The following is a 114,520-nucleotide window of genomic DNA, read 5'->3' on the forward strand; positions in this document are numbered from 1 at the left end:
ATATCCTATTGATAGAGACGGCCCCCTCCCATCCTCCCCCATGAAGGGGGAGGTGCCCCGCCAGCGTGTTTGGCACGATCGAGCCGCAGCCTCGACTCTTCACCTCCCCCTTCATGGCGGACTTCGAGCCGTCCCGTAGGGCAAATCGCTCCAGTGGAGCGATTTGAGGCGAGAAGGCCATGAGAGCCATGCTCGAATGGCGAGGGAGGGGGCCGTCTGCTTCAGTTGGGCTCAAATTCCGTACTTCTTCTTCCAGATCCCGATCAATCGCAGCGACTCCGCCGCGATCCCCGCGATCAGCTCTTCACCCTTCTGCGCCGTAGCCGGTCGCGGGTCGCCGAAGACGCCCGATCTGTTGAAGGCCGAGAGTTTCATCGGCTCGGCGCCGAACAGCTCCGGGAACTCTGGATATTCCGGTGCGGCGCGCTCCATGCGCACGGTCTCGGGCGCCAGCGCCAGCATCATCGAGGTCTCCACCTCGTCGGCGTGGTAAAAGCCCGGCCCGGCCGGCTCGCTCTCCATCAGCTCGGCGGCCAGCGCTTCGAGCCTGGGATAGTCGAGATGCAGCACCGGAAAACCCGCTTCGCTCAACGCCCGCGCCGCGAGATTGATCGGTTCGCGGTTGCCGAAATGCCCGTTGACGGTGATCAGCCCTTTCACCCCCATGCGCTGCAGTCCGCGGCCGATATCGGTGATCGTGGCGCGCAGCGTTTCGGGCGACAGCGACAGCGTTCCGGCCCAGTCTTCCGCCGTCCAGGCATCGCCATAGGCGATGGCCGGTAGCAGCAGCCCGCCAAAACCCTCGGCGATGCGCTGGGCGACGCCGCTCGCCAGCACCGTGTCGGTGAGGAGCGGCAGGTGCGCGCCATGCTGCTCCACTGCGCCCACCGGCAGCACGGCGATCAGCCCCCGGGCAATGGCGGCGGAGACGTCTTCCCAACTGGCGCTTTGAGTATCGAGCATCAAGCCCACCCTACGATTGACAACGGCGCACGAGGAGCAAGCTTGCCGAAGAGCTCCGTCACACCAAGCGCATAGTCGACATTGCCACCGAGGCGTGTCCCCAGCGCCGCCTCGGCGATGTCGGATGCCTCGTAGCCGTGGGCGATAAGGTTGATGATCGCCGCCTGCAAGGGGCCCATGGTCGGATTGAACGCAACGCTCTCCACCGAGAAGCCCGAGATAATTTGCCCGTCATTGAGCGCCAGCACCACGGCGCCCGGGCATTTGCTGTAGGGCGCATGGGCGCGGCGGCCGGCATCGAGCAGCCGGTCGGCGATGGTCGTGGGCCAGTCATTGGCGGCGAGGTTGAGCGTCGCGTCGTAGGCGCCGGCGATCGCTCCGCGCTCGCCCAGATAGTCCGGGTCGAACGGCCACGGATAGAGCTGCGCCATGCTCAGCCGATGCCCGAGCGGGTCGATCAGTGTCAGCTCGCGGCTGCCGGCAAACTCCGAAATGTACTGCCGGCAGTGGGCGCAGGGATGCGCTTCCCCGATGGCGATGGTTTCGACCGTGGTGCCGCGCGAGGCTGCGCGGGTGAACACGAACCCCTCGCCGTGGATGGTGAAGCCCAGATGCGTGCCGGGGAATTCGACATTACCGCCCAGGATCAGGTTGCCGGTCTCGCGTTCCAGCCCCACTGCACCGACGAAGAAGTTTGAAATCGGCGGCCTTGCGATCCCCCGTGCCGGGGCCAGCGCCAGAAGCATCAACTCCTCGACGCTGCCGAGCCCGAAGCTTTGGCGCAGTATCGTCACTTCGGCGGCGAGCACGATGCTGCCCAGATTATCTTCCGGTCGGCGGGCTTTTGCTGCCACCAGCCTCGTGATTTCTGCGCTGAGCCTGTCGCCGATTTCAGCACTCTGGCGGTCAAAGCGGGCGGCCATATCGGGGTCCGCCTGGAACGGATTGAGGCTCACTTCAGGTGCCTGTGTCCTGCCGCGATTGCATTTGACAAGCGGCTTTTGAGTGTCGTTAGATCGTCATGTAAACCGGTTTACCGGACGGGGGTCAAATGGGTTCAACGCTTATCCACGGGGCGACGGTTCTTTCCGTGGACGCTGAAAATCGGGTGTTCGAGGGTGGCTTCGTCGCCATCCGCGACGGTCGGATCAGCGGTGTAGGACCTCGCGACGGCACTCCCAACCCGTCCGGCTTCGACGAGGTGTTCGACCTGACCGGACACCTCGTCATGCCGGGCCTGGTGAATGCCCATACCCACTCGGTAATGGTGCTGTTCCGCGGCCGCTCGGAAGGCCAGAGCCTGCTCACCATGGCGGGCTGGTACAACTCGATCCGCGAGCCTGAACTATCGCTCGTCGCCTCCGATGTCGGGCCTGCGGTGACGCTGAGCTGCGCCGAGATGGCGCTTTCGGGCACCACCACTTTCTGCGACCAGTATTTCTTCGCCGAGGAGATCGCCGACGCGGTGAAAGACGCAGGGCTGCGCGCCGTCATCGCCTACGGCATCGTGCAGCTGGGCGACGAGCGGCGCGGCGCGGAGGAGCTGGCGAAAGCCACCGCCTTCCTCGAGCAGCAGCGCTCGGCCGATGGCCGCATCATCCCATGGTTCGGCCCGCACGCCCCTTATGTCGATAACACCGAGGCCCTCTTGGTCGAGGAAGTGGCGGTCGCCAACAAATACGGCGTCGGCCTCCACCTCCATATGGCCTGCGGTCCGGAGGACAACGAGGAGACTGAGCGTCGCTACGGCACCACGGCGGCGGTCGCGCTCGAGCAGCTCGGCTTCTTCAAAGGCCGCATCCATGCGGCGCACTGCATCGACCTCAGCGATGAGGATATCGCGGTGTTCGCCCGCGCCCCGCACGCCTCGGTGTCCTACAACGCCTCGGCCGGGCTGCGGTCGGGCCGCGCAGGCATCTGCCCGGCGGTGGATCTGAGGGCCGCCGGGGTCACCGTGGCGCTCGGCACTGACAATGTCGCGGCCAACAATTCCTACGACATGGTCTCCGAGATGCGCGTCGCGGGCCTGGTTGCCAGCCATCGCGAAGGCGTGGCGCAGCCGCTGTCGAGCCGCGACCTCGTGCGCATGGCGACCATCGAAGGGGCGAAGGCGCTCGGTCTCGAGCACGAGATCGGCAGCCTCGAAGTCGGCAAGGCCGCCGACATTGCAGCGTTCGACCTCAGCGGCGCTGGTTATTCCGAGACGCCGGATCCCGAAACCCTGCTGGTCTATTCGGGCAGCGGGCGCGATCTGCGCCACCTTTGGGTGGGTGGAGAGCAATTGGTGCAGAACCGCAGCTTGACGCGCCGGCCCTTTGCCGACATCCGACAGGCTTACTCGGCGACTTACGCCGAGTTCTGGAACCGCGTCCAGCAAGCCAAGACGGACGCCAAGAACAAGAAAGCAGTAGCTTGACCAAACGTACTTTCATTTTTGACAGCGACGGCGGCGTTGACGACGCCCAGGCGCTCATTCTGCTGGTTGCCAACGGCAAGGTGCCAGACCTGATCACCACGGTGTTCGGCAATGTCGGCCGTGACCAGGCAACCACCAATCTCCTCGCCACCTGCGCCCAGCTCGGTGTTTCGATTCCGGTACATCGTGGCGCCGATCGCCCGCTGACCCAGCCGGTCATCGATGCCAAATACGTGCATGGCGACGATGGCCTCGGCGGCGCGCCGCGTCCCCTGAGCCAGGAAACCCATGCCTCCGACGATGGGATCGGCGTCCTGATCCGCACCTTCAACGCGGCCAAAGCCAAGGGCGAGAAGGCCGACATCCTGATGATCGGCCCCCTGACCAATCTGGCGCTGGCGCTTCGCCTCGACCCCTCGATCGTCGACGGTATCGGCACGCTCACCATCATGGGTGGCAATGTCTATGGCCGCGGCAACACCACGCCGGCCGCCGAGTTCAACATCTATGCCGACCCCGAGGGCGCCCATGTGGTGCTGACAGCCGGCATCGAGACGGTGGTGATCCCCTGGGAGCCGTGCCTCACCCACTTCATGGTGGGCGAGAAGATCGACGCGTTGTTTGCCGGGATCCCGGCCTCGCCGCTCAAGACTTTCAACGAGGCGCTGCAGAAGCATGCCCGCGAGAACGGTATCCGCCGTGGCCTGCCCGATCGCTTCCTCTATGTCGACCCGCTGGCGGCCGCCGTGGTGCTCGATCCCTCGATGGTCACCAAGTCGATCGAGGCATCGTCGAGCGTGGCGCTCGCCCCGGGGATCACCCGCGGCATGACGCTGGTCGATCCGTCCGGGCGCCTCGGCACCCCCAAGATTACGTTCGTCGAGGAGGTCGACGTCGCAAAGGTCGACGCGCTCTACGCCGTATCCGCCGCCTATTCCCCCAAGCATTAGAACAAACGCAAACAGGAGTGCGCATGTCTCTGATCTCGACTTTGGCCAAGGCCGCAGCAGGTACTCTGCTCGCCGCCTCGATGATGATGTCGACGGCGATCCCCGCCGCCGCCCAGGAATACACCAAGGACAACCCGCTCAAAGTCGCGCTGGTGCTGCACGGCACGCTCGGTGACAAGAGCTTCTTCGATGACGCCGCCGAGGGCATGAAGACGGCCGAGGCCGAGCTGCCGGTGACCGTTAAGATCATCGAGCTGGGCTATGACCGTTCCAAGTGGCAGGCCGGCCTCGCCGATGCCGCTGACTCGGGCTACGACGTGATCATCGCCGGCACCTTCGACATGACCGGCTACATCGCCGAGCTGTCGCCGGAATATCCGGACGTGAAGTTCATCGATTTCGACGATTCGCCCGATTACAGCGCCTGCGAGTGCAAGAACGTGCTCGGCGTGCAGTACACCACGGCCGCCGCGGGTTATCTCGCCGGCTACGCCGCCGCCAAGATCTCGAAGTCGGCAACGCTGGGCACCATAATCGGCATGGAATTCCCGACCGTCACCGACTTCAAGACTGGTTTCGACCAGGGCGCCAAGGCGGCCAATCCCTCGATCAACATCCTCAACGCCGTGGCCGGTTCGTTCAACGACCCTGCCAAGGGCAAGGAAATCGCGCTCGCCCAGATCAACCAGGGCGCTGACGTGGTGTTCCCGATCGCCGGCGGCACCGGTATCGGCTCGCTCCAGGCGGTCAAGGATTCGGGCAAGCTCGCCGTCGGCGTCGACAGCGACCAGGCCACCATCTTTGCCACCTCCGACCCGGCCCAGGCCGATGTGATCTTCACCTCGGTGCTGAAGAAAGTCGGCCACTCGCTGTACCTGGCGCTCGGCCAGACCATCGATGGCTCCGCCCCCTATGGCTCGCGCCAGCTGCTCGGCATCAAGGACGGCGCCGTCGGCATCGCCAAGAACGCCTGGTACGAGAAGCTCGTGCCGGCTGACGTGCGCGCCGAAGTCGACGCCATCGAAGCCAAGATCATCGCTGGCGAGATCGAAGTCGCCACCGATATGAAGTAATCTGACGGGCCCCGCGGCAAAACGCGGGGCCCACTTTGTTTTGACGGTGCGCAGAGCGGGGCAGCATGGCGCTTCTGGAAGCAATCGGGATCGGCAAGACCTATCCCGGCGGGGTTGTGGCCAATGACGGGGTGAACCTGGTCATCGAGCCGGGCGAGGTTCACGCCGTGGTCGGCGAGAACGGCGCGGGCAAATCCACCCTGATGAAGATCCTGTTCGGCATCGAACAGCCCAATGCCGGTACGCTCCTGCTCGACAGCAAGCAGGTGCATTTTTCGAAGCCGCGCGAAGCCATCGATGCCGGCATCGGCATGGTGTTCCAGCACTTTTCGCTGGTTCCGAGTTTTTCCGTCTACGAGAACGTGGTGCTCGGTTCCGAGCCCCGGACCGGCATCCGGCTCGATCGCAACAAGGCGATCGCCGAGGTGCAGGCGCTCAGCGACAAGTTCCGCCTGAAGGTCGATCCGCTGCCGCCGGTGGGCTCGCTCCCCGTCGGCCAGCAGCAGCGTGTCGAGATCCTCAAGGCGCTCTACCGCAATGCCCGCATCCTGATCCTCGACGAGCCCACGGCCGTGCTGGCGCCGCAGGAAGTGCAGGAGCTGTTCGTCGCCATCCGCTCGCTGGTGGCGCAGGGCAAGACGGTGATCTTCATCGCCCACAAACTGCCCGAAGTGCTGGAGATCTCGAACTCCATCACCGTGATGCGGCAGGGCAAGACGGTCGGACAGGTTAAGACCAAAGAGGTCACCGAGAAAAGCCTCGCCGCCATGATGGTGGGGCGCGAAGTGAGCCTCCGGGTCGAGCGCAAGCCGACCGAGCAGACCGAGCGGGTCGCGTCGGTCAGTGGCCTCCGCATCGTCAATGCGCGCGGCACTGAAGTGGTCGCTGGGCTCGACCTCAACGTCTATGCCGGCGAGATCGTCGGGCTGGTGGGCGTCGAAGGGAACGGGCAGGCCGAGACGCTCGAGGCCATCGCCGGGCTGCGGCATGTGGCGGCCGGCGACATCGTCGTCGCCAACCAGAACGCCGGCCCGCTGACCGTACTGCAACGGCGCGGCCTCGGCCTCGCTTCGATTCCCGAGGATCGCATCGCCGAGGGGCTCTCCACCGGCTCGACCGTGGCCGAGAACCTCGTCGCCACCCGGCTCAACGATTCCCGTTATGTCCGTGGTGGCCTGCTCGACCTCAAGGCGATCAAGGCCAACGCGCTGCGGCTGATCGAGCAGTTCTCGATCCGCGTCGGCGGGCCCGGCTCGGCCGTGGGCACGCTCTCGGGCGGCAACATGCAGAAGGTGGTGGTGGCGCGCGAACTGAGCGAGCAGCCGAAACTGCTCCTCGTCAACCAGCCCACCCGCGGCGTTGACCTCGGCGCCACGCAGTTCATCTGGCGCACCATCACCGATGCCCGCGACAAGGGCGCCGCGGTGCTGTTGAGCTCGGCCGACCTCAGCGAATTGCTGGCGCTCAGCGACCGGCTGCTGGTGCTCTATCGCGGCAAGATCGTTGCCGCCTTCCTCAATACTCCGGACCTCACCCCCGAAACGCTCGGCACTTACATGCTCGGGCTTTCGACCCAGACGGCAGACGAAATGCAGGCGGCCCTCAAATGAGCAACATTCCCGCCATCGACCGCAACTCCCGTTTCAAGACCATCCGCCGCGAAGTCGGCCGCGCCGTCGGCGCCCTGGCGATTGCGCTGCTCGTCACCTTCATCGTCGTGCTGCTTACCTCCAAGGCGCCGCTTGACGCTATCACCCAGCTGCTCACCGCCCCGGCCTCGAAGCCGCGCACTATCGGGCTGTGGCTCGACGATGTCGCCAAGCTCACTATCACCGGGCTGGCTTTCTCGCTGGTGTTCCAGGCCCGGCAGTTCGCCATGGGGGTGCAGGGGCAGGTCTATATCGGCGCCCTGGCCGCCAGCTACGTGGCGCTGTCGCCGCTCGGCGCCAGCTGGGCCGGCATTCCCCTGGGCATCACCGCCGCCATGCTGGCCGGCGCCATCTACGGGTTCCTGCCCGGCATCGCCAAGGCCAAGCTCGGCGCCAACGAGATCGTCTCCTCGCTGATGCTGAACTACATCGCCATCGAGGTGTGCAATTTCCTCGTCCGCACCAGCCTGCCCAAGCCGCAGGCGGGGGTGCTGACCACCAACGATTTCCCTGACAGCGCCGTGTTCCCGCAACTGATCAAGCTCGAGGGGCTCAACGTCACCCGGCTTGATCTCGGCCTCGTCTTCGCGCTGGTCGCGGTGCTGGTGGTGTGGTTCGCGCTCTATCGCACCAGCTGGGGCCTGAAGCTCCGGCTGGTCGGCCATAACGCACGCTTCGCAGAATACTCGGGCATCAAGGCGACCTTCATCATGGTCTCGGCGATGACCGCGTCCGGCGCGCTGGGCGGCCTGCTCGGCTCGATGTTCGTGCAGGGTCAGGGCTATGGCAAGCTGACGGTGCTGTTCGAAGGCGGCCTCGCCTTCGAGGGCATCCTCGTCGCCATCGTCGCCCGCAGCCGGCCGTTGGCGGTGCCGGTTGTCGCGCTGTTCTACGGTTATCTCAGGCAAGGCGCGCAATTGATGAACATCCGCACCGACGTGCCGGCGGAGGTGATTGGCGTCGTCACCGCGATCATCATCCTCTTGGTCTCGTCGTCCTTCTCGCTCAACTTCATCACCAGGCTGTTCAAGCGCAGCCCGTCGCCATCAGTTGCGCCTGCTGCCGTCGGGGGTGCCGCCAAATGATGGAACTGCTCATCACTGTCTTTTCGGCCACCTTCTTCGTCACCATCATCCGCACCACGACGCCTTTGCTGCTGGCGACGCTGGGCGGCCTCATCGCCGATCTCGGCGGGGCGCTGAACGTGGCGCTCGAGGGCATGATGCTGATCGGCTGCCTCACCGCGGTGATCGTCTCGGTCTATGCCCCGTGGTACGTCGCGGTCGCCGCCGGGCTCGGCGCCGGGGCGCTGCTCGGGCTGATCATGGCGTTCTTCGCCTTCCGCCTGAAGGCCGACATCATCCTTGTCGGCTTCGCCATCAACATCCTCGCGGCCGGCGGCACGGTGTTCGCACTGGCCATCGCTACCGGTGGCGACAAGGGCACCTCGATCAATCTCCAGAGCAAGGCCGTTCCGGCGGTCGACCTCAGCTTCCTCAGCGCCATCCCCGGCATCGGCCCGGTGCTCAAGTCGTTCCTCTCCGGCCACTCGGTGCTGAGCTGGCTCGCGGCCTTCCTGGTCTTTGCGGTCTGGTACTTCCTCTACCGCACGCCCTGGGGCCTGTGGCTGCGCGGCGTCGGTGAGTATCCGGCGGCGCCGGAAGCGGCCGGCATCCCGGTCAACAAGATCCGCACCTGGAGCCTCATCGTCTCGGGCGCGCTGGCCGGCCTCGGCGGTGCGCAACTCGCCATGTTCAACTATGTCGGCTTCACCCGCGACATGACCGCCGGCCGCGGCTTCATCGCGCTCGGCGCGGTGCTGCTCGGCGCCCGCCACCCGGTCGGAGCGCTGCTCGCCGCGCTGCTGTTCGGCGCCTTCGAGGCGCTGGCGGTGGTGATGCCGGGCCTCTTCAACGACATCCCGGCCGAGCTCATCCGCATGATCCCGTTCGTCGTGACCATCGCCGCACTGGTGCTGTTCTCGATCCGGGCCCAGCGCGCGCTGGCTTTGCGTGGGGTGAAGTAGGCGGCGCGCCGAAGCGCGATGCCCTCAAGCGAAAACTTGGGCTTAGCGCAGCTAAGTCCTTAGTTTTCGCCAGAGAGGGGGGCGTGCGGAGCCACCGTGCCCTCTCACACCCCCTCGATCCGCACCGCAAACTCCCCGCGCACCAGCAGTGGCCCCACGCTCCCCTCCAACCGGCCAAGCCGGACCAGGTCGCGGGTACTTTCGTATCTACCGTGGAAGAACGCCAGGTTGCCCCACGGCACGTAGTAGCAAAGGTCTCCTGGGGCGGCGTCCGGGACCGGGCCGCGCACCAGCGCGGTGAGTTTCTCCGGCAGGTAGGAGATCTTCTCGTTGCCGCCGAAATCCGACATCGTCAGGTCGAGCGGCAGCATGGCGGCGAATTCGCGGGCCGAGGCGTTGTCCTCGAGGCTCGCGGTGAAACGCTGGTCGTCGAATGCAATATGAATTCTCATCGCCCCACCTTCCTGCCCCTGGCTGACGCCCGGCAACGCCGCACCGAGCATCAGTCCGCGAAGCACTTCGCGCCGCCGCATCATGCCACCTCGCCGGCGAGTTGTGGATTGGACGCGGCCCGCGCCGCCAGCGCCGTCGCGGCGGCCAACAGCAGCGCCGCGAGGACGAAGGGCGCCCACCATCCCTCGGTGTCGAACAGCAGGCCGCCACCGAAGGCTCCGAGCGTAATGGCCACCTGGACCAGCGCCACCTGCAAGCCGCCGCCGGCCTCGAGCTCGTGCGGCATGACCCGGGTCATCCAGGTCCCCCAGGCGACGGGGATCGGGGTGGTCAGGACGCCCCAGAGAACGAGCAACGCCGCGGTGAGCCCCGCGATATGCCCCAGCGGGATCAACAGCACGGCTAACACGGCAAGGAGACCCGGCACTGCGACGAGCACCAGCTTCAGGTGCGTGCGCATCAGGTAGCCGGCAAGCGCCGTGCCGAGGAGGCCGCCGAGGCCGAGGCCGAGCATCACCAGCGACAGCGCGTTGACGTCGAGGCCGGTCACCAGTTCGAGGAAAGGCCGCAAGTACGTGGAGAGCGCGAACTGGCCCATGAAGGCCAGCGCCGTGGCGGCCATGCCGACCGCGACGACTGGGGTGCGGAGCAGGCCGAGCATGCGCCGTGGCGAAACTTGCCGGTCGGGGGCGAGGCGCGGCAGCACCAGCCACTGCCAGATAAGGCCCAAAAGCCCGATCGGCACGACAATGGCGAAGGCGCCGCGCCAGCCCACCAGCCCACCGAGAAAGCTGCCGAGTGGGGCGGCGATGACCGCGGCGAAGGCGGTGCCGCCCTGCAGCATGGCGAGCGCCTTGGGCAGGTCAGCGGGCATCGACAGCCGGGCGAGGATGGCCGTCGAGAGCGACCAGAAGCCGCCGATGGCCACCCCGACCAAAGCGCGCCCGAGCATGAACACCAGGTAATCGGGCGCGAAGGTCACTGCCAGCCCGGAGGCGATCAGCACCACGGTGTAGCCGAGCACTACCGTGCGGCGATCGAGCCGCGACAACAGGCTGTTACCGAACAGGCTGGTCAGCACCGCAAAGAAGCCGGAGACGGCGATGGCCTGGCCAGCCTGCCCTTCGGTGATCAGGAGGTCCGCAGCGATCGGGGTGAGCAGGCTCACCGGCATGAATTCCGAGGCGATGAGCACGAAGGTGAGCAGCGACATGCAAACCACTGCCCCCCAGGACGTGCGGGAGCGGGGCAGGGTAAGGTCGTCCGTTGGCGCTGGCATGGATGAGCTCTTGATCGGGGCGAGCACCGTGGCCGCGGCCAGCCAGTCGAACTGGGCGCCGACCCCGCCGGTCAAGGCGCGTTCCCAGAACGCTTCGTGGGTCATCGGTTGGTGATCGGGTTTCGGCATGCAGGGAACATAGTCCCCGCTGACTTCGCCGATTATCCGCTGTAATTGTCTTGGACTTATCGGCTCTTGATATCAATCGAGCGGAGATGATCCGATGCAACGGCGCGACCTGACCGACATGCTGTGGTTCCTGGCGGTGGCCGAGGAGCGGAGTTTCACCCGGGCGGCAGCCCGGCTCGGCACCTCGCAGCCGACGCTGAGTCAGGCGATCAAGCAGCTCGAGGCGCGGCTGGGCCTTCGCCTCCTGACTCGCACCACCCGCTCCGTCGCCCCCACCGAAGCCGGCGAGCGGCTGCTTGAAGCGCTGGCGCCACGCATCGAGGGGCTGGAAACCGATATCGACGCCTTGATGGCGATCCGCGACAAGCCGTCCGGGACGATACGGATCACCCTCTCCGACCACGCGCTGGAAAGTGTGGTGTGGCCTAAGCTCAGGCAGCTGATGCGTGACTATCCGGATATCCGGCTCGAGCTCAACAGCGATAACGGCTTTCGCAATATCGTCGAGGAACGGTTCGATGCGGGTGTGCGGCTGGGCGAAAGTCTCGACAAGGATATGATCGCGGTGCGCATTGGGCCGGATTGGCGGCTCGTCGCCGTCGGCTCGCCGGATTATTTCGCGCGGCGGCCGCCGCCGCAGCATCCGCAGGAGCTGGTCAACCACATCTGCATCAACCAGCGGCAGATCCGCTCGGGCGGGCTCTATGCCTGGGAATTCGCGCGAGACGGCCGCGAGCTGCGGGTCCGGGTGGACGGACAGCTCATCTTCAACACGTCTTACGCGCAGATCGATGCGGCGATCGGCGGCTACGGTATCGCTTACCTGCCGGAAAACCTGGTCGAGGCGCACATCGCCTCGGGCCGGCTGGTCCAGGTGCTCGACGACTGGTCGCCAATGTTCGCCGGCTACTACCTTTATTACCCCAGCCGCCGCCAGAACTCGCCGGCATTTTCGGTGGTGGTGGAGGCGCTGCGCGTGCGGGGTGAAGGAAGTGCCGCCCCCATCTCCGCTGCAGGGGGATGAGCATCGAGCGTGGGGCCTTAATAGTTCAATTCAGTGAACCTTGCGGCCCGCCCATCATAGAGCAGCAGCCGGCCGACCAGCGGCTCGCCCACGCCGGTGATCAGCTTGATCGCTTCCATCGCCATCAGCGTGCCGATGACGCCGGTGACGGCGCCGATGACGCCGACCACTTCGCAGGACGGCAGGTCGGCTTCATCAGGCGTATCGGGGTAGAGGTCGCGGAACTGCTTGCCATCCGGCATGAACACCGTGACCTGGCCGTCGAACATCGAGACGGCCCCCGAGACCAGCGGGAGCTTCGCCGCCTCGGCGGCTTCGGCGACGGTCTGGCGGGTGCCGAAATTGTCGGTGCCGTCGATCACCATGTCGTAGCCGGCGAGCAGCCGCGCCGCGTTCTCCGAGTTGATGCGCTCGATATGCGGGATGTATTCGACATGCGCATTGAGCCCGGCAACGAATGTCCCGGCGCTCTCGGCCTTGGGCGTGCCGATGCCGATGCTCTGATGGATCATCTGGCGCTGCAGGTTGGAGAGCGACACCGTGTCATGGTCGACCACCCCGAGCGTCCCCACCCCCGCCGCCGCCAGGTAGGCGATCAGCGGGCTCCCCAGCCCACCGGCGCCGATCACCAGCACGCGGGCCGCTTTCAGCTTCTGCTGGCCATCGCCGCCGACCCCGCGCAGCACGATGTGGCGCGCATAGCGCTTGATTTCCTCGGGGCTGAGCGCAGCCGCGGCAGCGTCCGTCATGGACGGTTCACGATCGGCACGGCAATGAAGCGCCGGTCGGGACCCTCGAAGCCACGCGAGAACACCGAGACGATGGCGACCGGCGTCAGGTTTCGCCACGCCCAGTTGACCGGCGCGACCACGGCGCTCAGCTGGTAGTCGACAGTGCAGTTGCGCGACGCGGGGACGGATTCGTCACGATACATCTGCGTCGCCATGCGGTCGGAGGGCTCGAACGTCAGGGCAAAGCCCACCGGCGGCTCGAAGCCGAAATCCTCGACGCAGCGAACCGTGGAGGTCGAGGGGAAGGTCGTGAGGCTGAGCGTCGCGGTATCGTCCGGTTCCGAGAGCCCGAAGCCGGGCGTCCCGAACCTGATGACCTTGCGATCCTCGACCGGCTCCGCGTCGGCATGCATCGCGGCGAACACCGCCGGCTCGGTGATCTCGAGCTTGGCGAGTGCTGCCGCGGCGGCAGCTGCCGATTTGGCGCGCACCCCGGCAAGACCGGGCTGCTCTTCCTCGAGCCGCACTCGGAACGGCGAGCCGCCGGCCCATTTGTCCTCGGCGACGTCGAGGATGAAGATGTTGGAATAGGGAAAGCCCGAGCCGTCCTGGACGCCGAATTCCTCGTAGGCGAGGTAGCGGCCATCGGCGGAAAACCCGAGTGCGGCAAAATCGGCGGCGTCGCCGGCAAACGCCGGGGCGGCCATCAGAACCAGAAAGCTAGCGACCAGTCGAACCGAAACCGCCTGCACCACGCTCAGTCGCATCGAGGCTCTCCCTGAGTTCGAAATCTATGCGCGAAACCGGCGCCACCACCATCTGGGCGATGCGGTCGCCACGCTGGATGGTGAATGGGGCGTCGCCGTGATTGATCAGGATGACTTTGATCTCGCCGCGATAGTCGGCATCGATCGTGCCGGGCGTATTGAGCACGGTAACGCCGTGCTTGGCGGCGAGGCCGGAACGCGGCCGCACCTGCGCCTCGTAGCCGGTGGGAAGCGCGATTGCCATGCCCGTTGGCACCAGCGCCCGTTTGCCTGCCTCGATGATGACGGTCTCGGAAGCGCCGAGCGCGGCGAGGAGATCCACTCCTGCCGCGCCCGCGCTCTGTTGCCGCGGGGGCTCGAGGCCCCGGCCGTGATCGAGCCAGATGAAATCGACTGTGACCCGATCCGTCATGGTCAGCGGGTATCGACGATCGCGAACAGCTCTTCGGGCAGGTTGGCGTTGCCGTCGAGCAGTTCGGTGAAGTTCAGCACCATCTCGGCGGTGTTGTCGCCGACCTTGGTCATGTTGGTCTCGGTGATGCGCTTGCCCTTGATGCGGATGGTGGCGGTGTGACCCTCGAAATAGGTCTTCATCATCGCCTTGGTCTGGGCATCCTGTTCACCACCGGCGCCTTCACTGATCTGGCTGGTCATCTCGTTGGTCTTGAAGGCCACGCGCACCACGCCCGGGCTCACCACGGTGATGCTGGTGTCGGAGTTCGGGCCGTCACTATCGGCGGTCAGCGTGGTGAGGTCGCCTTCCTTGATCGAGGTACAGGTGCCGCTGCCATCCGCATTCTCGGTCAGCACGTCGCCTTCTTCCTTGCAGAACGCATCGGACGAATCGGCCTTCTCGCCGCCGGCCTCGGCCATCTGCTTGATCATTGGATAGAACTCGGAGCCCACCGTCATGACGGTGGTGGTCTTACCGGTAGTCTCGCTCAGCACGTCGATTTCGGCCGTAACGTCCATGCAACCGGCAAGCCCGGCGCTCAGCAGCACGATGCCGGCCAGCCGGGAAATGGTCTTCAGGGTCATGAAATTCTCCTCAACATCGCCCGCCGCATCGCCCCCGTTGTAGGAGCCGGTCCCAAGCGCCGCAAGCTCATGCCGCCTCGGTATTGCCCCAGTGATGAACGCTTGATGAACCGTCGTTCACCGGCCGTCTACCCCCACCGGGCTCTGCCTCTTCCCGGAAGGGGCGTGGTAAATCACAGCCCGAGAAGCCGCCACAAGGCGACCAGGAGGACCGCCGCCGCGAGCCAGAATCCGCTGACCAGCATGAAGCGGTTGAACTTGCGATCGGGCGAATTCTTGTCACGTTCATAGTCGTCGAGCGCGGTCTCGGCCTTGCTGGCGATGGCCGGCAGCCGGCCCAGCGTCGTCACCACGGTGTCGAAGTGATCCTTCAGTTCCTCGAGCCGGCCGAGCGGCCCGGCCGAACGGCGCACCCAGTCGCCGACGATCGGCTCCGAGATGGTCCAGATATCGAGCTCCGGGTCGAGCGCCCGCGCCACGCCTTCGACCAGCACCATGGATTTTTGGAGGAGGATCAGCTCCGGGCGGGTCTGCATCTCGAACAGCTCGGTGGTGGCAAACAGCTGCCCCAGCACCTTCGCCATCGAGATGTCGGAAACGCGCCGGCCATGCTGCGGCTCGCCGATGGCGCGCAGCGCCAGCGCGAACTCGTCGATCGACTGGCTGCGCGGCACATAGCCGATCTCGAAATGCCGCTCGGCGATCAGCCGGTAATTGCGGGTGATGAAACCGTAGAGGATGTCGGCGAGAAAGCGCCGCTCGCGCCGGGTGATGCGGCCCATGATGCCGAAATCGACAGCAACGATGTTCTGCGTTTTGGGGTCGGCGAACAGGTTCCCCGGGTGCAGGTCGGCGTGAAAGAAGCCGTCGCGCACGGTGTGGCGGAGGAAGGATTGCAGGAGGTTCTTCGCCAGCGCCTTGCGATCGACACCCGCCGCATCGAGCGCCGCGTTGTCGCGGATCGGGATGCCGTCGACCCAGGTGGTGGTGAGCACGGTATCGGAGGTAAAATCCCACATCACCTTGGGGATGACGAAGCCGGTATCGTCCTTGATGTTCTCGTAGAACTCCGAGATCGCCGCCGCCTCGAGCCGAAGGTCGAGTTCGATGCGGGCCGAGCGGTCGAGCGTCGCCACCACGTCGACCGGCCGCAGCCGCTTCAGCTTGGGCACCAGCGTCTCGGCGAGTTTTGCGCCGGCATACTGGCTCTCGATATCGGCGCGGAAGCGCTCGCGGATGCCGGGTCTGAGGATCTTCACGGCCACGGTGCGCCGGCCGTCCTCATCGGTGAGGGTGGCCTTGTGCACCTGGGCAATGGAAGCGGCCGCGACCGGCGCCGAGAAATCGGTGAACTCTTCGGCCCGTGCGCCCAGGGCTTCCGCGAGCAGCCCCGGGACGAGCTTGTCGTCGAACGGGTCCATCTTGTCCTGCAGCACCGCGAGATCGGCGGCGACCTCCGCGCCGACGATATCGGGGCGGGTGGCGAGCGTCTGGCCGAGCTTTACATAGGTGGGGCCGAGCCGGTTGAGCGCGCGGGTCAGCCGCTCGACCCGGCCGGAGCGCTTCACCTCGCCGCGTTCGAACAGCCGGCCAAAGCGCACCCCGGCCTGCATCACCGGCGGCAGCGCATCGTTATCGAAGATCGACAGCGCGCCTTCGCGCGCCAACACGAGGCCGGCCCGGGCCAGGCGGAGATAGGCAGCGAGCCCCATGGTGTCAGAGCTTCCAGGCCGCGTGCAGCGCCGCGATATTGCCGGTGAACGGCGTGTGGGTGACGCGCCTGAACCCGGCATCGGCAATCATCTTCGAAAAATGCTCGGGGGTGGGGAACTTGCGGATCGATTCCACCAGGTACTGGTAAGGCTGCGCGTCGCCGGTCACCGCCCGGCCGATCGGCGGGATCACCCGGTCGGAAAACGCCTTGTAGACTTCCGACAGCACCGGGGTGTCGACCTGGCTGAACTCGAGGCAAAGGAACCGCCCGCCGCGCTTCAAGACGCGCTGCGCTTCCTTCAGCGCCAAGGGGATGCGCGGCACGTTCCGGATGCCGAAGGCGATGGTATAGGCGTCGAAGCTCTCGTCTTCGAACGGCAGGTCTTCGGCATTGGCCTCGACGAACTTCACCTGGGCTGGGAAGCGCCATTTGTGCGAACGCTCCTCACCGACCCTGAGCATGTCGGCATTGATGTCGGAAACCGTGACCTCGGCATAGCCGACCGAGGCGTTGACGATGCGCTCGGCGATGTCGCCGGTGCCGCCGGCCATATCGAGCACGCGGTAGGGCACGCTGCCCTGCTTGGGCGGCGCCAGTCGCGCCACCATGGCGTCTTTCCAGACGCGGTGCACGCCGCCGCTCATCAGGTCGTTCATCAGGTCGTAGCGATCGGCGACGCGGTGGAACACCTCGTTGACGAGGCCCTGCTTGTCGTCGAGGGCGACCGTCTGTTCGCCGAAATGCGTGGTCTCGCCCATGCTCTGTCTCCGGATTGCCGGCGTTATAGCGGATGGGGCGGAGGCTTGCCATGCGGGAAACGGGCGCATGGTTGCGCGAGCCCCTGTGAAGATTGCCGGGTCAAAGCGAACACTGACATCAGGTGACGCTTGTTTCGGTTATTCAGGGCGGCCACATACTGCGCTCGAAAGGAATCCCCTGATGCCCGAATTGCCAGAGGTCGAAACCGTCCGCCGTGGGCTCGAGCCCTATGTGACCGGCGCGCATATCGACAAGGTGACGCTCAACCGCAAGGACCTGCGCTTTCCGTTCCCCGAGGGCTTCAAGGGAGCGCTCGAAGGCGCGACCATCGAGAGCACCGGACGGCGCGCCAAATACCTGCTGTTCCGGCTGTCGAACGGCAAAACTTGGCTCAGCCACCTGGGCATGACCGGCGCTTATCGCTTCGAGGATTTCAAGTTCAAGGAACCGTCGCGCTATTACGAGCCCGACGAGGATCGGAAGCACGACCACCTGGTGCTGGAGCTCACTCATCCCGAGCACGGCACGATGAAGCTCATCTACAACGACGCCCGCCGCTTCGGCTTCGTCGACCTCTATGAGCACGAGGCCGATAGCCCCTATCTCGAAGGGCTGGGGCCCGAGCCATTGTCCAATGCCTTCAACGCCGCCGAGATGGCGGAGCGCTTTGCCGGCAAGAAGGCCCCGATGAAGGCGGCGCTGCTCGACCAGCGCGTCGTGGCGGGTCTGGGCAACATCTATGTCAGCGAGGCGCTGCACCGCGCTCACATCCGGCCCGACATCGAGGCGCGGACCTTGGTGCTGAAATCGGGCAAACCGAGCAAGCGCCTCGAAGACCTGGCGGATGGCGTGCGCACCGTGCTGATCGAGGCGATCGATGCCGGCGGCTCGACGCTCAGGGACTTTCGCAATGCCGATGGCAATTCGGGCTATTTCCAGCACCGCTTCGCCGTCTATGATCGCGAGAACGAGCCATGCCCGACGCCGGGTTGTCGCGGGGTGATCAAGCGCATCGTGCAGTCGGGTCGCTCGACCTTCTTCTGCCCGGTATGCCAGCACTAGCCCGGCTGCCGGGGATTCCAGTTGACGTCCCCGGTCGTCGCGACTATACAGCGCCCAACTTGGCGGCCCGAGATGCCGCCGATTTCATTTCATCGCCCCTGGAAAACCGGCCTCGGCTGGGCCAGCGGGTTGAGCGCCAAAGAGGAATTGATGGCCAATACTGCTTCCGCCAAGAAGGCCACGCGCAAGATCGCGGCCCGCACCGAAGTGAACAAGTCGCGCCGCTCGCGCATGCGCACCTTCGTCCGTAAGGTCGAGGAAGCCATCACTGCCGGTGACCACGCGGTTGCCGTCGCCGCTCTCAAGGCCGCCGAGCCCGAGATCGTCCGCGCCTCGCAGAAGGGCATCGTCCACGCCAACGTGGCCGCCCGCAAGGTGAGCCGCCTCAACTCCCGCGTGAAGGCTCTGCAGGCCTGATCGGCCGCCGAGTTCGAACCATCGTCAAGATGGTTTGACGACAGCTTTGTGAATGTGAAGGGCTCCCTCCGGGGAGCTTTTCTGTTTTGATGGCTTCCTCGGGACGTCCCGGGAATGGGCGCGCCCAGTGTGACAGCTTTGCGACACCTGGGTGAAGAGTTTTCCCCTTTGGAAAGCCCTGCGTTTCCGGGACTTTGCCGAGGTCCGTCATCAGAATTTCATCTGCCTGTCAGGAATGAATTGCCGCAATTGAGGTGGTGCAACCACTTAGTGCGGAAGCGCCGAAAATCTCACGAAACCCCGATTCCCCCTTGAGTCACAGCGCCTTGGATTTCGACCCGGACAAAGTGCCGCGGAAAGGTTTTTGCAAAGGGTGAGAGTCAACCCCCTCTTGGTGAAAAACCCCCGTTGATTGGAAAATTCCGCCCCTCTAAGATGCCTCTCGTCGCTCAGGAACACCCGGCGCCAGAACCGAGTAATGAGACGACATGACTGGCAGGAATGCTGAACTTTGAGATCGTGGCTGAGGCGGTATGGACGCAGCCGGCAGTCTTGGGGAAACTCCATTCGTAGTCTGGTTTGATTAGTATTAGTTCTGGTCTTGCGGGATCGTAAGACGTTGCGGTAGCCCGGGCGCGATCAGCGGCTCGGCTCAATTGAAAGTTTGGTTAGACTGAACCGCGGCGAAGTTCGCGGGCAGGACAGGTCTGTCCGAAAAACGGGCAGCTAGGTTGGCGGCGCTGTGCCCATACGGGGCAGCATAGAACAGGATTTGGGGTCACACACGATGGCGATGAACGCGGCGGCGGGTCGTGCCGATTGGGTATCGGATAGAGGTAACGGAAAGGGGCAGGGCGGCGACAAGGGGGGAATGGTAATGATGGGCAAGGACGGCCAGCCACTCGGTTCGAACGAACTGTTCCAGCGGGTCCGCGCCCGGCTCAAGGCCGCCGTCGGCGAGGATGTGTTCAATTCCTGGTTCGCCCGGCTGGAGCTCGAAGAGATCGTCGACGATCTTGCCCATCTGAGCGTCCCCACCCGGTTCCTCTCGTCCTGGGTCCAATCCAACTACGCCGAGAAGATTCTCGAGGCGTTCCGCTCCGAGGCCGCCGGCCTCGCCCGTCTGCATTTCACCGTGCGCGTCAACGGTCAGGCCCGGCCGCGCCTGCATCAGGCCGAGGCGGCGACTGAGGCTGTCGAGACCGAGGTGCCCGCCATTCCGGCGACCCCGCGCACCGTGCGTGAGCCGGTGGCGGCTGTGCCGGCGCCGCGTGGCGATGCGCTCTCGGGCTCGGCGCTCGATCCCAAGATGACCTTCGACAGCTTCGTTGTCGGCTCCGCCAACGAGATGGCGCTGCAGGTGGCCAAACAGGTGGCGCATGCAGCTGCCAACAACACCGTCAGCTTCAACCCGATCTACATTCATTCGAGCGTGGGCCTGGGCAAATCCCACCTGCTCAACGCCATCGCCTGGGCTGCCGGGGCGGCCGAGCCGGGGCGGAACATCGTCTACCTGACGGCCGACCATTTCATGTACCACTTCATCACTGCTGTGCAGCGCCAGTCGGCGCTCGGCTTCAAGGAGTGGCTCCGCCGCGTCGACCTGCTGCTGATCGACGACATGCAGTTCCTGCAGGGCAAATCCGCCACCGAGTTCGGCCATACGCTGGGGACGCTCCTGACTGGCGCCAAGCAGGTGGTGGTGGCCGGCGATGCGCCACCACGCGACCTCGAAATGCTCGACGAGCGCGTCCGCTCGCGCCTCTCGGGCGGGCTGGTGGTGCCGATCAATTCGTTCGACCTCGACCTCCGCCGCGCCATCGTCACCCGGCGCGCCGAGCAGGCGGTCTCCCGCTTCTCCGATGCGCATTTCGCCCCGGCGGTACTGGACTATGTGGCGCGCGTCGTGGTGAGCCACGGCCGCGACCTCGACGGGGCGGTAAACCGCCTCCTGGCCGCCAACCAGCTGACCAAGGAGCCGATCACCGTGGCGCTGGCCGAGCGCACGCTGGCCGACCTGGTGCGCCAGCGCGATGCTCGCCGCGTCCGCATCGAGGATATCCTTCGCATCGTGTCGCGCCACTACAAGGTGCCGCGCAACGACCTGCTCTCCTCGCGCCGTTCGCGCGACGTGGTCCGCCCGCGCCAGATCGCCATGTATCTGGCCAAGGCCCTGACCTCGCGCTCGCTGCCGGAAATCGGCCGGCGCTTCGGCGGTCGCGACCACACCACCGTGCTGCACTCGGTCCGCAAGGTCGAGCAGATGATCAAGGACGACGGCGAGCTGGCGCAGGAGATCGAACTGTTGAAGCGCATGCTCGAAGAATGAGATTTGAGGCCCTCTCCTGCGGGAGAGGGCGCCGCCGGCTGAACCATCCGGCGGTTATTTGAGTTTCGACCCAGTAGGGTCTCTTAGTAGGTTAGTAGCGTTGCCGACATCGCGTAGAACTCCGCGGCTGTTGCTGCGGATCAGAAAAGGTCTGAAGCGCCTCGATCTCGGGGCGCGTCCTGAACCCCAGCCGCTGCCGCCTGACCGGGCCTGGCACGAGATGCTGGTGCGCCTCGATGCCGAAGACGCCGAACGGCGCCTTGAGGCCATGGAACGGGCCCTCAACGGCGATCGGTGAGCACCACCCCACCCTACGGCGTGACAGCGGATTCGCTGATCGTGAGCGTTGCGGCCGCGCAGTCGATCTGGGCCATGGCGCCGTAGGGCAAGGTCAGCATCGGCTGGGTGTGGCCGAAATCGAGGCCCGACAGCACCGGCAACTCAGCGAGCCCTTCCTCAGCCAGCGTCTCGATGACCGCGGCTTCGAGCCGGGCGCCATAGGTCGCGTCATTGCCGGGGTCGGGGCGCGCCAGCAGCATGCCGCTGAGCCGCCCCAGGATGCCCTGCGCCGCGAAGTTACGCAGCCAGTAGCGGATGAAGCCGGGGTCAGGTGCATCCTCGGACGTTTCATAAAACAGGATCGCCCCATCCCAGGCGCCGAGCGGCGGCCACCAGGCGGTGCCCTTCGCCATCTCCAGCACTTCCGCGCAGCCGCCGAGCAGCCGGCCCGATGCGATGCCGCTGCCCTGCAGCAGGCGTGGCGGGTCGGCCGGGTGCAGTCGGCGAGGTTGCGCCTGCACGGCCGGGTCGTTCCAGTCGGTCCGTTCGGCGCTCCAGCCCTCTTCATTCGGGGTGACGAGGCCGATCGGCTCGACTTCGAACAGCGCCTTCCGCACCCCCTCGGCAGTGAAGCGGTGCATGCCGCCATTCTCGGCAAAGCCTGCCATCAGGCTGGGGCCGTAGAACGAGGTGACGCCGGCGGCATAGCAGGCGAGGTGGAGGCTCGTGGTATCGGACCAGCCGGATGGCGTCGTCGCCGCCGATGCTGGCGACGATCCCCGCAATATCAGGATCGGCGAAGGCCGCCATCAGGTCCTCGGCCCGGGCCTTCGGGTTGGCCCGCACCCAGTCGGCCGGCGCCAGCGTGTGCGCCATCTCAACCAGCTCGATGCCGAAGCTTTGTTCGAACTGGCGTTTGCCGGCCGCATAGCGCGCGGGAACGGCTCCGGGACCACCCCAGGACGGACTGACCGCCGCGATCCGGTCTCCGGCCCCGAGCCGGCGGGGCTTGATCAGCGCTCCCTTGTGGTCACCAGTCATTTGGGTTCCTGCCGTTTCTTGAGGGTTCTGATAGCTTCTCGTGGCGCCGTGGGCCATCACTTCGACCGGCCGGACGGGATTTCCGTGGAACGCGACACCACGCTTCGGCCTGTCCCTTGCCTTTTGTCCCTTGAATTGTAATGTCGCAGCCCGGTTTCCGCATGGTTTTGACCGGATTTTGGCCGGGCACGGACTGTCTGGGGTAGGGGTTTTGGGTTTATGAAAGTCACTCTCGAGCGCAACCATCTGCTCAAGTCGCTGGGGCACGTCCACCGGGTGGTGGAGCGCCGCAATACTTACCCCATCCTCGCCAACGTGCTGCTCAAGGCCTCCGACGGCAAGCTCGACCTGCGCGCCACCGACCTCGACATCGAGGTCACCGAGAGCGTGCCGGCGATGGTCGGCCAGGCCGGCACCACCACGGTGCCCGCACACACCCTCTATGAAATTGTCAGGAAGCTCTCGGACGGCGCCGAAGTGCGGCTCGAGAACGAGGGCACCGAGCAGCTGCTGGTGACCTCCGGCCGCTCGCGCTTCCACCTGGCGTGCCTGTCGCCCGACAGCTTCCCGGACCTGAAGTCCGGCACCTTCACCCATACCTTCCCGGTTGCCGCGCCGATCCTGCGCGAACTGATCGAACGCACCCAGTTCGCCATCTCCAACGAGGAGACGCGCTACTACCTCAACGGCATCTACATGCACATGCTGGATGTCGGCGGCACCCCGACGCTGCGCGCCGTCGCCACCGACGGCCACCGCATGGCGCGCGCCGAGTCCGATGCGCCGGATGGCGCCAAGGGCATGCCGGGCATCATCGTGCCGAAAAAGACCGTGTCGGAAGTGCAAAAGCTCCTCGAGGGCGCCGAAGGCGAGGTCGAGGTCGAACTCTCCGACACCAAGATCCGCTTTACCCTCGGCGGCGTGGTGCTGCTTTCGAAGCTGATCGAGGGCACCTTCCCCGACTATGACCGGGTGACGCCCAAGAACAACGACAAGCAGATGAACGTCGACAAACAGACCTTCGCCACGGCGGTGGATCGCGTCTCCACCATCGCGTCCGATCGCGGCGGCAAGGCGGTGAAGCTGTCGATGAAGGAAGGCCAGCTCGAGCTATCCGTCACCAACCCAGACCATGGCACGGCCAGCGAAGAGCTGGCCGTCGAGTTCGAGCCCGAGAGCTTCGAAATCGGCTTCAACGCCCGCTACCTGCTCGACATCATCAGCCAGATCCGCTCGGAAAACGCCGTGTTCCTGTTCAACGACGCCGGCTCGCCCACCCTGGTGCGCGAGGACGGCGACGCCAAGGCGCTCTATGTGCTGATGCCGATGCGGGTGTAGGCGACGCGCCGAGCGAACAGCCAATAACGAGTAGCGAATAGGGGGTTCTTTCCCTGTTCGCTATTCGCTACTCACTATTCGCTGATGCATCCCTCCCGCCACATCTCCCGACTTCGTCTCTCCCACTTCCGCAACTATGCGTCGGCGGCGCTCGATCTCGACGGGCGGCACCTGGTGCTGGTCGGCTCGAACGGCGCGGGCAAGACCAACCTCATGGAAGCCGTTTCGCTGCTTTCGCCCGGTCGCGGTCTGCGTGGCGCGCCATTCGAAGAGGTGGCGGCGCAGGGCTCAGATGGGCTCTGGGCGGTGGCGGCGACGGTCGAAACGCCGCAAGGGCCGGTCGATATCGGCACCGGCGCCGGTGGCCCGGAAGGCGGCCGACGGGTGCGCATCAATGGCGCCAACGCCCGCACCATCGAGGAGATGAGCGCTTACCTGCGCGTGCTCTGGCTGACCCCGGCAATGGATGGGCTGTTCACCGGCCCGGCCAGCGAACGCCGGCGTTTCCTCGACCGGCTGGTGACGACGCTCATCCCCGGCCACTCGGCTCAGGTGTCGGACTTCGAAAAGACCATGCGGCAGCGCAACCGGCTGCTCGACGAGGATGCCGACCCGATCTGGATCGATGCCGTCGAAGCGCAGATGGCGGCTGCGGCGGCCGCCGTGCATTTCGCGCGCACCGACAGCCTCGGCGAGTTGCAGGCGCTGATCGCGGCGGGGGTCGACGAGGCCAACTTTCCCGCGGCCCAGCTGGCGCTGACGCCGCTGTTCGAGGACCGGCACGAGGCCCAGTCATCGGCCTCGCTCGAAGCGGACCTGAGGGCACTGTGGCGTTCGAACCGCAACCTCGATCGCGCCGCGGGACGCACCCTGGTTGGCCCACATCGCATCGACCTCGAAGTGCGTCACGCGCAAAAGGCTATGCCCGCGGCGCTCGGCTCCACGGGCGAGCAGAAGGCGCTGCTGATCGGGCTGATCCTCGCCCATGCCCGGCTGGTCAAGCGCTCGGCCGGCATTGCGCCGTTCCTGCTGCTCGACGAGGTGGCGGCGCATCTTGACCCCGGCCGCCGCGCCGCCCTGTTCGCCGCGCTCGACGGCCTCGGCACCCAGTGCTTCATGACCGGCACCGACCCCATGCTGTTCGAGGCGCTGGCCGATGGCGCACAGCGGGTGATCGTCAAGGACGGACGCCTCAGTCGGGAGCCGTGACTGTCGACGGGCCGGTGGGGGTCCACAGCCGCCGGCCTAACCAGGCGGCCTGCCCACCGAACCCATCCACAACCCAGCCCTAAGCCTTGTAAAACGGGCTAAAAATAGCCATTTCCCTTGGGTATGAGCACCCGATCCGCTAGACCGATTCCAGCGGACCTGCTGACCTGATTCGGGACCCCCTTGAGCACCTCCGAGACCCCCTCCGATCCGAACGAATATGGCGCCGATTCCATCAAGGTCCTGAAGGGCCTCGATGCGGTGCGCAAACGCCCTGGCATGTATATCGGTGACACCGATGACGGCTCGGGCCTGCATCACATGGTCTATGAGGTGGTCGATAACGCCATCGACGAGGCGCTGGCAGGCCATGCCGACCTCGTGACCGTGACGCTCAATGCCGAAGGCTCGGTCTCGGTTAACGATAATGGCCGCGGCATCCCCACCGGTATCCACGCCGAAGAGGGCGTCTCGGCCGCCGAGGTCATCATGACCCAGCTGCATGCCGGCGGGAAGTTCGACCAGAATTCCTACAAGGTGTCGGGTGGCCTGCACGGCGTCGGCGTTTCGGTGGTCAACGCGCTGTCGGTGTCGCTGAAGCTCAATATCCGTCGCGACGGCGAGATCCACGAGATGGAGTTCTCGCACGGCAACGCGGTGGCGCCGCTGCAGCAGGTCGGCACCTATGTGCCCAACCACCAGCCGGGCACCTATGAAGGCCGTTCGGGCACGCTGGTCACCTTCCTGCCCTCGACCGAAACCTTCACCATGGTGGAGTTCGACTTCAAGACGCTGGAGCACCGGCTGCGCGAGCTCGCCTTCCTTAATTCCGGCGTCCGCATCATCCTCAAGGACCTGCGCCATCCCGAGCCGGTGGAGATCGAGCTCCACTATGAAGGCGGTCTCGAGGCCTTCGTGCGCTATCTCGATAACGCCAAGACCCCGCTGATCAGTGCGCCGATCATGCTGGCGTCGGAGCGGGACGGCATCACCGTTGAAGTGGCGATGTGGTGGAACGACAGCTACCACGAGAACGTGCTGTGCTTCACCAACAACATCCCGCAGCGCGATGGCGGCACGCACCTGGCGGGCCTGCGTGCGGCGCTGACCCGGCAGGTCACCAAATATGCCGAGGAGAGCGGCATCCTGAAGCGCGAGAAGGTCGAGGTCTCGGGTGACGACATCCGCGAAGGGCTGACCTGCGTGCTCTCGGTAAAGGTGCCGGATCCGAAATTCTCGAGCCAGACCAAGGACAAGCTGGTCTCGTCCGAAGTCCGTCCGGTGGTCGAGAACGGCGTCAACGACAAGCTGCAGCAGTGGCTGGAAGAACACCCGGGCGAGGCCAAGTCGGTGGTCGGCAAGGTGGCGGAAGCCGCCGCGGCGCGCGAGGCCGCCCGCAAGGCGCGCGAACTCACCCGTCGCAAGTCGGCGCTCGACGTCAACTTCCTCGCCGGCAAGCTCAAGGATTGCTCGGAGAAGGATCCCGCCAAGTCGGAAATCTTCCTCGTCGAGGGTGATTCCGCCGGTGGCTCCGCCTCGCAGGGTCGCGACCGCTACACCCAGGCCGTGCTGCCGCTGCGCGGCAAGATCCTCAACGTCGAGCGGGCTCGCTTCGACCGCATGCTGGGCTCCGAGCAGATCGGCAACCTGGTGATGGCGCTCGGCACCTCGATCGGGCGCGAAGAGTTCAACCCGGACAAGCTGCGCTACCACAAGATCATCATCATGACGGACGCCGACGTCGACGGCGCCCATATCCGCACCCTGCTGCTGACCTTCTTCTACCGGCAGATGCGCGAGCTGATCGACCGCGGCCACATCTACATCGCCCAGCCGCCGCTCTATAAGATCAAGCGCGGCTCATCCGAGCAGTACCTCAAGGACGAACGGGCGCTCGAGGATTACCTGATCGGCACCGGCACCGACGACGCCGTGCTGAAGACCCGGGACGGGGTCGAGCATGCCGGCGAGGACCTGCTCTCGATCGTCCGCCAGGCGCGCGAAATCGTGCACGCCATCGAGGGGGTGAACACCCGCTACAACCGCTCGCTGATTGAACAGGCGGCGATCGTCGGTGGCCTCGATGCCGAGGCGCTGCTCGATCCGGCCCGTACCGCGACGGTGATCGAACGCGTGGTGCGCCGGCTCGACCGGCTCGCCGACGAGGTCGAGCGCGGCTGGAGCGGTGTGTCCGATGGCCAGGGCGGGCTGATCTTCACCCGCACCATCCGTGGCGTCACCGAAAGCCACGCCATCGATGCCCAACTGCTCGCCAGTGCCGATGCCCGCAAGGTCCGCGCCACGGTCGACAAGCTGTCCGACCTCTATGGCGGTGTCGCCAAGCTCACCCGCAAGGATCAGAGCTTTGACATCTACGGCCCGTCCTCGCTGTTCGGCGCCATCAACACCGTCGGCCGCAAGGGCATCTCGCTGCAGCGCTATAAGGGCCTGGGCGAAATGAACCCCGGCCAGCTGTGGGAGACGACGCTCGATCCGAACGTCCGCACCCTGCTGCAGGTGCAGATCAAGGAAAGCGACGATCACGACCGGCTGTTCTCCAACCTGATGGGCGACCTGGTCGAACCGCGTCGCGACTTCATCCAGGACAACGCGCTGAGCGTCGCCAATCTCGACGTGTAAGGGAGGACGCTGCGTTGCATCGCCCTCCTGTCCTGATCACGCTCCCGTAGGAAACTTGCGATGGAATGGGTCGTCGCGGGCATCCTGATCGTCGTGGCCGTTGCCGTGCTGGGTTTCGCCGCCTTCGCGCTGGCCAAACGCAGCCGCTACAGCCGGCTGCTCGAGAAATACGGCGGCGACGAGAAGCTGGCCGATGCGCTGATGAGCAAAACCATCTGGCAGGGGATGACCGCCGAGCAGCTGCGCGACAGCTGGGGCGAACCGGCCTCGATCGAGGAAAAGGTGATGAAGACCAAGATCAAGCAGGTCTTCAAATACCGGCCGGTGGCCGCCAACCGTTACCGCGACAAGGTCACGCTGGAAGACGGCGTGATCGTCGGCTGGGACCAGAAATAGGGTTCACTGGTCTCGCGTGCCGCTCGGGATGCGCGCGTCCAGCGGCGCCTGCTGTTTGTAACCATCGAAGCAATGACCACCGTGCCGGCCGAGTTCCGCCTCGGCCAGCGCCATCAGCGCAGCGCCATCCCCAAGAGCCGCAGTCCGGAACGCCGCATCGAAACGGTCCGCGAGCTGGCCGTCGAGCCGCCGCAGCAGCCGTGGGCCCCATTTGCCCGCGCCCGTCCATGCGCCTCGCCCAAGCAGCATCAGATCGATCAGCCGCGGATGAAGCTGCGCGGCAATGGCCGCGATTTCCGCTGGCGGCCGCCGCCCCCTCAGGTCATCGATCAGGTCGCTGGCCATGTAGCGCATCGTGTCGTAGGCGGGCCCATCCAGCGGGCGAGGCCCCGCGGCGAGAGCTCGTGCCGCAGTGGCCCGGATCGGCTCGGCCAGCGTGCGCTGCGGTCCGATGACCACGCCTGAGGTCACCATGTCGAGCATGATCGGACGGCCGCTCTCGATATCCTTGTCGAGGTAATAGGCAAGTGTCTCCGGATCGTGGACGAACGCCTCGATCGGAAAATCGTCGGCGACAAACGATTCCCGCCAGGCCCGCTCGAGGCGCGGGAACAGCACGACAAGGTCGATGTCGGAGCCGATGGTGCCTTCGCCCCGCATGATCGATCCGGCGACGAAGGCGCAGGCGGCTCCGGCGAATCGGCTGGCCAGAGCCACCTCGGCTGCGGCGAGTGCGTGGCTGGCGATGTTGTTCTGCTCGTTCACGGCGGTGTCTCCTTGGGTCGGGATACGCCGGGACAAAGAAAAACCCCGCTCGTATCCGGGCGGGGTTGGTCTGCGCAGTCAGATGAACGGGCTAGTTCATGCGCCAACCGACCACCGCGATGCGGTGGTGGTAGAGGTGGTCGAAGCTGGCCGGTTCATGTGCATGCGCCATAGCCTAGTCGAGGCCGGCGAAGCCGTCAAAGGCCCCGCCGCCAAGTTCAGTCGCGGGCGTACATCACCATGCCGGCGTGGTGCAGCACCCCGGCAATGAAGTCGCCGTCGGCCGCAAAGCCGGTGTCGTCCTGGTATTCGATGTGGTTGCCGACGATCTGGTAGTTGCCCTGGTAGGCCACGTCGAGGTGGCCGCGCGCCTCGATGTAGCGGCCGTTGGGCAGGAGGGCCTGGCGGATCTCGCCGTCTTCGGTGACCCAGAGGCCGGTGTAATCGTGTCTGGTACCCATTGGTGTATCTCCGTGCTGGAGGAGGTGGTCGGCTCGCTTTAGATTTCGGACAGAAAAAGTCCCGAAAGCGCTAGCGCAGGCCGAGCGTGGTGCCGGCGACGAAGGCGAGCGCGGCGACCAGCGCCACGCCGGCCAGCATCGCAACCAGTTGCCCCTTAGCCATTCATGCTCCGCCGCTCGCGGCGTGGCCGGCGCGGCTGGGTGTTCACCGGCTTCAAGAGCTTGCTGGTGATGGCGAGGATGGCCGCGGGCTGCAGGCGCCGGGCGATGTTGGAAAGATCGATGTTCATTTGGGTCCTCGCTTTCTGCCGCCGACTTTGTGGCGTCTGGCGGTGACAGCTATATCGCGCACAGCACCGTGGAGGCGGTAGACCGATCCTCCAGAGTGATTGCACAATCCTCCAAAACTCCGTGATCGGACGTGACTCGCCCGCGCGAACTGCTATGTAGGCTGCACAAGAGAACGAAGGAATTGGCCATGGATCGCATGGATGAGCTCAGGGACCTGATTGCACAGTTCGCAAGCGCCGATGGTATTCAGGCAACGCCGATCGAGGGCCTGTCGCTGGTGCGGATCTCGCATCCGTCCGAGCCGATGCATGCCGTACACCACCCGGCGCTCTGCATCGTGGCGCAGGGCAGGAAGCGGGTGATCGCCGGCGACCGCGTGCTCAACTATGACGCAGCGAACGTCCTCGTCGTCTCGGTGGATACCCCGGTCATCGGCCAGGTGGTCGAGGCGACGCCGGAGGCGCCCTATCTCTGCATGAAGCTCGAGCTCGATGCGGCCGAGATCGGCGCGCTGCTGATCGAGGTCGGCGGCGTCACCGCCGCGGCGGCCGCCGAGGCCGAGCCGAGCGTCACGGTGAGCCCGATCATGCCCGAGCTGCTCGATGCGGCGATCCGGCTGGTGAAGCTGCTCGAGCGGCCCGAGGATCTCGCGGTGCTCGGCCCGATGGTGAAGCGCGAGATCCTCTATCGGCTGCTGCGCTCCGACCAGGCGACCAAGCTGCAGCAGATTGCGCTGGCCGAGAGCCGGTTGCAGCAGGTCAACCGCGCCATCGGCTGGATCAAGCTCAACTATCGCGACGGCTTCGCCATCGAGACGGTGGCGGCCGAAGCGCGGATGAGTCCTTCGGCGCTGCACCTGCATTTCAAGGCGGTGACGGCGATGAGCCCGCTGCAATATCAGAAGCAGCTGCGGCTGCAGGAGGCCCGCCGGCTGATGCTGTCCGAGGCGCTCGATGCGGCGACCGCCGGGCACCGCGTCGGCTATGACAGCCCGAGCCAGTTCAGCCGCGAATATGCCCGCACCTTCGGCGCCCCGCCACTGCGCGACGTCGCCCGGCTGAAAGCCGGCGACCTGCTGTCGGCCGGCTGATCTCGCAAGCGGAGCGGTCGCGCTTAGGGCCAGGGTCGCAGGTACAGGCCACCCAGTTTCCCATCGTCGGCCAGGGCAAACCCCCATTCCATCTCGGCGTTCTCAAAGCGCACGTGATAGACGTCGAAACCTGCCTGTCCGACGCCCTTGAAGGTAAGCGCCTGCAGCGGTCCGGCGGCGTCGAGCATGGCCCGGACCGTGTCCTTCTGTTCCCGGGCCAGCGCCGCCAGCGGCGGCGCCATGTTGTCGAAATCCGGCTCGCCGCGCATGTGCTCGGCGATGGTCCGGCGCAGGATGGCCTCACTGTCGGGCGCCGCGACCTTGTCGCGGATCCGTTTTTGCAGCTGTTCCTCGGCTTGCCTGACCGGCTCGGCGTCGACCCGCCGGGCCGGTATTTCAGCACCGTTCTGGTGATGAACGAGGCTGCGAACCACTCCGTCAGGATCGCGAACAAAGCTCACCTGCACCGGCAGGACCTTCATGAAGAACAGGGTCGGGCTTTCCGGAAAGATCTCGATATCCGACTGGCCGACGACCCGGGTAAAGATCCGGCCATCTCGATGGGATACGACGTAGAACTGTCCCTCCTCGAGCCGGTAGTAACCGGCATAGTCGTCATAGAGCGAGGTATCGATCGCGACCTCGGTACGCGGACGATTCTGCTCGTATCGGCGCCAGGCCACTGTGTCGTTCGTGCTGTCCGTCATCTTGGTCTCCTTTGCCAATCGCGTGAGGTCATCGATCGATACGGGGATGCCTGCGGTGATCTTCGAGCGCAGCGCCTCAATCAGTGCGAGGCCGCGTTCAGCCCGTCCGCGCGCTGCGCGCAACGCGTCGTCCTGCAGGGTGAGCGTTCTGCCCAGGTCTGTTGTGTGCCCACGCAACAGGGCCGCGATGCTCGACAGACTGAGGCCCAGGCCCTTGAGGGCGAGCACCTCATTGAGTCGGGTGATGTCCTCCGGACCGTAGAGCCGCCATTGCTTGTCGGTTCGCCGCGGTGTGACCAGGCCATGGCGCTCGTAGTGGCGGAGTGCCCGAACGCTCAAGCCGATCCGCTGCGCGCATTCGGCGGCGCTCAGCCAGGCTTCGCTCTGCTGCTGGTTATCCATCGGCGGCTCCCTCCGGTATCGTCTTACGGTATGACGTAAGGGGCGGCTCAAGCGATTTGTTGGTGCGGCGGATCCCTAGCGTTCCGATCTCGGGGAGCCGGGACCGCGTAGCTGTCTCTCACCCGCAACACCACTTCGTCAGCCCGCTTAAGCCCACATAAACCGGCCACATTTAACTTGGATAGCCAAGGGGACCGCGCTGGTCGAAGGCCCGGGTTCTTCCGGGTTGGCTTGGGCTTGGCGAGACGGTCGGATGCCCGATGGCGTCCGCATGCCGCCCCTCCTAGGGAACCGGCCGCCGGACATACGCCATGCGCAAGAAGAATGCCGGGGCCCTGTTTATGGATTTTCACGTCTCGCCTGATGATCGCGTCGGCGCCACGCCCAAAAAGGGCACGCGTTCGGAGCGATCGGCGCCGGCCAAGAAGCTGGCGCGCGGCGCCCGGATCGAGCCGGGCTTTTCGGACGGCGACATCCATGTCGACGACGAGCGCAGCGAACGCGGTGGACGCGCGCCCAAGGGCAAGGCGCCACGCGGCCGTGCTCCCAAACAGAAAAAGACCCGCGGCCGGCGTGAACGCCGCCCGCTGACGCTGTTCGGGATCATCTGGAAGCTGATCTCGTGGCTGTTCATCCTCGGCATCTGGGGCGCCCTCGCCGCCGGTGCGGTGGTGGTCTACTACGCCGTGCAGCTGCCTTCGGCCGACACCTGGAAGGTGCCCGACCGGGCCGCCAATATCCGCATCGTCGCCGCCAATGGGCAGCTGATTTCCAACCGCGGCAAGACCGGCGGCGAGGCCGTGTCGCTGCGCGAACTGCCCTATTATGTACCGGCTGCCTTCGTCGCCATCGAAGACCGGCGCTTCTACGACCATTTCGGCATCGACGTGGTTGGCCTCGTCTCGGTGGCGCTCGAAAGCGTGCAGGCGGGTGAAGTGACCCGCGGCGCCTCGACCATCACCCAGCAGGTGGCCAAGAACCTCTTCCTCACCCCCGACCAGACGCTCGGCCGTAAGGTGCAGGAAGCTTTGCTCGCCGTGTGGCTGGAGCAGAACTATTCCAAGGACGATATCCTCGACCTCTACCTCAACCGCATGTTCTTCGGCCACGAGTCCTACGGCATCGAGGCTGCGTCGCAGCGCTATTTCGGCAAATCGGCGCGCAACCTGTCGCTCGGTGAAGCGGCGATGCTCGCCGGCTCGCTGCAGGCACCCTCGCGGCTCAACCCCAAGGGCAATGCCGATGCGGTGAAGACCCGCCAGGGCCTGGTGCTCGCCGCCATGGCCAAGGAAGGCTACATCACCCCGGCTGAGAGCAAGGCTGCGGCGATCGACCCCAACCAGACGGTGCGCACCAAGGTGGTGGGCGGCGAATCCTATGTCGCCGACTGGGTCGAAAGCCTGATGACCGCCTATCTGGGCGAAGTGAAGCAGGACGTGATCGTCCACACCACCATCAACTGGGATCTCCAGAAGGAGGCCGAGTTCGTGGTCAAGGAAGCCGTCGCCAAGTACGGCAAGGACAAGGCCTTCACCCAGGGCGCCCTCGTCGCCATGGATGTCGATGGCTCGGTGCGGGCGCTGGTCGGCGGCGTCGATTACCAGGCGAGCCAGTACAACCGCGCCGTGACGGCGCGCCGCCAGCCCGGCTCGACCTTCAAGCCGTTCGTCTATCTCGCCGGCATGGAGAAGGGCTACACCCCCGACACCATCGCCACCGACGGCCCGATCGATATCAATGGCTGGCAGCCCTCCAACGCCGACGGCAAGTATGGCGGCGACATGACGCTGCGCCAGGCGCTGGCGCTGTCGCGCAACACCGTCTCGGCGCTGCTCGCCAACGATGTCGGCCCCGACAAGGTGGTGGAAGCGGCGATGCGCATGGGCATTTCCTCGCCGTTGCAGGCGGTGCCCTCGATCGCCCTCGGCACCCAGGAAGTCTCGCTGCTCGAATTGACCGCGGCCTATGCGCCGTTCGCCAATGGCGGCATCGGCGTCATCGCCAATGTCATCACCCGCATCGAAACCGCCGACGGCAAGGTGCTCTACGACGCGGTGGCCGCCGGTCCGGGCCGAGTGATCGAGCCCAATATCGTCGCCGAGATGAACGACATGCTGCATGCCGCAGTCGAGATCGGCACCGGCAAGCGGGCCCAGCTCAATGGCTGGCCGATGGCCGGCAAGACCGGCACCAGCCAGAAGGCCCGCGACGCGCTGTTCGTCGGCTATACCTCGCGCATGGTGGCGGGCGTCTGGCTCGGCAACGACGATGACGTCGGCACCAAGCTCTCGGGCGGCAACGTGCCGGTTGAGATCTGGAGCCAGTTCATGACCAAGGCCCACGAAGGCATTCCGGTGGCCGAACTGCCGGGCGCCATGACCCAGCCTGGGCTCGAGCAGCAACCGCTGCAGCCGATGGAACAGCCGCAGGCCGAGCGCCCGCGGCGGACCCTGGTCGACCTGCTCGGCGACATCTTCGGCGGCAACTGACCCGGACGACATCTACCCAAAGTTGCAAGGCGGGACATGAGGTTCCGCCTTTTGCATTCGCGGCCCGCGCCGTACAGTCGCCTCCCAAGGGAGGGACCTCATGTCCGATAAAGTACTTGTCGTCACCGGCGGCAGCCGCGGCATCGGGGCGGCCGTATGCCTGCTGGCCGCAGCGCGCGGCTATGGCGTGGTGGTGAACTATGCCGGCAATGTCGCGGCCGCCGAGGCGGTGTGCGCCCAGATCCATTCGCGCGGCGGCGAAGCAGTGGCGGTGCGCGGCGATGTCAGCATCGCCGAGGATGTCGAGCACATCTTCCGCGCCGCCGACCGCCTGGGGCCCGTAGCTGGTCTGGTGAACAATGCCGGCACCATCGCCACCTCCTCACGCGTCGATGCGATGGATGCCGAACGGATCGCCCGCATCTTCGCGGTCAACGTCACCGGCTCGATCCTCTGCGCCGGCGCCGCGGTCAGGCGGATGTCCACCAGGCACGGCGGCACAGGCGGCGGCATCGTCAATGTCAGCTCGGCCGCCGCCAAGCTCGGGGCGCCCGGTGTCTATGTCGACTATGCGGCGAGTAAAGGCGCCATCGATACTTTCACCGTCGGCCTCGCCCTCGAAGTGGCGGCGGAGGGCATCCGCGTCAACGGTGTCCGGCCCGGAGTGATCGACACCGAATTCCACGCCACTGGCGGCGTGCCCGACCGGGCGCAGCAGCTGGCGCCCAGCGTGCCGCTCGGCCGCGTCGGTACCGCCGAGGAGGTGGCGAGCGCCATCCTGTGGCTGCTCTCCGACGATGCGGCCTATGTCACCGGCACGACTCTCGCGGTAACCGGCGGACGGGCAGCAGCGCCCTGACCCAAGGATCGGCATGTCGCGGGCGTCTCAGGTCGAGCAATGGGGGCAGCGAATGCTGAAACGACTTTCCGCGGTACTCGTCGTGGCCTTCTCAGCCGCACCGGCGCTCGCCATCGAGTGTCCGATCACCCACGCCATTTACGAGCAGCCCGGAGGCGACGTCAGCCTGCGCTTCACGGCGCTGCCGGAGGACGCGGCGGTCAACCAGATCGCCGCCTTCAGCATCGCCATCGACGGCGTCACGGCGAAGTTCGACGGCGCCATCTACCTGCCCAACGGCTTCGGCCAGCCGAATGGCGTGGTAGGGCTCGACTGCACCGGTGCCGACGGCGAGCAATGCGGCTTCTGGGAAGGTGTGGTCTACGCGCTCGGCGGCGACGGCATCGAGGAATATCCGCATGACGCCGAGATCGGGCTCGCGGCGCAAATGGCGCCGCGCCAGGTACTCTTGCCGCAGTTCGCCGTCAACGTCTGGTACTCACTGCTCAGGCAGGACGCCTTCGCAGATGAGCGCAACGTGCTCGATACCTTCACCCTCACAGCCTGCGCCAAGTAGCGTCGGAATCATGCGCATTTCGCATGGCTCTCTCGCGACAGGGGTTCCCTCCTAACGGCGGGTAGTTTAACCCGTTTGGCAGTCCTATATCGGCAGCGCGGGCGCCACTCCTCAGGCGCCGTTTGAGCCTCTCGGAGACATCATGGCGGACACTTTCGACCTCACCGTAATCGGCTCCGGCCCGGGTGGATACGTCGCGGCAATCCGGGCGGCCCAGCTCGGCATGAAGGTCGCGGTGGTCGAGAAGTGGCCGACCTTCGGCGGTACCTGCCTCAACATCGGCTGCATTCCAAGTAAAGCGCTGCTGCATGCTTCGGAGCTGTTCGAGGAAGCCGGCCACCAGTTCCGCCAGTTCGGCATCGACGTGACGCCGCAACTGAACCTCAAGCAGATGCTGGCGCATAAGGACGACACCGTCACCGCCAACGTCTCGGGCATCGAGTTCCTGTTCAAGAAGAACAAGATCACCACCTTCCGCGGCACCGGCTCGATCCCGGCCGAGGGCAAGGTGCTGGTGACGCCGGAAAGCGGCGCGCCCACCACCATCGAAACCAAGAACATCCTGATCGCCACCGGCTCGGTGCCGATCAGCCTGCCGGGCATCGAGATCGACGAGAACAAGGTGGTGTCCTCGACCGGCGCGCTGGCGTTCCAGGAAGTGCCCAAGCGCCTGCTGGTGATCGGCGGCGGCATCATCGGCCTGGAGCTCGGCTCGGTCTGGGGCCGGCTCGGTTCCAAGGTGCAGGTGGTCGAGTTCCTCGACCGGATCCTCCCCGGCCTCGACAGCGAGGCGGCGCGCCAGACCCAGCGGAACCTGCAGAAGCAGGGCATGGAGTTCAAGCTCTCGACCAAGGTGACGGCGATCGAGAAGCAGGGCGACGGCTCGGTCCGCGCCCGGCTCGAGCCGGCCGGCGGTGGCGAGGCGAGCTTCGCCGAAGCCGATGCGGTGCTGGTGGCGGTGGGCCGCAAGCCCTTTACCGAGGGGCTGGGTCTCGAGGGCGCCGGCGTGGCGCTCGATGAGCGCGGCCGGGTCCGCACCGATGCGCAGTTCAAGACCAATGTGCCGGGCATCTATGCCATCGGTGATGTGGTGGCGGGCGCCATGCTGGCGCACAAGGCGATGGATGAGGGTCACGCGGTGGCCGAGATCATCGCCGGCCAGCAGCCGCACGTGAACTACGGCACCATTCCCTCGGTGATGTACACCAGCCCCGAAGTCGCCTGGGTCGGCAAGTCCGAGGACGAGCTGAAGGCCGCCGGCATCGAGTACAAGGCCGGCAAGTTCCCCTTCACCGCCAATGGCCGCGCCAAGGCGATGCTGGCGACGCAGGGCTATGTGAAGATCCTCGCCGATGTCGCCACCGACCGGGTGCTCGGGGCGCAGATCATCGCCAAGAACGCCGGCGAGATGATCCACGAGATCGTCGTCCTGATGGAATTCTCCGGCTCCGCCGAAGACCTCGGCCGCACCACCCACGCGCACCCGACCCTGTCGGAAGCAGTGAAGGAAGCCGCCCTGATGTGCGGCGACGGCGCGATTCATATTTGATCGAGGCTAGTTCGTCAGGCCGGTGCGGGCTGCCCCCCACCCCTGTCCCCTCCCCGCAAGGGGGAGGGAGACGAAGAACTGCGATGTCGGTGTGAGGGTCTCCCTCCCCCCTGCGGGGAGGGGACAGGGGTGGGGGTCCACAGCCGCGATGGTTCGGTGGTGGAAAGCCCACCCCTACTCCAACCCATACCCCATCAGCACCTTGCCATGCGCCTTGAGCCAGGCCTTGCCTTTGGTCATGTCGGGCAGGGCTCTCTCCACCGCCTTCCAGAAGTTCGGCGAGTGGTTCATGTGGACAAGGTGCGCCACTTCGTGCGCCGCCACGTAGTCGAGGACGAACGGTGGGGCGAGGATCAGCCGCCAGTTGTAGTTGAGCCGCCCTGACGACGAGCACGAGCCCCAGCGGGTCGCCTGGCTGCGCATCGACACCGATTTGACTTCCACCCCAAGCGTCGCCGCATGGATGTCCGAGCGTTCGGCGAGGTCGCGCTGCGCCTCGGCCTTCAGCCATTCGGTCAGCCGGCGCGGGATATGCGCGGCTTCGCCGGGCACCAGCAGCGACAGTTCGCCATCGATCTCCGACACCTCGACCCGGCCGCGCAGCCGGCCCGTTGCGTGGATGCGATGCGGCACGCCGCGCAGCGGCAGCACTTCGCCGTCGGCGAAGGCGGTGCGCGGGGCGCTGCGCTTCAGCCGCGCCGCCAGCCAGCCGCGATGCCGGTTGAGGAAGCCTTCGGCCTCGGGCCAGCGGCCGGTCCTCGGCAATGTCAGCACCGGGTTGCCGTGATGCGGCACGGTCAGCCGGTAGCTCTTGGCCCGCGGGCTCACCTTCACCGTGATCTCGACCGGCTCGCCGTCGATGACAAGGCTGGTCGCGGCCGGCACTTTCGGCGCCTTGGCGGGGAACAGGAAGTTCATACGGCTGATCATCACCGATTCGAGGTGAAACGCTGACGACAAAAAAACGCCCCTCGAAAGGGGCGTAGTCGTCAGGAGGAGGGGCATGGGACCTGCAGCGTGACCGGCAAGGCTTGCGACAGCCTTGCGGGGTCGGTCACGTCCACATGAAACGTCAGACGTTGGTCCCGTTATTCTGGTCGCCGCCATAGTTCGGGCGGCTGCCATTCTTGTCGCGCATGAAGCGGTCGAACTCTTCGCGATCCTTGGCCATGCGGAGGTTGCGCATGTACTCATGGAAGGCGTTGATCTCTTCATCGAGCCGGCGGCGTTCCTCTTCGAGGCGCTTGAGCTGCTCGGCGCGGTAGTCGTCGAAGGCGGCATTGCCGCTCGAGTTGCGGAAGCCGTGGTGACGGAACCCGTTGGCGCGGGGACCGCAGTTTTCGGCCCAGCTGCGGGATCGGTTGACGAACCCCTGAGCCTTTTCCGCCGAGCCGCCGAACATTTCGCCCCACAGGATGTAGGCGAGAATGGCGAGGCCGATCGGCCACCAGAGGACGAAGCCCAGGACCATCAAAGCGATGGTCAGCGGGCCCCATTGCGGTTTGATAATCGCAGTGTGCATTGGACTTTCTCCCAGTCACGAACAGCTCCGATGTGGTCCCACCAGACTGGGGGTCAAGCGTTTCGCTCACGCTTTTTTGCCCTTGAAATGCCATGCTAGACTTCCCATGCGGGCCGAAATCACGTGCCCGGAAAGGATGATTCCATGGCATTGGCGGACACCTCGGCAATCCTGCCGGGCAATTGGCGGCCCCTCAGGCTGGCGACGCTGGTCGGGCTGCGCTGGCTGGCGATTGTCGGGCAGACCGTCGGTGTGCTGTTCGTGCAGTTCGGGCTCAACTTTCCGCTGCCCTTGACCGAGTGCCTGATGCTGATCGGGCTGTCGGTGCTGCTCAACCTGTGGGTGATCTTCCGGCTCGGCGAGGGCTATCGCACCACCGCGAGGGTCGCAACGGTGCATCTGAGTTTCGATCTCTGCCAGTTGGCGGCGCTGCTGGCGCTGACCGGCGGGTTGCAGAACCCGTTCTCGCTGCTGCTCCTGGCGCCCGTCTCGGTGTCGGCGACGACCCTGCCGCAGCGCTCGACGGTGATCCTCGCAACGCTCGCCATCGCGCTCGCCTCGCTGCTCTCGGTCTATCACATGGACCTGCCCTGGGACCCCGATGCCCGCATCGTCTTCGACCGCGTCTATGTCATCGGCATCTGGGTCTCGATCCTTTGCGGCACCATTTTCATCGCTGCCTATACCAATCGGGTGGCGCACGAGGCGCGCCAGCTCGCCGATGCGCTGGCCGCCACCGAACTGGCGCTGTCGCGGCACGAGCAGCTGAGCGCCCTCGATGGCCTCGCGGCAGCAGCGGCGCATGAGCTCGGCACCCCGCTTTCGACCATTGCGCTGGCGGCACGCGAGATTCGCGATGAGGTGCCGGAAGGGCCGGTGCGCGAGGATATCGAGCTGATCATGTCGCAGGCGGCGCGCTGCCGCGAAATCCTCGGTAAACTGAGGAGCCTGCGCGATACGCCTGGCGACCCGTTCGCCGCCGTGCCGGTTTCAGCGCTGCTCGCCGAGGTGGTGAAGCCCCTCGAAGGCGGCGGCAAGGTGATCTCGGTGCGCACCGGCGCGGGCAACGGCAGCGAGCCGGTGATCCGTCGCAATGCCGGGCTGCTCTACGGCCTCGGCAATTTGATCGACAACGCCGCGCAGTTTGCCCAGCGCGCCGTGCTGGTCGAGGCCAGCTGGGATAAGCAGGCGCTGACCGTGACCATCACCGACGACGGTCCGGGTTTTCCCACCGATCTCATCACCCGGCTGGGCGAGCCCTATCTCACCACCAGGCCGCGCAACGCCGACGATGGCGAGCCGGGCGGGCTGGGGCTCGGCATCTTCATCTCCAAAACCCTGCTGGAGCGCACCGGCGCCAAGCTCAGCTTCGAGAACGAGGCGGCCGATGGCCATGCCCGGGTGCGTTTGATCTGGCCGCGGGCCGCCATCGAGCAGGTGTGAGGTACAACTTGGTCTGCACCCCACACCGTCTGCTTCCCTCCCCCCGCGGCGCTACCGCGTCCGCTAGGAGGGGAGCGATTGAGGGAGGGGGTGGTGCGGTCAGCACCGTGCCCGCCTCACCACCCCCACCCCCGGCCCCTCCCCTCAAGGGGCCTCAAGGGGGAGGGGAGCAGAGCGAGCGTCGTTCCACCCTGCCCATATTTTGACCTTTTGCCCAAAAGACCCTACATGAGGCGGCGATGAGCACAGTCGATGAACTCCTTGCGGCCGACCGTACCCTGCTTCTGGTCGATGACGACAAGACCTTCCTGACCCGCCTCGAGCGGGCCATGCAGAAACGCGGCTTCGATGTCCGCATTGCCGACACCGTGGCCGGCGGCCTCGCCGCCGTCTCCGAAGCGCCCCCCGCCTATGCCGTGGTCGACCTGCGGCTCGAGGATGGCAACGGCCTCGACGTGGTCGCGGCCTTGCACCAGAAGCGCGGCGATGCCCGTGCGGTGGTCCTTACCGGCTACGGCAATATCGCCACCGCGGTGACCGCGGTGAAGCTCGGCGCGGTGGATTACCTGAGTAAGCCGGCCGACGCCGAGGATGTGATCAACGCGCTGCTCGCCACCGGCAACAAGCCACCCGAGCCGCCGGAAAACCCGATGTCGGCCGACCGGGTGCGCTGGGAGCACATCCAGCGGGTTTATGAGCTCTGCGACCGCAATGTCTCGGAGACGGCGCGCCGGCTCAACATGCATCGCCGCACGCTGCAGCGCATTCTTGCCAAGCGCGCCCCGAAATAAGCCTGTCACACTGAGATCAGATAGTCCGCCCGGGAGGCCATGATGACCGTCACGCTACACTTTCACGGGGCGTCGGGCACCGTGACCGGCTCATGCTATCGCGTGGTGCACCCCAAGGGGGAGTTCCTCGTCGATTGCGGCATGTTCCAGGGCAACAAGACCGTCCGCGATCTCAACTACAAGCCGTTCCCGTTCGATCCCAAGGCGATCGATTTCCTGCTCCTGACGCATGCGCACATCGACCATGCAGGCCTGCTGCCGCGGTTGACCCATCTGGGCTATCGCAAGCCCATCTGGGCCACCGAGCCGACCAACGGACTGCTCGAATACCTGCTCCCCGATGCCGCCGGCATCCAGGAGAGCGAGGCCGACCGCGAGACCAAGAAGCGCAGCCGCCGCGCCGAAGAGCCGTTCCAGCCGCTCTACATCATGGAAGATGCCAACGAGGCGCTGAAGCTCACCAAGGGCCTCAAATACGAGGAATGGATTACCCCCGGCCCCGGCGTGCGCGCGCGCTACTGGAATGCCGGCCACATCCTCGGCTCGGCCTCGATCGAAGTGGAGGTCGAGGACAGCAACGGTAAGCCCATCCGCATCCTGTTCTCCGGCGATCTCGGGCCGGACGTAAAAGTGTTCTGGGAGGCGCCCGATGCGCCGGCCGGCTACGACTACATCCTCTCGGAATCAACTTATGGCGGCCGCGAGCGCGAGGACTATACCCTCAAGCAGCGCCAGGAAGCGCTGAAGACCGAGATCAACACCGCGCTCGCCCGCGGCGGCAACCTGGTGATCCCGACCTTTGCCGTCGAGCGCAGCCAGGAGCTGCTGCATGACATCGGCTACCTGATCAAGACAGGTGAGATCAGCCCCAGCCTCGTCTTCCTCGATAGCCCGCTCGCCTCCAAAGTCACCGGCGTCTATCGCAAATACGCTTCGATGTTCGATGACGTCGAGCTGAGCGCCGACGAGCTGTTCAACGATTCCCGCTTCCGCATCGTCGAGAGCGTCGATGAGAGCAAGGCGATCAACTCGATTCGCGGCGGCGCCATCATCATGTCGGCCTCCGGCATGGCCGATGCCGGTCGCATCAAGCACCATCTGAGGAACAATCTGCCGCGCGCCAATGCCACCGTGCTGTTCGTCGGCTACCAGGCGCCGGGCACGCTCGGCCAGATCATCCAGTCGGGCGCCAAGGAAGTGCGCATCCATTCCGAACTGGTGCCGGTGCGAGCGCACGTGCGCTCACTTGGCAACTACTCGGCGCATGCCGACCACTCCGAGCTCGTCGCCTGGGTCACCAGGCGCCTGCCGGCGCATGGCGCGGTGTTCCTGACCCATGGCGAGGACGAGGAGCGCAAGGCCCTGCGCGCCGCGCTGATGCACGATGATGGCCTCGCCGGCGACCAGGTGCTGATGCCGCTGCTCGATGATGCCTTCGAGCTGAGGGCCGAGGGCATTGGCGGGGTGGAGAAGCCGGCCGAGCGACGCATCGACATGACGCAGGTTACGGCCGACTGGCACAATGCCTATGCCAGCTTCATCATCGATCTGAGCCACCAGCTTCAGGATGCGCCCAACGATGCCTGGCGCGTCGCGGTGATGGACTCGCTGAAAGCGACGCTGGCCGGCACCGGCCCGGTGACCCCGCCGCTGCCGATGAAGACGCAGGCCGGCAGCGCCCCGGTGCTGCACGGCGAGCCGAGCGGCGAGTAGGCGGCCTGGCAGTACGGCCTGAGTGGGCTGCCCCACCCCACCCTTGATCCCTCCCCATCAAGGGGAGGGAGAGACGACTGATGGTTTCGACGGACTCGATCGGCTTCCCTCCCCGCGGGGCGCCACCGCGTCCCCTTGTGGGGAGGGAATGAGGGTGGGGGTGGCCCCACGCTCAGGAGCTGCCGTCAAGCATCCGCCTTCCGCGGCGCCAGATACCGCGCCAGGTAGAACGCCAGCAGCAGCGGCGGTAGCAGCACGGCGAAGGTGATGCGGATCGACGCCACGTCGGCGATCCAGCCCAGCAGCGCCGGGGCGCCGAGCAGCAGCAATTGCTGGCTCATGGTCAGCGCCGCGACATTCTCCGAGGCCGGCCGATCGCCGAGCCGCGCCGCCGCCGAGGCCGAGAGCGGGAACGACACGCAGACCCCGAAGCCGATCAGCGTGAAGCCGCAGAGCGCCACGATCAGGTGGGGCGAAAACACCACCAGCAGCAGCCCGACCAGGGCCACCACCGTCAGCCCGCGCGCCAGCGCCACCGGGCCCCAGCGGTGCACGGCGCGGTCGGCCAGCAGCCGGCCGACCGACTGCGCTGTCATGAAGGCCGGCAGCGTCAGCGTATCGACCCAGTCGGGGGCGACGAAACTGTCGCGCATGAAGATCACCGACCAGTTGCGGAGGCCCCCTTCGAGCAGCGAGGCGCCAATGGCATAACCGAGCAGCAGCAGCGTCATCGACGTCGGCAGGGTGATGCGGAAGCCCTTGGCCGTGGCGTTGTGCGGACGCGCCGTTGCCGCCTGCATCGGCCAGGCGAACAGCGCCATCCCAACCAGCACCGGTACGAGCACCAAGGCGAAGTGCAGCGGCGGCGCGATATTGGCGCCGCGCATTGCCGTGCCGATCAGCGAGGCCGTAAGTAGCCCGATGCTCCAGATGCCGTGGCAGGTGTTCATCAGCCGCCGGCCCGACGCGGCTTCCACCCGGTCCGCCTCGACATTGATCGAGACGTTGCTGAGCGCAAAGACCACGCCGAACACCGCGAAACCGAACCACATGACGACGAGGCTCGGCGCCAAAGCGATGCCGACCAGCACCAGCCCGAGGAGCGGAATCGTCGTAAGGATGATCACTCGGGTGCCGAACCGCTCGACCATCTGGCTGGCAAACAGGAACGAGACGATGGCGCCGGCCGGCTGGCCAAGCAGCGCGATGCCGAGCTGCGCCTCGTTCAGCCCGAGCGCCAGCTGCATGTCGGGGATCCGGCTGAACATGCCGCCCTGCGCCAGCGCATGGAGGAAGAACACGATGACGATCGGCGGCGGGAGCTTCACTTGAGGCGGGTACTCGCGATGGCAGGATGGCTGCGTTCGGCCCGCCTAGAGGTCATTGGGATCCATCAGCACATGGATGCGATCGGCGCCGAGGCGGGTGAGTTTCAGCAGCATGGCCTTGCGTCGCGCCGGCGGCAGCAGCGTCTCCTCCGCCATCCGGAGGATCGCCGCATCGTGTCCGTCGCCGACCATCAGCCCCTCGCTTTGGGGGAAGATGTCGGGGTCGAGCTCGGGCGGCTTGGCGAAAAAGAAACGGTCGCAGAATTCCTTGTAGTTCGGCCACTTGCGGTCGACCTGGAAGTCGACCAGCGAGGACTTGATCTCGACGATCCAGATCTCGCCCTTCGGCCCCACCGCCAGCACGTCGGCGCGCCGGCCATTGCTGAGCGGCACTTCGGCGTAGCAGCAGAAATCATGGGCGTTGCGCAGGAACCGCATCACCCCGCGTTGCACCCGTAGCGCCGTCGGCGATTGCCGGAGATCGACGATCGGCGGCAGCTCAGCCATGGGGCGTGGCGGGCTCCGGCTCGGTGATGAGCGGAGTCGGCTTGGCCGACAGCGCCCGGATCACCAGCAGCGCCGCGATGATCAGCGGCACGCAGACGAAATACGACATGCGAATGCCATAGCTCTGGGCGACGAAGCCGAGCAGCGGCGGCCCGAGGAAGAACACGACGAACGTCATCTGCCCGAGCGAGGCGACATTGACCGAAGCCGGCCGATCGGTGCGCTGTGCCGCTGCCGAGACGGCCAGCGGATAGACCGACGAACAGCCGAGCCCCATCAGCATGAAGCCGAACAAAGCCACATAGGGGTGCGGTGCAAAGCCGACGATGATCAACCCCAGCGCGGCGATGCCGAGCAGCGCGCCGGCGACGACGCGCGGGCTGTAGCGCTCCACCACCGGGTCCATGAACAGCCGGGCCAGCGCCATGAACAGCGAGAAGATGGTGATCGACAGCCCGCCGATGAACGGCGCCACGTCGAACACGTCGCGCATATAGATCGCCGACCAGTCGATGCCGGCGCCTTCGACGAGGAGCGGCGCGGCGCCGATCAGGCAGAGCGGCAACAGCCCGATGGTGGGGAAAGCGACGAGCGGCATCTTGCCCTCGTGGCTGTCGGCGCGCGCTGGAGCGTTCTCGATCTTGGAGAAGACGAAGGTGCCGGCGATCACTACCACCACCAGGGCGACGAAGGTGTGCATGTGCACCGAGATGCCGGCCTGCCGCACGCCGGCCGCGATGAACGCAGTGACGAAGAAGCCGAGGCTCCACATGCCGTGCGCCCGGCTCATGATCCGGGTGCCGAGTTGGGCCTCGTGCCGGTCGGTCTCGAGGTTGACGTTGATCTCGAGCGCCCCGGCGAACAATCCGGCGATGAAGAACACCGGCAGTAAGAGGATCGCCGAGGGGATCCACGGCACGATCGCGTACATGATTGAAGCGCCGAACACCGTGACGAACGCCGTGGTGCGGGCGCCGTACTTCTCGATCAAGGGGCTCGAGAAGGTGAGGCCGAACAAGGCGCCGATCGACATGGCGATCAGCGTCAGGCCGAGCTGGCTTTCGGTGAGGTTGAGCGAGCGCTGCAGGTCCGGCAGGCGGCTTAACAGCGCCCCCATCGACAGCGCGAAGATGAAGAAAATGCCATAGACCCGCTGATGCGGCTTCAGACTAAACATCAATCAACCTCATGCCGGATCGGCTTGGCGCCCAGCGCCCCGGCGAAAACCAGGCTCAAAATAACCAGCGGGATGCCGATACCGAACGACCAGCGGATGCCGAAATGTTCGGCAACATAACCCAGAAGCGGCGGCCCGAGGAGGAAGGCAACGAACGAAATCTGCGCCAAGGAGGCCACATTGGTCGCCGCCGGGCGATCGGTGCGCTGCGCCGCCGCCGACATGGCGAGCGGGAAGATCACCGAGGTGCCCACCCCCATCAGCCCGAAGCCGACCAGCGACAGCCAGTCGACGGGCGAGAAGAACACGATCACCGCGCCGACCCCGAGCACGCTGAGCAGCACGCGCGACACCAGCGTCGGGCTGTAGCGCTCGACGAACGGATCGGCGAAGAACCGCGTCACCGCCTGGGTGAAGGCGCCGAGCGCCACCGCGAACCCGGCAAGGAACGGCGACACCTGGAACTCGTCCCGCATGTAAATCGCCGACCAGTCGATGCCGGCGCCTTCCATGATCATGGCCGAGAGCGTCACCGCCACCAGCACCATTATGGCAAGGGTCGGCGCGGCAAAGCGCGGCGCTTCCTCGGTCGAGGCGCCGGTGCGGTGCGGCGCAGGGGTGAAGCGGCCGAGCAGCAGCGCCACCCCGAGGATGACGACGGGGATCATCAGTAAGAGATGCAGCTGCACGCTGAGCCCGGTCTGCGCGATCCCGGCGCTGACGATGCCGGCCGAAAAGAAGCCAAAACTCCAGAAGGCATGCGAGCGGTTCATGATGCGGCGCCCGATCATGTGCTCGGTCCGATCCGCCTCGAGGTTGAGGATGATCTCGATGCCGCCGATGACCAGGCCGACCGGCACGAGGAGGAGGAAGAAGGCCAGCGGCCCGGTGGCGAACGAGGCGAGCGCATAGCCCAGCGCCAGCAACGGGATCAGCGTCAGGATGGCGCGGCGATAGCCGAAGCGGTCGAGCAGCGCCCCGGCAAAGCTCAGCGAGATCAGCGTGCCCAATGCCGCCCCGATCAGCCCGAGGCCGAGCGCCCCTTCCTCGATCCCCATGGCGTGCTGGATATCAGGCAGGCGCGGCGGCAGGCTCCCCATGCAGAACGAATAGATGAAGAAGCCGCCATACACCCGCTGCTGCGGCGGCAACTCGATACCGAATCTCATCTTGGGGGAACTCGCGGGTAGGAAACGCCGCGACCCTAGTAAAATCGGTTCAAAGGGGCAAGGCGGGGTTTGTTATGGGGAGCATTGGTGGGGCTGGATACGCAGCCAACTCGCCGGCGTCATCCCCCGCAGGCGCAAAGGCGATAAGTTACGATCGTGCCCACCCACCGGCTGTCATCCCAGCGAAAGCTGGGACCCATCCATCCACTTGCGCGGGCTGTGAGTTGGGTCCCAGCTTTCGCTGGGATGACACCGAGTTTCGGGCGCTGCCGGGTGTCAAACACGGACGGGACGTAGTGCGATGATTGACATCCCACTAGGTTCCCGCCTTCGCGGGAATGACGCCGGTGGCCGTGGGATTTTCCAGCGACTACACCGCCACCTGCATCTCGTCGCGCATCACGCTCACCCCGCGTGCCGGCGAGCGGATGATCTCCAGGCGGCGATATTGCATGCCGGAGCGGCCATGCGTCTGCTGCGCGCCGCGATCGGGGCCGAGATAGGTGGCGGTCTCGAAGTAGACCTGGGTGTGGTCGACCAGTCGCTCCAGCCGGCTCGCCACGCGCTGCTGGGTGAACGGCAGCGTCAGCACGTCGTCGAACCCCATCTCGACGCAGGTCTTGATCGCTTCGACCAGGGGGCTCTCGGAGAAGTAGACCATTGGCGAGAAGCGGATGCGCCGGCTGGGCGAGAAGCGGATCGCATCGGCGACGGTTTTGAGCCCGCTCACCTCGTCGACGGCGGCGAACAGGAAGAACAGCAGCGGCGTCTGCTGCGCCTGGGTTTCGGCGCTGGCGATGCCGGCATAATTCTGGACGATCGGGAAGCCCAACCCGCGCGCCAGATCCGTCAGCGCTGCCCCCGGACCATCCGGGCGGCCGACCACATAGGCGCAGGCCCGCATTCAAGGCACTCCAGACGATTGCATTCCCGGCTGCAGTATCGCCGGGGAGCGCTTGCGACGAGGTTAAGAGGGCGGCCGGCGGCGCTCGCCGCGGAACAGCGGCCCGTGCTCGCGCATCAAGGTGGCGATGCGGTCCGCGACCAGCCGGACCTCCGGGCGGTGGCGGTCCTCATGGTGCGTCACCAGCCATTGCTCGGTTTCGAGTTCGGTGATCGGCATCGCCACCCGCACCAGCCGGGCGTCGCTGTCGCCGGCAAAGCAGGGAAACACCCCGAGCCCGGCGCCGGCCGCCACCAGTTCGCGCACGCTCTGCACATCGTTGCCGCGCACGCTAATGCGATCGCCGTGATGTGCCATCAGCCAGCGGGCCGAGGCGACATTGGCGGCCTCGCCGGTCACCCCGACGAACAATCCGGCCGCAATGCCGTTGATCAGGTTGAGGCCGGAATAGAGCGCATGCGCCACCCGGCCGATCTGCCGGCCGGCGAGGTTGGGGTCGAGCGGCCGCTCCGAGCGCACCCCGATATCGGCGGCCCGCCGGCCGATATCGAGCTTGGCATAAGCGGTGGCGAACTCGATCCGGATATTGTCGTCGACGTGCCAGAGCTCGCCGATGTGCCGGGCGAGGAAGGCCGAGGTCCAGGTGCCGGCCGAGATGCGGACGATCTGCTCGCCCACCGAGCCGTCGCGCCAGCGGGTCAGCGCCCGCATCGCCGCCTCGACATCCTCGGCTCGGGCCAGCAGTTCTTCCCCGGCCGGAGTGAGCTGGTAGCCGGTCTGCCGCCGGATGAACAACGGCTCGCCGATCTGCTGTTCGAGTGCCGTGACCCGTCGGCCCAGCGTCGCGGCGCTGAGCCCCGTGGTGCTGGTCGCGGCGCTGAGGCCGCCAAGCCGCGCCACGTCGAGGAACAGCCGCAGGTCATCCCAGGAGATGGTGTCGCCGACGCTCATCTTTCATTCCTGCAAAGCACGTTGCGGACTTGCTTGTATCGCTTCAAGCCTCGAGTGGGCAAGTATGGGTCGTTCGGAGCACGCTTTCTGGTCAACGACTTGGCCGCCGCGCCGCTCCATCAAGCACAGCGCCATCGCAGGGAATGTCCGCTTCTTAGCTGGAGCGGAGCCGATGTCGCTTTGCGTTGTTGAAAGGAGACCGAAAATGTTCAGAACCCTGACCCGACGCCTCACCGAATGGTCGCGCCTCCGCCGCGACATCCAGCGGCTGAAGCAGCTCGACGATCACCTGTTGGCTGATCTCGGCATCGAGCGCCAATGCATCACCCACAGCGCCCGCACAGGTGAGAAATGAGCGTGACGCTACGCCTGTGGGACGGGCAGGAGGTTCCCCGCGTCGGTATCGGCTGCTGGGCCATCGGCGGGCCGTTCAAGATGGACGGCCGGCAGGATGGCTGGGGTGAGATCGACGATGCGCAGTCGCTCAAGGCGTTGGCCCTTGCCCATGAACTCGGCGCCCGCCTGTTCGATACTGCCGATGCCTATGGCACCGGCCATAGCGAGGAGGTGCTGGGCGAGGCCTTCGGCAACCGCGCCGACGTGGTGATCGCCACCAAGTTCGGCTTCACTTACGACAGGACGAAGCGCGAACTGACGGGCACCAATGTCACGCCCGCCTATATGGACGAGGCACTGACCGCCTCGCTCAAGCGGCTCAGACGCGGTCGTATCGACCTCTACCAGCTGCATGTCGGCGACGCCTCTGCCGACGCCATGGACCGGCTGGCGCCGGCGCTCGAGCGCCGCGCCGACGCGGGCGACATCGCCGCCTGGGGCTGGAGCACCGACGATGCCGCGGCGGTGTCCCGCGTGCTGCATTACCCGCACTTCAAGGCCGTGCAGCAGGGCCTCGATGTGTTCCGCGACGGGCCTGAAATGGTGGCGCTCTGTGATCGCTACCGTCTGCCCAACCTGATCCGCTCGCCCCTCGCCATGGGGTTCTTGACCGGCAAGTTCACGCGGGAGTCGCAGGTCTCGACCGACGACGTGCGCGGCGCCGGCCACAGCTGGGTGCGTGACTTCAAGGATGGGCGTCCCTCGGCGGAGTCGCTCAAAAAGCTAGACGCCATCCGCGACGTGCTGACCAGCGGCGGGAGGAGTGTGGCGCAGGGCGCGCTCGGCTGGGTGCTGGCCCGCTCGCCGCAGACCATCCCGATCCCCGGCTTCAAAACCGAGGCGCAGATCCGCGATAATCTGGGCGCACTCGACAAGGGCCCGCTTCCCATGGCCGCGATGGCCGAAATCGACGCGCTGCTGGCGCGTGAACTTGCCTGAGAGGAGGCTGCAGATGGAAAAGCGACAGTTCGGTAGCGTCGGCGAGGTCAGTTGCCTGACGTTCGGCGGTGGTGGCATCGGCCAGGTCTGGGGCGAGACCAGCCGCGACGAGGGCATCGCCACGTTGCACATGGCGGTTGACGAAGGCATCGACGTGATCGACGCGGCGCCGGGCTACAAGGTGTGCGAGGCGCTGATCGGCGAAGCCTTCGCGGGGCGCCTGCCCAGCGGCGTCAAGGTCACCACCAAATGCGGCATCGGCACGCTGCCCGACGAGCAGGTCTACCGCCGCCTCCGCGCCTCGCTGGAACAGAGCCTCAGGGCGATGCGGCTCGAACAGGTCGACCTGTTCTTCCTCCACAACCAGATCTGCCCCGATGATTTCGTTTATCCCTTGGAGAACGAGCGGCGCAGCGAAATCGCCAGCACCTGGTCGAGCTATCGCGATGCGGTGGTGCCGGCGTTCCAGCAATTGCAGCGCGACGGGCTGATCGGCGGCTGGGGGATAACCGGGGTGAGCGTGCCGGCGACCATTCTCGACGCGCTGACCCTGGCGCCGCGCCCGCACGCCGTGCAGGCAGTGGCGAACCTGCTCGACAGTCCGGGTGGGCTGATCAGCTTCTCGACGCCCTCTCGAGCCCGCGAAATCATCGCCGCGGCGCATCTCAACGGCGTCGGGGTGATGGCGATCCGTGCGGTGCAGGCCGGGGCGCTGACCCGCAACTTCGACCGTAAGTCGCTGCATGATCGCGACACCGAGGATTTCCGGCTCGCCGCGCCGTACCGCGCCCTCTGCGCCAAATGGGGCGAAGACCCGGCGGTCATCGCCTACCGCTATGCGTTGGGTATGGCCGGCGTCGAGACGCTGGTGCTGGGCGTGAAGAACCGCGACGAACTGTCGGATGCGCTGGATGCCGAGCGCGCGGGGCCACTGGAGGCTGAGCAGCTTGAGGCGATCGAGGCGCTGGGATTGCGGGAGGTGCTGGCCTAGTCGATCGACGGGCCGGTGCGGGCTGACCCCCACCCCTAACCCCTCCCCGCAGCGGGGAGGAGGACGATAGTCGCGATGTCAGTGTGAGGGTCTCCCTCCCCCTTGCGGGGAGGGGTTAGGGGTGGGGGTCCACAGCCACCGGACCCCCAGCCATCCTCACACGATCCCGCCACCACCCGCCGCCACAGCCGGACGCACCGCCGCGACGCGCTGGCGGTAGCCGGCCTTGCGGTAGGCGGCGATCGGGTCGATGGCGCCGTTGGCGTCGAGCCGGGCCTTGGCGAGGATCGGTTCCACATCGGTGCGGAACGCCAGCTTCAGCGTTTCCGACGCCATCAGTGCGTCGTCCGACTGCTGGTAGCCCTCGAGCGCCTTGCGGTCGACCAGCAGCGCCAGTGCATAGGCGCGCCGCACCTCGTTGGCCGAGCGGATCAGCGACTCGATCGGGTCGGTGACGTTGTGGCTCTGGTCCAGCATATGGGCCGGCTCGAACCCGTCGGCCTTGCGGAGCTCGGCATCGACCAGCTCGTTGAACACCAGGAACAGCCGGTACGGGTCGATCGAGCCGGTATCGAGGTCGTCGTCGCCATATTTGCTGTCGTTGAAATGGAAGCCGCCCAGCTTCTTGAACTGGATCAGCCGAGCGACGATCATCTCGATATTGACGTTGGGCGCATGGTGCCCGAGGTCGACGAGGCACTGCGCCTTGTCACCGAGTTCGGTGGCGATCAGGTAGTTGGTGCCCCAGTCCTGCACCACCGTCGAATAGAACGCCGGCTCATACATCTTGTGCTCGGTGAAGAGCTTCCAGTCGGCGGGAAGGTCGGCATAGATCGCCTTCATCGCATCGAGGTAGTACTCGAACACCTTGGTGAAATTGACCTGGCCGGGGAAGTTCGAGCCGTCGCCGATCCACACCGTCAGCGCTTTCGAGCCGATGGTCTGGCCGATCTCGATGCATTCGAGATTGTGCTCGATCGCCTGCTGGCGCGTCTCTTTGGCGTAGTTGGCGAGTGAGCCGAAACGGTAGGAGTGCTGCTGGCCCGGCGCGTCCGAGAAGGTGTTGGAGTTCATCGCATCGAACCCCAGCCCGAAGCGGCTCGCCGCCTGCTTCAGCCGGTTCGGATCGGCCTTGTCCCACGGAATATGCAGCGAGACGTTCGGCGTGGCGCGGGTCAGCTGGTTGATCACCGAGCAATCCTCGAGCTTGTCGAAGATGTCGCGCGGCTCACCGGTGCCGGGGAATTTCGCAAAGCGCGTGCCGCCGGTACCGACACCCCAGGAGGGGACGGCGACGGTATAGGCCGAAACTTTCTTCAGGATGGCGTCGATGTCGATGCCGCGCCGGCTGAGTTGCTCGCCCAGATGCGCGTAGTCGGCATCCAACGCCTTGCGGTTGGCCTCGTTGGTCTGGTCGACCACGGACTGGTCGATGAGTTGGTCGGTCATTCGAGTTCTCCTCCCTTGGCGCCCCTCACCCTGTCCCTCTCCCCAGAGGGGCGAGGGGACCATGTGGCGCCGGCCTTCGTTACTTCAGCCGTCGAACGCGCGGCCCCATCGCCCCCTCGCCCCTCTGGGGAGAGGGTCGGGGTGAGGGGCGCCCCCCGCTAGGCTGTTACCTCGTGAACGACTGCGCGTTGCCCGCGTCGACGTTGATGATGTTGCCGGTGGATTTGGCCGACATGTCGGAGGCGAAGAAGTAGATCGCCTCGGCGATGTCCTCGGGGAAGACGCTCAGCTTCAGCATGGAGCGCTGGCGATACATTTCCTCGAGCCCCTCCTTGTCGGTCTTGTAAGTCGAGGCGCGCTGTTCCAGCCACTCGCCGGCCCAGATCTTGCTGCCCCGCAGCACCGCATCCGGGTTCACCACGTTGACGCGGATCTGCTCGGCCGCGCCTTCCAGCGCCAGGCAGCGGGCGAGGTGGATTTCGGCGGCCTTGGCGGTGCAGTAGGCCGCGGCGTTGGGCGAAGCGGCGAGGCCGTTCTTCGATGCCACGAACACCACGTTGCCGCCGATCTTCTGCGCGCGGAACATCCGGAAGGCTTCCCGGCTGACGAGGAAATAGCCCGTCGACAGGATGTCCATGTTCTTGTTCCAGAGCTCGAGCGTCGTCTCCTCGATCGGCGCGGAGCTGGCGAGCCCGGCATTGGAAACGAGGATATCGATGCCGCCGAACTCCACCGCGGTGTGGGCAAAGCCCGAAATGACCGCCGCTTCGCTGGTGACGTTGAGGTTGACCGGCCGGACCACGTCCTTGCCGAACGCCTTGCCCAGTTCCTCGCTGGCCGAGGCGAGCGCCGCTTCGTCGATGTCGGCGAGCACGACACAGGCGCCTTCGCGCAGCAGTCGCACCGCCGTGGCCTTGCCGATGCCGCCGGCCCCGCCGGTGACCAGCGCGATGTGGCCGGCCAGTGATTTCGGCTTCGGCATGCGCAGGAGCTTGGCTTCCTCGAGCAGCCAGTACTCGATGTCGAAGGCCTCCTGCTCCGGGAGGCCCTGGTAGATGGAGACCGCCGACGAGCCACGCATCACGTTGATGGCGTTGACGTAGAACTCACCCGAAATGCGGGCGGTCGCCTTGTCCTTGGCGAAGGTGAACATGCCGACGCCCGGCATCAGGTAGACCACCGCATTGGCGTCGCGGATGGCGGGGCTGTCCGGGTGCTTGCACCGGTTGTAGTAGCCCGCGTAGTCGGCGCGGTAATCCGCCGTCGCCTGTTCGAGGCCGGCAACCACGGCGTCGATATCGGGCTTGGTCGGATCGAAATCGATCACCAGCGGCCGGATCTTGGTGCGCAGGAAATGGTCAGGGCAGGAGGTGCCCAATGCCGCCAGCGGCCGCAAGTCGCGCGATCCGACGAACTCCAGCACCGCGGCGCTGTCGTCGAAATGCCCGAGCATCTTGAATTCGTTGGAGATCAACCCGCGGATTTTCGGCATCAGCCGCGCCGCGATGGCCCGGCGCTCCTCGGCCGGCAGCGGCGCCACCGCCTGCCCGCCAAAGGCCGGCTTGCCGGCGGTCTTCACCTCAAACCAGGCGATCGCCTTGTTGATGGTGTTGATGGTCTGCTCGTAGCACTCCCGGGGGGTGTCGCCCCAGGTGAAGAGCCCGTGGCTCTCGAGGATCACGCCCTTGGCCCCGGGGTTGTCGAGGCAGAACTTTTCCAGCCACAGCCCGAGCTCGAAGCCCGGCCGCTTCCACGGTAGCCAGCCGATCTCGCTGCCGAAGATCTCCTGGGTGAGCACTTTGCTGTCCCTGCTCGCCGCAATGGCGATAATGGCGTCGGGATGCATATGGTCGACGAAGGCATGCGGCACATAGGCGTGCAGCGGCGTATCGATCGAGGCGGCGCGCGGGTTGAGGTTGAACGTCGCGTGCGGCAGGTAGCCGACCATCTCGTCTTCATGCGCGAGGCCGCGATAGAGGCCCTTCAACGCGCGCAGCTTATCCATATAGAGCGTCGCGAAACCGTCGAGCTTGATCGAGGCCGAGTCGCCGCCCGAGCCCTTCACCCACAGCACTTCGACGTCTTGCCCGCTCAGCGGGTCCTTCTGGAAGATCTTCGACGAGGTATTGCCGCCGCCATAGTTGGTAACGCGCTTGTCCGAGCCGAGGATATTGGAGCGGTAGACCAGCCGTTCGGGCTCGCTCATGCCGGCCGCCTTGGCGTCGTCCCAAAGGTTTTGAAGGCGCGCTGGCGCGGTGCTGGACATTGGACCCCTCCCGTAGAGATGTATGGCAGTTATTGAGCACGGGACTAGCTCCCGTAGCTTGCCGCTGTCAATCAGAAACCATCAGAAACCGTCAGCATCGCCACGAAAGTCGCATGATCTGATTGACACTGACAGATTTTGGTGAAAATGAGTCGATCCAGGGAGAGCAAATGCACGAAACCGAACGCCACAGGGTGATCCTTGCCGCTGTCCAGGCGCGGCCGCTGGCGACTGTCGCCGAGCTGGTCGAGATCACCGGCACGTCCGAGGCGACGATCCGCCGCGATATCGCCGCGCTGCATGTCGAGGGCCGCCTGCGCCGGGTGCGCGGCGGCGCCGAGGCGATCAATCCGCCCGAGCAGGGCGGGCTGATGGGTCGGCCGTTCTCGGTCAACGAAACCATTAATATCGCCCAGAAGCGTGCCATCGCCCGCGCCGCCGCCGAGCTCTGCAAGGATGGTGAGCCGATCATCATCAATGGCGGCACCACCACCTACCAGATGGTGCACTACCTGACCGGCCGCCGGCTTTCGGTGTTCACCAACAGCTTTGGCATTGCCGAGTTCCTGATCCACAATTCTCGCAACTCGGTGGTCATCCCCGGCGGCACCATCTATCGCGAGCAGAACGTCATCCTGTCGCCGTTCGGCGGCGTGGTCGCCTCGCACTTTTATGCCAAGCGCATGTTCATCGGCTGCCAGGGTCTGGGCGCGCACGGCCTGATGGAGGCCGATCCGATGGTGGTGCAGTCCGAACTGGCGCTGATCAACCAGGCCGAGGAACTGATCGTCCTCGCCGACAGCTCGAAATTCTCCGGCCGCTCGAGCCTCATTCTGTGCGGACTCGATCGCATCCACTCAGTCATCACCGATAACGGCATCCGCGACGAGGATCGCGCCATGCTGGAAAAGGCGGGCGTCATGCTCACCGTGGTGGAGGCCGCAGAGCAGAAGTCCCAGTCGGTCGCGTGACCGGCTGGCAATAGAAGCGCTGTCAGGAAGGTCGCAGGACCTTTCCGGTTCGAGAGCGCCAACTAAACGACCACGAACCACTCAGGGAGGAATACAATGAGCCTGTTGAAGAAACTGGCAGCTGCCACGGCGCTGACCGCCGTGCTGCTGAGTGCTCCGGCCGCCATGGCCCAGACCAAGATCGCGCTCGTCGTGAAGTCGCTCGGCAACGGCTTTTTCGATGCCGCCAACAAGGGCGCCCAGGAAGCTGCCAAGGAACTCGGCGATGTCGAGGTGATCTATACCGGCCCGACCACGGCGACCGCCGAAGGCCAGATCGAGATCATCAACTCGCTGATCGCCCAGAACGTCAACGCCATCGCGATTTCGGCCAACGATCCGGATGCACTGGTTCCGGCACTGAAGAAGGCGATGGAACGCGGCATCACCGTGATCAGCTGGGATTCGGGCGTCGCGCCTGAGGGCCGTTCGGTGCACCTCAACCCGTCCGACACCAACCTGATCGGCGAGACCATCATCAAGCTGGCCGCCGACTATCTGCCGGATGGCGGCGATGTGGCGATCCTGTCGGCCTCCTCCACCGCGACCAACCAGAACGCCTGGATCGAAGCGGCCAAGAAAGTGCTGCCCGAGAAGTTCCCCAAGATCAACCTCGTCGCCACCGTCTACGGCGACGACGACTCGGTGAAATCCACCAACGAAGCCAAGGGCCTGATCGCCTCCTACCCGAACCTCAAGGCGATCATCGCCCCGACCACCGTCGGCGTCGTTGCCGCCGCGCAGGTGGTGACCGATGACAACCTGATCGGCAAGATCAACGTCACTGGCCTGGCGCTCCCGTCCGAGTTCAAGCAGTTCATCGACAACGGCGCTTCGCAGGCCGTGGCGCTGTGGAACCCGATCGACCTCGGCTACTCGGCCGTGCAGATCGCCTACCAGCTCGCGACCAAGAAGGCCGAAGCCAAGCCCGGCGCCACCATCTCGATCGGCCGCGTCGGCTCGATCACCCTGGACGACACCAACTCGGCCGCCATGGCCGCGCCGTTCCAGTTCGACAAGTCGAACATTGAAGAGTTCTCGAAGATCTATTGATCCGAGGATGTAGGCGCCCGGCGGCTCTGGTCGCCGGGCTTTCTGTTTCGTGGCCCGGCCCCTCATCCGGCGCTACGCGCCACCTTCTCCCCGACGGGGAGAAGAATCCCGAGAGGCCGGAGCCAGGCACCATTCCTCTCCCCGTCGGGGAGAGGGTGGATCGCGCGAAGCGCGAGACGGGTGAGGGGTTCACCCACAGAAGTGAGATAAATGTCCCAACCCAAGCTCACCCTTTCCGGCGTCACCAAGTCCTTTCCCGGCGTGCGGGCGCTGCATGAGGTGAGCCTCGAGCTCTATCCGGGAGAGGTGACCGCGCTGATCGGCGAGAACGGCGCCGGCAAGTCGACGCTGGTGAAAGTCCTCACCGGCATCTACCAGCCCGATGCCGGCGAGATCGTGCTCGACGGCAAGCCGGTAAGCCTCAGCTCCGCCCACAAGGCGTTCGAGCTCGGCATCACCGCCATCCACCAGGAAACCGTGCTGTTCGACGATCTGAGCGTTGCCGAGAACATCTACCTGGGCCATGCGCCAAAAACCCGCTTCGGCACCATCGACTGGACGCTGATGCGCAGCAATGCCCGCCGCGTGCTCTCCGACATGGGCGCCGGCCACATCGATGCCGAGGCCCGGTTGCGCGACCTGTCGATCGCCAACAAGCACCTCGTCGCGGTCGCCCGCGCCATGTCGATCGACGCCGAAGTGGTGATCATGGACGAGCCGACTGCGGCGCTCTCCCACAAGGAGATCGAGGACCTGTTCGTCCTCATCGAGCTCTTGAAGGAGGACGGCAAGGCCGTGCTGTTCATCAGCCACAAGTTCGACGAGATCTACCGCATCGCCGACCGCTTCACCGTGTTCCGCGACGGCGAGATGGTCGGCAAGGGCCTGATCGGCGAGACGCCGCAGAACGACATTATCCGCATGATGGTCGGCCGCTCGGTCGATCACATCTTCCCCCAGCGGGCTCCGGCCATCGGCGACACGGTGCTGAAGCTCGATGGCCTGAGCCACCCCACCGAGTTCGACGATATCGGCTTCGAGCTCCGGCGCGGCGAGATCCTCGGCTTTTACGGCCTCGTCGGCGCCGGCCGCTCCGAGGTGATGCAGGCGATCTTCGGGCTGACCCGGACGTCACGTGGCGCGATGACGCTCGACGGCGCGCCGTTCGAGCCGCGCTCACCCGCCGACGCCATCGCAGCGGGCATCGTCTATGTGCCCGAGGAGCGCGGCAAGCAGGGCGTCGTGGTCGACCTGCCGATCGTCCAGAACGTCTCGCTGCCCTCGCTCAAGAAGACGTCGCGCCAGGGCTTTCTGCGGATGGCCGAGGAGTTTGCGCTGACCCGAAAATATACCGAGCGGCTCGACCTGCGCGCCGCCTCGCTGAGCCAGAACGCCGGCACGCTGTCGGGCGGCAACCAGCAGAAGGTGGTGATCGCCAAGTGGCTGGCGACGCAACCCAAGGTGATCATCCTCGACGAGCCGACCAAGGGCATCGATATCGGCTCCAAGGCCGCCGTCCACGCCTTCATGGCCGAACTGGTGGCCGAGGGGCTGGCGGTGATCATGGTCTCGTCCGAACTGCCCGAAGTGATGGGCATGTCCGACCGCGTCGTGGTGATGCGCGCCGGCCGCATCGACGCCGTGCTCGACAACCGGGACCTGACCGCCGACGGCCTGGTCAAGCGCGCCATCGGCGCCCATGAGGTGGCGGCATGATGCGCAACATCTTTGCGCTCGCGCCGCGCGTGCTGCGTCTTCGCGAGTTCTGGCTCGCCATCGGCATCGCCGTGATGATCGGCGCCATCGCCACCCGCGCCCCGAGCTTTGCTGCTCCGGCCAATCTTGCCGATATCTTCAACAACACCGCCATCCTGATGATCCTGGCGCTCGGCCAGATGGTGGTGATCCTGACCCGCTCGATCGACCTGTCGATTGCCGCCAACGTGGCGCTCTCGGGCATGGTCATCGCCCTGCTCAATTCCACCATGCCGTGGATCCCGGTGCCGCTGCTGATCGTCGCGGCGCCGCTGCTCGGGCTGGCGCTCGGCGCCATCAACGGCTTCCTCGTCTGGAAGCTCGATATCCCGGCGATCGTCGTAACGCTGGGCACCCTCACCATCTATCGCGGCACCACCTTTCTGGTCGCTGGCGGGCAGTGGGTGAACGCCGCCGAGATGACGCCTGACTTCATTTCCATCACCCGCCTTGAACTGCTCGGCCTGCCGCTGCTCAGCTGGTCCGCGGTGCTCATTGCCGCCGCCTTCTATGTGCTGATGACCCGCACACCGATCGGCCGCTCGATCTACGCCATTGGCGTCAACCCGACCGCCTCGGTCTATGCCGGCATCAACGTGGGGCGCACCAAGTTCATCGCCTTCTGTATCTCGGGGCTCGTCGCCGGGCTCTGCGGCTACCTCTGGGTGTCGCGTTACGTCATCGCCTCCTCCGAAACGGCAGTGGGCTATGAGCTGCAGGTGATCGCCGCCTGCGTTATCGGCGGCGTCTCGATCGCCGGTGGCGTCGGTACGGTCGGCAGTGCACTGCTCGGGGCGCTGTTCCTCGGCGTCATCAGCTCGGCTTTGCCGGTGATCGGTGTCTCACCGTTCTGGCAGATGGCCATTTCGGGCGCCGCGATCATCCTCGCCGTCATCCTCAACGCCCGCGCCGGCAAGAAGACCGGCCGCATCATTCTGAAGCGGGCGGAGGGAGGCGCAGCATGATGCACTGCTCGCTTGCCACCCACCGGGTCATTCCCGCGAAAGCGGGAACCTCCGTTTACCGGACCCTCGGCGCGCGCGAAAACAGAGTTTCCCGCTTTCGCGGGAATGACACCGCGTTTGGGGCTGGCCCCTTGGATTTCCTGAAGTGAACGACCAGACCCCCACCACCCGCCACGTTCCGGATCGGCTCGACAATCCGCTGCGCTCGGCGCTGTTCAGCTGGCCCAGTCTGCTGCTCGTCGTCGCGGTGGCGATCTTTATCGTCAACTCGCTGGCTTCGCCCTATTTCCTGTCGCCCTGGTCGCTCAGCGATGCGACCTTCAACTTCACCGAGAAGGCGCTGATCGCGCTCGCCATGGCGCTGCTGATCATCTCGGGCGAGATCGATCTGTCGGTCGCGGCAATCATCGCACTGGCCTCGACGGCGATGGGCTTTGCGCTGCAGTTCGGCATCGATACGCCGGGGCTTGTCGCCATCGGCATCGGCACGGGGCTCGCCTGCGGTGCCTTTAACGGCTTCCTCGTCACCCGGCTGGGGTTGCCTTCGATCGTCGTCACCATCGGCACGATGAGCCTGTTCCGCGGCATCAGCTTCATCGTCCTGGGCGACCAGGCCTTCAAGGGCTACCCCGAAAGCTTCGCCTTTTTCGGCCAGGGCTATGTCTGGTGGGTGGTGTCGTTCGAGTTCGTGCTCTTTATCGCAGCGGCCGCCATCTACTACGTGGCGCTGCACCGGACGAGCTTCGGCCGCCGCATCTTCGTCATCGGCAACAATGCGACCGCCGCCCAGTTCTCCGGCGTCCGCGTCGAGCGCGTCAAGTTCGTGCTGTTCTGTCTGACCGGGCTGATGGCCGGCATCGCCTCGGTGCTGCTGACCAGCCGCCTCGGCTCCACCCGTCCGTCGATCGCCCAGGGCTGGGAACTCGAGGTCATCACCATGGTTGTACTGGGTGGCGTCTCCATCCTTGGCGGCGCCGGTTCGATCGTCGGGGTGGTGATCGCCGCCTTCATCATGGGGCTTGTCACCTTCGGCCTCGGGCTCTTGAATGTCCCCGGTATCGTCATGTCGATCTTTATCGGACTGTTGCTCATCGTGGTGATCGCCCTGCCCATCGTCTACCGGATGGTTCGCAAGTGACCGTCAGCACCGTCGGGGTCATCGACATTGGCAAGTCCAATGCGAAAGTGGCGGTCGTCGATCTCGACAGCCGCACCGAGATCGCTGTGCGCAAGCGGCCGAATACTGTGCTGCGCGACGGCAAGTATCCGCATTTCGACATCGACGGCCTCTGGGACTTCGTCATCGGCGCATTGCGCGAGCTCAACGCCGAGTTCCCGCTCGACGCCATCAGCGTCACCACCCATGGCGCCTCGGCGGCGCTGCTCGACGCCGATGGCGAACTGTCGCTGCCGGTGCTCGATTACGAGTTCGCCGGTCCCGACCAGTTCTGGGGTGAGTACGACCGGGCCCGTCCGGATTTCTCCGAGAGCTTCACCCCGCGGCTGCCCGGCGGGCTCAATGTCGGAGCGCAGCTGTTCTGGCAGGCGCGGGCCTTTCCCGCCGAATTCGCCCGCACCCGCTGGATCCTGACCTATCCGCAATACTGGTCGTTCCGGCTGACCGGTGTCGCCGCCGAGGAGATCACCTCGCTCGGCTGCCACACCGACCTGTGGGACTTCACCACCAACCTCTATTCGTCGCTGGTGATGAAACAGGGGTGGCTCGAAAAGTTCGCCGAGGTGCGGCCGGCCTCCGACGTGCTCGGCGTGACCTTGCCCGAAGTGACGGCGGCGCTGGGGCTCAAGCGCCCGCTGCCGGTCTATTCCGGCATCCACGATTCCAACGCTTCGCTGCTGCCGCATCTCCTCGAGCGCGATCCGCCATTCGGGCTGGTCTCGACCGGGACCTGGGTGATCGTCGCTTCGCCCGGCGGCGACATCGACAATCTCGACCTCAAGCGCGACTGCCTCGCCAATATCGATGCGCTGGGCCGTCCGGTGCCGTCGGCGCGCTTCATGGGCGGGCGCGAATTCGAGATGCTGACCACGCCGCGCGAGCCCTCGGCCGAGACCATCGAGCGGGTACTGAACAAGGCGATCCTCCTGACCCCGTCGGTGGTGCAGGGTTCGGGCCCGTTCCCCGGGCGAGAGGCACAGTGGAGCCAGCCACGCGAAACGCTCGGCGATGACGAGGTCTATGTCGTGACCTCGTTCTACCTGGCGATGATGACAGCCGAATGCCTCAGGCTGACCGGCGCCGAGAACCACACGGTGGTCGAGGGACCATTCGCCGGCAACGCGCTCTATCTGCGGATGCTGGCGGCGGCGACCGGGCGGCCGGTGGAGCCGGTAAAGCGCAGCGCCACTGGCACCTCGATCGGCGCGGCGCTGCTGGCGCGAATGGATCGGCCGCGGCCCGACGGACATGCGCCGGTGCTGGTCGAGGGGGATGCTACGGCGGCAGCGTATGCGGCGGCGTGGCGAAAGCTGGTGAGCTAGCGTCCCCTCTCCCCTCTGGGGAGAGGGTTAGGGTGAGGGGTAGCCAAGCACTCCGAAGAGTGGTTAGCGCTTCAATTGCTCACGCATGGTCCGGTGCGCTTGGCGCCCCTCACCCCAGCCCTCTCCCCAGAGGGGCGAGGGGGCGCGGTGGCACTGCCGGTGCAACACCTGCGGCGAGCGCTTCACGGATCACGCTTCCGGACGCAGTGCGTCGCGGACGGCCGCCTCGGCGGCTTCGATCGATGCAAACACCTGGCCATCCACTCCGAACGCGTCGAGCTTGACGGCGAGGAAGCGGAAACCGGCATCGTGCGCGACCAGGACGCCCTTTGGTTCACCGTCGATATCGACAGCTATGGGCTTGGCGCTATGTGGCTTTTCGAAGTGGGCATGCTGCATGGAATGACCTCCATCGGCACGTCTCTGGGGACGGCCGGGGTGTTACCTGAACTGTGAGACGAATGGGTGACAGAGGTCACATTCGTTTGGGTCGGTAACACCCGTTGGAGCGATCTACCCATTTACCAATAAGCCCGGTTTGGAGAGTGGTGCGAATAGCGAAGTGCATGTTCGTCTCCTTCCGGCGGCCGATGGCCTGGGTGATTCCAATGCGGACGAGACTAGCTCGTCGCCCGCAGCTTTTGTGTGGCGAAGCTGAGTCCGCCATCGGGTACTTGTACGGCGTCGAGGCCCCGAGGTCTATCCGGCTTTCGTCGACGCTGGCGGAAAGATAGGTGAGCCTCGGCGGTTTCGCCAGCCCCAGCCGTTCCAAATAGCTAGCATGAAAGCGAAATTTCCTGCCCGGCAGATTCGATCGGACGAAAACTTCAGAGCGTGGCGAGCAGCGCCTCCCCGCGCGGCGACAGCCGGTAGCCGACTTCGAGGCTGATGGTTAGCCCGAGCGCCTTGAGCTTGCGGATGTTGAGCTTGAACTCGGCTCGCTCTATGCCGGCGCTTTCGGCGAGCGTGGTGGAGACGATGCCGGGATGGTCGGCGATCAGTTGCAGTGCCTGTTTCGTCCACGGCGCCGGCGCCGCCTTGTCGAGCTTCAGCAACCTGACTGCCAGCGTCTCCAACTCGAGAGCATCTGGTTCGGCTTCGCGCAGCGCCTCGCGCGGGTCGGGTCCGGCGGGGTGGAGGCGAATACGGTAGCAGGTGCCCTGCTGCGCCTCGAACATGGCGATGACGCCAGCCCGGTCCTTGTAGCCGGCAGCGCGCGCCTCGTCCTCGGTGACTTCGCCCGGCTCGATCGCTTCGACCGAATCGATGCCGACCATGCCGAGCGCCGTCCGTACCGTACCGCCGGGCTTCACCGTCGGCTTCTTCCAGCGGCGGAAGGCCAGCGTGCACTGGCCGCCAAAAATGGCTTCGAGGTCTTTGGTGCGGAACAGCATGGGCCGAACTCTACCCGGAGTTTCACTCGACGCAACGGTTGCTACGAAAGTATGCCAACCGGATAAGGGGCGTGGGCTTCCCGCCTTGAAATCGATTGCATAACATGTTGAGCTACGCCTGAGCGGATCCTGGGGGAGCATCGCCGCTCACCCAAAATGCCTCGCGAGTAGGCACCATCCGTTCGAGGGAGGACATCGTTGGCCGATACGGAGACGCGCGACAACAAGCGCGCCAAGGCTCGCCAGCCGCGTCGCGCCGCCGGCAAGCCGGGCGGCAAACCGACCCTGCGCACCATTGCCGAAATGACCGGGCTCGCCATCACCACGATTTCGCGGGCCCTCAACAACGCCCCGGAGCTGTCCGAGGAAACCCGCGTCCGGGTGCAGAAGATCGCAGCCGAGGTCGGCTATGTGCCCGACCGCACGGCCCTGAGGCTGAAGACCGGGCGCACCCATGTGGTCAGCCTGATTCTCGACCCGCATGATGAAATCCTCGGCTTCGGCCAGTCGATGGTGTCGGGGCTGACCGAGGCGTTGCGCGGCACGCCCTATCATCTGGTCATCACCCCGATGTTCACCGGCGGCGCGCCGATCGACCCGATCCGCTATATCCTGCGTAACAAGGCAGCGGACGGAGTGATCTTCTCGCGCACCCAGCCGGACGACGACCGGGTGAAGCTGTTGATGGAAGAGAACTTCCCCTTCGTCTCGCATGGCCGCACGGCTTTCCCCTCGGCCCACCCCTATGTCGACTACGACAACTATGCCTTCGCCCACCATGCGGTGATGCGGCTCAAGGCCAAGGGCTGCCGCAAGGTGACGATCATCCTGCCGCCCGACCGCTTCAGCTTCGGCCACCACCTGCGCGATGGCTTCATGGCGGCGATCCGCGAGACTGGGCTCGACTATGAAATCATCGATGGCGCGACGCTCGATAACACCGCCGACCAGATCCGCCTTGCCACCATGCGGCGGATCGCCGAACCGGATGCGCCGGACGGCTTCATCTGCACCGGCGATGCCGCGGCTCTGTCGATCATGGCCGGAATCACCGATGCCGGCTTCGAGATCGGCAAGGACGTGCAGATGGTGGTGAAGCAGACCTCCGGCATCTTCAGCCAGGTGCGGCCCAAGGTCGACGCCATCTTCGAGGACACGGCGCTGGCCGGCAAGCAGATGGGCGAACTGCTGCTCCGCCGCATCAATGGCGAACCGGCCGAGCAATTGCAGATCCTGCATGAGCCGGAGATCTGGTTTTAGCGGACGTCGACTGGCTGTAGCGCGTGTGGCCACCCCCACCCTTGATCCCTCCCCACAAGGGGACGCGGTAGCGCCCTGAGGGGAGGGAGATTCGACTGCAAGCTCTCGGTTCCTGCGTCTCCCTCCCCCTTGTGGGGAGGGCAGCAAGGCTTGTGAGCGAAGCGAACTAGCGTCGCTGGGTGGGGGTAGCACCACGCTCAGGGTTTAGCCGGCGCCTACCGCCCACCCTCGATCTTCCGGTGCCGCTGGTTCACCCCGCCCTTGCCATAGGGATAGTCGGCGACTTCGGGGGCGCTGGCGTCGGTGAGCTGCTGAGTGTGCTCGGCATCGAGCTTGAGACCCGCGGCCGCCAGGTTGTCGGCGAGCTGTTCGCGGGTGCGGGCGCCGAGGATCACCGAAGTGACGGCCGGGCGATCGGCGAGCCAGGCGAGCGCCACCCGCGCCATCGGGACACCGAGCGATTTTGCCACCGCTTCGACGGCAGCGATGACGCGCCAGGTCCGTTCCTGCTCATTGCGCGGTCCATACGATTCCTGCCCGCGGTTGGGGTTTTCCCCCAGCCGTGTTGAACCCGTCGGCATCTGGTCGCGCTTGTACTTGCCGGTGAGCCAGCCGCCGCCGAGCGGCGACCAGGGCAGGAGCCCGATATTGGCGTCGAGCGCCGCCGGTACGATCTCGTGCTCGATATCGCGGACCAGGAGGTTGTAGTGCGGCTGCAGCGTGATCGGCGGCGCGAGACCGCCGGCTTTGGCGATCCACGACGCCTTGGTCAGCTGCCAGCCGATGAAGTTGGAAAAGCCGTAATAGCCGATCTTGCCGTTGCGGATGGCGTCGTCGAGGAACCTCAGCGTCTCCTCCAGCGGGGTCAGCGCATCGAAGGCGTGCATCTGGTAGAGGTCGATATGTTCAACCCCGAGCCGGCTCAGCGAGGCGTCGAGCGCCTGGTTGAGATGACGGCGCGACAGCCCCAGATCGTTCGGCCCGTCGCCCATCGGGAAGCGCGCCTTGGTGGTGACCAGCACCTGTTTGGCCGCCTCCGGCCGGGCCTTCAGCCAGCGCCCGACGATCTCTTCCGATGTGCCGGCCGAATAGACGTCGGCGGTGTCGAGGAAATTGCCGCCCGCCGCCACATAGTCGTCCATCAGCTGGAACGATGTCGCCTCATCCGCCTCGGCCCCGAACGTCATGGTGCCCAAGGTCTGCGATGAGACAATGGCGCCGCTATTGCCGAGCTTACGATACTGCATGATTTCCCTCGATCGATTGAATCGCTTCAAGCGACTTCATAGTCGGTGCGGGTGTCATGGTCGAGTTGAACTATCGAAGGGTGGGGGTGGCCATCAGGCTGGCCGCGGCTCAGCCGATGGCGCAGATCCGCGACCCGTCCGACTGCCTTGTGTTCCCGAGGAGCGGGCAGCCTGGCTTGACCATTACTCCGGGATTGCTGGTGTCGAACGGCCGCCATAGGACTTGTCGATCAGGGTGACGTTGTTGCCGTGCAGCCAGCGATAGGGCTCGTGCATGGCGAGAACGCCGCGATCGATCCAGGGCTGGATGAAGCTTTCGAGCGGGGCGGTCAGGTAGTCCGGCTCGTCCTTCCGCTTCAGCAACTGGACATTGTAGTCGAGGATCGCCTCGGTGAACTCCTGCGTATAGCCGCCATTGTCGATGACCTCGAACCGGCCGTGGCAGGGGTAGATGGATCTGGCGTCCATCGCCAGCAGCGAGCGATAGGTCATGATCTGCGCCGCGATTTCGCTGGTCATGGCCGGCGTGTTGAACGTCACCGTGTCCTCCACCGCATCAGCGGCGAGCAGGATCTTGTCCTTGGGCAGGTAGGCGACGAGGTGGCCGAGCTGGTGCACGAAGGTCTCGATCAGCTCGATCTGCAGGTCCTTGAGCCACACCGTCATCCGCCCATCGAACGTGCGGTTCGGCAGCACGACTTCCTTGACGCCGGGATAGTTCGGATCGCCCGCGCCCCAGATCTCGCCGCTCAGCATCTGCGGTGCATAGGCCTGCAGCTTCCAGCGGGTGCGATTGGTCGCGATGATATCGGCGTTCTTATACAGGTAGTTGCCGGCGATGTGGTCGCAGTCCCAGTGCGAGTTGATCACCGAGACATGCTTGATCCCCATCTCGCGGATATAGGCGTCGATGGCTTCCATCTGCTCGCCATAGACCATGGTGTCGAAGACGATGGCGCTGTCGCCGCGGTGCAGCACGTAGTTGCAGACACCGAGCTTCATGTCGATGTTGCCCTTTATCCACTCTGGATAGTCGGCGATGTCGCGGCCATCGTAGAAGCAGATCAGGTAGTCGTTGATGTGCGAAACGCGCAGCTTCGGCACGAAGGGTTCGCGGACGATGTCCGTCTTGCTCGGCATGATGCCTCCGGTCACTTGATGAGATAGGGGCGGTCATCTTCCTGGTCGTGCTTTCGAGGCGGAAAAATCTGCAATCCCCGCCTTCGCGAGGACAGGCATTTTCCTGAAAGCACTCGGCGACGACCGCCCGGATGGTCACTCGGCCCAGCGCACCGAGCCGTAGTCGATATTGCCCGGCGCATAGGCGGCGCGGAGGTCGAGATCGACGAGGCCCTTGGGGGCGACCACCACGTCGTCGACGCCGACCAGCGGGATGAACAGGCCATTGTCGAAATACAGATGCCCTGCCTTCTCGTAGAGCGCGTTGCGCGCCGTGATATCGGTCAGCGTACCGGCTTGCTGCAGCAGCGCATCGGCCTCGGGCAGGCCGCGGCCGTAGAAGTTGATCGGCGCGCCTGAGGCAAAGAAGATGCCTGACTGGTTCTCGGGATGGAGCGCATCCGGGGTCAGCTTGCCGATGTAGAAGTCGGGGCCATCCGGATTGTCCTTGAGCCCGAATGCGGCGCCCTGCGGCAGGATGGTGACAGTGGCGTTGATGCCGATGCTGGCGAGCTGCGCGACCAGCAGGTCGCCGACACGGCCGAGCGCGTTCGACTCTTCGGTGCTGATGCCGATGGTGAGGGTGACCGGCCCCTTGGCCGTGACCGTGGCCTTGGCGGCTTCGAGGTCAGCAGGGAACACGACCGGGGCTACCGGGTCGAGCATGGCCTCGGGATAGACCGACTTGGCCGGATGGCCGAAGGCGCCGAAGGCGTCTGCCACCCAGGTCGCCGGGTTGATGGCGGTGAGGAAGGCCTTGAGGACTTCAGGGTCGGCAAGCGGCCCGGTCGGCTTCACGAAGCCGATGATTTCCGATGTGCTGGGCGCCGCAGTTGCTTCGAGCTCGGGCGGAAGCGAGGCGAGCTGGGCCCACGGGTAGTTGGCGGGAACCGCGTCGGTTTCCTGCGCCTGCAGGTTCAGCACCTGCTGGCCGATATCGGGCACCAGTGGCAGCTCGATGGTCGAGAAGAACGGCGCCTTGCCGTAGTAGCTGTCATTGCGCTCGAGCGTGTAGCCCTGGCCGCGCTCGAAGCTCGTGAGCTTGAACGGCCCGGTGCCGTCGGCGTTGCTGTCGAGCCACGCGCCAGCCGCCTTGCCACCGCCATTGTCGGCGAGCGCCTTGGGGCTGATGACCTTGGGGCCCCAGGGGCTCGCGAAACTGTCGAGCAGCGAGGGCTGCGGCATGCCGAGCGTGATGACGACGGTCTTGTCGTCCGGTGCGGCGATGTCCTTCACGTTCCACAGGAAGTAGCTGAGGATCAGCTCGCTGTCGCGGCGACGCTCGAACGAGGTTTTGACCGCTGCGGCGTTGAATGGGGTGCCATCATGGAAGCTCGCGCCCTCGACGAGATTGAACGTGTAGGTGAGGCCATCGTCCGAGATGGTCCAGTCCTTGGCGAGGAGGCCGCGGATTTCGGCGCTGCCCGGCACGTATTCGACGAGACCCTCGTAGACATTGTTGATGGCGGCGAGGCCGTCCATCTCGAAGGCATTGTCCGGATCGAACGAGTCGAAGTCGGTGGCGATCGGCAGGCGCAGGGTTTCCTGGGCCTGGACAGCGCCAGCGGACAGGATGGCGAGAAGTGCAGCGCCGGCAAGCAGCCGGCCCGTGACGTGGCTGAATGGTTTCATTGTTGACGACATGAGTCGCTCCCTTGAACAGGGATCGACGGACCATCGTCGCCAATCCCTTGGCTTACGAGGTCTCCCGGGCTTTTGTCCCGCCGTGCGTCCGGCGGACTGTGGCGCCCGCCGGTGGCAGCTCTCGGACCAGACACGCAAAAAGCGTCGGAACCCTAGCCACCAGTCTCGGGGATGACGATGCAAGGGTCATGCCAGTGGTGTGGAATAGGTAAGGGGTTGGAATTGCTGACGATTGCGACCGCGATGGGCGACATCAGCGGTTAGATATGACCAAAAAATATGCGGTAGAGCAAATCTGCACAATTGTAAGGCGTGATGTGGCTCGTTGTATGACGAGATGGTGCAGTGGTCCTCCCCTGCGCAGCGGGGAGGACCACTGAGAGACCGAGGCTTACTAAAGCGCGATCCGCGGGTCCGCCACCGACTGCAGCACTTCCACCAGCATCGTGACGAGGATGTAGAACGCCCCGAACACCATGGCGATGCCGAGCACCGCCGGCAGGTCGGAACTCCCGAACGACTGCACGGTGTAAAGACCGAGTCCCGGCCACGAGAAGATGCGCTCGACGATCAGGAGGTTCCCGTACAGCAGGCCGACCTGCAGCCCGAGCATGGCGAGCGGGGCCGAGGCGGCGTTGCGCAGGCCGTGGCGGAAGAAGATGCGGCCGCCGCTGAGGCCCTTGCCGCGCGCGGTGCGGATATAGGGTTGGCGCATCACATCGACGAGTGCCGAGTTGAGCGAGCGACCCACCGAAATGGCGATCGGGACCGACAGGGCCAGTGCCGGCAGGAAGAGGTGCCAGATGGCATTGAGGGCGATGTCGGGACGTCCCAGCAGCAGCCCGTCGAGGACGAAGAAGCCGGTCGGTCCGGTGAAGCGGCGGATGTCGAGGCGACCGCTGCCGGGGAACCAGCCGAGCTTGAACCAGAGGAAATAGGCGAGCAGCAGCGCGGTCAGGAAGATCGGGAACGAGCCTGCCGCCAGCATGCCGAGCCGTACGCCGCCCGAGCGGGTCATCGTCGTCTGCGCAAAGGCGAGGAGGAACGCGAAGCTGGTGCCCAGCAGCATGGCGAAGACGATCAGCTCGAGCGAGGCCGGACCGTATTTCAGCACATCGGCGGCGATCGGCTGCCGGGTGCGGATCGAGGTGCCGAGATCGCCCTGTGCGAGGCGGCTCATGAACTGCCCGTATTGCACCAGCAGCGGCTGATCGAGGCCGAGTTCGGCGCGGATGCGCTCGATCGTTTCGACCGGCGCCGAGGGGCCGGCAAGGGCGCGGGCCGGGTCAGCCGGAATGATCGCCTGGAGGCAGAAGACGATGAAGCTCATCACCACGAGGACGAGGACGAGGCCGCCGAGGCGTTTGGCGAGATATGCCAGCATGTCATGCACCTCGAAGGGCGGAGCGGATGCCGTCGCCGGCGAGGTTGGCGAGGATCGACATTACGAAGATCACCAGCGCCGGGATGATGGGCAGCCACCAGTAGACGGTGAGGCTGTCGACCGAGCGTGAGGTCATGGCGCCGAGTTCGGGGGCCGGGGCGGGGAGGCCGAGGCCGAGGAAGGAGATCACCGACAGGGTCAGGATGATGTTGGCGACATCGAGCGTCGCCGCCACCGCCAGCGCCGGCACCGCCCCCGGCAAGAGGTAGCGCAACATCAGGCGCGAGCCCTTCACCCCGGCGATGCGGGCTGCCTCGACATGCGGCCGGGCCCGGATGCGGCGGACTTCGTCGCGGGCCATGCGGGCATACCACGGCCACCAGAAGATGGTGATGGCGATCATGGTGTTGATGAGGCCGGGCCCGAGCGCCGCGACGACAGCGAGGGCGATCAGCGTCGAGGGGAGCACGAGGAACAGCTCCACCACTCGCTGCAGCAGCGCATCGACCCAGCCGCCGACCATGCCGGCGAAGACGCCGATCACCGTGCCGATGAGCAAGGCGATGCCGATGACGGCGAGGCCCGGGAGCCAAGTGTAGCGGACACCGAGGACGACGCGCGAGAACAGGTCGCGGCCGATTTCGTCGGTGCCGAACCAGTGCGCGGCGTCGGGCGGCAGGTAGGCGGCGGCGACGCGCAGCATCGGGTCGTAGGGTACGAAAAACGGGCCAAAGATGGCGACGAGCGTGATGACGAACACACCGGCAAGGCCGATGCGTTCGAGCCAGCCGACGCGGCGGAGCCACGCGAAGGCGGGGGGTGCGGTGGGGGCGGAGAGTTCGGTTGCGAGGGCCATTGTCGGTCTCGGTCAGCTGGCTAGAGCATCTGATTGGTCGCGCTCTCGAGGTGGAAAAGTCTGCAACTTTTCCTGAGAGCCCCCCAAGCGCGGCACGGCGCCGACCAGCATTTTCGTGTAGGGTGCTTGCGGGGCGGAAATGACCTGATCAGCCTCGCCGACTTCGACGAGATGGCCTTTCTCCAGCACCGCGATGCGGTCGGCGATAAGCCGGGCAGCGGCGAGATCGTGGGTAACGAACAGCATGGCCATGCCCATGGAGCGGCGGAGGCTCCCGAGGAGGTTGAGCGTCTGCGCCGCGAGGGAAACGTCCATAGCGCTGATCGGCTCGTCGCAGAGCAGCAGCTTTGGCGGCACGACCACGGCGCGGGCGACGGTGATGCGCTGGCACTGGCCGCCAGAAAGTTCGCTCGGCAGGGCGTGCTGCAGCGCCGGATCGACGCCAACAAGCTTCAGCGCTTCAGCGATCTTCTTGTCCTGCTCATGCCGGCTAAGCCCCAGCGGGCGGAGGCGGTCGCGGATCTGTTCGCCGACGGTCAGCCAGGGTGTAAGTGCCGCGACGGCATCCTGAAACACCACTTGCGGCGGGATGCCGCCGAACCATGATACGTCGCCTTCGTCGGGGGCGAGGAGGCCCGCCGCGATGCGGAGCAGGGTGGATTTGCCCGAGCCACTTTCACCGACGAGCGCGACGCACTCGCCCTGCTGGATCCTGAGGTCGATGCCGGCGAGGACCTGGGTCTGGCGGGCAGGACGTAGGATCCCGCGTTTCGGGCCGAAGCTCTTCTCGATGCGGTAGAGCTCGAGCGCGTTGGCTTCGCTCGCCGATGCCTCGGGCCAGCTCGGAGCTTCGCGGACGCGGGCGAGCAGGTCCGGCACCCGATTGGATTGGAAGCACGCGACCTGTCGCCCATCCTGCCGGCGCACCAGGTCCGGCTTGCGCTCGGAGCACTCGGCTTCGGCAAGGGGGCAGCGGGTGACGTAGTTGCAGTGCGCGCCGCTCGGCCGCGCCCGCAGCTGCTCGGAGGCGAGCGTCCCAAGCTGGCGGCTGCGGTCGGAATCGAGATCGAAGCGGGCGGCGAGGAGGCCCGCCGAGTAAGGGTGCGACGGCGCGGCGATCAGCGCGCGGGTGTGCCCGACTTCGGCAACGCGCCCGCCATAAAGCACCATCACCCGGTCGGCGAGTTCGGCGGCGACAGCGAGGTCGTGCGTGATGAAGAGCGTGGCGGTGTTGTGCTCACGGGCGAGATCGCGGAGCAGGGTGAGGATCTGCGCCTGCACCGTGACATCGAGTGCAGTCGTCGGCTCGTCGGCGATCAGCACGCGCGGCTTTGCCGCCATGCTCATCGCGATCAGCACGCGCTGGCGCTGGCCGCCCGACAGGCGGTGCGGCATGTCGGCGGCAATACGCCTGGGGTTGGGCAGGCCGGTGCGGGCGAGCCACTCGAGCACTTCGTCGGCGCTGAGCCCGCTCTCACGCAACTGCGCGCCGATGCTCATCGTGGGGTTGAGCGCGCCCATCGGATCCTGTGGGACAGCGCGGACGAGGCTAAGTCGGAGGTCGCGCAACTCACGCGGCCTGGCGCCGACGATCTCGCGCCCGGCGAGGCGGATGCTGCCAGATATCTCGGGCTGCGCTTCGGCTGGCAGGAGCCCCTGCAGCGTCAGGCCGATGGTGGACTTGCCGGAGCCGCTCTCGCCGACGAGCGCCACGACTTCGCCCGGGGCGAGATCGAAGTCGATGCCGTCGAGCACAGTGCTGGCGCGGCCATCGCGGCTGAGGCGGACGTGGAGGCCGCGGATGGAAAGAACAGGGGCTTCGGGTTCGGTCGCTGGAAGAGTCATCGCTCCCTCACGTTGAGGGATGACGAGACGCTGCGCTCGCCAATCCCTTGGCTAACGAGGTCTCCCGGGCTTTTGTCCCGCCGTGCACCTGGCGGGATGTCTCTCCCGGCCAGTGGCAGCTCTCGGACCAGCCGCGCCGAAGCGCCGGAACCCTAGCCACCAACTCTCAGCTAGTGAAGCAAGCTCCGTGCCAGGCGGGAACGGCCAGAAACTATGGAATTATGCGGGTCGACACATCCACGCTGCTCCAATTCTGAGCAACGCACATCGCCTTGCTTATTGGATTGGCATAACGGCCGGCAGCCGACAGCAACTGGATGCCTTGGCGCTACCCCTCGATTTCCTCGCGCAGGGCTTCGAGTTCCAGCCATTCGTCCTCAGCCTTGCCGAGCGCTGCCTGGGCCTTCTCCAGCACCTTGCCGGTGTCGGTGAACTTCTGCGGGTCGCGGGCATAGAGGTTGCCATCGGCCAGTACTGCATTGAGCTTGGCGATCTCGGCTTCGAGCCTGGCGATCTCCTTGGGCAGGGTCTCGAGCGCATGCTTCTGCTTGAAGCTGAGCTTCTGCTTGGCGGCGGGGTGCGAGCTGGTCTGCGGCAGTGCTGCCTGGCGTCCGCCCTTCGGCTTCGGGGCGCTGGCGGGCGCCGTGACACCATAGCCGCGCTGGCTCACCATGTCGGAATAGCCGCCCGGGTACTCGGTCCATTGCCCGCCGCCATCCGACACCACCACCGAGGTGGCGACGCGGTCGAGGAAATCGCGGTCGTGGCTGACGACGATCACTGTGCCCGGGTAGTCGGCCAGCATTTCCTGTAAGAGGTCGAGCGTTTCGAGGTCGAGGTCGTTGGTCGGTTCATCCAGCACCAGCACGTTCGAGGGCAGCGACAGCACCCGCGCCAGCACCAGCCGGCCACGCTCGCCGCCTGACAGCTTGCTGACAGCGGTGCCGGCCTGCTCGGGGCCGAACAGGAAGTCCTTCAGATAGCCCATGAAGTGCTTGGGCTGGCCGTTGATGACGAGGGTATCCGAGCCGCCGCCGGTCACTGCCTCCTTGAGCGTCATGTCGGCGCTGAGCGTGGCGCGGCGCTGGTCGAGGCTGGCGAGTTCGAGGTTGGCGCCGAGCCGCACCGTGCCGCTGTCGGGCGGCAGCTCGCCGGTCAACAGCTTGATCAGGGTGGTCTTGCCCGCGCCATTGGCGCCGATGATCCCCAGCCGGTCGCCCCGGATCACCCTTGTGGTGAAATCCTTGACGATGACCCGCTCGCCAAAGGCCTTCGAGATATCCTTGGCCTCCATCACCATCTTGCCCGAGGTCTCGCCCTCGGCGACCGAGATCTTCACCTCGCCGACGCCGCGCTTCAGGTCGCGCCGTTCCTGGCGCAGCGCGAACAGCCCGTCGAGCCGGCGCACGTTGCGCTTGCGCCGGGCGGTGACGCCATAAGTCAGCCAGTGTTCTTCGCGGACGATCTGCCGGTCGAGCTTGTGCCGGGCGGTTTCCTCCTCCTCCAGCACCTGGTCGCGCCATTCCTCGAAGCCGCCGAACCCCTTGTCGAGGCGGCGGGTGACGCCGCGGTCGAGCCAGACGGTCGAGCGGGTGAGGTCGGCGAGAAAGCGCCGGTCGTGGCTGATGATCACCAGCGCCGAGCGGATGCTGGAAAGCTCGTTCTCCAGCCACTCGATGGCCGGCAGGTCGAGGTGGTTGGTCGGCTCATCGAGCAGGATAATGTCCGGTTCGGGGGCCAGCACCCGGGCCAGGGCGGCGCGGCGCGCCTCGCCGCCGGAGAGTCGATGTGGCTCCTCGTTGCCGGTGAGGCCGAGCGCGTTGAGCAGGTAGGTGGCGCGGTAATGGTCGTCGCCTGCCTGCATGCCGGCTTCGACATAGGCAAGCACGTTGGGGTAGCCCGAGAGGTCCGGCTCCTGCGGCAGGTAGCGGATGGTGGCGCCCGGCTGCAGGAAGCGGCGGCCGCCATCGGGCTCGATTTCGCCGGCGGCGATCTTCAGCAGCGTCGATTTGCCGGAGCCGTTGCGACCGACCAGCGCCACCTTCTCGCCCGGCAGCAGCGACAGCTCGGCGCCCTCCAGCAGCTCGCTGGAGCCGAGGCGCAGGCGGATTTGCTGCAGGAAGAGAATGGGCGCGGCGGCCATTGGTTAGTCCGGGTTCAGTGGGTTCGGGGGCATAGAGCATGGGGGCGCCGCGAGATCAACGCGGGGCCCGAAGCGCTTTCAGGAAAATGCCTGTCCTCGCGAAGGCGGGGATTGCAGATTTTTCCAGCTCGAAAGCGCGACAAATCAAGACGGGTGCAGGTGGCAAAGATGAATGAACCGAGCCTGACGACCAGAGTCACAAGCCGTTCAACTGCCACTTGGCAAAAGCGCCCGGCCTCGGGCTTCGGGGCAGGTCGGGCAGGTGAGCGAGGGCCATGGGTTTGGGCCTTTGTCCGTCTGCCGGCAACCCCAGAGAGAGAGAGACTGGGTTCCGCCGCACGATCAACGCCCTTCGGGTCGGGCGCGTGTGGCGAAAGGGCGGATGCCGGACGGTTGGAGTCGGTCCGGCATCCGCCGCTAAGTCAGAGGGTTCAGTGCGCCGCTTCGCGGATCAGCACCGGCTCCATATCTTCGAACTTGAGGCCAAGCCGATCCCGCAACGACCGCCGCTTCGAAGCGAGGTCGGCGATAGTGTAGCTCTCGAGCACGTTGAAAAACGCGCCCAGTGCCTCGCGCAACGCCGCATTGACGTCGCAGCTGTCGGCCAAGGGGCAGGTCACGTCGCCATCCTCGAAGCACTCGGCCATCGAGAAGCTCTCTTCGGTAAGGCGGACGGTGTCGAGCAGGGTGATCTCTTCGGCCGGACGGCCGAGCTTGATGCCGCCGCGGCGGCCGCGCACCGTCTCGATCAGGCCGTTTTCAACCAGCGGCTTGATCAGCTTGAACAGGAACAGTTCCGAAATCGCATGTGCCTTGGCGATGTCGGCGACCCGGCTGAGGCCGGGCGCATTGACCGCACAATAGATCAGAGTGCGGATGGCGTAGTTGGACTGGCGAGTCAGTCTCATCGAATCTCCGATTCGGCGCGTCACGCCGACTTCTTGCTGCTTCCCCACGCAAAGCCCCGGATACCGGGCAATCTTTTGCGGCTGGATGGGGTCTGGAACCGCCCACAGTTTATAACGGTTCTAAACTTAGTCAAGAAAACATGACGCCTGCGTTCAGGATTGTGCCGGCGGGGGAGATCGGCCCGCCCGCACAACATGGTCACTTGTCGAGATAGGGCCGGTGCAGCGCCAGGTCAGGCTCGCTGAGGCGATCCTGCGCGGTAAAGTTCTGGTGCCAGTAGGGGTAGGGGAGGTTCGGCTGGCTGACCGCGTCGAGTCTGCCCAGTTCCTCGGCGGTGAGCTGCAGCTCGGCGGCTTTCAGGTTGTCCTCGAACTGCTCGATATTGCGGCCGCCGACGATCACCGAGGCAACGATCGGCTTACTCAACAGCCAGGCCAGCGACACCTGCGCGCCGGAGACGCCATGCGCGCTGGCCACTTCGTTGACCACATCGACGATCTTCCACAGGTGCTCCGGATCATAGATCGGCGGCTCCTTGAAGCCGCGCACCTGCCGGCCATCGCTCGGCTTCGAGTTGCGGGTGTACTTGCCCGACAGCCACCCGCCGGCCAGCGGCGACCACACCAGCACCGAAACGCCCTGGTCGAGCCCGGCCGGGATCAGCTCGAACTCGGCCTCACGCGAATGCAGCGTGTAGTGGATCTGCTGGGAGACGAAGCGCTGGTAGTTGCGCTCGTTCGAGGTGGCGAGCGCCTTCATCAGGTGCCAGGCCGAATAGTTCGAGCAGCCGATATAGCGGACCTTGCCCGAGCGGACGAGCGTATCGAGCGCCTCCAGCGTTTCCTCGAGCGGCGTCTGCCCGTCCCACTCATGCACCTGGTAGAGGTCGATGACGTCGGTCTTCATCCGTTTGAGCGACGCTTCCGCCTCGCGGATGATGTGCCAGCGGCTGAGGCCGCGATCATTGGGCCCCTTGCCGCGTGGGAAGCGCACCTTGGTGGCGATCAGCAGCCGATCACGCCGGCCATCGGTCAGCGCCTCGCCGATGATCGTCTCCGAGACGCTCCCCGAATAGACATTGGCGGTGTCGATCAGGTTGACGCCATGGTCGAGGCAGAGGTCGATCTGGCGCTGCGCCTCCTTGACGTTGGTATCGCCCCACAACCCATCGCCGCCGAACGTCGCCGTGCCGATCGACAGCGACGAGACCTTGAGGCCGGAACGGCCGAGCAATCGATAGTCCATGCTACCCTCCAGGAAATGTCGGCGCGGACCCTAAACCAGCGCGATGACAATGGGGAGTGTCCAAAGGCACGACGGAGCGCCGGCCGTCGGAAGCGGGGACAGAGACCGGCAGAAGAGCCTTCCAGGGGCTGATCTCGCAACCCGCTTTGGCGTGAGTTAACAAACCGCTACCCGGGTCGTCAGGCAACGGTCAGCACGACCGCCTTACTCTACGGCTCGGAGGTGGTGGAGGTGATCGCTTACATCGTGCAATTGCCAAGGGGCGACATCAGGCGCTTCGGCATGTTCAGCAGCATCGTGGTGCAGTCCGAGGAGATTCCCAGCATCGTCAGCATCGAGCCCGGCTACGCCGTGCGGCTGATGCGAGCCCACACGCAAATGGCTGCCATCATGGGGCAGATGTTCCCGACCTGGCGGATCGAACGGCTGACCGAGACGACGCGGCGCCCGTCATCAGGCCGGCCAGTGCTGCTGCACCCGCCCATCCTCGCTTTCAAGAAAGACCCGGTTATCGCCTCGGGTCCGCCGGGCCATGTCGACCGCGGCGCGGACCGCCCGATCCAGCGTTGAGTGGTTCGCGAGGACGGTAGGGCCGACGCTCAGGGTCCAGCGACCCTGGTTCGGGGAGACGAGAAATCGGAGGGGCTGCATCATCTGTTGCGTGCGCCGATCCTGTTACGAGGACACCAGCGTGCGCAATGCCGCGTTATCGGCGCGTTAACCGTTTGGCTGGTCAGGAGACCACGGTGATTTTCTCGCTGGCGCGGGTGACCCCGGTGTAGAGCCAGCGCTGCCGATCCTCGCGGAAGACATAGCTTTCGTCGAACAGGTAGACGTTGTCCCACTGGCTGCCCTGGGCTTTGTGCACGGTGAGGCAATAGCCGAAAGTGAACTCGTCGTACTGGCGGCGCTCGGGCCAGCTCAGCTGGTCTTCTTCGCCCGAAAAGAACGCCGCGTGCGTCACCACTTTGGCCTGCGTCGCCTTGGCGCCGGTGACTTCGTCCGGGTCGAGCGTCATCGAGTAGCGGGCGTTGGAGCGCTTCTTGACCTCGGCAGCCGTCCAGATCTGGCCATTGAGCAGCTTCTTGACCGGGTTGTTCCTGAGGCACACCAGGCGATCGCCGGCCACCGGCTCGTGCCGTGGCAGGTTCTTGATCTCGCGGATGCGGTCATTATAGGCCACCCGCGTCTTGTTGCGGCCGGCCAGCACCTGGTCAGCTTCCATCACCGCGTCGCGGTCGACATCGGCGCGCGGAATGACGAGGCTCTCGCCATAGCGGCCATGCTCGAGATAGCCGCCCTCGCGGATTTCCATCGACATGCGGATGATCGGGTTGTCCGCCGCCTGGCGGTGGATCTCGGTGAGCATATAGTCGGGCTCGTCGGCGGTGAAGAAACCAGCGCCCTGCACCGGCGGCAGCTGGAACGGATCGCCCAGCACCAGCACCTTGGTGCCGAAGCTGAGCAGGTCCCGGCCGAGCTGCTCGTCGACCATCGAGACCTCGTCGATGACGATCAGGTCGGCGGTCAGCGCCTCGCTCTCCGGGTCGAGCGCGAATTTCGGCTCGCCATCTTTCTCCGACACCAGCGCGTAGATCAGCGAGTGGATGGTCGAGGCGCCGCGCGCCCCGTATTTCCGCATCACCATCGCCGCCTTGCCGGTGAAGGCGGCATATTTCACCGACTTCACCCCCTGGGCGAGATGGCGGGCGAGCGTCGATTTGCCGGTGCCGGCCCAGCCGAACAGCCGGAACACCTGCTTGCCGTCCTTGTCCTTCAGCCAGCGCGATACCGACTGCAGCGCTTCATCCTGTTGCGGCGACCACTCCATCAGGCGATGCGCACCGTGACGGTTCCGATGCCTGATATTGAGCCTTCGAGCAGGTCGCCCTTGACCACAGCCGAAACCCCGGCCGGGGTGCCGGTGAAGATCAGGTCGCCGGGGAACAGTTCAAAGTACTTCGAGAGTTCGGCGATCACATGCGGCAGGTCCCAGGTCATGTCGGCGATATCGGCCGACTGGCGGGTCTCGCCGTTGACGCGGAGCTCGATGGCGCCCCTGAGCGGGGTTGGAATGCCCGCGGCCGGGACCAGTGTGCCGATCGGGGCAGAATGGTCGAACCCTTTGGCCACTTCCCAGGGCTTGGCGCCCTTCTTGGCCCAGGCCTGCAGGTCGCGGCGCGTCAGGTCAATGCCGACCGCATAGCCCCAGACGTGGTTCATCGCATCGGCGACGGCGATGTTCCTGCCGCCGGCGCCGATGGCGGCGACCAGCTCGATCTCGTGGTGGTGGTTCTGCGTCTCGGACGGGTAAGGCGAATCGGCGCCCTCGATCACCAGCGCATCGGCGGGTTTGGCGAAGAAGAACGGCGGCTCGGCATTGGGATCGTGCCCCATCTCGCGCGCGTGCTCGGCATAGTTGCGGCCCACGCAATAGATGCGGCGAACCGGGAACAGTCCTCCGCCGGCAACGGGGACGGCAGGCTGCGGCGGCGGCGCGATAACGTAATCGGACATCGTGGTTCCCATACTCTGAGGCGCGCCACACTAATCGAATCGGTCGTGGGACAAAATGAGAACTTTGCTCGTCGGCAAGTTCCCTGGGGGCGGCGGCTGCACCGTTTGGGGTGCTTGACTTGGCGGTTGCGGTCGGGCTCGGGTTGACCTGAGCTTGAGGGAGTACGCCGTGACCGCCATCGACCCGTTCGACATTCCCAACCTGGTGCCGGACTTCGAGGCGGTGAAGAATGGCAACCTCGCCGCCAGCGCCCGCACCCGCGCCACACTGAAGAGCCGGTTCGACCTCAGCTACGGCGACGGAGCGCGGCAGCGGCTCGACCTGTTCTTTCCCGAGAACGCCACCGGGCCGCTGCCGATCCACATGTTCATCCACGGCGGCTACTGGTTCTTGAACGACAAGGAAATGTTCGCCTTTCCCGCCGAGACCATCACCCGCAGCGGCGCCATCGCGGCGATCGTCGAATACACGCTGATCCCCAATGCGCGCCTGGCGCAGCTGGTCGACGAAGTGCGGCAGGCGGCGCGCTGGCTGATCGGAAATGCGGCAAGCTTTGGCGGCGACCCCAATGCGTTTTCGGCCTCGGGGCACTCGGCCGGCGGGCACCTCGCGAGCTATCTCGCGGCGCGCGCCCCGCACGAGGCGCATGCGCCCAATATCCCGGTGAAGTCGCTGCTGCTGGTGTCCGGGCTCTATGACCTGAGGCCGATCACCCAGAGCTACCTGCAGCCTGACCTGCTGCTGACCGACGAGGAGGTGGCCAACTTCTCCCCGCTCGGCGCCGAGCAACTGGCCGGCCCCGAGGTGGTGGTGGCGGTCGGCCACAACGAGACCGAGCCGTTTCACCTGCAGGCGCAGGACCTCTGCTTTGCCGCCGAGCGGCGCGGCCTCAACTACGAGCGGATCACGTTGCCCGATCTCGACCACATGACCATCGTCCGCGACCTCGGCCGGCCCGAGAGCCGCATGGGCGGGTTGCTGGCCGAGACTATTGCGGCGTCGCGGGGATGGGGGATCACGACGTGAGGATAGTTCGGTGTGGGAAGAGTACCCCCACCCTGTCCCTCCCCCGCAAGGGGGGAGGCGACCAAAACACTGGCGTCGGTGAGAGCGTCTCCCTCCCCCTTGCGGGGAGGGGACAGGGGTGGGGGTACTCTTCCCACACCGGCTTCTCTGGCGGGTGGCGAATACGCCCCCTCAAACCTCGATATCGAACACCAGCAGGCCCTTCACCCCTCCCTCGAGCGCCGCAACGAGCCGCTTGCCCGCTTCCTTGTGCTTGCCGTCGGCGAGATAGGCGTCGCGGGCGGCGGCGTCCGGGAAGTCCATGGTGAAGCCGTCGACAAAGCCCTGGTGCAGGCCTTCGGGCGAGAGGTTCGGGCCGTAACTCATGTGCTCGATCTCGAGGTGCACGCCGAGCACGGCGAGCTGGTCGTAGATCGACTGTATCTCGCTCAGGGGGACATCGTCGCGGAATTTCAGGAACACGCAGTGCCGGATGGTCATCAGTAGGTGGTCCTGCCGCCCGAGAGATCGAACACCGAGGCGGTGGTAAAACTGTTTTCCTTCGACACCAGCCAGGCGACCATGTTGGCGAGCTCATCCACCTCGAGAAAGCGGCCGCGCGGGATGCGGCTCAGCATGTACTCGATGAACTCCTTGGTGACTTCCTTGAGGATGGCGGTATTGGCCACCGCCGGGGTGATGGCGTTGACCGCGATATCGTACTTGGCGACTTCCTTGCCCAGCGCCTTCACCAGCCCGAGCACGCCGGATTTTGAGGCGGCATAAGCGGCGGCATTGGGGTTGCCCTCTTTGCCGGCGACCGACGAGATGTTGACGATTCGGCCATAGTTGCGCGCCTTCATCGAGGGGATCACCACGCGGTTGACGTAGAACGTGCCGTTGAGGTTGATCTCGATGACGCGCCGCCATTCGTCGAGCCCATACTCGTCGAGCGGCGCGTTCTTGCCGGCAATGCCGGCCGAGTTGAGGAGGATCGAGACCGGGCCGACCTGCTTCTCCACCGTAGCATGCGCGGCAGCCAGCCCGTCATAATCGGTGATATCGACCGTCTGGCTCGATGCCTCTGCGCCGAGCAGCCCCGTTGCCAGCTTCAAGGCCTCGGCGTCGCGGTCCCAGAGGCTGACTTTGGCGCCCGAGGCGATGAAGCGCTTGGCGCAGGCCAGGCCGAAGCCCGAGGCGCCGCCGGTGACCACGGCCACCTGCCCGTTGAGATCGATCTGATTCACGTTTGTTCCCTCGCTGCCGGTTTCCCCGGCCGTTTCCTCGCCACAAGCGCTAACATGTTAGTTCCGGCGAAACCAGTCGCTGCCGTGTCGTTGCCCCGCGACCATCAAGATGATTGCCGCGCAAGGCGCTGTCGTGTGAGGGTTATTTACGGCTGGTGGCACGAGAGCAGGGGGCTGCACTCGGCTGGCCGATGCGAGGCATGACGCGCCATGGCCTACAAACCCTTCGATGCCGATGCGCTGATCGACGCTGCGGCGCCGCTGCTGCAGCTGCGTATCGCGCCCGAGCACCGGGCCGGCATCAAGCTCAACCTGAAGACCGCCTCGAAGATGGCGGCGCTGGTCGAGCAGATCAAGCTCGACGATGACGCCGAGCCCGCGCCGGTCTATCGCGCATGAAGGCAACCGCCGACGCCGTCGAGATTGCCGAAGCCGTCAAAGGCGGCCAGGTCACGGCACGCGCCGTGACCGAGGCGGCGCTCAAGCGCATCGAACGGCACAACCCGATGCTGGGCGCCTTCACCGACGTGACGGCGGAGCGGGCGCTGGAGCAGGCCGAACTGGTCGACAGCAAGATCCGCAACGCCATGGATCCCGGCCCGCTCGCCGGCGTGCCGTTCGCGGTCAAGAACCTCTACGACATCAAGGGCATCACCACCCGCGCCGGCTCGAAGATCAACCGCGACAACCCGCCGGCAGCGCGCGATGCAACGCTGGTGAGCCGTCTCGAAGCCGCTGGCGCCGTGCTGCTCGGCGGCCTCAACATGGACGAATACGCCTACGGCTTCACCGGCGAGAACGCCCATGACGGCCCGTCGCGTAACCCACACGCCCTCGACCGGATGACCGGCGGCTCCTCAGCCGGCCCGGCTGCTGCGGTGGCTGGCGGGCTGGTGCCGTTGAGCCTCGGCTCCGACACCAACGGCTCGATCCGCGTGCCGGCCTCGTTCTGCGGCTTGTTCGGGCTGAAGCCGACCTATGGCCGGCTGAGCCGGGCGCATAGCTTCCCCTTTGTCTCCAGTCTCGATCACCTCGGTCCGCTCGCCCGCTCGACCCGCGACCTGGCGCTGGCCTATGACACGCTGCAGGGTTTTGACGAGGCCGATCCGGCGCAGACCAAGCGGGTGAACGAGCCGACCTTCGCGCGGCTGAAGCATCCGATCCCCGGGCTGCGCATCGCCGTCGCCGGCGAGTATTTCCTCGGCGCGCCGGAAGTGCAGGCGCAGGTGCAGAAGGTGGCGAAGGCCCTCGAGGTGACCAAGACCGTCACCCTGCCCGATGCGCAGGCAGCCCGCGCCGCAGCCTTCCTCATCACCATGGCCGAGGGGGCGACGCTGCATCTTGAGCGTTTGCGCGAACGTCCCGACGATTTCGACCCCGAGGTGCGCGATCGGCTGCTCGCCGGGACCATGCTGCCTGCTGTCTGGGTGGAGCGGGCGCAAAAACTACGCCGGGTGTTCCGCGATCGGGTGCTGAAACTGTTCGACGGGGTCGACGCCATCCTCGCCCCGGCAACGCCGATGAAGGCGCCGCTGCTCGGCCAGAAGACCGCGATGTTCGGCGGCGTCGAGCTGCCAGTGCGGCCCAATCTGGGGATCTTCACCCAGCCGATCTCGTTCATCGGCCTGCCGGTGGTGACGGTGCCGGTGTGGCAATATGGCGAGGACCTGCCACTCGGCGTCCAGGTGATCGCCGCGCCGTGGCGCGAGGATGTGTGCTTGAGGATCGCCCACCAGCTGGAAACGGCAGGGGTGTGCAAGGCCCCGGTGGCGCAGGGGTTTGCGGACTAGGTTGACCACCGGAGTTTGCGGCCACCCCCACCCTTGATCCCTCCCCACAAGGGGGAGGGAGAGCGATCGAGTTTCACTGGACTTTCAGTCGTCTCTCCCTCCCCTCGATGGGGAGGGATCAAGGGTGGGGTGGGGCCACCCGCACCGGATCCGTGGCTTAAGCCGTCCAGCCGCCGTCGATGATCTGCACCTGGCCGGTGGTGTAGGTGGCGCCGGCGAGATAGACGGCGAGGTCGGCAACCTCTTCCGGCTGGCCGATGCGGCCAATCGGCTGGCGGGCGATGAAGGCTTTCTTTGCCGCTTCGAAATCGCCGGTGGCGTGCCAGCGTTCGTGCAGCGACGGCGATTCGACGGTGCCCGGGCAGATGGCGTTCACCCGGATGCCCTTGTCGGTATAGTCGGCGGCCATCGACTTGGTGAGCCCGACCACGGCGGCCTTCGAAATGGTGTAGGCGGCGCGGTTCGGCACCGCGGTCACCGACGAGGCGACAGTCGCCATGTTGATGATGCAGCCATCCTTGCGCTCCAGCATCTGCGGCAGCACCGCCTTGATGGCGCGGATCTGCGCCCAGACGTTGAGGTCGAAGGCGAACTCGAGGTCCTTGTCGGGCATCTCGAGCACGGTACCCGACTGCACCACGCCGGCGCAGTTGAACAGGATATCGATGCGGCCGATCTCGGCCACCGCCTTGTTCACTTCTTCGGTGCTCAGCACGTTGAGCACCCGGGTGGTGACACCGGGAGTGCCGTCCAGCTCTTTGAGCTTTGCCGCATTGACGTCGGTGGCGATCACCTTGGCGCCGGCCTTGACGAAGGCATGCACCGAGGCAAGGCCGATACCCTGCGCCGCGGCGGTAATGAGAACGATCTTGCCGCTGATATCGGCCATGGGAAGTCTCCAGTTCTTGCTTGGTGTCTCAGGCAGCGAGATGCGCGTCGGGCGCGCGCCTCGCGGTGTAGAGGGCGGTGGTCATGTTGCGCTCGACGCGACCGCCGAATTGCATGCCTGCGACGTCGAAAAGCCCGTCGAGCAGGCGCGTCCGCTCAAGCGGAGGCAGCGCAGTCACGTTGGAATAGGTGGAGTAGAGTGCGCGTACCCCTCGGGGGTCGAGGGCGAGCGTCCAGCGCAGGAACTGCGGCTCGTCTGCAACGAACCCTGCAGCGTCAAAATCTGCGAGACGAGCGTCGGCATCGCTGGCGAACGAAAGTCTGCCCGAACCACGACCGGTGCTGACACGGTGTCCTTCGAACAGGTGTGCCGTGGCCTCATGGAACGGATCGGGACGTCCGGCGTCGCCAAAGTCGTTCCAGATCAACGCCACCGAGCCGTTATCTCGCAGCAGGCCGCCGATGCGCTTGAGGGCTGGAACCGCATCAAGCCAGTGGAAGGCCGTCGCGCTGACCACCAGGTCGAAAGACGTGGGCCGCAGTTCGGCATCCTCGAAGGTTTCGCCGACCACCGTGAGGCGTGGGTCGGCTGCGGTCTTGGCGAGGAATGCTGCAAGCCGCGTATCAGGCTCGATCGCGACCAGCCGCGCCGGATCGTGCGTCAGCAGCGGAATCGTCGCGAGGCCGGTGCCCGCCCCAATCTCGAGGATGTCGATGCCGGCGCGAAGACCGGCCCGCTGCACCAGCGCATCCCAGGTCGCCTGCGGATAGGGCGGCCGGGCGGCATGATAGTTCGCCGGATCGGCGCCGAACGCTTCCCTGCCGAAGCTCCGCTCCAGACTGGCTGGTTCGCTGGCGACGATCGGCACGATGGCGCTCCTAAAGGTGGATCGAATGCGAGCCTTCGACGGTCATCCGCTCGATGGCATCGAAATCCCAGGCGATGCCCAGCCCCGGCTTCGATGACGGGATGGCCTTACCATCCCGGATGGTCATCCGTTCAGTCGTCAATTGGTCTAGCTGCGGGATGTATTCGACCCAGCGGCCATTCGGAATGGCGGCGCAGAGCCCGACATGCAGCTCCATCAGGAAATGCGGGCAGACCGCGATGTTGAAGGCTTCGGCCATGTGCGCGACCTTCAGCCAGGGGGTGATGCCGCCGACCCGGCCGACATCGACCTGGATGATCGAGCACGCATGGCGCTCCAGATACTCGCGGAAATGCATCGCCGAATAGAGGCTCTCGCCGATGGCAATGGGGATCGAGGTGTGTTCCGAGAGCCGGGTGTGGCCGGAAATATCCTCGGCGGTCAGCGGCTCCTCGAACCAGCCGATATCGAGCGGCTCGTAGGCGCGCGCCCGGCGGATCGCCTCGTCGACATTGAAGCGCTGGTTGGCGTCGGTGAAGATTTCGAAGCCGGGGCCGACCGCCTCGCGCACCGCCGAAATACGGCGCACATCCTCATGGATCGGTCGCCCGACCTTCAACTTGCAGCCGCCGAACCCGTCGGCTTTGGCGCGCAGCGCATCTTCGATCAACGCCGCTGCTTCGAGATGCAGCCAGCCGCCCTCGGTGGTGTAGAGCGGAATGGCGTCCTGCGCACCACCGGCGAGGATGTGCAGCGGCAGCCCGAGTTTGCGCGCCTGCAGATCCCAAAGCGCCGTGTCGATGGCGGCCAGTGCGATCGAAGTAATGGCGCCGGTGGTGGTGGCGTGGGTGAGGAACAACAGCTCGCGCCAGAGCTTTTCGATCTCGTTGGCTTCGCGACCGATAATGGCGGGAACCAGCGTGCGCTTTAAGAGCTCGATCACCGAGTGACCGCCGGTGCCGATGGTGTAGCTGTAACCGGTGCCAGTGACGCCATCCGCATCGGTGATGCGGATGATCGGGGTCTCCTGCGACACGAAGGACTGGATGGCGTCGACCCGCTTCACCTTGGGTTTGAGGTCGACCATCAGCACTTCGACCCGCGCGATCCGCGCCATGGCTTCCTCCCCGAGGCGATGCGCACACCGGCTGAATCCGGCTTGTTGTGCATATGTGAAAAGACTATTCGTGAGTAAGCACGTGAGGTTTGCGGCGTCAATTGCGCCGAAGGGAGGAAGGCGCGTGGTTCCCCTCGAGGATCTGGAGAAGTACCGCGCCCCGGCCCTCGATAAGGGGCTGGATATCCTCGAGTTGCTGGCGGCGACCGAGGAGAGCCTGAGCCAGGCCGAGATCGCCAAGGCGCTCGACCGCTCGCCCAACGAAATCTACCGCATGCTCGACCGGCTGGTGCGCCGGGGCTTCGTGCGCCGCACGTCCGCGGATCGGTATGAGGTGACGCTGAAGCTGTTCGAGCTGGCGCATGCCCGCCCGCCACTGCAGCGGCTGTTGAGCCAGGCCATGCCGGTGATGCGGCGCTTCGCGAGGGATGCGCAGCAGGCCTGCCATCTCGCCATCTATGACCGCGGCAACCTGGTGGTGGCGGCGCAGGTCGATGGCCCCGGCTACTGGAATGTCTCGGTGCGGGTGGGCTCGCGCATCAGCCTGATCAACACCGGTTCCGGCCATGTGCTGCTCGCCTTCGCCGCGGCCGACGAGCGCCGGCTGATGCTCGAGGAGCAGGATCAGCCCGAGCAGCTGACGCCGGCGCTGGAAGAGCGGCTGACCCGGGTGCGCCAGCAGGGTTTTGAGAATATGCAGAGCCTGCAGATCGCCGGGGTGAACAATCTCTCCGTGCCGATCCTCGGGCCGATGGGCCGGGTGCTGGCAGTGTTCACCTGCCCCTATTCGGAGCGGCTGGACGTCAAGACCGCGCCGGGGTGCGATGCGGCCTTGCAGCTGCTGATCGCCTGCGGCCAGGAAATTTCGCAGCGGCGGAGCTGAGCGTCTGGCGCGAGTTGGCCGAGAATATCGTCCACATTCGATGTCATCCCTGCGAAAGCGGGGATCCAACTCGCAGCCCGCGACAGCGGAGAAATGGGTCCCAGCTTTCGCTGGGATGACACCGGTGGGTGGGAGAGGCCGCCCGCCTGACAAATGAGTTGAAGGGAGAGACGAGACGATGAAGCGTTATGGGGCGGTGCTGGGGCTGAAGCCCGAGGCGGTGGCGGATTATGTGCGGGTGCATGCCGCGGTGTGGCCGGATGTGCTGAAGCAGATCAGGAACTCCAACATCCGCAACTACTCGATCTTTTTGAAGCAGCCGGAGAACCTGCTGTTCTCCTATTTCGAGTATGTCGGCACCGACTACGCCGCCGATATGGCGGCGATGGCGGCCGATCCGGTGACGCAGGAATGGTGGTCGGTCTGCATGCCGATGCAGTCGCCGCTCGAGACCCGCAAGGATGGCGAATGGTGGGCCTCGATCGACGAAGTGTTCCACACCGATTGAGTGAACCGATGCAGCCCAGGCTCGCCTTCGCCTACGATCCGCAATTCACCGAGCACGTCTTCGCCGCCGAGCAGTTGCAGCGGCTGGCGGGCCTCTGCGACATCCTGCGGCATGAGCCGCTGCTCGAGCTCACCTCGCCTGATGCGAAGGCCATACTGGCAGAGACCGAGATCCTCATCACCGGCTGGGGGCCGCCGCAGCTCGATGCGAGCACCCTCGCGGCCGCACCGAAACTCCGGCTGATCGCCCACTCGGCCGGCTCGATAAAGTACTTCATCGCGCCCGAGGTGGTGGAGCGCGTCGCCGTGACCTCGGCGGTAACCGCCAACGCAGTGCCGGTGGCGGAGTTCACCGTCGCGGCGATCCTCTTTGCCAACAAGGGCGTGCTGCAGTTCCGCGACATTTACCGGCGCGAGCGGCGGCACCTGCGTTCGCACCCGCTGATGGCTTCAGGGCTCGGCAATTATCGGAAGACCGTCGGCATTATCGGCGCTTCACGCATCGGGCTCAAAACCATCGAGTTGCTGGCCCCCTACGATTTCGAGCTGCTGCTGACCTCGACCAGCACCACGCCGGAGCAGGCGGCGGCGCTTGGGGTGGAACTGGTCGAACTCGACGACCTCCTGGCTCGTTCCGACGTCGCATCGCTGCATGCCCCGGCGCTGCTCTCGACCCGGCACATGATAGACGCAAGGCGGCTGGCGCTGCTGCGGGACGGGGCGACCTTCATCAATACCGCCCGCGGCAGCATCGTCGACCAGGATGCGCTGCTCAGTGAGCTGGTCGCCGGGCGCCTCAATGCGGTGATCGACGTCACCGAGCCTGAAGTGCTGCCGGCGGAGTCGCCGCTTTACGATCTGCCCAATGTGCTGCTGACCCCGCACATCGCCGGCGCCATCGGCGGCGAGCGCGAACGGCTCGGCACGCTCGTCGTCGACGAGGTCGAACGCTTCGTCCGCGGCGAGCCGCTGCTCTACCGGGTGCCGCACGAGTTGCTGGGGCAACTCGCCTGAGCTTCGTTTGACTGTACCGAACTTCCTGATACAAACGCCCTTCAGCGTTTGGGAGCGTCACGATTCATGAGCCGCAACTTCCTGCTCATCGACCCTGAGGAGAGGCCGGAGGTATTGAAGGCGCTCGCCTCCGAAGTGCGCGTCGCCATCCTCAAGCTGCTGCACGTGCAGGGCGCGATGAACGTCAACGATATCGCGGCCAAGCTTGGCCAGCCGCAATCGACGGTCAGCTCGAATATGCAGACCCTGGTGGAAGCCGGGCTGGTGCGCACCGAGACGCAGAAGGCGCGCAAGGGCAACCAGAAGATCTGCCACAGCCTGTTCGACGAAGTGCTGGTGATGTTCAAGGAGGACATCCGCCCCTTGAAGGCCAATGCCATCGAAGTGGCGATGCCGCTCGGGCTCTATACCAGCTGCGAAGTCTCGGCGCCGTGCGGGCTCTGCTCCACCGAGGGGATCATCGGGCTGCTCGACGTGCCCGATACCTTCCTCGATCCTGACCGCATGAAGACCGGGCTGATCTGGTTCACCCGCGGCTATGTCGAATACCAGTTCCCCAACAATGCCCGGCTGGCGCAGCAGAAGATCACCTCGATGGAGTTCAGCTTCGAGCTGAGCTCGGAAGTGCCCGGCACCAGCGCCGATTGGCCAAGCGACATCACCGTCGGCGTCAATGGCCAGGATATCGGCACCTGGACCTCGCCCGGCGATTTCGGCGACAAGCGCGGCGTCTACACCCCGGATTGGTGGAAGCTGAAGGGCAGCCAGTACGGCAAGCTCAAGAGTTTCCGCGTCAACGGGACGGGGACTTACGTCGACGGCATGAAGATCTCGCCGGTCTCGCTGAAGGACCTCGATCTCGACACCCACCACTCGATCCGGCTCCGGGTCGGGGTGAAGGAAGATGCCAAGCACCCGGGCGGCATCAACATTTTCGGGCGCGGCTTCGGCAATTACGATCAGGACATCGTGCTCCGGATCGAGACGGAGTGAGCAGAGGCGCATAGCGGGTGGCGATGGCGAGCAGGCAGGGAGCCTGTTTCGCGCGACATGCCATTCGCCGCGCACGACTCGCCACCCGCCCCTTGACGCGCCGCGACCTGTTCCATATCAAGCTAGGCGATATAGATCACCAAAGCTGGTGACATGGAGGAGCGTATGCGGGCGACGGTAACGGCGCACAAGGACTATACCATCTCGAAGATCGACGACCGGGTGTACGGGGCTTTCCTCGAACATCTCGGCCGCGCCATCTATACCGGCATCTACGAGCCCGGCCACGCCACCGCCGACAAGAACGGCATGCGCGGCGACGTCGCCCAACTGGTACGCGACCTCAAGGTGCCGATGGTCCGCTATCCCGGCGGCAACTTCGTGTCGGCCTATAACTGGGAAGATGGCGTGGGGCCGCGCGAGCAGCGCCCGACCCGGCTCGACCTCGCCTGGCACACCTCCGACAGCAACGCCGTGGGCGTCCACGAATTCGCCGACTGGTGTGAGCTGGTCGACACCGAGATGATGCTCGCCATCAACCTCGGTTCGCGCGGCCTCGACGATGCCCGCAACTTCCTCGAATACGTCAACGGCCCGACCGGTTCGTACTGGGGCGACCTCAGAAAGAAGAACGGTCGCGCCGATCCGTTCAACGTCAAGCTCTGGTGCCTCGGCAACGAGATGGACGGCCCCTGGCAGGTCGGTCACAAGACCGCCCACGAATATGGCCGCCTCGCCAACGAAGTCGCCAAGACCATGCGTGCCTTCGACAAGAAGCTCGAGCTGATCGTCTGCGGTTCGTCGCATGCGAACATGCCGACCTATCCCGATTGGGAACGCGAGGTGCTCGAGCACACCTACGACAATGTCGACCACATCTCATTGCACATGTACTTCGCCAACCGCGAGAACGAGCGTGCCCTGGCCGAAGGCGGCACCGCTGAGGTGCTGGCCAAGAACACTGCCAACTACCTGGCGCTCAACGAAAAGCTCGACCGCTACATCGCCACGGTGGCCTCGACCATCAGCTTCGTGAAGTCGAAGAAGCGCAGTAAGCACGACGTCTATATCAGCTTCGACGAGTGGAACGTCTGGTACCACTCCAACAAGCAGGATCGTAAGATCCTCGATGGCAATGACGGCTGGCCGCATGCGCCGCGCCTGCTCGAAGACATCTACAACTTCGAGGATGTGCTGCAGGTCGGCCTGATCCTCAACACCTTCATCCGCCGCTCCGACGTGGTGAAGCTCGCCTGTATCGCCCAGCTGGTGAACGTCATCGCGCCGATCATGACCGACCCCAAGGGGCAGGCCTGGCGGCAGACCATCTACTACCCGTACTATTTCGCCTCGGTCTATGGCCGCGGCACGGCGCTGCAGCTGGCGATCAACACCCCCGGCTATGACGCCGAGCACGGCGACAATATCGGCTATGTCGACGTCTCGGGTGTCCACAACCAGGAAGATGGCACCATCAGCTTCTTCGCAGTGAACCGTCACGCCACCGAAGCGATCGATGTCGACCTGAGCCTCGAAGGCTTTGGTGCCGCAACGGTGATCGACCACCAGGTGATGACCCACGCGAACCTGCGCGCCGTCAACACTGCCACCGAGCAGACCAATGTCGCCCCGTCCAAGGGTTCGGGCGCCAAGGTCGACGGCAAGGTGCTGAGCGTGAAGCTCCAGCCCCACTCCTACCAGATGATCCGCGTGAAGGTCTGAGGCCTGCCGCACGGCGGCCCCGGCCGTCGTCCGTCAAGCACCGGTGCGGGCTGACCCCCACCCCTGTCCCCTCCCCCAAACAGGGGGAGGGAGACCAAAACACTGGTATTCGTGAGAGCGTCTTCCTCCCTATGTTTAAGGGGGAGGGATCAATGGTGGGGGTCAGCCCGCGCCGGACGTGCATTAGCCTTTGCCCCCATCCGCAGAGCATGATTGGGTCCGCCGCTGCAGCGAGACCCATGCAGTGGCGAAATTGATCAACTACAGCTTCGTGCTCCGCGAGCTCGGCTGTGACGGCTGGGTCGGCTGCGAATACCGCCCGCTGGCCGGGACCAGCGCCGGCCTCGGCTGCCGTTACCGCTGAGGCACATCGTTGGCGCGTCGGCGCGGGCCATCTGAGGGCATCGCCCCGAGTTGCCCCGGCCTGCCCCGAGTGACCAGCTACGCCGGCCGCGGCAGCCCTTCTAGGCTCGATCCACTTGGTCGGGTTCGGGCAGTGGGGCAATGAGGTCTTCGGGGGGTTGGCGGCGCCTGTTCGCCGCAACGCTGGCAGTCGAGCTGTCGCTCGCCATGATGCTGGCGCCGGCACGGGCGGCCGATGTCGACATTTCCACCAGCACCACCACCGGGGTGAACCTCAACCTCTATGCCGGTACCACGGTCGACATCCTCTCGGGCGTCGCGGTCAGCAACACCCTGGGCGGGCCGACGGTCAGCGGCACCGGCACCTGGGCGCTCGGCAACCACGGCAGCGTCAGCGGGCAGATCAAGCTCGACGGTGCCGGCTCCATGGTCACCAATTCGGGCCTCGTCACCGGCGGCAATGCCATCACGCTGCTCGGCGGCGGCACCGTGGTCAACGAGCTGGGCGCGACCATTAACGCCACCAGCAGCGGTATCAGCATCGGCAAGTTCCCCAGCGGCGGGAATCCCGGCGTCGGCCCGGGCGTCGTCGTCAATTCCGGCACCATCACCCAGGTCGTCGCCGGCGGCGACCTGGTGCTGCTGCAGTTCGGCGGCTCAGTGACCAACACCGCCACCGGCGTGATCACCGGCAACAGTTCCGGCAACGCCGTATCGATCGGCCAGGGCAGCGAGCGCACGGTGATCAACTCGGGCTCGATCATCAACACGCGGCTGACTGGCTTCTCCACCGGCGTGTTCGTGCAGGGTGGGCCGAGCATCATCACCAACAACGCCGGCGCCGTGATCAAGGGCGGCTATAATGGCGTCTATGCCAGCGCCACCGGGGTGCTGACCTTCAGTAATGCCGGCACCGTCGAATCGACCGGCAGCAGCGCCAGTTCCAAGGCAGTGGAGGCGACCGGCGGCGGCACTTTCCTCAACTCCGGCACCATCAGGTCGGCAGCGGGCGACGGGCTCTACCTCAACGCCGCCGGCACGGTGACCAACTCGGGCACCATCACCGGCGCCGTCAACGCCATCAACTTCAACGGCAGCAGCACCCGCACCCTGAAGCTCGATACCGGCTCGGTGCTCAACGGGCTGGTAAAGGGCGGCACCGGCACTGACAACCTGATCCTTCTCGGAACCGGCAGCGAAAGCGTCGCCAAGTTCCTCAACTTCGATACCCTGTCCATGCAGGGCAGCGCCTGGACGCTGAACGACGCCGGCAGCTTTTCGACCAGTGCCGAGGTGCAGGCCGGCGTGCTGAGCATTCTGGGCACGCTCACCAGTCCGACGATCGAGATCCGGGCGCTCGGCACGGTCAAGGGCACCGGCACGCTGGCGGGCGCGGTGAACAATGCCGGCACCGTCGACGTCTCGGCCGGCACGCTGAACATCAGCGGCAGCTATGGCAACGAGGCGGGCGGCACCTTCAGGGTCGGCGTTACGCCCGCGGCGGCCGCTGGGCATCTCGCCGTCTCGGGCGTCGCCATGCTGGCCGGCGGCACGGTCAGCGTTACCGCTGCGAGCGGCTCCTATGCGCTGGGCAGCGCCTATCAGATCCTCACCGCCTCGAGCGTCAGCGGCGCGTTCACCGGCCTCGTCGACGACTCGGCGTTCCTGCAGTTCGTGCTCGACTACGACACACCTGGCGAGGTGTGGCTGCGCGTTTCGGCGATCGCCAACCTCCCCGCGATCGCCGAGACGCCAAACCAGCTCGCCACCGCCACCGCGCTGCAGGCGCTGCCATCGAGCCCGCTGTTCGATGTCGTGGTGCCGCTGAACACCGCCGATGCGCTCGAGGCCTTCGACGATCTCTCGGGCGAGGTGCATGCCTCACTGTTGCGCGCCCTGGCCGATGCCAGCCGACACCAGCGCGACGTGGGCCTGGACCGGGTCGACGCCGCGTTCGCGGCGCTTGCCGAAAGCCAGGTCGGCGCGCGCAACGTCTGGGCCCGCGGCTACGGCGGCGCCGGCACGGTGGATGGCGACGGCAACGCCGCCGGCTTCGACTTCGGTGCCGGCGGCTTGCTGCTCGGCGCTGACGGCTTGGTGAGCCGTGAGGTGTTCCTCGGCGTATTGGCGGGGATCGGTGGGGTCGCGGTCGACCTGCCCGAGCGGGACTCGCGGGCCGAAGCGACCACCTACCAGCTTGGCCTCTATGGCGGCGCGGCGCTGGGCGAAGTACGGCTGGCATTCGGCGCCGGTTTGGCTTCGAACCAGGTGTCGGCGACCCGCACCCCGAGCTTCACCGGCTTCAGCGAGACGGTCACGACGGACTACGCTACGACGACGGCGCAACTGTTCGGCGAACTCGGCTATGCGTTCGAACTCGGTGAGGTGACGCTGACGCCGTTTGTCCGCGCCGCGCTGATCGGCCAGTCGGGCGGGCGTTACGGCGAGAGCGGCGGCGACGCGGCCCTGAGCGGCGCTTCAGAAGACATCGGGGCGGCAGTGCTGACCGCCGGTCTCAAGGCGGCGCGCCGCTTCGTGCTCGGTGATGGCCTGGTGGTCGCCGCTCGCGGCAGCATCGCGCTGCAGCGCACCACCGGCGACCAGCCGACCGCCACGCACGGTTTTGCCGGCGGCACGCCATTCACGGGGAGCGGGGTCAAGCCGGATGACACCGCATTGCTGCTCGAAGCCGGGCTCGGCACTGAGCTGGCGCCGGGCGTGAGCCTCGATCTCGGCTACCAGGGCCAGTTCGGCAGCGCGCAATCGGCCCAGGCGGTGAAGCTCACGCTGTCGGGGAGGTTCTGAGACGCGGCCCCAGGGCCGGTGCGGGCTGCCCCCAGTACGTTCCACCTACTCGATGTCATCCCAACGAAAGCTGGGACCCAACTCACAGCCTGCGCCAGCGGAAGGATGGGTCCCTGCTTTCGCCGGGATGACATCCGGTTGGGAGGGGAGGCTGAGCATAGCTCCGGCTCGCAGTCAGTTTGTTTCTCTTTTGTTCCCATGCTACAATCGCGGGCGAACAAGGAAAACACCCCATGGCCAATCGAGGCGGGAGCGCCGATCTGCCCTTGCATGGCGGGCGGGTGCCGAAATGGCTGAGCGAGCGCATGGCGCGGCTCGGCGCGGTGATCTGCCAGGCCATCGTCATGGAATATGGCCGCGACGAGCTGCTGAGCCGGCTGGCCCATCCGTTCTGGTTCCAGTCGTTCGGCGCGGTCATGGGGATGGATTGGCACTCCTCCGGCATCACCACCAGCGTGATCGGCGCGCTGAAGGGCGGCCTCCGGCCGCTGGAGCGCGAACTGGGTCTGCATGTCTGCGGCGGACGCGGCCGGCATTCGCGCAAGACCCCCGACGAACTGGTGGCGATCGGCAACCGCGTCGGCTTTGACGGCGCGGCGCTGGCCAAGACCAGCCGGCTGGTCGCCAAGGTCGACAGCGCCGCGGTGCAGGATGGGTTCGAGCTTTATCTGCACGGCTTCATCGTCGCCGATGACGGCCATTGGGTGGTGGTGCAGCAGGGGATGAAGGGCGATACCAAAACCGCGCGACGCTATCACTGGCGCTCTGAGGGTCTCAGGAGCTTTGTCGAGCAGCCGCACGCGGCGATCGAGGGCGCCGGGCAGGGGACGATCGTCAACCTGACCGATGTTCGGGCGGCGCGCTCGCGCAGCTCGCAGGTCGATATCCTCGGCGGCATGGGCCCGGATGCCATCGTGCGCGAGGTCGGTCGGATCGAGGGGATCGCCGAACCGGCGCCGGTCGAAGACGATCAGCCGCTGCTGCCGCATCTGGTGATGCCGGAGCATCACGACATCCGCCCCAAGGACGTGATGCTGCGCCGGCTGCACGGCAGTCTCGCCGCGGCGGCCGATCGGGCGCCCACCGATTTCACCGAACTGCTGCTGGTGCCGGGCGTTGGGGCGCGCACCGTGCGGGCGCTGGCCCAAGTGGCCGAGGTGGTGCATGGCGCACCACACCGCTTCGCCGATCCGGCCCGCTTCGCCATGGCGCATGGCGGCAAGGACAGCCATCCGTTCCCGGTGCCGCTGAAAGTCTACGACGAGACCATCCGGGTGCTGAAATCGGCGGTCGGCAAGGCGAGGCTCGGCCGTGACGAGGAGCTCGACGCGATCAAGCGGCTCGACCGGCAATCGCGCCAGCTCGAGGCCGGCGCCACCGGCCCGAGCTTTAGCGAGTTCATCGCCGAGGAGCGTCGCCGGGCTCCCGAATATGGCGGGCGCACCGTGTTCGATGACCTGCCCAGCGCTTATGCCCGGGCCAAGATGCGGGTATAGCGATCGGGTCTGACCAGCGGACGCCCGAGAGATCAGCATGTCTACCGATGATCAGTTCACCCTCGTTTCGGCCGAGCAGCGGCCGGACCTGATCCCGGCATTCGCCGAGCTTGCAGCGCCGGTCTGGCCGGCCTTCATGGACGGCGACCGGGCGATCATCGAGTGTTGGGATCGCCTGTTCGATGCCGGCCTGTCCCGCTTCCAGTTCGTCGTGTTGCGCACCGGGCCCCGCGGAGCTGAACAGGTCGTGGCCAGCTCCAACAGCATTCCCTTCGCCTGGGCGCAGCCCGAGGACGATGCGTCCCTGTCCGATGACGGCTGGGATGCGGTGCTCAGCGCCGGCGTGGAGGCCTTTGTCGCCGGCCGGCCCGTCAACACGCTCTCGGCGCTGTCGATCGTCGTGGCGCCCGAGCTTCGCGGCTCCGACTTGGCCGAGCGTCTGCTGCGCAACATGAAGGCCCGCGCCACAAAGGACGGCTTGCAGGCGCTGGTGGCGCCGGTCCGTCCGACACGGAAGCCGAGCTACCCGCTGACCTCGTTCGCCGACTATCTGGGCTGGACGACCGACAGCGGCGCTCCGTTCGATCCCTGGGTGCGCAAGCACTGGCAACTGGGGGCCCGCATCGTCAAGGTCGCGCCCCGCTCGATGACCGTGGCGGCACCGCTGTCACAATGGACGGACTGGACCGGTCTCCGCTTTCCGGTCTCGGGCCGCTTCCACCTGCCGGGTGGCCTGGCGCCACTCGTCGTCGACTGCTCTGCCGGAACCGGGCTGTATGAGGAACCCAACGTCTGGATGCGGCATCCGCTGGAGCCGTGAGCTGGGGTGCCTGCTCGCGGCCTGCGCCGGATGACACCGGTCACTGGGGAAAGCCGCACTCAAACAGCAGAAAATGAACGGGCCGGGCGGAGACCATCCGCCCGGCCCGGACTCAATACCGCCGACGATCAGTCGAAGAAGCCGGCGTCCTCTTCCTTGAGGTAGCGCTTGGCCGCCTTGGCATCGATGTCGAGGCCGAGGCCGGGCCCCGGCAAGAGGTCGACATGGCTGTCGACGACGATCGGTCCGGAGGGCAGGCCCGTGACGATCTCGTTCCAGAACTCGTCGGAGGCCGACGGATACTCGAAGGCGATATAGTTGGCCGGCAGCGTGGCGCAGACATTGATCAGCGCGCCGAGACCGAGCAGGCCATTCGCCGTGCCGTGCGGCGCCATCATGATCGAGTGCATATAGGCGTGCTCGGCCACCCACTTGAGCTCGGCAATGCCGCCGATATCGGCCGGATCCGGACCGACGACGCGCACCGCCTGGGTCTCGATCAGTTCCTTGAAGTTGTGGCGCAGGTAGATCTGCTCGCCGGTATGGATCGGCGTGGTGGTGGAGTTGGTGAGCTCACGATAGGCCTGCGGGTTGACCCACGGCACGTAGTCGCCGGTGAGCATGTCCTCGAGCCACATGATGTTGTATTTTTCGACGGCATTGGCGAACTTGATGGCGTCGTTGAGGAACCAGCCGGGGCCGCAGTCGAGCGCCAGGCTCACTTTGTCGCCCAGCGCTTCCTTCATCGCGATGACGCAGTCGAGCAGGTAGTTGAAGCCGTGCTCGGAGATCTGCCCCTGGTCCATGGCGCCATGGTAGCCGGCCTTTTTGCCGATCGGGCCATAGTGGAAATCGGGGTAGCTGTCCTTCTGGCTGGAATGGAAGCTCAGCCCCTGCTTGACCATGAAGAAGTTCTGCGGCTGCTCGGCCATCCACTTGACGTCGGCGGCGAAATCCTCGGGCCGGTCGCCCGAGCGCTTGCGGCGCACCGAACCGTTATAGACCCGCACCTTGTCGCGCACCTTGCCGCCCAAGAGCTTGTAGGCAGGGACACCCGCTGCCTTGCCGGCAATGTCCCACAACGCGTGCTCGATCACCGACACCGCCGCGCCATAGGGCTTGAAGCTGCCGCGCTGGCGGATTTTCATCATGCAGCGCTCGACGTCGGTCGGGTCCTCGCCGATCAGCGCGTCGCGGAAATGCAGGATGAACGGCTTCAGGTAGGTCTTGGTGTATTCCACCTCGCCGATGCCGTAGATGCCCTCGTCGGTGACGATGCGGACGATCGGATGCTTGCCGATAACGGCAACGCGCAGGTCGGTGATCTTCATGATAACTCCTCGTGCCTGCCGGGCGGCAGGCGTCTCCCAATCTGGCCGCCGGGGAGGCGGCCCCTCAAATAACTTTCGGCCGGCGGGACGGACCTTCCGCTGGCCCCTCGGAGCGCTTTCAGGAAAAGTTGTGAGACTTTTCCGGTTCGAAAGCGCGACAAATCAAATACACGCCCTATCGGCGCAGGCTCCTCTGGGCGACGCCCATCTGCTCGATGATGTGGCGCCCCGAGCCCTCGACGTGGCGGGCGACAACCGCGGCGGCGCCATCGGCGTCCTGCGCCCGGATGCGGTCGATCAGGTCGCGATGCTCGCGCAGCACCGATTGGCGACGGCTCAGCGAGGTCGGAAAGCGCCGGCTGATGGCGCGCAGGATCTCGCGATGCTTCCACCACAGTTCGGCGGCGTGGCGGTTGTAATGGCGGTCATAGATGAACTGGTGAAAGCGGGTGTCGAGCCGGCCATGCAGCATCGGATCGGCAAAGTTCAGCGCTTCGATTTCGGCCTGGATGCGCTCCAGCTCGAGGATGTCGGCGTCTGAGACGATCGACACGAACCAGCGAGTCAGCGCCGGCTCGATCAGCATCTCGATCTCGATGATGTCGCGCACGAAATCGGCATCGATCGGCCGCACCCGCGCCCCGCGGTTGGGCTCGATCAGGACGAAGCCTTCGCCACGCAACTGCTGCAGCGCTTCACGCACCGGATTGGTCGAGGTCTGGTAGTGCTCGGCAAGGTCCGCGACCTTCAGTCGCTCATTGGGCCCCAACCGTCCCGAAACGATGTCCTCGCGGATCATCTCGTAGACGGAGGCCTGCTGCTCGAGGGTCTCCTCGGGCTGGTCCGACTTGACGGTCACCTCGCTCATTGGTTCTGTTTATGCAGCTTTTTTGGGCAAGCCAAGCCCCGTTCGCACGCAAAGCGCGCAAAATAATGTACGACTTTGGTGATGTTGACATACACCAGTTTTGCTGGAAATCTGCCATACTAGTTGGGAAAAGCCGGCGCCAAGCCCGGTTCCCGAGGCGAGAACAGCGCACGCTGTAAAGGGCTTTGCTGCGGCTATGGGCCGGGCAACGCCCTGATTTGAGGAGGAGGATTTCTCAATGCATATGAACACCGGCCGGCGTCTGCTTGGCCTTTCGATGGCGGTGCTGAGCGCTGCCACCATGCTGACGACGGCGACGACCGCGTCCTACGCCCAGAGCGTGGACCTGAGCAAATGGTCGCCGGAATACGTCAAGTCGATCGCCGGCACCAAGCAGTTCGACGCTGCCAAGGATTGCGGCGCGGTTGTGCCGAACGATTACACCGGTTCCGTCAGCTACTGGTACACCGGCCCGTTCGAAGCCGACCCGCAGATCGCGCATGACCAGGACAAGGCGTTCTGGGAGGCCTTCAAGGCCGCCTATCCGAACATCACCACCGAAGTCCAGTCGATCACCTATAACGAACTGCTCGACAAGTTCCGCACCTCGCTGCTCGGCAACTCGGCTCCGGCCGTTATCCGCCTGCAGATCCTGGGTGGCGTCGAGTTCGCCGCCAAAGGCTACCTGCAGCCGCTGAAGCCGGAAGATGTCGGCTACACCGCCGCGGACTTCTGGCCCGGCGCGCTGAAGTCGGTGACTTACGAGGGTGTCAGCTACGGCCTGCCGACCAACAACGAAACCATGGCGATGATCTGGAACGCCAAGGTGTTCAAGGATGCCGGGCTCGACCCGGAAAGCCCGCCGGCCACCTGGGACGATGTCGTCGCCTATTCCAAGCAGATCAACGAGAAGCTGGGCATCCCGGGCTACGGCCTCGTCGCCAAGCAGAACGCCGGCAATACCCCGTTCCGCTTCATGCCGCAGCTCTGGGCCTATGGTGGCGGTGCCCTCGACGAGGCCTCGGCCGAGCCGGGCTACAAGGACGTCTGGATCAACAACGCCGGCTCCAAGCAGGCGCTGCAGGCTGCCTACCAGATGTACGCCGTCGACAAGTCGGTCCCGACTTCGGCGCTGACCAACACGCAGGGTGAAAACCAGGCGCCGTTCATCGCCGGCAAGCTCGGCATGATGATTGCCCACCCGGCCGAATACGCCAAGATGAACGATCTCGCGTCCAAGGCGACCGGCACCGACAAGGTAGTTGCCGACGAAGTGGTCGCCAACATGCGCTACGGCCTGATCCCCACCGGTCCCGACGGCAAGCGCGCCGTGGTGTTCGGCGGCTCCAACATCCATGTGGTGAAGCCCGAGTTCGTGCAGGGTGGCAAGGTGGACGAGCAGGCCGTCAAGGCGCTGATCTGCTTCTGGGACAGCCCGGAATGGTCGACCAAGCTCGCCTGGGTCGGCTCCAACCCCGGCAACATCAATGGCTTCCTGACGGACGCCATGAAGGAACGTCTCGACACCATCAAGTTCCTCGACGTCACCACCTCGATGCTGCCCAATGGTATCCCGTTCCCGGTGATCCCGCAGGCGCCGGAAATCATGAACATCATCGTTCCGGATATGCTGCAGAACGCCCTCACCGGCAACATGACCGTCGACCAGGCGGCCGAGGATGCAGCCACCAAGGTCAAGGCCATCGTCGACGGCGGCGGCGGCATCTGATCGCCTGCTGAAGCACTCTCGGACCGGCGGCACCCGTCGCCGGTCTCTCCTCTTCACAACCAGGGTTATGCGCTGTGAGCACTGTTCCGGGACAAGCCATCTTTCGCGACGTACCCGAGCCCAGGCGCATCGGCCTCAGCCAAAAGGTGTGGAACAGCCGCTTCGATTATCTTTATGTGGCGCCTGCCCTGATCGTGATGCTGATCGTCATCGGCTATCCGATCTACTACACCATCGAGCTGAGCTTCTTTAACACCCCGGCGAGCCTGGCGCTCAGCGCCAAGCAGTTCAACGGCCTCGACAATTACGTCACCATCCTGACCAGCCCGGTGTTCTGGAAGGTCACCTGGCAGACGGTGCTGTGGACGGTCCTTTCCACCTTCTTCGCCTTCATGATCGGGCTGGGCGCCGCGCTGGCGCTGCATCGCGAGTTCGCCGGCCGCGGGGTGCTGCGTGCACTGCTGCTGATTCCGTGGGTGGTGAGCGCGGTGGCCGCCTCCTATGTGTGGAAGTGGCTCTATCACTCCGATTTCGGCGCTATCAGCGCCATGCTCACCCAGGTCGGGTGGATCGATAAGCCGATCAACTTCATCGACAACACCAACACCTCGCTCTACGCGCTGATCGTCGTGAACGTGTGGAAGGAATTCTCCTTCGCCATGATCATGCTGATGGCCGGTCTGCAGACGGTTCCCGATACGCTGCTGCGCGCCGCGCAGGTCGATGGCGCCAGCCCCTGGCAGCGCTTCTGGCATGTCACCTTCCCACACTTGCAGGGTGTGTCGATGGTCACCCTGCTGCTGCTCGCGGTGCAGAACTTCAACTCCTTCATCATCCCCTGGATCATGACCGGCGGCGGCCCGGCCGGCTCGTCGGACATCTGGATCACCCATATCTACCAGCTTGCCTTCGGGCGGCAGCGCTGGGGCGTCGCCTCGGCCTATGCGGTGATCCTGTTCATCGTGATGATGGTGCTCGGCTACTTCTATGTCCGTGCATTGACCAAGGGCGATGACGCGAGGGCCGCCGGATGACCATGGAACTGAGTGCAGGCGCCGCCAAGCGCCGTGGTGCAGGTGGCTGGCGCTGGAGCGGGCGGATCTTCCTCCTCCTGCTGCTCGGCTTCACTGTGATGCCGATGATCTGGATGTTCATCACCTCGCTGAAGACCGGCTTTGCGGCGATGCAGTATCCGCCGCAATGGTGGCCGGCCGAACCGACGCTGGAGAACTACTGGCGGCTGATCGACCCCTCGGGCAATGTCGGCCGCGACTTCATCCAGTATTTCTGGAACAGCATCTGGGTCTCGACCCTCACCACCATTCTCGCGGTGGTGGTGGCGGTGCCGGCCGCCTACGCCTTCTCGCGCTTCCGCTTCCCCGGCCGCAACTTCCTGTTCTTCGCCGTGCTGCTCAGGAACATGTTCCCGGCCGTGGTGTTCCTCGTGCCGCTGTTCATCCTGATGAAAGCGCTGGGGCTGGTGAACACCCACGGTTCGCTGATCCTCACCTACCTGACCTTCGGCCTGCCGCTCGCCATCTGGCTGCTCAAGGGCTTCTACGACAACATCCCGGTGCAGCTCGAACAGGCGGCCCGCATCGATGGCGCGACGCGCTTCCAGGCCTTCTTCCTGATCGTCATGCCGCTGTCGACGCCGGGCATCATCGCCACCTCGATCTACAGCTTCATCGGCGCCTGGAACGAGTACATCTACGCCTACACCTTCCTCACCCGGCACGATCAGATGACCCTGCCGGTCGGCATCCAGCGCTTCTTTTCGGAGAACGCCACGGATTGGCCGGGGCTGATGGCCGCCACCTTCATGATGAGCATCCCCGTCGTGGTGCTGTTCCTCGTCCTGCAACGCTACTTCGTGCGCGCCCTGACCGAGGGCGCCGTGAAGCACTAACGGAAAGCTCAAGGAAACCCATATGGCTCAGGTTATCCTCAAGGACGTGGTCAAGAACTACGGCGATGTCTACGCCGTGAACCACGTGTCGCTGACCGTCGAGGACGGAGAGTTCGTCGCGCTGGTCGGCCCCTCCGGCTGCGGCAAGACCACGACGCTCAACCTGGTCGCCGGGCTGATCCCGATGTCGGGCGGCACCATCAACATCGGCGACCGCGACGTCACCGACCTCGACCCCAAGGACCGGGACATCGCCATGGTGTTCCAGAACTACGCGCTCTACCCGCAGAAGTCGGTCTACAAGAACCTCGCCTTCCCGCTGCAGATGCGCAAATTGCCGAAGGAAGAGATCGACAAGCGGGTCCAGGCCGCCGCCAAGACCCTCGATATCGTCCATCTGCTGGAGCGCAAGCCGCGCGAACTGTCGGGCGGCCAGCAGCAGCGCGTGGCGCTGGGCCGGGCGCTGGTGCGCGAGCCGCGCGCCTTCCTGATGGATGAGCCGCTGTCGAACCTCGACGCCAAGCTGCGCGTGCAGATGCGCTCCGAGATCAAGCGTTTCCACCAGGATCTCAACGCCACCATCATCTACGTGACGCACGACCAGCTCGAGGCCGTCACCATGTCCGACAAGATGGCGGTGATGAATGGCGGCTTCCTGCAGCAATATGACAGCCCGGCCAACGTTTTCGCCAACCCGGTGAACATGTTCGTTGCAAGCTTCGTTGGCTCCCCTGCCATGAGCCTCGTGCCGCTGACCGCCGCATCGAAGGATGGGAAGGTCGTGCTCCAGAGCCCCGAGGGCTGGGAGATGCCGCTCTCCGACGCCAATGGCCGGAAGGCGCTGAGCGCCAAATCCAGCAAGGTGGTGCTGGGCGGCCGGCACTCGACCATCACGGTGCACAAGTCTCAGGTGCCGGGTGCCGTACCGGGCAAGGTCTATACGGTCGAGCCGACCGGCGACGTCACCTTCGCCCAGGTCTTCGTCTCCGGCGCCGTGGTCAATGTCAGCGTCGCCCCGACCTTCCAGCTCAGGCCCGACGAGCCGGTGTTCCTCGAGTTCGATCAGGACCGCATGCATCTGTTCGACGGCGAAACCGAAATGGCACTCAAGCTCGCATAAGCCGCCAATCGATTTGTCCTTCCATCGGGCGGCCCGGTAGCGACCGCTCCCCAGCCAAGGCTTAACCCCCAATGACTTCGAACCCTGCCGAAGACGCGCTTAATCGCGTCAACACCAGCTCCCGCCCGTCTGATTTGAGGATCACCGATATCCGCGTGGCCGAGATCACCGGTGCGCCGTTCCGCTCGGCGCTGCTGAAGATCTATACCAACCAGGGCATCGTGGGCTTGGGCGAAGTGCGCGACGGCGCCAGCGCCACCTACGCGCTGATGCTGAAGAGCCGGCTGCTCGGCGAAAACCCTTGCGATGTCGACCGGCTGTTCCGTCGCATCAAGCAGTTCGGCGGCCACGGCCGGCAGGGTGGCGGCGTCTCGGCCATTGAGATCGCGCTCTGGGATCTCGCCGGCAAGGCCTATGGCGCGCCGATCTACCAGATGCTGGGCGGCAAGTTCCGCGACAAGGTGCGCTGCTATTGCGACACCGACGCCGATCGCCCGAGCGGCACTGAGATGGGCAAGCGTTTGAAGGAGCGCATGGACAAGGGGTTCACCTTCCTGAAGATGGACCTGGGGCTGATGGAGATCGCCCATATCCCCGGCGCCGTCGTTGGCCCGGCGGGCGTACTCGAAGGCTTCAAGCAGCACGCCGGCGGCATCCGCGCGACCAACAACGAGGAGCGCAAGGCGCGTAACCTCGTTTACGACGCGCAGAACGTCATGCACCCGTTCACCGGGCTGCACTTCTCCGAAAAGGGTCTCGACCTGCTCGAGCAGTACATTGCCGAAGTGCGCGACGTGATCGGGCCCGAGATCCCGCTGGCCATCGACCATCTCGGCCATATCTCGCTGCAGGACGGTATCCGGCTGGCGCAGCGCATCGAGAAATACACCCCGGCCTGGCTCGAGGACGTGATCCCCTGGCAGCATGCGGAGAGCTATCGCCGGTTGCAGGAAGCGACCTCGGTGCCGATCTGCACCGGCGAGGATATCTACCTGAAGGAAGGTTTCGAGCCGCTGTTCAACGCCGGCATCTCGGTCATCCATCCCGATATCCTCACCACCGGCGGCATCCTCGAAACCAAGAAGATCGGCGACGCGGCGCAGGACCATGGCATCGCCATGGCCATCCACATGGCCGAGAGCCCGATCGCCGCGATTGCCGCGGCCCATATCGCCACCGCCACCGAGAACTTCCTGGCGCTCGAATATCACTCGGTCGATGTGCCGTGGTGGGATGACATCGTCACCGGCTTCGACGGTCCGATCGTCAAGAACGGCTTCATCGAGCTCAGCGACAAACCGGGCCTCGGCATCGACGACGTCAACGACGAGCTGCTGCGTCAGCACCTGCAGCCTGGTGTTACCGACATCTGGCAGCCGACCGACCAGTGGGACAATGACATGTCCTGGGACCGCACCTGGTCCTGAGGAACATCCAGTCCCGAGCGAGCGTGGAGCGACGCATCAAATGAAGATCAAGGAAATCAAGGTCATCGTCTGCTCGCCCGGGCGGAACTTCACCACGGTGAAGGTGATCACCGACGAGGGTGTCTACGGCATCGGCGATGGCACGGTGAACGGCCGCGAGCTGTCGGTCGCCAGCTATCTCGAGGATCACGTCGCTCCGGCGCTGATCGGCATGGATCCGCTGCGCACCGAGGATATCTGGCAGTATCTCTATAAGGGCGCCTACTGGCGTCGCGGCCCGATCACCATGGCGGCGATCTCGGCCATCGACATGGCGCTGTGGGATATCAAGGCCAAGGTTGCCGGCCTGCCGCTCTACCAGCTGCTCGGTGGCCGCTCACGCGACAAGGTGATGGTCTACCGCCACGCCTCCGGCCTCGAAATCTCCGAGGTGGTCGAGGGCGTCCTCGCCATCAAGGAAACCGGCGTCGAGGCGATCCGCGCCCAGGTCGCCATCCCCGGCCTGCCGCCGATCTACGGCACCGGCGATTCCACCGATACCGCAGCGCTGAAGGGCCGTGGGGCCATCGTGCCGCACGAGGAAGTCTGGGCGACGCACAAATACCTGCCGCTGGTGCCCAAACTGTTCGAGAAGGTGCGCGACGCGGTGGGCTGGGACGTGCACCTGCTGCACGACGTGCATCACCGCCTGACCCCGATCGAAGCCGCCCGCCTCGGCAAGGACCTCGAGCCCTACCGGCTGTTCTGGCTCGAGGACGCCATTCCCGCCGAGCTGCAGGAAGGCTTTCGCATCATCCGCCAGCACACCACGCAGCCCCTCGCGGTGGGCGAGGTGTTCAACTCGATCTACGACACCCACACGCTGATCACCGAGCAGTTGATCGATTATGCCCGCGTCACCTCCACTCATGCGGGCGGCGTCACCGGCATCAAGAAGATTTTCGATCTGGCGGCGATCTACCATGTGAAGTCGGCGTGCCACGGCCCGCAGGACGTGTCGCCGATCGCCATGGGCTGCAACATCCATGTCGACGTGGCGATCCCGAATTTCGGTATCCAGGAATTCGCCAACTACTCCGAGCTGATGTTCGACGTGTTCAAATGCGCCTGGTCGTACGATCGCGGTTACCTGCAACCGGGCGAAGTACCCGGCCACGGCGTCGATTTCGACGAAAGTCTCGCTGCCAAATACCCCTACAAGCAGGCTTACCTGCCGATCGCCCGTCTCGAAGACGGCAGCATGACCAGCTGGTGAGGAACCAACAGTGAAGATCACCGCCATCAAGCCGTTCCCGGTCTGGGTCGGCCATCGCAACCAGCTGATCGTCAAGATCGAAACCGATGCGGGCATTTTCGGCTGGGGCGAAAGCGGGCTCAGCGGCCGCGAGAAGGCCGTCGTCGGGGCGCTCGAGCACTATGCGCAGTTCCTCGTCGGGCGCGACCCGATGCAGATCGGCGCGCTGTGGCAGGAGATGTACCGCAGCCAGTACTTTGAGGGCGGGCGCGTGCTCACCGCGGCGCAGTCGGCGCTCGATATCGCGCTCTACGACATCAAGGGCAAGGCACTGGGGGTACCCGTTTACGAACTCCTCGGCGGCAAGCACCGCGACTTCATCCCGACCTTCGCCTCGACCGGCTCGATCAGCGGCGACGAGACCATCGAGGACGCAAAAAAGCTGATGGCCCGCGGCTGGTCCACCATCCGCTTCTTCCCCGCCGAATGGAACGACGCCCAGGGCATTTTCGAGCCGCGCGAGTCGATCGGCAAGACCGCCAAATTCCTCACCAAGGCGCGCGAAGCGCTGGGCGAAGACGTGGTGCTGGGCATCGACTACCACCACCGGCTGAGCGTCGCCGAGACGGCGAGCTTCTGCCAGAAGATGCCATCCGGCACGCTCGATTTCCTCGAGGAGCCGATCCGCGACGAGACGCCCGAGGCCTACGAAAACCTGCGGAAACTCACCGACGTGCCCTTCGCCATAGGCGAGGAGTTCTCCTCCAAGTGGCAGTTCCTGCCCTATATCGAACGCGGCATCCATCAGTACAACCGGCTCGACCTCTGCAATGTCGGCGGCTTCACCGAGGCGATGAAGGTCGCCGGCTGGTCCGAGGCGCACTATGTCGACCTGATGCCGCACAACCCGCTGGGGCCGATCTGCACTGCGGCGACCATCCACTTCTCGGCGGCGACGCCGAACTTCTTCGCGCTCGAAGTGCGCGCCAACGCCACCGACCTCTATGCCGGCACGCCTACCGCGGAGCTGTTCCCCACCATGCCGCTGCTCGATGGCGCGTTATTCCGCGTGCCGGACGCGCCGGGGCTCGGCATCGAAATCAACGAAAAGCTGCTCGACAAGGACAGCTTCAAGTTCTGGGAGGCGCCCCACCTGAAGCGCCGCGACGGTTCGGTTACGAACTGGTAGACCCGAAACTCATCTGGAGGAGATACTTATGGTCCACATCATGCAAAGCCCGATCCCGGCGTTCAAGCGTCCGAGCAAGGACGTCATCGCCGCGCTGAAGGATATCGGCACCGCCACCGTGGCCGGGTCGCTCGGCCACTCCGGCTTCCGCAACCCGCACATGGTCGGCCCGGTCAGCCAGTATAAGGGCAAGTCCATCGTCGGCACCGCCCTGACGCTGCAGTTCATGCCGCAGCGCCCGGATCTCTTCAGCGAAGGTGAATATTCGGATCCCGAAAAGCAGCTGCATCGCCACGTTCTCTATGAAGTCGAAGAGAACGACGTGGTGGTGGTCGACGCGCGCGGCGACCTGAGCTCGGGCGTCTTCGGCGATATGATGTCGACCTACTTCAAGGGCCGCAAAGGCGCCGGCATCGTCATTGACGGCGTGATGCGCGACAAGCCCAACGTCGACAAGCTCGATCTCGCCATCTGGATGCGCGGCTGGACCCCGAACTACCACGTCCAGGTCTCGATCTGGCCGGCGGCAGTGAACGTGCCGATCTCCTGCGGCGGCGTCATGGTCATCCCGGGCGACATCATCATGGCCGACGATGACGGCGTCGTCGTGCTGCCGCAGTCGATGGCCGAAAAGGTCATCGAGGATTCGAAGAAACACGCCGAGTGGGAAGTGTTCAGCCGCGAAAAGCTCACTGCCGGTGAATCGCTCCGCCGCTACTACCCGCTGCACCCCGATGCCGAAGAAGAATACCAGGCCTGGCGCAAGGCCAAGGGCCTGCCGCCGAGCCCCAGCCACTGAGGCGACGAGCTTAGCTGTGAAACGAGAAGGGCGCCCAAGTGGCGCCCTTACTTTTGGTGCTGGATGGTGGCCGGATGCCGGCATCCAGCCCGGTTCGCACCCCCTCCGAGCTGCGCTAGGTCGCTTCGCTCCCAAGCTCCGCTTGCCTCCCCCGTCGAGGGGGAGGTGGGGCCGGTGCTTGTGGCTTGGATGTGCCCGATACACCGGCGGGCACCTCCCCCTCGACGGGGGAGGTTGGGAGGGGTGCGCAGCGCGCTCGATGTCGAGGTGGCCAGCGTGGCGCGATATTTCCATTTCTCGCAACTGTGCCGCCGCCGCTATTACTAGCCGGCGCAGTCGCTCGTGGCGGTCACATGGTTCCCAGCATCCTCTCGCATTACTACGCCCGTGAGCGCGGTCCGTTCCGATCGCTTTCGGACCTGCCACACGCGGAGGCCGAGAGCGTGCTCGAGGCCATTCGCCAGCGCGGCGACGGCTTTGCCAGCCAGCGGCGGCCCGACTACCTGGTCATCCGGCGTGACCTGGAAGCGCTGGTCCGGCAGCGCTTCATCGACAAGGGTGGCCGTCCGGTCCGCAGCACGCCGCGCTACATGATCCTGGGGCAATGCGACTGGGTGCGCGATTGGTATCTCGAGGGATGTTCGCTGGCGGTGCCGCTGGCGCGTTTCGACCCCCGGATCGTCAGCTTCACCTATGGCGACAGCTTCCCCGCCATGCGGCACATGACGGCAAGCCGCACCGCGGGCAGGTGTTTACCCTCGGCGAGCTGCCTTGGCTCGTCGAGCAGTTCGGCCTCCCCCAGCAACGTGCCGAAACCACCGGTCCGGACCGGTACATCGAAGCGCAGGTATGGGACGATGAGCCGCTTGGCGAGTGGTTGGGTTAGCCTCGCCGGCGCGCTGCTTGTGCGAGGGCCACAAGACAAAGGGCGGCCCACTGGACCGCCCATGAAGCGCCGTTGCGGCGTGCCGGATCAAGCCTTGCCCAAAAACTCGGCCATCCGGATCAACCCCTGCATATACCCAATCGCGTGCGAGCGGCCGCGGTGGTTCCAGTCGCTGTCACCGTCCATCTTGGGCACGTGGTCGTCGAGCAGGAAGCCATCGAAGCCGTTCTTGGCGAGCAGCACGATGACTTCGGCCGGGTCGAAATTGCCATCGCCGATGAAGCACTCGACGAAGTTCGGCACCGACCCCTTCACGTCGCGGAAGTGGATGTAGGAGATCCGGCCCTTGGGCGCGAAATACTCGATCATCTCGTTGACGTTGGCCTTGCCGCCTTCCATCTCCGAGCAGCAGCCGAGGCAGAGGTCGAGCGACCAAGCCTCCGAGCGGCCGACCAGGTCATAGGCCTTCTTGAAATTCTCCGGCTTGTAGAACAGCCGCGCCACGCCGCCCAGCATCGGCACCGGCGGATCGTCCGGGTGCAGCGCCAGCTTCAGGCCTTCCTCTTCGGCCACCGGCAGCACCGCCTTCATGAAATACTCGTAGTTGCTCCACATCTGCTCTTCGGTGATCAGCGGGCCGTCCTTGCCGAACAGCGGCATCGAGGAGGCGCGTCCGAGCGTCGTCGGCATGAACGAGCGGAGCAGCTCGAGATTGTCGATATTGGCTTCGACCACCGCCATGTCGAATTGCCGGGCCACGGCGCCGCCGCGGGTCGCGGCATCGCGCTTGGTGGTCCACACCGAGTTGGGCATGAAGTGCAGCCCGAGCACCGGGATGCCGGCGCGCGCCACGGCGCGGATCGTTGCCTGGTAGTTCTCGATCTGCTCGTCGCGGCCCTCGAGCCCCATCATCGCCTTGTGGTAGAAATGGGTGGGGACGTTCTCGATCGCTTCGAACTTGAGGCCGGCTGCCTCCACCTGGTCGACCAGCGCCCTGACGTCCTTTTGCTCCCAGCGATTGTCGCCCGGCAGCGTCGGGTTGTTCATCTGCAACCCGGTGGCGCCGATCTGCGCCGCGAAGCGGAGCCTTTCCTCGCTCAGTTCATGGAACTGGCCGACCGCAACTCTGATACCCATTCTCTTGTTCCTAAATTGCACTGCAGTTGGTGTGTCACCGGGTCATTCCCGCATAGGCGGGAACCCCCGTCATCCCTTGACCGATCCCTCGGTCATGCCCGCCACCATGAAGCGCTGGGCAACGAAATAGAGGATCATCAGCGGCACCGACGAGATCGCTGCGCCGGCCATCAGCGGGCCCCAGGGCAAGACGTCGGAGGTGATGAGATAGTTGAGCGCCAGCGGCGCGGTGCGCACGCTTTCCGACGTGGTGAGCACCAGTGCGAACAGCAGCTCGTTCCAGGCGCCGGTGAAGGTGAAGATGGCGACCGCCGCGAGGCCGGGCGCCGAGAGCGGCAGGGTGATGCGCAGCAGCGCCCCGAACCGGGTCAGCCCGTCGATCATCCCCTGCTCCTCGAGCTCACGCGGTACGCCGCGGAAATAACCCTGCAGCAGCCAGGTGGAGAGCGGCAGCGAGAAAGTGAGGTAGACGAGGATCAGGCCCTGCAGCGAGTTGCCGAGCTTCAGCTGCGCCATGACGATCGACAGCGGAATGAACAGCAGCGAGCCGGGGGTGAGGTAAGCGAAGAGGATCAGCCGGCCGATGACGCCGCGAAAGCGATAGCGGAACCGCACCATCGAATAGGCGGCGAACGACGAGATGATCACCGAGATCACGGTGACGGTCGAGGCGACAATGAAGCTGTTGCGGATCGACAGCAGGAACTGCCCGTCGGCGAGCAGCTTCTCGAAGTTGGCGAGGCTGAAGCGGGACGGCCACAGAGACGGCACACGCAGGATGTCGCGTGGCAGTTTGAGCGACGTCGCCAGCATCCAGTAAACCGGGAACAGCACGAGGATGACCGCGACGATCAACGCGGCATAGCTCAGCAGCCGGGCGATCAGGAACCGGCGACGCGCCGAGGCGCCGGCATTGGTCGGCGCCGCACTGGCGATTTCGGCGAGACTGGCCATTATTCCTCCCTCCGCATCATCAGCGAAGTGGCAAAGATCACGAGGATGGCCAGCACCGGCAGCATGTAGACCGACACCGCGGCGGCTTCACCGATGCGCTGGGTCTGCATGCCGAAATAGGCCAGCACCGGGAACACCATGGTGGCGTCCGACGGGCCGCCGGCGGTCAACAGCCAGACATGCTCGAAGCCGTTGGCGGTCCAGATCGAAGAGAGCAGCGTGGTGACGATGATCACCGGCAGAATGCTGGGGATGGTGACGTTCCAGAACCGCTGCCAGGTATTGGCGCCGTCAACGATCGCCGCCTCGTAAAGTTCTTTGGGCACCGATTGCAGGGCCGCAAGAATTGAGATGAACCAGAACGGAAAACCGCGCCACACCGAGGCGATGATCACCGAAGCCATGGCGGTGGTGCGGGTGCCGAGCCAGTCGACGGTGCCGGCGTAGAGCCCGGTCTGGTTGAGGATCAGATTAATGCCGCCGCCGATCGGCTGGTAAAGCACGCGCCAGGTGAGGAAGGCGACGAAAGCCGGCATGGCCCAAGGCAGCATCAGGAACGAGCGGAAGATACCTCGCCCCGGCAGGTTCTGGTGCACCAGCAGTGCCAGGCCCAGCCCGATCACCAGCTTCAGCACGTCCGAAACGAGGACGATGACAATGGTGTTGCGGATGGCGGCCCAGAAGGTCGCGGTCCCCGCCAGGTATTCGAAGTTCTTGAAGCCGATGAAGTTGCCGGTGCTGCCGATCACCATGTCGGTGAACGACACCCAGATGGCAAAGAAAAACGGATAGGCGACCAGCCCGAGGATCAGCAGCACCACCGGCGCCACCAGCGCATAGGCGAAGAGCTTGAGCTTGAACCCACCGCCGAAGCGGCGGCGGGGAGTGGAGTCTTGCGTTGAAACAGTCATGATCGGTGCGCTTGGCTACCCCTCACCCTCACCCTCACCCTCACCCTAACCCTCTCCCCAGAGGGGCGAGGGGACGCACTTTGCGCCGGCAGTGCCACAACGCCCCCTCGCCCCTTTGGGGAGAGGGTGGGGGTGAGGGGCAGCCAAGCACTCAGGCCATGCAATGCGTAACTTTTCCAAAACATCCGCGGATGGCCCCGGGAGGAACCATCCGCGGCAGGGAGGAACTTGGGATCAGTACTTGTCGTAGATCGCCTGGCCCTGGGTCTGCGCTTCGGCGATCGCCTTGTCGAAGTCCCAGCCATCCACCACCACGCGCTGGGCGAGCTTGGGAATGAGGAAGTTGGAGCCGAAATCAGCGAAGGCCGCGTTGTTGACATCCGGGTAGGCCGGAGCCGTGCCGTTCTTGGCGAGCCCGAGCAGGCCGACGAGGATGGTGTTGGTGCCGTCGAACGCCTGCAGCTTCTCCTGGTTGGTCAGCACCGGACCATAGATCGCCACGTTGAAATAGGCGTTCATGAACTCTGGCGACGAGAGGTGTTCGAGCAGCGCCTTGGCTTCGTCCTGCACCGGGCTCGCCTTGGTGATGGCGCGCAATTGCACGTCGATCGGCGAGATGATGCCCTTGGGGCCGCCGGGCAGCGGCGAGAAGGCGCTGGATTCGAACAGTTCCGGATCGTCTTTCCGCGCGGCGATACCGACCGAGCCGGTATTGGCGATGAAGCCGGCCTGGCCCGACAGATAAGCCTGGTTGTCGCCGGCGCCGTCCCAGGTGGTGTTGCCGGGCGAGAACAGGCCCTTGTCCCAGGCATTCTTCAGCCAGGTGAGCCACAACCGCGTCTCGGGCGAGTCGATCGTCACTTTCTTGCCGGCGTCGTCGGCGATGCGGCCACCGAACGACTGCAGCACCGCGACCTGCAGGTTGGCGTCACCGACATTGGAGAGGGCGAGACCCAGCCCCGAAACCGGTGCCTTGTTGATGGCTTCCGCCTGCGTCACCAGTTCGTCCCAGGTCTTGGGCGCCTCGGTGAAGCCGGCGGGCTCGAGCAGGTCCTTGCGCCGCAGCAGCAGGTTGCCGTTGACGCCGAACGGGATGCCGACGCGGGCAATGCCGCCATCCGCCGTCAGGTCGGATGCGGTATCGGGACCGGCGAACCAGCCGCCCTGCGCGTCGCCGATCTTCTTGTAGAGATCGCCGACATCGGAGAACTGGCTCTGCCGGGCGAGCAGCCGGGCGAGGCCGAGACCCATGTCGAGGGCATCCGGCATGGTGTTGGACGATACTGCCGCCGAGACCTTCTGGGTGGTCTCGTTCTGGTTGATCATCACCACTTCGGTGGCGACGCCGTTGGCGGCGCCCCAGGCGTTGATGGTGTCGGTCAGCAGCTTGTTGGCATCGTCCGAAAAGATCAGGCCACCCCAGTAGGTGAGCTTCTTGCCCTGCGCCAGGGCGGGCATCGGGAAGCTGCTCGCGGCGGCCAGCGCCAGGCCGCTTGCAGCGGTCTTCAGCACGCGGCGGCGCGACCAGCCGGCCGGCTTCTGGGTGTCGAATGATTTGGTCATGGGCTCTCCTCCAAGATGAGCTCGTGTGCGGCTTGGCGATTGCGGCGACGTGCCGGACTGATCGCTGGGGCGATCAACGTTCGGTGGATCGCGCCGCCTCCCCGCGGGGTCCCGATTTGCCTAGAGCGCGGTGGCTCAAATGGCCCGGCCGCTCCCAGTTTTCTCGCAGCGCCGGCTTTTAAATATATTTATTAGCGCTATTAAGAGCGTATTATGGGGCTCGAACAACTGTCAATGCGCCATTGGCTAGGAGAAAAGGATGAGGGGTGAAATCGAGAATGCCGGTTACGCCGCGTTCTTTGACGCTCTCATCGACGGCCGTCTGAAGCTCGGCCAGACCCTGACGCAGGAGGAGCTGTGCAAGGTGCTGGGTCTGTCGCTGTCGCCGATGCGCGAAACGACGACGCTGCTCGAGGCCGAGGGGCTGATCACCGTCCGCCGCAAGGTGGGGATCACCATCTTCTATCCGGACGTGAAGTTCGTCGGCAACTGCTTCCAGTTTCGCGGCCTGCTCGAACGCGAGGGCCTCAGGAAGTTCGCGCAGACCGTGACCCCAGCCTGGATCGACGCGATGCGCGCCGAACATCTCGGGATCATCGATTTCGTCCGCCAGACTAACGACATGGAACGCTACCGCGTGC

The 114,520-nt window shown here is 65.4% G+C and carries 103 protein-coding genes, 1 pseudogene and 2 riboswitches (1 of these 106 cut by a window edge); of the genes and pseudogenes, 53 read left to right on the plus strand and 51 right to left on the minus strand.

All coding sequences use genetic code 11. The annotated features are described in order from the left end of the window. Positions 1-231: 231 nt before the first annotated feature. Both ASC89_RS03480 and ASC89_RS03485 read right to left on the minus strand, forming a co-directional pair. Complete coding sequence (locus ASC89_RS03480) at positions 232-963, minus strand: creatininase family protein (protein ID WP_055873747.1); 732 nt, start codon at positions 961-963, stop codon at positions 232-234. Continuing rightward, positions 963-1,919, minus strand: a complete 957-nt coding sequence (locus tag ASC89_RS03485; protein ID WP_055873744.1) for a cytidine deaminase — start codon at positions 1,917-1,919, stop codon at positions 963-965. Before ASC89_RS03485 ends, ASC89_RS03480 begins: the two co-directional genes overlap by 1 nt. Positions 1,920-2,053: 134 nt before the next feature. Here ASC89_RS03485 and ASC89_RS03490 point away from each other — a divergent pair, with 134 nt between their 5' ends. The 6 genes from ASC89_RS03490 to ASC89_RS03515 all read left to right on the plus strand — a co-directional run bounded on the left by ASC89_RS03490 (position 2,054) and on the right by ASC89_RS03515 (position 9,077). After that, complete coding sequence (locus tag ASC89_RS03490; protein WP_197421004.1) at positions 2,054-3,379, plus strand: amidohydrolase family protein; 1,326 nt, start codon at positions 2,054-2,056, stop codon at positions 3,377-3,379. Further along, the gene (locus tag ASC89_RS03495; RefSeq protein ID WP_156384482.1) at positions 3,376-4,329 is read left to right on the plus strand and encodes a nucleoside hydrolase; all 954 of its coding nucleotides are present in this window, start codon (positions 3,376-3,378) and stop codon (positions 4,327-4,329) included. Before ASC89_RS03490 ends, ASC89_RS03495 begins: the two co-directional genes overlap by 4 nt. A 23-nt stretch (positions 4,330-4,352) precedes the next feature. Further along, on the plus strand, positions 4,353-5,402 hold the full coding sequence (locus tag ASC89_RS03500) for a BMP family protein (RefSeq protein WP_055873738.1): 1,050 nt from the start codon (positions 4,353-4,355) through the stop codon (positions 5,400-5,402). 65 nt (positions 5,403-5,467) lie between these two features. Continuing rightward, positions 5,468-7,012 (plus strand): ABC transporter ATP-binding protein, encoded by a 1,545-nt coding sequence (locus ASC89_RS03505; RefSeq protein WP_055873735.1) that lies wholly within the window; start codon positions 5,468-5,470, stop codon positions 7,010-7,012. After that, positions 7,009-8,136: an ABC transporter permease gene (locus tag ASC89_RS03510; RefSeq protein ID WP_055994591.1), complete on the plus strand. Its 1,128-nt coding sequence runs from the start codon at positions 7,009-7,011 to the stop codon at positions 8,134-8,136. The genes ASC89_RS03505 and ASC89_RS03510 overlap by 4 nt, the downstream gene beginning before the upstream one ends. Then, on the plus strand, positions 8,133-9,077 hold the full coding sequence (locus ASC89_RS03515; protein WP_055873729.1) for an ABC transporter permease: 945 nt from the start codon (positions 8,133-8,135) through the stop codon (positions 9,075-9,077). The genes ASC89_RS03510 and ASC89_RS03515 overlap by 4 nt, the downstream gene beginning before the upstream one ends. 104 nt (positions 9,078-9,181) lie before the next feature. Here ASC89_RS03515 and ASC89_RS03520 read toward each other — a convergent pair whose 3' ends face one another. Together ASC89_RS03520 and ASC89_RS03525 are read right to left on the minus strand one after the other, a co-directional pair. Further along, the gene (locus ASC89_RS03520; protein ID WP_200940404.1) at positions 9,182-9,613 is read right to left on the minus strand and encodes a cyclophilin-like fold protein; all 432 of its coding nucleotides are present in this window, start codon (positions 9,611-9,613) and stop codon (positions 9,182-9,184) included. Then, positions 9,610-10,809 (minus strand): MFS transporter, encoded by a 1,200-nt coding sequence (locus tag ASC89_RS03525; protein ID WP_055994957.1) that lies wholly within the window; start codon positions 10,807-10,809, stop codon positions 9,610-9,612. Before ASC89_RS03525 ends, ASC89_RS03520 begins: the two co-directional genes overlap by 4 nt. Before the next feature lie 223 nt (positions 10,810-11,032). On the opposite strand from ASC89_RS03525, the gene ASC89_RS03530 reads away from it, so the two are divergent. After that, complete coding sequence (locus tag ASC89_RS03530) at positions 11,033-11,962, plus strand: LysR family transcriptional regulator (RefSeq protein WP_055994594.1); 930 nt, start codon at positions 11,033-11,035, stop codon at positions 11,960-11,962. Positions 11,963-11,979: 17 nt separating this feature from the next. On the opposite strand, the gene ASC89_RS03535 is transcribed toward ASC89_RS03530, so the two are convergent. The 6 genes from ASC89_RS03535 to ubiE all read right to left on the minus strand — a co-directional run bounded on the left by ASC89_RS03535 (position 11,980) and on the right by ubiE (position 16,970). Further along, positions 11,980-12,711, minus strand: a complete 732-nt coding sequence (locus ASC89_RS03535; RefSeq protein ID WP_055994597.1) for a molybdopterin-synthase adenylyltransferase MoeB — start codon at positions 12,709-12,711, stop codon at positions 11,980-11,982. Beyond that, entirely contained in the window at positions 12,708-13,460 is a 753-nt protein-coding gene (locus ASC89_RS03540; protein WP_055994599.1) for a DUF2259 domain-containing protein, read from the minus strand. The genes ASC89_RS03535 and ASC89_RS03540 overlap by 4 nt, the downstream gene beginning before the upstream one ends. After that, positions 13,414-13,872 carry a dUTP diphosphatase gene (gene dut / locus ASC89_RS03545; protein WP_055994602.1) on the minus strand — a complete coding sequence of 153 codons (459 nt, stop codon included), beginning with the start codon at positions 13,870-13,872 and terminating at the stop codon, positions 13,414-13,416. Before dut ends, ASC89_RS03540 begins: the two co-directional genes overlap by 47 nt. 2 nt (positions 13,873-13,874) lie before the next feature. Continuing rightward, complete coding sequence (locus ASC89_RS03550) at positions 13,875-14,498, minus strand: hypothetical protein (RefSeq protein ID WP_055873714.1); 624 nt, start codon at positions 14,496-14,498, stop codon at positions 13,875-13,877. 173 nt (positions 14,499-14,671) lie between these two features. Further along, positions 14,672-16,210 carry a 2-polyprenylphenol 6-hydroxylase gene (gene ubiB / locus ASC89_RS03555; RefSeq protein ID WP_055994605.1) on the minus strand — a complete coding sequence of 513 codons (1,539 nt, stop codon included), beginning with the start codon at positions 16,208-16,210 and terminating at the stop codon, positions 14,672-14,674. 4 nt (positions 16,211-16,214) lie between these two features. After that, positions 16,215-16,970: a bifunctional demethylmenaquinone methyltransferase/2-methoxy-6-polyprenyl-1,4-benzoquinol methylase UbiE gene (ubiE, locus tag ASC89_RS03560; RefSeq protein WP_055994608.1), complete on the minus strand. Its 756-nt coding sequence runs from the start codon at positions 16,968-16,970 to the stop codon at positions 16,215-16,217. Between the two features lie 181 nt (positions 16,971-17,151). Here ubiE and mutM point away from each other — a divergent pair, with 181 nt between their 5' ends. From mutM to ASC89_RS28370, 4 genes are all read left to right on the plus strand, one after another. Continuing rightward, positions 17,152-18,033 (plus strand): bifunctional DNA-formamidopyrimidine glycosylase/DNA-(apurinic or apyrimidinic site) lyase, encoded by an 882-nt coding sequence (gene mutM / locus ASC89_RS03565; protein WP_055873705.1) that lies wholly within the window; start codon positions 17,152-17,154, stop codon positions 18,031-18,033. 150 nt (positions 18,034-18,183) lie between these two features. Continuing rightward, positions 18,184-18,450: a 30S ribosomal protein S20 gene (gene rpsT / locus ASC89_RS03570; protein WP_055047341.1), complete on the plus strand. Its 267-nt coding sequence runs from the start codon at positions 18,184-18,186 to the stop codon at positions 18,448-18,450. Positions 18,451-19,330: 880 nt separating this feature from the next. Then, positions 19,331-20,779 carry a chromosomal replication initiator protein DnaA gene (gene dnaA / locus ASC89_RS03575; RefSeq protein ID WP_055994960.1) on the plus strand — a complete coding sequence of 483 codons (1,449 nt, stop codon included), beginning with the start codon at positions 19,331-19,333 and terminating at the stop codon, positions 20,777-20,779. A 130-nt stretch (positions 20,780-20,909) separates the two neighbouring features. Next, positions 20,910-21,077, plus strand: coding sequence for a hypothetical protein (locus ASC89_RS28370; protein ID WP_156384483.1), 168 nt, complete (start codon positions 20,910-20,912; stop codon positions 21,075-21,077). A 13-nt stretch (positions 21,078-21,090) separates the two neighbouring features. Here the strand turns inward: ASC89_RS28370 and ASC89_RS28750 are convergent, their stop codons facing one another. Further along, positions 21,091-21,843 (minus strand): hypothetical protein, encoded by a 753-nt coding sequence (locus tag ASC89_RS28750; protein ID WP_055994611.1) that lies wholly within the window; start codon positions 21,841-21,843, stop codon positions 21,091-21,093. 4 nt (positions 21,844-21,847) lie between these two features. Then, positions 21,848-22,345, minus strand: a pseudogene (locus ASC89_RS29205) (hypothetical protein); the annotation flags it as partial. On the opposite strand from ASC89_RS29205, the gene dnaN reads away from it, so the two are divergent. The 4 genes from dnaN (at position 22,319) to ASC89_RS03600 (ending at position 27,682) form a co-directional block, all read left to right on the plus strand. Then, positions 22,319-23,437, plus strand: a complete 1,119-nt coding sequence (gene dnaN, locus ASC89_RS03585) for a DNA polymerase III subunit beta (protein ID WP_055873696.1) — start codon at positions 22,319-22,321, stop codon at positions 23,435-23,437. The pseudogene ASC89_RS29205 and the gene dnaN overlap by 27 nt on opposite strands. A gap of 84 nt (positions 23,438-23,521) precedes the next feature. Beyond that, the gene (gene recF, locus ASC89_RS03590) at positions 23,522-24,646 is read left to right on the plus strand and encodes a DNA replication/repair protein RecF (RefSeq protein ID WP_055994614.1); all 1,125 of its coding nucleotides are present in this window, start codon (positions 23,522-23,524) and stop codon (positions 24,644-24,646) included. Between the two features lie 183 nt (positions 24,647-24,829). After that, entirely contained in the window at positions 24,830-27,286 is a 2,457-nt protein-coding gene (gyrB, locus tag ASC89_RS03595) for a DNA topoisomerase (ATP-hydrolyzing) subunit B (protein ID WP_055994617.1), read from the plus strand. 60 nt (positions 27,287-27,346) lie between these two features. Next, entirely contained in the window at positions 27,347-27,682 is a 336-nt protein-coding gene (locus ASC89_RS03600) for a hypothetical protein (RefSeq protein ID WP_055994621.1), read from the plus strand. A gap of 3 nt (positions 27,683-27,685) precedes the next feature. Here ASC89_RS03600 and ASC89_RS03605 read toward each other — a convergent pair whose 3' ends face one another. The 3 genes from ASC89_RS03605 to ASC89_RS29080 all read right to left on the minus strand — a co-directional run bounded on the left by ASC89_RS03605 (position 27,686) and on the right by ASC89_RS29080 (position 29,198). Then, positions 27,686-28,447: a nucleotidyltransferase domain-containing protein gene (locus ASC89_RS03605; RefSeq protein WP_055994622.1), complete on the minus strand. Its 762-nt coding sequence runs from the start codon at positions 28,445-28,447 to the stop codon at positions 27,686-27,688. Between the two features lie 218 nt (positions 28,448-28,665). After that, positions 28,666-29,052, minus strand: a complete 387-nt coding sequence (locus ASC89_RS29210; RefSeq protein ID WP_407065051.1) for an Atu4866 domain-containing protein — start codon at positions 29,050-29,052, stop codon at positions 28,666-28,668. Between the two features lie 11 nt (positions 29,053-29,063). After that, positions 29,064-29,198, minus strand: a complete 135-nt coding sequence (locus ASC89_RS29080; RefSeq protein WP_274532681.1) for a hypothetical protein — start codon at positions 29,196-29,198, stop codon at positions 29,064-29,066. A gap of 188 nt (positions 29,199-29,386) precedes the next feature. Between ASC89_RS29080 and ASC89_RS03615 the strand changes: the two genes are divergently transcribed. Further along, the gene (locus ASC89_RS03615; protein ID WP_055994629.1) at positions 29,387-30,289 is read left to right on the plus strand and encodes an AraC family transcriptional regulator; all 903 of its coding nucleotides are present in this window, start codon (positions 29,387-29,389) and stop codon (positions 30,287-30,289) included. A gap of 23 nt (positions 30,290-30,312) precedes the next feature. Here ASC89_RS03615 and ASC89_RS03620 read toward each other — a convergent pair whose 3' ends face one another. Continuing rightward, a complete protein-coding gene (locus tag ASC89_RS03620) occupies positions 30,313-31,398 on the minus strand; it encodes a MerR family transcriptional regulator (RefSeq protein ID WP_055994632.1) in 1,086 nt (361 codons plus the stop codon). 311 nt (positions 31,399-31,709) lie between these two features. On the opposite strand from ASC89_RS03620, the gene ASC89_RS03625 reads away from it, so the two are divergent. The 4 genes from ASC89_RS03625 (at position 31,710) to lpdA (ending at position 36,851) form a co-directional block, all read left to right on the plus strand. Next, positions 31,710-33,887 carry a transglycosylase domain-containing protein gene (locus ASC89_RS03625; RefSeq protein ID WP_055873670.1) on the plus strand — a complete coding sequence of 726 codons (2,178 nt, stop codon included), beginning with the start codon at positions 31,710-31,712 and terminating at the stop codon, positions 33,885-33,887. Between the two features lie 100 nt (positions 33,888-33,987). After that, a complete protein-coding gene (locus tag ASC89_RS03630) occupies positions 33,988-34,746 on the plus strand; it encodes an SDR family oxidoreductase (protein ID WP_055994635.1) in 759 nt (252 codons plus the stop codon). A gap of 52 nt (positions 34,747-34,798) precedes the next feature. Next, positions 34,799-35,302 (plus strand): hypothetical protein, encoded by a 504-nt coding sequence (locus ASC89_RS03635; RefSeq protein WP_055994638.1) that lies wholly within the window; start codon positions 34,799-34,801, stop codon positions 35,300-35,302. Positions 35,303-35,444: 142 nt separating this feature from the next. Next, on the plus strand, positions 35,445-36,851 hold the full coding sequence (lpdA, locus tag ASC89_RS03640; protein ID WP_055873660.1) for a dihydrolipoyl dehydrogenase: 1,407 nt from the start codon (positions 35,445-35,447) through the stop codon (positions 36,849-36,851). A 174-nt stretch (positions 36,852-37,025) separates the two neighbouring features. Here the strand turns inward: lpdA and ASC89_RS03645 are convergent, their stop codons facing one another. Both ASC89_RS03645 and ASC89_RS03650 read right to left on the minus strand, forming a co-directional pair. After that, on the minus strand, positions 37,026-37,781 hold the full coding sequence (locus tag ASC89_RS03645) for a M48 family metallopeptidase (RefSeq protein ID WP_162247896.1): 756 nt from the start codon (positions 37,779-37,781) through the stop codon (positions 37,026-37,028). Positions 37,782-37,923: 142 nt separating this feature from the next. Then, the gene (locus ASC89_RS03650; RefSeq protein WP_055994641.1) at positions 37,924-38,373 is read right to left on the minus strand and encodes a DUF2852 domain-containing protein; all 450 of its coding nucleotides are present in this window, start codon (positions 38,371-38,373) and stop codon (positions 37,924-37,926) included. Between the two features lie 144 nt (positions 38,374-38,517). Here ASC89_RS03650 and ASC89_RS03655 point away from each other — a divergent pair, with 144 nt between their 5' ends. From ASC89_RS03655 to ASC89_RS03665, 3 genes are all read left to right on the plus strand, one after another. Further along, on the plus strand, positions 38,518-39,816 hold the full coding sequence (locus ASC89_RS03655; RefSeq protein ID WP_055994644.1) for an ActS/PrrB/RegB family redox-sensitive histidine kinase: 1,299 nt from the start codon (positions 38,518-38,520) through the stop codon (positions 39,814-39,816). Positions 39,817-40,055: 239 nt separating this feature from the next. Then, on the plus strand, positions 40,056-40,607 hold the full coding sequence (locus ASC89_RS03660) for an ActR/PrrA/RegA family redox response regulator transcription factor (protein ID WP_055873645.1): 552 nt from the start codon (positions 40,056-40,058) through the stop codon (positions 40,605-40,607). A gap of 42 nt (positions 40,608-40,649) precedes the next feature. Next, positions 40,650-42,320: an MBL fold metallo-hydrolase RNA specificity domain-containing protein gene (locus ASC89_RS03665; protein WP_082533152.1), complete on the plus strand. Its 1,671-nt coding sequence runs from the start codon at positions 40,650-40,652 to the stop codon at positions 42,318-42,320. A gap of 185 nt (positions 42,321-42,505) precedes the next feature. On the opposite strand, the gene ASC89_RS03670 is transcribed toward ASC89_RS03665, so the two are convergent. The 6 genes from ASC89_RS03670 to ASC89_RS03695 all read right to left on the minus strand — a co-directional run bounded on the left by ASC89_RS03670 (position 42,506) and on the right by ASC89_RS03695 (position 48,356). Further along, complete coding sequence (locus tag ASC89_RS03670; RefSeq protein WP_055994647.1) at positions 42,506-43,648, minus strand: MFS transporter; 1,143 nt, start codon at positions 43,646-43,648, stop codon at positions 42,506-42,508. Positions 43,649-43,693: 45 nt separating this feature from the next. Continuing rightward, positions 43,694-44,155: an MmcB family DNA repair protein gene (locus ASC89_RS03675; RefSeq protein ID WP_055873635.1), complete on the minus strand. Its 462-nt coding sequence runs from the start codon at positions 44,153-44,155 to the stop codon at positions 43,694-43,696. Continuing rightward, positions 44,148-45,332 carry an MFS transporter gene (locus ASC89_RS03680; protein ID WP_407065052.1) on the minus strand — a complete coding sequence of 395 codons (1,185 nt, stop codon included), beginning with the start codon at positions 45,330-45,332 and terminating at the stop codon, positions 44,148-44,150. The genes ASC89_RS03675 and ASC89_RS03680 overlap by 8 nt, the downstream gene beginning before the upstream one ends. After that, positions 45,332-46,501, minus strand: coding sequence for an MFS transporter (locus tag ASC89_RS03685; RefSeq protein ID WP_055873632.1), 1,170 nt, complete (start codon positions 46,499-46,501; stop codon positions 45,332-45,334). The genes ASC89_RS03680 and ASC89_RS03685 overlap by 1 nt, the downstream gene beginning before the upstream one ends. Before the next feature lie 370 nt (positions 46,502-46,871). Beyond that, a complete protein-coding gene (locus ASC89_RS03690) occupies positions 46,872-47,405 on the minus strand; it encodes a hypothetical protein (protein WP_055873629.1) in 534 nt (177 codons plus the stop codon). Positions 47,406-47,468: 63 nt separating this feature from the next. Further along, positions 47,469-48,356 (minus strand): LysR family transcriptional regulator, encoded by an 888-nt coding sequence (locus ASC89_RS03695; RefSeq protein WP_055873626.1) that lies wholly within the window; start codon positions 48,354-48,356, stop codon positions 47,469-47,471. Between the two features lie 205 nt (positions 48,357-48,561). On the opposite strand from ASC89_RS03695, the gene ASC89_RS28685 reads away from it, so the two are divergent. From ASC89_RS28685 to ASC89_RS03705, 3 genes are read left to right on the plus strand one after another with little or no spacing between them, the layout of a single operon-like run. Next, positions 48,562-48,711: a DUF1127 domain-containing protein gene (locus ASC89_RS28685; protein ID WP_162247897.1), complete on the plus strand. Its 150-nt coding sequence runs from the start codon at positions 48,562-48,564 to the stop codon at positions 48,709-48,711. Beyond that, positions 48,708-49,691 carry an aldo/keto reductase gene (locus tag ASC89_RS03700; protein ID WP_244488387.1) on the plus strand — a complete coding sequence of 328 codons (984 nt, stop codon included), beginning with the start codon at positions 48,708-48,710 and terminating at the stop codon, positions 49,689-49,691. The genes ASC89_RS28685 and ASC89_RS03700 overlap by 4 nt, the downstream gene beginning before the upstream one ends. Before the next feature lie 13 nt (positions 49,692-49,704). Continuing rightward, complete coding sequence (locus tag ASC89_RS03705; protein ID WP_055994653.1) at positions 49,705-50,682, plus strand: aldo/keto reductase; 978 nt, start codon at positions 49,705-49,707, stop codon at positions 50,680-50,682. Between the two features lie 156 nt (positions 50,683-50,838). On the opposite strand, the gene rhaI is transcribed toward ASC89_RS03705, so the two are convergent. Beyond that, positions 50,839-52,131: an L-rhamnose catabolism isomerase gene (gene rhaI, locus ASC89_RS03710; protein WP_055873622.1), complete on the minus strand. Its 1,293-nt coding sequence runs from the start codon at positions 52,129-52,131 to the stop codon at positions 50,839-50,841. Positions 52,132-52,297: 166 nt separating this feature from the next. Beyond that, positions 52,298-54,397: a bifunctional rhamnulose-1-phosphate aldolase/short-chain dehydrogenase gene (locus ASC89_RS03715; protein ID WP_055994659.1), complete on the minus strand. Its 2,100-nt coding sequence runs from the start codon at positions 54,395-54,397 to the stop codon at positions 52,298-52,300. 170 nt (positions 54,398-54,567) lie between these two features. Between ASC89_RS03715 and ASC89_RS03720 the strand changes: the two genes are divergently transcribed. From ASC89_RS03720 to ASC89_RS03745, 6 genes are all read left to right on the plus strand, one after another. Further along, positions 54,568-55,368, plus strand: a complete 801-nt coding sequence (locus ASC89_RS03720) for a DeoR/GlpR family DNA-binding transcription regulator (protein WP_055873616.1) — start codon at positions 54,568-54,570, stop codon at positions 55,366-55,368. A gap of 96 nt (positions 55,369-55,464) precedes the next feature. Continuing rightward, complete coding sequence (gene rhaS, locus ASC89_RS03725; RefSeq protein WP_055873612.1) at positions 55,465-56,460, plus strand: rhamnose ABC transporter substrate-binding protein; 996 nt, start codon at positions 55,465-55,467, stop codon at positions 56,458-56,460. Positions 56,461-56,670: 210 nt separating this feature from the next. After that, complete coding sequence (locus tag ASC89_RS03730; RefSeq protein ID WP_055994667.1) at positions 56,671-58,176, plus strand: sugar ABC transporter ATP-binding protein; 1,506 nt, start codon at positions 56,671-56,673, stop codon at positions 58,174-58,176. Continuing rightward, complete coding sequence (locus tag ASC89_RS03735; protein ID WP_244488388.1) at positions 58,173-59,180, plus strand: ABC transporter permease; 1,008 nt, start codon at positions 58,173-58,175, stop codon at positions 59,178-59,180. The genes ASC89_RS03730 and ASC89_RS03735 overlap by 4 nt, the downstream gene beginning before the upstream one ends. Before the next feature lie 145 nt (positions 59,181-59,325). Beyond that, positions 59,326-60,318: an ABC transporter permease gene (locus tag ASC89_RS03740; RefSeq protein ID WP_055873606.1), complete on the plus strand. Its 993-nt coding sequence runs from the start codon at positions 59,326-59,328 to the stop codon at positions 60,316-60,318. Further along, positions 60,315-61,679: an FGGY-family carbohydrate kinase gene (locus tag ASC89_RS03745; RefSeq protein WP_055994669.1), complete on the plus strand. Its 1,365-nt coding sequence runs from the start codon at positions 60,315-60,317 to the stop codon at positions 61,677-61,679. The genes ASC89_RS03740 and ASC89_RS03745 overlap by 4 nt, the downstream gene beginning before the upstream one ends. 189 nt (positions 61,680-61,868) lie before the next feature. On the opposite strand, the gene ASC89_RS03750 is transcribed toward ASC89_RS03745, so the two are convergent. Beyond that, positions 61,869-62,078, minus strand: a complete 210-nt coding sequence (locus tag ASC89_RS03750) for a hypothetical protein (RefSeq protein WP_055873599.1) — start codon at positions 62,076-62,078, stop codon at positions 61,869-61,871. 428 nt (positions 62,079-62,506) lie between these two features. Next, positions 62,507-63,073 carry an ASCH domain-containing protein gene (locus tag ASC89_RS03755; protein ID WP_055873596.1) on the minus strand — a complete coding sequence of 189 codons (567 nt, stop codon included), beginning with the start codon at positions 63,071-63,073 and terminating at the stop codon, positions 62,507-62,509. A 285-nt stretch (positions 63,074-63,358) separates the two neighbouring features. Here ASC89_RS03755 and ASC89_RS03760 point away from each other — a divergent pair, with 285 nt between their 5' ends. After that, positions 63,359-64,333, plus strand: coding sequence for a LacI family DNA-binding transcriptional regulator (locus ASC89_RS03760; protein ID WP_407065054.1), 975 nt, complete (start codon positions 63,359-63,361; stop codon positions 64,331-64,333). A 215-nt stretch (positions 64,334-64,548) separates the two neighbouring features. Here the strand turns inward: ASC89_RS03760 and ASC89_RS03765 are convergent, their stop codons facing one another. The 12 genes from ASC89_RS03765 to ASC89_RS03820 all read right to left on the minus strand — a co-directional run bounded on the left by ASC89_RS03765 (position 64,549) and on the right by ASC89_RS03820 (position 79,302). Then, on the minus strand, positions 64,549-65,580 hold the full coding sequence (locus tag ASC89_RS03765; RefSeq protein WP_055873590.1) for an aldo/keto reductase: 1,032 nt from the start codon (positions 65,578-65,580) through the stop codon (positions 64,549-64,551). A 183-nt stretch (positions 65,581-65,763) separates the two neighbouring features. Then, positions 65,764-66,720, minus strand: a complete 957-nt coding sequence (locus tag ASC89_RS03770; RefSeq protein ID WP_055994677.1) for an MBL fold metallo-hydrolase — start codon at positions 66,718-66,720, stop codon at positions 65,764-65,766. Positions 66,721-66,855: 135 nt separating this feature from the next. Then, positions 66,856-68,403 carry an ABC transporter substrate-binding protein gene (locus ASC89_RS03775; RefSeq protein WP_082533153.1) on the minus strand — a complete coding sequence of 516 codons (1,548 nt, stop codon included), beginning with the start codon at positions 68,401-68,403 and terminating at the stop codon, positions 66,856-66,858. A 59-nt stretch (positions 68,404-68,462) separates the two neighbouring features. After that, positions 68,463-68,570, minus strand: a riboswitch (guanidine-I (ykkC/yxkD leader). Between the two features lie 227 nt (positions 68,571-68,797). Further along, entirely contained in the window at positions 68,798-69,787 is a 990-nt protein-coding gene (locus tag ASC89_RS03780; protein ID WP_055873581.1) for an ABC transporter permease, read from the minus strand. A 1-nt stretch (position 69,788) separates the two neighbouring features. Next, complete coding sequence (locus tag ASC89_RS03785) at positions 69,789-70,643, minus strand: ABC transporter permease (protein WP_055994683.1); 855 nt, start codon at positions 70,641-70,643, stop codon at positions 69,789-69,791. A 12-nt stretch (positions 70,644-70,655) separates the two neighbouring features. Next, positions 70,656-72,488 (minus strand): ABC transporter ATP-binding protein, encoded by a 1,833-nt coding sequence (locus ASC89_RS03790; protein ID WP_082533154.1) that lies wholly within the window; start codon positions 72,486-72,488, stop codon positions 70,656-70,658. A gap of 59 nt (positions 72,489-72,547) precedes the next feature. Further along, positions 72,548-72,655, minus strand: a riboswitch (guanidine-I (ykkC/yxkD leader). Positions 72,656-72,816: 161 nt separating this feature from the next. After that, the gene (locus ASC89_RS03795) at positions 72,817-74,631 is read right to left on the minus strand and encodes an ABC-F family ATP-binding cassette domain-containing protein (protein ID WP_055994686.1); all 1,815 of its coding nucleotides are present in this window, start codon (positions 74,629-74,631) and stop codon (positions 72,817-72,819) included. Between the two features lie 431 nt (positions 74,632-75,062). Continuing rightward, positions 75,063-75,539 carry an iron-responsive transcriptional regulator RirA gene (rirA, locus tag ASC89_RS03800; protein ID WP_055873572.1) on the minus strand — a complete coding sequence of 159 codons (477 nt, stop codon included), beginning with the start codon at positions 75,537-75,539 and terminating at the stop codon, positions 75,063-75,065. Between the two features lie 199 nt (positions 75,540-75,738). Further along, positions 75,739-76,785, minus strand: coding sequence for an aldo/keto reductase (locus ASC89_RS03805; RefSeq protein ID WP_055873569.1), 1,047 nt, complete (start codon positions 76,783-76,785; stop codon positions 75,739-75,741). Between the two features lie 453 nt (positions 76,786-77,238). Then, on the minus strand, positions 77,239-77,439 hold the full coding sequence (locus ASC89_RS29215; RefSeq protein WP_156384485.1) for a DUF2188 domain-containing protein: 201 nt from the start codon (positions 77,437-77,439) through the stop codon (positions 77,239-77,241). A 79-nt stretch (positions 77,440-77,518) separates the two neighbouring features. Continuing rightward, positions 77,519-78,616, minus strand: a complete 1,098-nt coding sequence (locus ASC89_RS03815; RefSeq protein ID WP_055873563.1) for an ATP-dependent RecD-like DNA helicase — start codon at positions 78,614-78,616, stop codon at positions 77,519-77,521. Further along, positions 78,616-79,302, minus strand: a complete 687-nt coding sequence (locus ASC89_RS03820; RefSeq protein ID WP_055994689.1) for a fumarylacetoacetate hydrolase family protein — start codon at positions 79,300-79,302, stop codon at positions 78,616-78,618. Before ASC89_RS03820 ends, ASC89_RS03815 begins: the two co-directional genes overlap by 1 nt. 169 nt (positions 79,303-79,471) lie before the next feature. On the opposite strand from ASC89_RS03820, the gene ASC89_RS03825 reads away from it, so the two are divergent. Next, entirely contained in the window at positions 79,472-80,329 is an 858-nt protein-coding gene (locus ASC89_RS03825; protein ID WP_055994692.1) for an alpha/beta hydrolase, read from the plus strand. A gap of 171 nt (positions 80,330-80,500) precedes the next feature. On the opposite strand, the gene ASC89_RS03830 is transcribed toward ASC89_RS03825, so the two are convergent. Next, positions 80,501-80,809: a Dabb family protein gene (locus ASC89_RS03830; protein WP_055994695.1), complete on the minus strand. Its 309-nt coding sequence runs from the start codon at positions 80,807-80,809 to the stop codon at positions 80,501-80,503. Next, entirely contained in the window at positions 80,809-81,555 is a 747-nt protein-coding gene (locus tag ASC89_RS03835; RefSeq protein WP_055994698.1) for an SDR family NAD(P)-dependent oxidoreductase, read from the minus strand. Before ASC89_RS03835 ends, ASC89_RS03830 begins: the two co-directional genes overlap by 1 nt. Positions 81,556-81,765: 210 nt before the next feature. On the opposite strand from ASC89_RS03835, the gene ASC89_RS03840 reads away from it, so the two are divergent. Together ASC89_RS03840 and ASC89_RS03845 are read left to right on the plus strand one after the other, a co-directional pair. Beyond that, positions 81,766-81,954, plus strand: a complete 189-nt coding sequence (locus ASC89_RS03840; protein ID WP_055994705.1) for a DUF4089 domain-containing protein — start codon at positions 81,766-81,768, stop codon at positions 81,952-81,954. Continuing rightward, on the plus strand, positions 81,951-83,345 hold the full coding sequence (locus ASC89_RS03845; RefSeq protein ID WP_055994709.1) for an AtzE family amidohydrolase: 1,395 nt from the start codon (positions 81,951-81,953) through the stop codon (positions 83,343-83,345). Before ASC89_RS03840 ends, ASC89_RS03845 begins: the two co-directional genes overlap by 4 nt. Before the next feature lie 157 nt (positions 83,346-83,502). Here ASC89_RS03845 and ASC89_RS03850 read toward each other — a convergent pair whose 3' ends face one another. Genes ASC89_RS03850 through ASC89_RS03860 form a run of 3 tightly spaced genes read right to left on the minus strand, consistent with a single transcriptional unit; the run spans position 83,503 to position 86,219 of the window. Then, entirely contained in the window at positions 83,503-84,234 is a 732-nt protein-coding gene (locus tag ASC89_RS03850) for an SDR family oxidoreductase (protein ID WP_055873541.1), read from the minus strand. A gap of 28 nt (positions 84,235-84,262) precedes the next feature. Continuing rightward, positions 84,263-85,096: a bifunctional 2-polyprenyl-6-hydroxyphenol methylase/3-demethylubiquinol 3-O-methyltransferase UbiG gene (locus ASC89_RS03855; protein ID WP_055994967.1), complete on the minus strand. Its 834-nt coding sequence runs from the start codon at positions 85,094-85,096 to the stop codon at positions 84,263-84,265. A gap of 16 nt (positions 85,097-85,112) precedes the next feature. After that, positions 85,113-86,219 carry a mandelate racemase/muconate lactonizing enzyme family protein gene (locus ASC89_RS03860; protein WP_055994713.1) on the minus strand — a complete coding sequence of 369 codons (1,107 nt, stop codon included), beginning with the start codon at positions 86,217-86,219 and terminating at the stop codon, positions 85,113-85,115. A 124-nt stretch (positions 86,220-86,343) separates the two neighbouring features. Here ASC89_RS03860 and ASC89_RS03865 point away from each other — a divergent pair, with 124 nt between their 5' ends. The 8 genes from ASC89_RS03865 to ASC89_RS03900 all read left to right on the plus strand — a co-directional run bounded on the left by ASC89_RS03865 (position 86,344) and on the right by ASC89_RS03900 (position 96,822). Next, positions 86,344-87,102 (plus strand): IclR family transcriptional regulator, encoded by a 759-nt coding sequence (locus tag ASC89_RS03865; RefSeq protein WP_055873534.1) that lies wholly within the window; start codon positions 86,344-86,346, stop codon positions 87,100-87,102. A 178-nt stretch (positions 87,103-87,280) separates the two neighbouring features. Continuing rightward, complete coding sequence (locus tag ASC89_RS03870) at positions 87,281-87,610, plus strand: L-rhamnose mutarotase (RefSeq protein ID WP_055994716.1); 330 nt, start codon at positions 87,281-87,283, stop codon at positions 87,608-87,610. Between the two features lie 8 nt (positions 87,611-87,618). Next, positions 87,619-88,623, plus strand: a complete 1,005-nt coding sequence (locus tag ASC89_RS03875) for a hydroxyacid dehydrogenase (RefSeq protein ID WP_055994719.1) — start codon at positions 87,619-87,621, stop codon at positions 88,621-88,623. A 66-nt stretch (positions 88,624-88,689) separates the two neighbouring features. After that, positions 88,690-89,616: a transcriptional regulator gene (locus tag ASC89_RS03880; RefSeq protein WP_055873525.1), complete on the plus strand. Its 927-nt coding sequence runs from the start codon at positions 88,690-88,692 to the stop codon at positions 89,614-89,616. Positions 89,617-89,781: 165 nt separating this feature from the next. Further along, complete coding sequence (locus tag ASC89_RS03885) at positions 89,782-91,338, plus strand: alpha-N-arabinofuranosidase (protein WP_055873521.1); 1,557 nt, start codon at positions 89,782-89,784, stop codon at positions 91,336-91,338. A gap of 504 nt (positions 91,339-91,842) precedes the next feature. Beyond that, on the plus strand, positions 91,843-94,506 hold the full coding sequence (locus tag ASC89_RS03890; protein ID WP_055994722.1) for an autotransporter domain-containing protein: 2,664 nt from the start codon (positions 91,843-91,845) through the stop codon (positions 94,504-94,506). 233 nt (positions 94,507-94,739) lie between these two features. Further along, the gene (locus ASC89_RS03895; protein ID WP_055994725.1) at positions 94,740-96,002 is read left to right on the plus strand and encodes a DUF763 domain-containing protein; all 1,263 of its coding nucleotides are present in this window, start codon (positions 94,740-94,742) and stop codon (positions 96,000-96,002) included. 37 nt (positions 96,003-96,039) lie between these two features. Continuing rightward, positions 96,040-96,822: a hypothetical protein gene (locus tag ASC89_RS03900; protein ID WP_055994728.1), complete on the plus strand. Its 783-nt coding sequence runs from the start codon at positions 96,040-96,042 to the stop codon at positions 96,820-96,822. A gap of 128 nt (positions 96,823-96,950) precedes the next feature. Here the strand turns inward: ASC89_RS03900 and ASC89_RS03905 are convergent, their stop codons facing one another. Beyond that, on the minus strand, positions 96,951-98,153 hold the full coding sequence (locus ASC89_RS03905) for a mandelate racemase/muconate lactonizing enzyme family protein (protein WP_055873511.1): 1,203 nt from the start codon (positions 98,151-98,153) through the stop codon (positions 96,951-96,953). Positions 98,154-98,328: 175 nt separating this feature from the next. Further along, on the minus strand, positions 98,329-99,021 hold the full coding sequence (locus ASC89_RS03910) for a GntR family transcriptional regulator (RefSeq protein WP_055873509.1): 693 nt from the start codon (positions 99,019-99,021) through the stop codon (positions 98,329-98,331). A 244-nt stretch (positions 99,022-99,265) separates the two neighbouring features. On the opposite strand from ASC89_RS03910, the gene ASC89_RS03915 reads away from it, so the two are divergent. From ASC89_RS03915 to ASC89_RS03950, 8 genes are all read left to right on the plus strand, one after another. Beyond that, the gene (locus ASC89_RS03915; protein ID WP_082533169.1) at positions 99,266-100,750 is read left to right on the plus strand and encodes an extracellular solute-binding protein; all 1,485 of its coding nucleotides are present in this window, start codon (positions 99,266-99,268) and stop codon (positions 100,748-100,750) included. 74 nt (positions 100,751-100,824) lie between these two features. Beyond that, positions 100,825-101,784 (plus strand): carbohydrate ABC transporter permease, encoded by a 960-nt coding sequence (locus ASC89_RS03920; protein ID WP_055994731.1) that lies wholly within the window; start codon positions 100,825-100,827, stop codon positions 101,782-101,784. After that, positions 101,781-102,659: a carbohydrate ABC transporter permease gene (locus ASC89_RS03925; RefSeq protein ID WP_055994734.1), complete on the plus strand. Its 879-nt coding sequence runs from the start codon at positions 101,781-101,783 to the stop codon at positions 102,657-102,659. Before ASC89_RS03920 ends, ASC89_RS03925 begins: the two co-directional genes overlap by 4 nt. Before the next feature lie 22 nt (positions 102,660-102,681). Continuing rightward, the gene (locus tag ASC89_RS03930) at positions 102,682-103,779 is read left to right on the plus strand and encodes an ABC transporter ATP-binding protein (protein WP_055994737.1); all 1,098 of its coding nucleotides are present in this window, start codon (positions 102,682-102,684) and stop codon (positions 103,777-103,779) included. A gap of 71 nt (positions 103,780-103,850) precedes the next feature. Beyond that, entirely contained in the window at positions 103,851-105,206 is a 1,356-nt protein-coding gene (locus ASC89_RS03935) for a mandelate racemase/muconate lactonizing enzyme family protein (protein WP_055994740.1), read from the plus strand. Between the two features lie 40 nt (positions 105,207-105,246). Continuing rightward, positions 105,247-106,461: a D-mannonate dehydratase ManD gene (gene manD / locus ASC89_RS03940; RefSeq protein ID WP_055994744.1), complete on the plus strand. Its 1,215-nt coding sequence runs from the start codon at positions 105,247-105,249 to the stop codon at positions 106,459-106,461. A gap of 10 nt (positions 106,462-106,471) precedes the next feature. After that, entirely contained in the window at positions 106,472-107,629 is a 1,158-nt protein-coding gene (locus ASC89_RS03945; protein ID WP_055994747.1) for a mandelate racemase/muconate lactonizing enzyme family protein, read from the plus strand. Between the two features lie 28 nt (positions 107,630-107,657). Beyond that, entirely contained in the window at positions 107,658-108,428 is a 771-nt protein-coding gene (locus tag ASC89_RS03950; protein WP_244488391.1) for a ribonuclease activity regulator RraA, read from the plus strand. Between the two features lie 973 nt (positions 108,429-109,401). Here ASC89_RS03950 and ASC89_RS03960 read toward each other — a convergent pair. From ASC89_RS03960 to ASC89_RS03975, 4 genes are all read right to left on the minus strand, one after another. After that, on the minus strand, positions 109,402-110,451 hold the full coding sequence (locus ASC89_RS03960) for a mannonate dehydratase (protein ID WP_055994750.1): 1,050 nt from the start codon (positions 110,449-110,451) through the stop codon (positions 109,402-109,404). 69 nt (positions 110,452-110,520) lie between these two features. Then, positions 110,521-111,405 (minus strand): carbohydrate ABC transporter permease, encoded by an 885-nt coding sequence (locus tag ASC89_RS03965; protein WP_055873481.1) that lies wholly within the window; start codon positions 111,403-111,405, stop codon positions 110,521-110,523. After that, positions 111,405-112,316 carry a carbohydrate ABC transporter permease gene (locus tag ASC89_RS03970; RefSeq protein ID WP_055873478.1) on the minus strand — a complete coding sequence of 304 codons (912 nt, stop codon included), beginning with the start codon at positions 112,314-112,316 and terminating at the stop codon, positions 111,405-111,407. The genes ASC89_RS03965 and ASC89_RS03970 overlap by 1 nt, the downstream gene beginning before the upstream one ends. Before the next feature lie 234 nt (positions 112,317-112,550). After that, the gene (locus ASC89_RS03975) at positions 112,551-113,879 is read right to left on the minus strand and encodes an ABC transporter substrate-binding protein (protein WP_055994753.1); all 1,329 of its coding nucleotides are present in this window, start codon (positions 113,877-113,879) and stop codon (positions 112,551-112,553) included. Between the two features lie 259 nt (positions 113,880-114,138). On the opposite strand from ASC89_RS03975, the gene ASC89_RS03980 reads away from it, so the two are divergent. Further along, positions 114,139-114,520, plus strand: the 5' portion of a protein-coding gene (locus ASC89_RS03980; protein WP_055873473.1) for a GntR family transcriptional regulator. It continues 269 nt past the right edge of the window; 382 of the gene's 651 nt are visible here — the first part of the coding sequence; it begins with the start codon at positions 114,139-114,141; its stop codon lies beyond the right edge, outside the window.

It is taken from the genome of Devosia sp. Root413D1, assembly GCF_001425235.1.
Taxonomy (GTDB): Bacteria; Pseudomonadota; Alphaproteobacteria; order Rhizobiales; family Devosiaceae; genus Devosia_A.

Coding starts and splice junctions, on each gene's coding strand:
- ASC89_RS03520 (WP_200940404.1), bottom strand. CDS start 9,613: ATGATGCGGCGGCGCGAAGTGCTTCGCGGACTGATGCTCGGTGCGGCG.
- ASC89_RS03765 (WP_055873590.1), bottom strand. CDS start 65,580: ATGCAGTATCGTAAGCTCGGCAATAGCGGCGCCATTGTCTCATCGCAG.
- ASC89_RS03895 (WP_055994725.1), top strand. CDS start 94,740: ATGGCCAATCGAGGCGGGAGCGCCGATCTGCCCTTGCATGGCGGGCGG.
- rirA (WP_055873572.1), bottom strand. CDS start 75,539: ATGAGACTGACTCGCCAGTCCAACTACGCCATCCGCACTCTGATCTAT.
- ASC89_RS03970 (WP_055873478.1), bottom strand. CDS start 112,316: ATGACTGTTTCAACGCAAGACTCCACTCCCCGCCGCCGCTTCGGCGGT.
- ASC89_RS03875 (WP_055994719.1), top strand. CDS start 87,619: ATGCAGCCCAGGCTCGCCTTCGCCTACGATCCGCAATTCACCGAGCAC.
- ASC89_RS03925 (WP_055994734.1), top strand. CDS start 101,781: ATGACCATGGAACTGAGTGCAGGCGCCGCCAAGCGCCGTGGTGCAGGT.
- recF (WP_055994614.1), top strand. CDS start 23,522: ATGCATCCCTCCCGCCACATCTCCCGACTTCGTCTCTCCCACTTCCGC.
- ASC89_RS03915 (WP_082533169.1), top strand. CDS start 99,266: ATGAACACCGGCCGGCGTCTGCTTGGCCTTTCGATGGCGGTGCTGAGC.
- ASC89_RS03530 (WP_055994594.1), top strand. CDS start 11,033: ATGCAACGGCGCGACCTGACCGACATGCTGTGGTTCCTGGCGGTGGCC.
- ASC89_RS03660 (WP_055873645.1), top strand. CDS start 40,056: ATGAGCACAGTCGATGAACTCCTTGCGGCCGACCGTACCCTGCTTCTG.
- ASC89_RS03705 (WP_055994653.1), top strand. CDS start 49,705: ATGGAAAAGCGACAGTTCGGTAGCGTCGGCGAGGTCAGTTGCCTGACG.
- ASC89_RS03785 (WP_055994683.1), bottom strand. CDS start 70,643: ATGGCCCTCGCAACCGAACTCTCCGCCCCCACCGCACCCCCCGCCTTC.
- ASC89_RS03790 (WP_082533154.1), bottom strand. CDS start 72,488: ATGACTCTTCCAGCGACCGAACCCGAAGCCCCTGTTCTTTCCATCCGC.
- ASC89_RS03840 (WP_055994705.1), top strand. CDS start 81,766: ATGGCCTACAAACCCTTCGATGCCGATGCGCTGATCGACGCTGCGGCG.
- ASC89_RS03930 (WP_055994737.1), top strand. CDS start 102,682: ATGGCTCAGGTTATCCTCAAGGACGTGGTCAAGAACTACGGCGATGTC.
- ASC89_RS29215 (WP_156384485.1), bottom strand. CDS start 77,439: ATGATGCAGCCCCTCCGATTTCTCGTCTCCCCGAACCAGGGTCGCTGG.
- ASC89_RS03680 (WP_407065052.1), bottom strand. CDS start 45,332: ATGTTTAGTCTGAAGCCGCATCAGCGGGTCTATGGCATTTTCTTCATC.
- ASC89_RS03600 (WP_055994621.1), top strand. CDS start 27,347: ATGGAATGGGTCGTCGCGGGCATCCTGATCGTCGTGGCCGTTGCCGTG.
- ASC89_RS03625 (WP_055873670.1), top strand. CDS start 31,710: ATGCGCAAGAAGAATGCCGGGGCCCTGTTTATGGATTTTCACGTCTCG.
- ASC89_RS03935 (WP_055994740.1), top strand. CDS start 103,851: ATGACTTCGAACCCTGCCGAAGACGCGCTTAATCGCGTCAACACCAGC.
- ASC89_RS03505 (WP_055873735.1), top strand. CDS start 5,468: ATGGCGCTTCTGGAAGCAATCGGGATCGGCAAGACCTATCCCGGCGGG.
- ASC89_RS03805 (WP_055873569.1), bottom strand. CDS start 76,785: ATGGACTATCGATTGCTCGGCCGTTCCGGCCTCAAGGTCTCGTCGCTG.
- ASC89_RS03635 (WP_055994638.1), top strand. CDS start 34,799: ATGCTGAAACGACTTTCCGCGGTACTCGTCGTGGCCTTCTCAGCCGCA.
- ASC89_RS03620 (WP_055994632.1), bottom strand. CDS start 31,398: ATGGATAACCAGCAGCAGAGCGAAGCCTGGCTGAGCGCCGCCGAATGC.
- ASC89_RS03630 (WP_055994635.1), top strand. CDS start 33,988: ATGTCCGATAAAGTACTTGTCGTCACCGGCGGCAGCCGCGGCATCGGG.
- ASC89_RS03885 (WP_055873521.1), top strand. CDS start 89,782: ATGCGGGCGACGGTAACGGCGCACAAGGACTATACCATCTCGAAGATC.
- ASC89_RS03900 (WP_055994728.1), top strand. CDS start 96,040: ATGTCTACCGATGATCAGTTCACCCTCGTTTCGGCCGAGCAGCGGCCG.
- ASC89_RS03910 (WP_055873509.1), bottom strand. CDS start 99,021: ATGAGCGAGGTGACCGTCAAGTCGGACCAGCCCGAGGAGACCCTCGAG.
- ASC89_RS03880 (WP_055873525.1), top strand. CDS start 88,690: ATGAGCCGCAACTTCCTGCTCATCGACCCTGAGGAGAGGCCGGAGGTA.
- ASC89_RS03830 (WP_055994695.1), bottom strand. CDS start 80,809: ATGACCATCCGGCACTGCGTGTTCCTGAAATTCCGCGACGATGTCCCC.
- manD (WP_055994744.1), top strand. CDS start 105,247: ATGAAGATCAAGGAAATCAAGGTCATCGTCTGCTCGCCCGGGCGGAAC.
- ASC89_RS03645 (WP_162247896.1), bottom strand. CDS start 37,781: ATGATCAGCCGTATGAACTTCCTGTTCCCCGCCAAGGCGCCGAAAGTG.
- ASC89_RS03845 (WP_055994709.1), top strand. CDS start 81,951: ATGAAGGCAACCGCCGACGCCGTCGAGATTGCCGAAGCCGTCAAAGGC.
- ASC89_RS03535 (WP_055994597.1), bottom strand. CDS start 12,711: ATGACGGACGCTGCCGCGGCTGCGCTCAGCCCCGAGGAAATCAAGCGC.
- ASC89_RS03615 (WP_055994629.1), top strand. CDS start 29,387: ATGGATCGCATGGATGAGCTCAGGGACCTGATTGCACAGTTCGCAAGC.
- ASC89_RS03820 (WP_055994689.1), bottom strand. CDS start 79,302: ATGTCCGATTACGTTATCGCGCCGCCGCCGCAGCCTGCCGTCCCCGTT.
- ASC89_RS03750 (WP_055873599.1), bottom strand. CDS start 62,078: ATGCAGCATGCCCACTTCGAAAAGCCACATAGCGCCAAGCCCATAGCT.
- ASC89_RS03775 (WP_082533153.1), bottom strand. CDS start 68,403: ATGTCGTCAACAATGAAACCATTCAGCCACGTCACGGGCCGGCTGCTT.
- ASC89_RS03795 (WP_055994686.1), bottom strand. CDS start 74,631: ATGGCCGCCGCGCCCATTCTCTTCCTGCAGCAAATCCGCCTGCGCCTC.
- ASC89_RS03480 (WP_055873747.1), bottom strand. CDS start 963: ATGCTCGATACTCAAAGCGCCAGTTGGGAAGACGTCTCCGCCGCCATT.
- ASC89_RS03890 (WP_055994722.1), top strand. CDS start 91,843: ATGAGGTCTTCGGGGGGTTGGCGGCGCCTGTTCGCCGCAACGCTGGCA.
- ASC89_RS03755 (WP_055873596.1), bottom strand. CDS start 63,073: ATGCTGTTCCGCACCAAAGACCTCGAAGCCATTTTTGGCGGCCAGTGC.
- rpsT (WP_055047341.1), top strand. CDS start 18,184: ATGGCCAATACTGCTTCCGCCAAGAAGGCCACGCGCAAGATCGCGGCC.
- ASC89_RS03965 (WP_055873481.1), bottom strand. CDS start 111,405: ATGGCCAGTCTCGCCGAAATCGCCAGTGCGGCGCCGACCAATGCCGGC.
- ASC89_RS03730 (WP_055994667.1), top strand. CDS start 56,671: ATGTCCCAACCCAAGCTCACCCTTTCCGGCGTCACCAAGTCCTTTCCC.
- ASC89_RS03975 (WP_055994753.1), bottom strand. CDS start 113,879: ATGACCAAATCATTCGACACCCAGAAGCCGGCCGGCTGGTCGCGCCGC.
- ASC89_RS03735 (WP_244488388.1), top strand. CDS start 58,173: ATGATGCGCAACATCTTTGCGCTCGCGCCGCGCGTGCTGCGTCTTCGC.
- dnaA (WP_055994960.1), top strand. CDS start 19,331: ATGGGCAAGGACGGCCAGCCACTCGGTTCGAACGAACTGTTCCAGCGG.
- ubiB (WP_055994605.1), bottom strand. CDS start 16,210: ATGGGGCTCGCTGCCTATCTCCGCCTGGCCCGGGCCGGCCTCGTGTTG.
- ASC89_RS03700 (WP_244488387.1), top strand. CDS start 48,708: ATGAGCGTGACGCTACGCCTGTGGGACGGGCAGGAGGTTCCCCGCGTC.
- ASC89_RS03685 (WP_055873632.1), bottom strand. CDS start 46,501: ATGAGATTCGGTATCGAGTTGCCGCCGCAGCAGCGGGTGTATGGCGGC.
- ubiE (WP_055994608.1), bottom strand. CDS start 16,970: ATGGGCGAGACCACGCATTTCGGCGAACAGACGGTCGCCCTCGACGAC.
- ASC89_RS03905 (WP_055873511.1), bottom strand. CDS start 98,153: ATGAAGATCACCGACCTGCGCGTTGCCGTTATCGGCAAGCATCCGATC.
- ASC89_RS03950 (WP_244488391.1), top strand. CDS start 107,658: ATGGTCCACATCATGCAAAGCCCGATCCCGGCGTTCAAGCGTCCGAGC.
- ASC89_RS03860 (WP_055994713.1), bottom strand. CDS start 86,219: ATGGCGCGGATCGCGCGGGTCGAAGTGCTGATGGTCGACCTCAAACCC.
- ASC89_RS03690 (WP_055873629.1), bottom strand. CDS start 47,405: ATGCGGGCCTGCGCCTATGTGGTCGGCCGCCCGGATGGTCCGGGGGCA.
- ASC89_RS03500 (WP_055873738.1), top strand. CDS start 4,353: ATGTCTCTGATCTCGACTTTGGCCAAGGCCGCAGCAGGTACTCTGCTC.
- mutM (WP_055873705.1), top strand. CDS start 17,152: ATGCCCGAATTGCCAGAGGTCGAAACCGTCCGCCGTGGGCTCGAGCCC.
- ASC89_RS03675 (WP_055873635.1), bottom strand. CDS start 44,155: ATGGCTGAGCTGCCGCCGATCGTCGATCTCCGGCAATCGCCGACGGCG.
- ASC89_RS03720 (WP_055873616.1), top strand. CDS start 54,568: ATGCACGAAACCGAACGCCACAGGGTGATCCTTGCCGCTGTCCAGGCG.
- dut (WP_055994602.1), bottom strand. CDS start 13,872: ATGACGGATCGGGTCACAGTCGATTTCATCTGGCTCGATCACGGCCGG.
- ASC89_RS03550 (WP_055873714.1), bottom strand. CDS start 14,498: ATGACCCTGAAGACCATTTCCCGGCTGGCCGGCATCGTGCTGCTGAGC.
- ASC89_RS03870 (WP_055994716.1), top strand. CDS start 87,281: ATGAAGCGTTATGGGGCGGTGCTGGGGCTGAAGCCCGAGGCGGTGGCG.
- ASC89_RS03780 (WP_055873581.1), bottom strand. CDS start 69,787: ATGCTGGCATATCTCGCCAAACGCCTCGGCGGCCTCGTCCTCGTCCTC.
- ASC89_RS03515 (WP_055873729.1), top strand. CDS start 8,133: ATGATGGAACTGCTCATCACTGTCTTTTCGGCCACCTTCTTCGTCACC.
- ASC89_RS03525 (WP_055994957.1), bottom strand. CDS start 10,809: ATGCCAGCGCCAACGGACGACCTTACCCTGCCCCGCTCCCGCACGTCC.
- ASC89_RS03665 (WP_082533152.1), top strand. CDS start 40,650: ATGACCGTCACGCTACACTTTCACGGGGCGTCGGGCACCGTGACCGGC.
- ASC89_RS03650 (WP_055994641.1), bottom strand. CDS start 38,373: ATGCACACTGCGATTATCAAACCGCAATGGGGCCCGCTGACCATCGCT.
- ASC89_RS03540 (WP_055994599.1), bottom strand. CDS start 13,460: ATGCGACTGAGCGTGGTGCAGGCGGTTTCGGTTCGACTGGTCGCTAGC.
- ASC89_RS03715 (WP_055994659.1), bottom strand. CDS start 54,397: ATGTCCAGCACCGCGCCAGCGCGCCTTCAAAACCTTTGGGACGACGCC.
- rhaI (WP_055873622.1), bottom strand. CDS start 52,131: ATGACCGACCAACTCATCGACCAGTCCGTGGTCGACCAGACCAACGAG.
- ASC89_RS03960 (WP_055994750.1), bottom strand. CDS start 110,451: ATGGGTATCAGAGTTGCGGTCGGCCAGTTCCATGAACTGAGCGAGGAA.
- dnaN (WP_055873696.1), top strand. CDS start 22,319: ATGAAAGTCACTCTCGAGCGCAACCATCTGCTCAAGTCGCTGGGGCAC.
- lpdA (WP_055873660.1), top strand. CDS start 35,445: ATGGCGGACACTTTCGACCTCACCGTAATCGGCTCCGGCCCGGGTGGA.
- ASC89_RS03850 (WP_055873541.1), bottom strand. CDS start 84,234: ATGGCCGATATCAGCGGCAAGATCGTTCTCATTACCGCCGCGGCGCAG.
- rhaS (WP_055873612.1), top strand. CDS start 55,465: ATGAGCCTGTTGAAGAAACTGGCAGCTGCCACGGCGCTGACCGCCGTG.
- ASC89_RS28685 (WP_162247897.1), top strand. CDS start 48,562: ATGTTCAGAACCCTGACCCGACGCCTCACCGAATGGTCGCGCCTCCGC.
- ASC89_RS03815 (WP_055873563.1), bottom strand. CDS start 78,616: ATGGAGTGGTCGCCGCAACAGGATGAAGCGCTGCAGTCGGTATCGCGC.
- ASC89_RS03770 (WP_055994677.1), bottom strand. CDS start 66,720: ATGCCGAGCAAGACGGACATCGTCCGCGAACCCTTCGTGCCGAAGCTG.
- ASC89_RS03510 (WP_055994591.1), top strand. CDS start 7,009: ATGAGCAACATTCCCGCCATCGACCGCAACTCCCGTTTCAAGACCATC.
- ASC89_RS29080 (WP_274532681.1), bottom strand. CDS start 29,198: ATGAACATCGATCTTTCCAACATCGCCCGGCGCCTGCAGCCCGCGGCC.
- ASC89_RS03655 (WP_055994644.1), top strand. CDS start 38,518: ATGGCATTGGCGGACACCTCGGCAATCCTGCCGGGCAATTGGCGGCCC.
- ASC89_RS03695 (WP_055873626.1), bottom strand. CDS start 48,356: ATGAGCGTCGGCGACACCATCTCCTGGGATGACCTGCGGCTGTTCCTC.